Source organism: Sphaerisporangium fuscum, from assembly GCF_018531465.1.
Taxonomy (GTDB): domain Bacteria; phylum Actinomycetota; class Actinomycetes; order Streptosporangiales; family Streptosporangiaceae; genus Sphaerisporangium; species Sphaerisporangium fuscum.
On the sequence record NZ_JAHDTF010000019.1, the window covers coordinates 1 to 113,789 of the forward strand.

The following is a 113,789-nucleotide window of genomic DNA, read 5'->3' on the forward strand; positions in this document are numbered from 1 at the left end:
AGAGGGCAAGAGGCGAGCCCGACGCCGTCCTACACGACAGAGGGCAGGAGGCGGACCGAAGGCCATCGCACGGGACAGGGGGCAAGAGGCGAGCTGGACGCCGTTCTGCACGGCGGAGGGCTAGAGGCGGGCTGGGGGCCATCGTGCGGAGCGGGGGGGGCGACCGGGGTGGGGGTGGGGTGCGTGCCGGTAGGGCTGGGTGTACCGGCAGGCACCTCTTGGCGGATGGAGAGGGTGCCAAGGCGTGAGGGGAGTAGGCCTTGACCAGGGCTGAAGGTCAGGGGAGGGTGCGGAGGCCGTAGATGGCGTTTTTGGCGGAGGTGGTCATGGCCCAGTAGCGGTCGCCGTATGACCAGTGCCACCACTCCGTGGGGTAGTTCACCAGGCCGGCGCCCTGGAGCGCGGCGCCGAGGATGTCGCGGTGCTGCCGTGCCTCGGCGGAGATGTTCGGGGCGGCGGTGTAGCAGGCGCCGGAGCTCTCCTCGGGGTTGGCGTTGACCCGGGTTCCCATGTCGAGTTCGACGCCGTCCTCGGTCGCGAGGGTCAGGTCGACGGCGGCCCCGGCCGTGTGCGGAGCGACCTCGATCGGCGAGACGTACCGGCTGGCGGCCGTGTGCAGCTCCTCGGGCGACATGTCAGGGAAAGTCACCCGCAGCTCGTCCTTGTACTCCTCGAAGTACTGCCGCTGGAGGGCCGGTGGCCGGTAACCCTCGACGACGAGCAGGCGATAGCCGGAGGGAAGCTGCCGCTCCGCGTCTTCGAGCCGGGCGAGGAGCCCCTGGCGAAGGTGGGCGTAGGCGCCCTCGGCGTCGGCGAGCCTGCTGTCGACGGCCAGGACGCCTCGCACGTCGGCCAGCGCCTCCCCGCTCTCCTCGACCGCGATCGAGGTCACCCGAGGGTCAGATATGAGGACGATGTCGTGCACGACCAGCTAGTCTCCCACAAGCCTCGGTCAAGCCCCGGCGAACTCCCGTCACAGCCACGCCGTGTCACCGTGACCAGCCACCTCCCCCGTGACAGCCACACAGCATCACCACGACCAGCCACCTCCCCCGTGGACTGCCTCTGCCGGCAGGTCCTCCTCGGTGGCGGCGCCGGCGTCCGCACGTAGGGAGCGGGCCACGGCTGGTGACGGACACCGGCAGCGTCCTGCCCGGGAGGCCCGAGGCCGCGGACGAACACGCCGATCCCCAGGACCGCCCGGATCGTCAGATGTCGACGGTGCTGGAGAAGACCTCCTCGCGGGCCTGTTCGAGGGCGGCCGTGACCGCGCCTCTGAGCACCGGATTGCCGTTCACCCGGGTCACCGTCACTTTCGGGCGGCTCGGGCAGATCCGGGCCACCGCCTTCTCGACGCGTTCGGCGAGCACGTCGCCACCCGCTCGGCCCACGTCGCCGCTGAGGACGACCAACCTGGGGTCGAGCACGACCGTCACGGAGGCGACGCCCACGGCGATCCGTTGCGCCAGTTCGTCCAGGAAGGCGTGGTAGCCACCCTCGACCGCCGCACGGACGATCCTGGCGCTGAGGCCTGGTACGACGGCGTTCAGCGAGGCGGGGCCAGGCACCCCGCCACCGGGCCCGGCGAAGCTCCGCACCACACCCTCCGAGCCACGAGAACCTCGGGCCGCGCCATCCGGCCGGACGGAGCTCGGCACCACACCGTCCCGCCCGACGGAACCCCGGACCACACCGTCCGAGCCCCGAGAACCCCTCGCCGCGCCATCCGGGCCCCCGTAACCTCGCGCCGCGCCGTCCTGGCCGGCACGGTCCCGCACCACACCGTCCGAGCCCTCGGAACCCCGCGCCGCGCCATCCGGGCCCCCGTAACCTCGCGCCGCGCCGTCCTGGCCGGCACGGTCCCGCACCACACCGTCCGAGCCCTCGGAACCCCGCGCCGCGCCGCCCGGCCCCTCCGAACCCCGCAGCGCGCGATCCGGGCCCACGTAACCTCCCGCCGCGCCGTCCCGCCCGACAGGACCCCGGACGACACCATCCGTGCCACGAGAACCCCGCACCGCGCCGCCCGGCCCCTCGGAACCCCGGACCACACCATCCCAGCCCTCGGAACCCCGCGCCGCACCGTCCGAGCCATGAGCACCTCGGGCCGCGCCGTCCGGCCCGGCGGAACTCGGCACCGCGCCGTCCCGGCCGACGGGGTTCCGGGGCACGTCGTCCGAGTTGCGAGAACCCCGCACCGTGCCGTCCTGGTCCCAAAGGCCTCGCTCCCCATCATGGGGGCCTCGCCCTCCGCCGTCCGAGCTGCCCGGGCGGTGGAGCGTGCCGTCCAGGCCTCCGGAGACCCACAGCACGTCGTCCAGGGCGCCGGCCCCCGGCACCCCGCCGTCCGTACCCGGGGAACGCCGGCCCGGGGAACGCCGGCCCGGGTTGTGCGGCTTGCCGGGCATCCGGGGCGCGCCGTCCGGGCTCGGGGAGGGCGGGACGGTTCCGTCCAGGCGTGGGAGGGCCGCGTCGCCGGGGACGGATGGGGGCGTGGAGAGGGTGTGGAGGGGGATGCCGTGGGTCTTGGCCAGGGCGGTGAGGGCCGCGGTCCCGAGGAGGCGCTGGAAGGACCCGGACTGCGGATCGGTCACGTCGACCGGCAGCGGCTCGCCGGGCACCGGAAGCCATCCGATCTCCCCCGCGCCCCCGGTGAACCCCCGGTGCAGCCGGGAGCCGAGCATGACCCCGAGGCCCTGCCCGACACCGGCCCACATCAGGACGAAGTCGTCGACCCCGCGCGCCACCCCGTACGCGTGCTCGGCCAGCGCCGCGAGGTTCACGTCGTTCTCGATCATCACCGAGGACCCGAGCGTGGCCCGCAGGTCGGCGAGCACGCCTGAGTGCCAGGACGGCAGGTCGAAGGAGAACCGGACGTCCCCGCTGCGCGGGTCGACGACGCCCCGGGTGCCAATGACCAGGGCGCGCAGCCGTGACAGGCTGACTCCGGCCGAGTCGCAGGCCTGCCGTACGGCGTTGTGCACGGTCTTGACGGGGTTGCCGTTCTCGCAGGGGTCGACGGCCACCTCGGTGATGATCGTTCCGGTGATGTCGGCCACGCTCGCGGTCACCCGGTCGGGCAGGACGTCGAGCCCGGCGACATAGGCGCACGAGGGGACGACGGCGTACAGGGCGGCGTTGGGGCCGCGGCCTCCGGGCCGCTCCCCCGACACCGCGACGAGGCCCCGTTCCTCCAGGCGGGCGAGCAGCTGACCCGAGGTGACCTTGGATAGCCCGGTGTGCTCGCCCAGTTCGGCCCTGGTCAGGGGCCCTTGGGACAGCAGGAGCTCCAGTGCCGCGCGGTCGTTGAGCTGGCGCAGCAGTCTCGGCGTCCCGGGGTGTCGTCTGGGCATGGGGTCGGGCCCCTCTCGTCACGATCCGCTAACGGACGTTTCTTTTAAGAAAGTTTCTTGTTAGTTTAGCGGCAGCCACCCCGCAGGCAAGCGATCGGACGCCTCGGGATGTCGCAGCGCAGAGCACGAGGATGGCGCCTTCGCCAGGTGTACGGCCCTGACGTGCACCCTCCGATGAGCGCGACCCCGACGCGATGCCGGGAAGGGAGAACCCAACGTGAAATTCGGAAAGATCGCTGCCGCGACGGCCACGACCGCCGCTCTCGCCATTGGTGTCGCCGCGTGCAGTGGCGGCGAGCCCGCCAAGGAGAACCAGCCCCAGGCCTCCGCGGCCTCCTCCGGCCCGAAGTTCGCCGGTCAGAAGCTGACGGTCTGGCGGCTCGGCGCCCCCAATGACGTACAGAACAAGTACATGGGCGACCTCGACGCCAAGTTCAAGGAGCAGACCGGCGCCGACGTGAACGTCCAGTGGATCCCGTGGCCGGACGCCCAGAAGAAGTGGACCGCCGCCCTGGCCGGCGGCGAGGGCCCGGACGTCACCGAGTTCGGCAACGACCAGGTCGCGGCGTGGGTCGCCCAGGACGCGCTCGCCGACATCACCGACCTGGTCAAGTCCACCCCCGACTTCCAGCAGATCCCCCCGAACCTGTGGGGGTACGAGACCATCGACGGCAAGGTCTACGCCGCGCCGTGGGGCGGCGGCACGCGCGCCGTGCTGTACCGCAAGGACTGGTTCAAGGACCTCGGCATCGAGACGCCCAAGACCTGGGACGACCTCGTGGCCGCCGCCAAGAAGATCGTCGCCAAGAAGGGCAAGGACGTCGACGGCTTCGCCTTCAACGGCGGTTCCGACGCCAACATGTCGCTCTCGCCGTTCGTCTGGTCCGCCGGCGGCGACTTCGCCAAGTTCGAGGGCGGCAAGTGGGTCGGCAAGCTGACCGAGCCCGCCTTCAAGGAGGGCTTCCAGTTCTACACGGACCTGGTGAGCAAGGACGGCGTGTCGGGCAAGGGCCGCCTCAGCCAGAACTCGGTCGAGATCAGCCAGCGCTTCGCGGCCGGCAAGGTCGGCATGTACATCACCGGCGGCTGGGACATCGCCACCATCAAGGAACAGAGCAAGGGCAAGGTCTCCGAGGACCAGATGGCGTTCTTCTCCGTCCCGAACAAGGAGGGCAACGGCCCGGCCCCGGCCTTCCAGGGCGGCAACGACATCGCCATCTGGAAGGACGCCAAGAACCCGGAGCTCGCCACCGAGTACCTCAAGCTCGCGGCCGGCAAGGAGTTCGGCACCCGGTACGCCAAGGAGGGCGGCCTGCTCCCGCTCTACCCGGACGCGCTGGCCGAGCTGGCGCAGGACCCCGCGCAGGCGCCGTTCGCCGAGACGTTCAAGGTCGCCAAGGGCTTCCCGGCCGACCCTGACTGGGCGCAGGCCAACGACACCAAGGCGGTGCTGCAGAACGCCGCCCGCGCCGTCATCGAGGGCAAGAAGAACACCGACACCGCCCTCGCGGACGCCAACAAGGAACTCGAGACCATCCTCAACCAGCAGCAGTGACGATGGCTCAGACGTCAACGGCCGCCCGGGGTGGAGCGCACTCCTCCGCCCCGGCGCGGCGCCGGTCGCACCGCCCTCCGGACCGTTCCCGAGGGCTTCCCGCGTGGGTCGTCCCCTACGCGCTGCTCCTGCCCGGCCTGCTGGTCATCGCGGTGCTGCTGCTCTACCCGCTGTACCAGATGGTCGACATGTCGTTCCACAAGGTGGGACTGCGGCAGATCCGGCCCAACCCGCAGCCGGCGGAGTTCCTCGGCCTGGACAACTACACCCAGGTCCTCCGGTCGGACCTGTTCTGGTCGTCCCTGCGTAACACCGTCGTCTTCGCCGTGATCACCGTCGCGCTGACGCTGGTCATCGGCACGCTGGTCGGACTGCTCCTGAACAGGCTCGGCAAGAAGATGTCGACCTTCGTCATCGTCGGCATCATGGCCGCCTGGGCCACCCCGCCCACCGCCACCGCGATCATCTGGAAGTGGCTGTTCGACGCGGACGCGGGCGTGGTCAACTGGACGCTCAACCTGCTCCCCGACTGGCTGTCGAGTCTGGTCTTCGGCCGGGCCGACTGGTCGGGCCAGCCCTGGCTCAACGACCCTTCGACGATCTACCTGGTGCTGATCGTCGCGGTGGTCTGGGCGTCGTTCCCGTTCATCGCGGTGTCGGTGCTGGCGGGCCTCAAGAGCATCCCGTCGGAGCTGTACGAGGCGGCGCGGGTCGACGGGTCGACCCCGGGCCGGACCTTCAGGAAGATCACCTTCCCGCTGCTGAGGCCGGTGTTCTCGGTGCTGCTGGTGCTCTCCGTCATCTGGGACTTCAAGGTCTTCACCCAGCTGTACGTGCTCGCCGGGGGCACCACGAACCGGGATTCGTTCAACCTGTCGCTGTGGGCGTACACCGAGGCGTTCAGCGCGCCGCCCAAGATGGGCTTCGGCGCCGCCATCGCGGTGATCCTGACGATCATCATGCTGATCATCACCGCCGTCTACGTCCGGCAAATCGTGAGAACGGAGGACGTACGGTGAATCCGGCGACCGCCAAGCGGCTCAAGAAGCACGGGCTCAACGCGGCCGGCGTCCTCGTGTTCCTGTTCGCGGTCTTCCCCGTCTACTGGATGGTCGCGACCGCGTTCAAGCCGAACGACGAGATCTTCACCACGCGGTTCATCCCCTTCCCGCTCTCCCCGACCTTCGACCACGTCTCGCGGGTGCTCACCAAGGGCGTCGCCGGGCACTCGATCTGGCAGTACCTCGCCAACAGCGCGGTCGTCGCCGTCGGCACGGTCCTCATCGGGTCGATCTTCGCGCTGCTCGCCGCCACCGCGGTGGCCCGCTTCAGGTTCAGGTTCAGGACGAGCTTCCTGATCCTGCTGCTGATCGTGCAGATGGTGCCGAGTGAGGCGCTGCTGATCCCGCTGTTCCTCATGGTGCGGCGGCTCGGCCTTTACGACCACCTGCTCGGGCTGATCATCGTCAACGTCGGCTTCACGCTCCCCTTCGCGATCTGGATGCTGCGGACCTTCGTCGCCGCGGTGCCCAAGGAGCTGGAGGAGGCGGCCGCGATCGACGGCGCCGGGCGGTTCCTCACGTTCTGGAAGGTGCTGTTCCCCCTGGTGGCGCCGGGGCTGGTGGCGACGAGCATCTTCTCGTTCATCACCGCGTGGAACGAGTTCGTCTTCGCGCTCACGCTGATCAACGACCAGGGCACCTACACGATGCCCGTGGCACTTCAGTTCTTCACCGGGCAGCGGTCGACGGACTGGGGCGGGATCATGGCCGCCTCGACGTTGATGACCATCCCGGTCATCGCGTTCTTCCTGCTGGTGCAGCGCCGCATGGTGTCCGGCCTGGTCGCCGGAGCCGTGAAGGGCTGATCCACCGCAGCCCCCATCCCCTATCTAAGGAGTCGAGTACAGCCATGTCTGAGTTCTCCGTGGGCGAGGTACCCCGGGACGCCGCCGCCGAGTCCTCACGGGACGGGGCGTTCCACGGCGACCTGGGGCTGCGCCGTCTCGCGGCCGGGACGCTGCTCGTCGCCTTCCCCGGCACCGCCGCACCGGAATGGGTCCTGCGGGACATCGACGGCGGGCTCGGCGGGGTGACCCTGTTCGGGTTCAACGTCGAGTCCGCCGAGCAGCTCGCGGCGCTCACCACCCAGCTCCGCTCCGCCGGCGACCCGGTGATCTCCCTGGACGAGGAGGGCGGCGACGTCACCCGGCTGGCGTACCACGTCGGCAGCCCGTACCCCGGCAACGCGGCGCTCGGCGCCGTGGACGACGTCGAGCTGACCCGCCGCGTCTACCGGTCCATCGGCGACGACCTCGCCCGCTGCGGTGTGAACCTCGACATGGCGCCCGACGCGGACGTCAACACCGCCGACGACAACCCTGTGATCGGCACCCGCTCGTTCGGCTCGGACACCGCGCTGGTCGCCCGGCACACCGTGGCCGCCGTCGCGGGCCTGCAGGACGCCGGGGTCGCCGCCTGCGTCAAGCACTTCCCCGGGCACGGCGCCACCCGGCAGGACTCCCACCTGGAGATCCCGGTGGTGGACGTGCCGCGCGAGGTGCTGTGGGAGCGTGAGCTCGCCCCGTTCCGCGCCGCCATCGAGGCGGGCGCCAAGTCGATCATGACGGCGCACGTGCGGGTCCCGTTCCTGACCGGTACGGCCCCCGCCACGCTGTCGCCGGCCGCGCTGACCGAGCTGCTCAGGGGCGAGCTCGGCTACGACGGCGTGGTGATCTCCGACGCGCTCGACATGCACGCCATCACCGAGAGCGTGGGGCTCGGTGGCGGCGCGGTGCTCTCGCTGGCGGCCGGGTCCGACCTGCTCTGCCTCGGCCCGCTCCCGACGCGCGAGCAGATCGAGCGGATCAAGGACGAGATCGTGGCCGCCGTCCGCGACGGGCGGCTCCCGCTCTCCCGGCTGGAGGAGGCGGCCGAGCGCGTCGCCCGGTTGCGCGCCTGGTTCGGCGCGCCCCGGGAGGCGGGCAGGGACGACGCGGTGATCGGCCTGACCGCCGCCCGGCGTGCGGTGAGCCTGTCCGGCACGGCGGGACCGCTGGTCGACCCGTTCGTGGTCGAGGTCGACACCCCGCCCACGATCGCGGTCGGCGACGTGCCGTGGGGCTTCGCCCCGTGGCTGCCGGACGCGGAGATCACCCGCGTCAAGCCGGACGCCGCCGACGCCGCCGACCTGCTGGAGCGGGCCCGCGGCCGGTCGCTGTTGATCGTGGTCAAGGACGCCCACCGGCACCGGGCCAGCCAGGACATCGTCTCCGCCCTGCTCGCCGCGCGTCCGGACGCGATCGTCGTGGAGATGGGCCTGCCCATCTGGCGTCCCTCGGCGGCCGCGTACATCGCCACCTACGGCGCCGCCCGCGCCAACGCCCAGGCGGCGGCCGAGCTGCTCAGCGCCTAGCCTCCCTGAGGCCGCGCGCCTCCTGACGCCGCGCCGGGGGGGTGCGCGGCGTCAGGAGGCGAAGATCTCCTCGCGGGCCTGTTCGAGGGCGGCGAGGATGGCGCCGCGCAGGACGGGCCGGCCCTCCACCTTGCTGACCACGACCTCCGGCCGGATGGGGCACATGTGGGCCACGGCCTCCTCCACCCGGTAGGTCAGCTCGTCGCCGCCGGCGCGGCCGACCTCGCCGTTCAGGACGACGAGCGTCGGGTCGAGGACCACGCAGACCGAGGCGACCCCGAGCGCGAGCCGGTGGGCGAACTCGTCGAGGAAGGCCGCTCCCGCCTCCCCGCTCTCGACGGCCGCCCGCACCGCCTCGGCGGCGGATCCCTCCGTGACGGCGACCCGGCCGGAGAGGAAGCCGTACGGCTCGGCGAGCTCGGCCACGGCTTCGGCGCTGATGAGGGACTGCAGGCCGCCGGCCAGGGACGGCATGCGGCCGGGCACCGCCTTGACGTCGCCGGCGAGGGGGACGCCGGGCACCGGCAGATAGCCGATCTCGCCCGCGCTGCCCGAGCGGCCGCGGTGCAGCCTGCCGCCGAGCACGACGGCGAGGCCGACCCCGCGCTCGACCCAGAGCAGGACGAAGTCGTCGACGCCCTTGGCCGCGCCCTCGGAGCGCTCGGCGATCGCGGCGAGGTTGACGTCGTTCTCGATGGTGACGGGCCGGCGCAGGTCGCGGGCGAGCGCCTGGTGGCTGCCCTCGTGCCAGCCGGGCAGGTCGAAGGAGAACCGGACGTCGCCGCTGCGCGGGTCGACGACACCGGGCGTGCCGATCACGACGCCCTTGAGGCGCGACAGCGCGACCTTGCCCGAACGGCAGGCCTTCACCACCGCGTTGTGGACGAGGGCGACGGGGTCGTCGTGCTCGTCGGGGGAAACCGTCACCTCTGCCACGATTTCGCCGTTGATATCAGCGATGGCGGTGGTGACCGATTGGGGCCCGACGTCGAGCCCGGCGACATAGGCAGAGGAGGGAATCACCCCGTAAAGGGCGGCATTGGGCCCCCGGTTTCCCGCCTGTTCCCCGACCACCTGGACCAGGCCCCGCTCTTCGAGCCGGGACAGCGTCTGGGACGCGGTGACCTTGGAAAGACCGGTCATGTCGCCGATCTGGCCCCTGGTCAACGGGCCCGAGGCGAGCAGCAGTTCCAGGGCGGCCCGGTCGTTGATCTCCCGTAGCAACCTGGGCACGCCAGGACGTCGCTCCATCGCATGCTTTCTTGTCGTGGATCCCCGTTGGGTTTATCACAAACGCCCGCGCCGTGTGAACGCAACCATTCCTCAATAAACCTTCCTGGCAGTTTACCGGCCTCGCCTTCCGCCGAGATCCACGGCCACCCGCGCCCGCCGGTGCGGCTCCGTCCTGCCACCCCGGGCGAGCGGGTGCCGCGAGCCGGATCCCCAGATCATCCGCCCGTTACCGTGCGGCTGAGACGAACCAATGTTTAGCAGGCGGGATAATCGACAACATGCGTCTTTCCGCCCGTGTCGACTACGCCCTTCGCGCCGCCGCCGAGCTGGCCGCGTCCGGCAGCGGCCCCACCACGGTGGGTGAGCTCGCGAAGGAACAAGAAATGCCCCCGAAGTACCTGGAGAACATCCTGCTCCAGATGCGCCGGGCAGGCCTGGTCCGTGGCCAGCGAGGCCCTGAGGGGGGTTACGTGCTCGCCAGGCCGGCGACCGAGATCTCGCTGGCCGATGTGATCCGCGCCGTCGACGGCCCCTTGGCCAACGTCCGCGGCGAGCGCCCCGAGCACGTCGGCTACCGGGGGGCGGCCCGCTCCCTGCAGCAGGTGTGGATCGCCCTGCGCGCCAGCGAGCGCGCGATCCTCGAAGAGGTCACGCTCGACCAGATCGCCGAGGGCAAGCTGCCCGAGCGCGTGACGGAGCTCGCCTCCGACCCGGCCGCCTGGGACTGATCTCACCATGCCCGAGGGCGACGCCGTCTACCGAACCGCGGTCAAGCTGCGGGCCGCCCTCGACGGACGGGTGCTCACCCGATCCGACTTCAGGGTCCCGAGGTACGCCACCGCCGACCTGACGGGCCGCGCCGTCCTGACCACCGTCCCGCGGGGCAAGCATCTGCTGACCAGGGTGGAGGGCGGCCTGACCGTGCACACCCACCTGCGCATGGAGGGCTCCTGGCGGGTCCAACCGGCGGGGGCGCGCGTCGGCAGGGGCGATGTCGTCCGGCTGATCCTCGCCAACGAGCGGTGGCAGGCGGTAGGCGTGCGGCTCGGCATGGTCGACCTGCTGCGCAGCGACCAGGAGGAGCAGGTCGTCGGCCACCTCGGGCCGGACCTGCTCGACCCGGGGTGGGACGCCGGGCACGCCGAGCGGGCGGCGCGCAACCTGGCGCGGCGCCCGGAGGTGACGATCGGGGAGGCGCTGCTCGATCAGCGCAACGTGGCGGGGCTGGGCACGATCTGGCGTGCCGAGACGCTGTTCCTGTCGGGCATCTCGCCGTTCAGGCCGGCCGGTGAGGTCGAAGATCTGGAGAAGATGGTGTCTTTGGCCCACCGCCTGCTGGAGGCGAGCAAGGACAACCCGGGGGGTCCGCTCACCACGGGCGATCGGCGCCCGGGACGGCGGCTGTGGGCGTACGGCCGGGCCGGGCGGCCCTGTCTTCGCTGCGGCAACAAGGTGATCGGCGATGAGCTCGGGGCGCAGCCATACGAAAGGGTGGTGTTCTACTGTCCCGCCTGCCAGCCCCGCTGAGGGGCCTTTCGCCGGGCAAAGGGCGAGCCGGCGACCGCCACGACTTCGTGACAGCCAGGCTCGTCAGGACGTGAAGGCCATAGGGTCTACGCGGCGACCATGTCCTTGACTTCGGGGAAACCCTCGAACTCCGGACCCGAGATCGTGCTGGACACGGACTCGGGAATTGGCAGACGCTCGTGCTCCGGCACATCGGCCAGCACGGGCGCGTGTTGAAGCTCTGCAAGTGCGAACTGGTCGGAGACCTCACGGAGCACCTGCGACAGCGGCACGCCGAGGGCACCGCAAATCGAGGCGAGCAGCTCCGAGGACGCCTCCTTCTGGCCACGTTCAACCTCGGACAGGTAGCCAAGGGAGACACGTGCCAGGGTGGAGACTTCGCGCAGGGTGCGTGCCTGCCGCACCCGCAGCCGCCGCAGCACGTCACCGAGCAGCTGACGCAGCAGGACCATCTGTCGCTCCCTCCCCGGCGCAGGAGCCTTCACGACGCTCCGCGCGGTCGGTTCGTATCGCCCGTTCTTCGAATGCCCCTCGTACATACTCCTCGCCGTCATCATCGGTTCGCTCGGCCCCTTTGCCGGGCGCACGTCGGACCTGCTCCTCACCGCTGGGTCACGAACCTCACTCACAGCTCCACCGTACCCGCATCGACCAACAGGGCGGCAGACCGTGGGGAGCATGTTCGCTGGTGACGTAACGCGGTAATCACCCGGAATGTTCCCCTCGATCGGCCTCCAACACACCTCTCAGGAGATCCAAACCCTCCCTAACCGTAAATTCTCTGATCTCATTCCTCGAACCCGGACGAAGTACGTCGCGGGGCCACAGTGCCCCGGCAGGCCCGGCCACGGCGAGGTGGACGGTGCCGACGGGTTTGCCGTCCTGCTCGTCGGGCCCCGCCACACCGGTCACCGCAAGCCCGTACGTCGCCCCGGCCAGCCGTCGTACCCCCGCGGCCATCGCCGCCGCCACGTCGGGGTGGACGGCGCCCTCGCGCGCCAGGAGATCGTCGGGGACGCCGAGCAGCCGGGCCTTGAGGTCGGTGGCGTAGACGATCACTCCCCCGCGGAAGGCCGCCGAGGCGCCGCTCACGGTGGTCAGCGTCGCGCCGATGAGACCGCCGGTGAGCGACTCGGCCACCGCCACGGTGGCCTTCCGGCGCACCAGAAGGGACAGCACGTGGGCGGCGAGGGCCGTGGTCATCCGCCGCGGGCCTTCTGGGCGACCTTGCGCAACCGGATCGCCCTGATGACGTAGTCGAGGCCGGTCACGACGGTCACGATCATGGCGAGCCCGATCGCGGCCCACCGCGCCACCTCGGGGACGCCGGGAAGGATGTACAGGGCGATGGCCGCGATCTGCAGCACGGTCTTGACCTTGCCGCCGTAACTGGCGGGGATGATGCCGTGCCGGATGACCGCGAACCGCAGGGCCGTGATCCCGATCTCGCGGCCGGCGATCACGAGCGTCACCCACCAGGGCAGCTCGCCGCGCACCGACAGGGTCACCAGGGCCGCGCCGATGAGCGCCTTGTCGGCGATCGGGTCGGCGATCTTGCCGAAGTCGGTGATCAGCCCGTACCGCCGGGCCAGCCAGCCGTCGAGCTGGTCGGTCAGGGAGGCCAGCAGGAAGACGACGAGGGCGGTCCACCGCCAGGTGGCGCCCTCGACGAACATGCAGACCACGAAGAACGGGACGACCACAAGCCGGAGGACGGTCAGCACGTTGGCGATGTTCCACGCGCTGACCCGCCGAGCCACGGAGGGGACGATCGGCTCGGTGCCGGTCTCCGGCGTGTTCGTCATGGCGAGGCCTTGATGCGGGCGATCAGGTCGACGCCCTCGGCGTCGACGACGGTGGCCCGCACGATCTGCCCGGGCACCAGGCCGATGCCCTGGACGGTGACCGAGCCGTCGACCTCGGGGCCCTGGTGGGCGGCGCGGCCCTCGTAGCCGCCGTCGCCCAGGTCTTCTTCGACGAGCACCTCGATCTCGGTGCCGATCCGCTCCTCCGCCCGCTGCGAGGTGAGCTCCTCGGCCAGCTCGGTCAGCGCGGCCACCCGGTCGTCGATGGTGTCCTGGTCGAGCTGCCCGCCGAACCCGGCCGCCTCGGTGCCCTCTTCGTTGGAGTAGCCGAAGACGCCGATGACGTCGAGGCGCGCCTCCTCCAGGAACCCGACCAGCTCGGCGAACTCGGCCTCGGTCTCGCCCGGGAAGCCGACGATGAAGTTGGACCGCACGCCCGCCTCGGGGGCACGCTCGCGGATCGTCTCCAGCAGGTCGAGGAACCGGCGGGGGTCGCCGAAGCGGCGCATGCGGCGCAGCACCGTGCCGCTGGCGTGCTGGAAGGACAGGTCGAAGTACGGCGCGACGCCCTCGGTGCCGGCGATCACGTCCAGCAGGCCGGGACGCAGCTCGGCGGGCTGGAGGTAGCTGACCCGGACCCGCTCGACGCCCTCGACGGCGGCCAGGCGGGGCAGGAGCTGCTCCAGGGCGCGCAGGTCGCCGAGATCTTTGCCGTAGGAGGTGGAGTTCTCGCTGACGAGCACGAGCTCCTTGACGCCCTGCCCGGCGAGCCAGGCCGCCTCACCGAGCAGCTCCTCCGGGCGGCGCGAGACGTAGGCCCCACGGAAGGCTGGAATGGCGCAGAACGTGCAGCGCCGGTCGCACCCGGAGGCGAGCTTCAGCGCGGCCACGGGGCCTCCGGAGAGGCGCTTGCGGAGCGTGCGGGGGCCGCTGGCGGGGGCGATGCCCTCGGGAAGCTGGCCGTGCCCCGGGATGTGGGTGTGGGCCTCGCCCGCCGAGCGCTCGACGGGCGTGATGGGCAGCAGCGTGCGGCGGTCGCGCGGGCTGTGGGGCACCAGGGGGCGCCCCTCGAGGACGTCGTCGAGGCGCGCCCCGATGTCGGTGTAGTCGTCGAAGGAGATGACCGCGGAGGCCTCGGGAAGGGCCTCCGCCAGCTCCTTGCCGTAGCGCTCGGCCATGCAGCCGGCGGCGACGACCTTGGCTCCGGAGTCGGACGCGGCGAGAAGCGTGTCGATCGAGTCTTTCTTCGCCGAGTCGATGAAGCCACAGGTGTTCACGATGACGACATCGGGGTTGTCGTCATCGAGCTGCCACCCGGCAGCCTCCATTCGCGCGGCGAGCTCCTCGGAGTCGACCTCGTTGCGCGCGCAGCCCAGTGTGATCAGCGATGCGGTTCGGCGGGAAGACATGATGGGCTCTACGGTATCGGGAGTTGGCCACCACCGGCGCACTCCCCCCGTACTTCCTCTGCTTCACCCCCCGGCCGCGGCCGGGCGTCCCGTCATCGTGACCCCGGCTCCTCGGGGCCGAAGGATTTACGGACCAGTTGCCCGTTCTTGCCGGGCGAGCCGATGTGCTTGCCGTTGACCTCCAGGTCGACTCCCCCCGCGTCACCGATGGTGACCCGGACCTGCTTGTGGGCCTTCCAGGTCTCCTTGTGCCCGGCGGGGATGGTGCCGCGGAACATCTGCTTGCCCTTGGCGTCGGTGACCTCCAGCCACGACGGCTTGTTGGCCTTGACCTTGAGCGTCACCAGGTCGCTGACCGGCTTGGCGGCCTTGGCGTGACCCGAGGGACGGCCCGAGGCGTGGCCACCGCTCGGCAGGGGGTTGGGCTTGAGGTCGGCGCTGGTCGCGGTGGGCTCGCCGGAGCCGCTCATCACCCGGGTCAGGCCGAAGATCGCGACGATGGCCAGGGCGATCGCCATGGCGGTGGACCAGTTGGGGCTGCGGCGCTCGCGGAGCTTGATCTGGCCCTCGGCGTGGAAGACCGCCGCGGCGCGCACGGGCTGGGGGCCGCCGCCGTGCTCCTCGTCGAACTGGTGGACGATCGCGTCGGGATCGAGCCCGAGCGTTTTGGCGATGTTGCGGACGTGCCCCCTCGCGTAGAAGTCTCCGCCGCAGAGCGAGAAATCGTCCCGCTCGATGGCATAGATGACCGTCTCCCGGATCCGCGTGCGGCCGCTCAGCTGAGCGACCGTCATGCCCGCCGCGTTCCGCGCCGCGGCCAGCGTCACCCCAATGCTCATACGTCCCCCTCGCCGTACGCCTGCGGCCACGCGCTCGTATTCCGACGAAGCGTAGCCATTCACATTCAATCAGTTACCGAGGGGGTGGGTCGCGGAGGGGTCACGTTCCCCGCAAGTCGGCGAGGAGGCCGGGCAGGTCGTCGGGTTTGACCATGACCTCCCGCGCCTTGGATCCCTCGCTCGGGCCGACGACGTTCCTGCTCTCCAGCAGGTCCATCAGCCGGCCCGCCTTGGCGAATCCGACGCGCAGCTTGCGCTGGAGCATGGAGGTGGAGCCGAACTGGGTGGTGACGATCAGCTCGGCGGCCTGGATCAGCAGGTCGAGGTCGTCGCCGATCTCCTCGTCGATCTCGCGCTTGGCGGTGTTGACGGCGGCCACGTCGTCGCGGTACTCGACCTGCATCTGCGCCTTGCAGTGGGCGACGATCTCGCCGATCTCCTTCTCGGAGAGGAAGGCGTTCTGCAGTCGCATCGGCTTGCTCGCGCCCATGGGCAGGAAGAGCGCGTCACCCTGGCCGACGAGCTTCTCGGCGCCGGGCTGGTCGAGGATGACCCGCGAGTCGGCGAGCGAGGAGGTGGCGAACGCCAGCCGGGAGGGGACGTTCGCCTTGATCAGGCCGGTCACGACGTCGACGGACGGGCGCTGGGTGGCGATCACCAGGTGGATGCCGGCGGCGCGGGCGAGCTGGGTGATGCGGACGATGGAGTCCTCGACGTCGCGCGGGGCGACCATCATCAGGTCGGCCAGCTCGTCGATGATCACCAGCAGGTAGGGGTAGGGCTGGTAGACCCGCTCGCTGCCCGGCGGGGGCACCAGCTTGCCGGCGCGGACGGCCTTGTTGAACTCGTCGACGTGCCGGAACCCGCTGGCGGCCAGGTCGTCGTAGCGGCGGTCCATCTCGCCCACGACCCATTCGAGGGCCTCGGCGGCCTTCTTCGGGTTGGTGATGATCGGGGTGATCAGGTGGGGGATGCCCTCGTAGGTGTTCAGCTCGACGCGCTTGGGGTCGACCAGGACCATGCGCACCTCGTCGGGCGTGGCGCGCATCAGGATCGAGGAGATCAGCCCGTTGACGCAGACCGACTTTCCGGCGCCGGTGGCGCCCGCGATGAGCAGGTGGGGCATCTTGGCGAGGTTCGCGACGATGGTGCGGCCCTCGACGTCCTTGCCCAGCCCGACGATCATCGGGTGGTGGTCGGCCTGGGCGACCTGGGACCGCAGCACGTCGCCGAGGCTGACCAGGTCTTTGTCGGTGTTGGGGATTTCGACCCCAATGGCCGACTTGCCGGGAATCGGGGACAAAATCCGTACATCTGCTGATTTAACGGCGTAAGCGATGTTCTTGGTGAGCGCCGTGACCTTCTCGACCTTGACCGCCGGGCCGAGCTCGATCTCGTACCGGGTCACCGTCGGGCCGCGCGTGAAGCCGATCACCTGGGCGTCGATGGAGAACTGCTCCAGGACGCTGCTGAGCGCGTTGACCACCACCGTGTTGGCCTTGGTCTGGGGCTTCGGCGGCGTGCCCGGACGCAGCACCTGCAGGTCGGGCAGGACGTACGGCCCGGCCTGCGGCGAGAGCACGAGCTGCTCGACCTTGCGGGGGGCCGGAGAGGGGTCGGGCGGGACGCTGCCGCGGCGCGGCTCCAGCGGCTCGGTGGGCTCCACCACGTCGTCGACCAGCCCGGGCACGATCTCCGGTGAATGATCGGAGAGCTTGTCCTGGTCCTCGGCGACGAGCGGCGTGTCGTACGGCTTGACGTGCTCGCCGACATCGCCGTCCTGCGGCGCGGGCTTGGCGGCCTGCCCGGACGCGGCGGGGCGGGTCTTGCGGGGACGGCGGGCGCCGGCGCGCTCGCCGTCCTTGGCCCCCTTGGCCGGCGCGGCCTCCGTGCTCTTGCTGAAGAGCATGTGCTGGATCTCGGCCAGCCGCTCGGGCACGCGGTGCACGGGCGTGGCGGTGATCACCAGGATGCCGAACCCGGACAGCAGCATGAGCAGCGGGATCGTGATGAACGCGGGCAGGATGCTGGACGGCGGGGCCGAGACGATGAACCCGATCAGGCCTCCCGCCGCCGCCACCTTGTCCATGCCGTCGGTGCCCGAGGGGGGCGAGGGGTACGGCGTGTTGTGCGCGACGTGGATGATGCCGAGCAGGCCCGCCAGCAGCGCCGTCCAGCCGATGATCATGCGGCCGGTGTCGGCGTTCTGGTCGGGATGGCGCAGCAGGCGCCAGGCCACCAGGGCCAGCAGGATGGGCACCGCCCAGGCCAGCGACCCGAAGGCGCCGCGCAGCACCGTGTCGACCACGGTGGCCACCGTGCCGCGCGTGGTGCGCCAGGTCATCGCGGCCAGGACGATCGCCCCGCCCAGCACCGCGAGCCCGAGGCCGTCGCGACGGTGGGCCGGGTCGAGCTCGCGCGCCTGCTGCCCGAAGGCCCGCGCGGCGGTGCCGACGCCGTTGGCGAACAGCAGCCAGACCCCGACGAAGAGCTTGCCGATCATCAGGAAGACCCAGCTGATCGGATCGGGAGGCGCGGACGCCGGGCGGCGGGCAGCGGGCCGGGCGGCGGAGCGCGCGCCCGAGGGCCTCGTGCCGGCCGGACGCCTGGCGGTGGACGTACGCGAGGACGGTGACCGCTTGGCCGAGCCTTTCGGGCTGCTTTTCGACGTACGGGTGGCCATGGTACGGACGCTACCTCTGAGGTGGGCGGGACGGCGGGAGGCGCGCCGAGAGGCCCCGAGGATTGTGTTCTATGTATTGACATAGTGTTTTATGTAATGGAATCTCACTTCCAACGGGGCGTTGGAAGGAGGATCGATGTCCGCACTCGACTGGTCCGTGCTGGCGGCCTACTTCTTGGTCATGGTCGTCATCGGGGTGTGGTCCAGGAGCCGCATCAGGACCGTCATCGACTACTTCACCGCAGGCGGGAAGATCCCCTGGTGGCTGTCGGGGATCTCGCACCACATGTCCGGCTACAGCGCGGTCATGTTCGTCGCGTTCGCCGCCGTCGCCTACGACTACGGGCTCACCGTGTACGTCTGGTGGGCGCTGACGATCGGCGTCGGCGTGGGCATCGGCGCCTTCCTGTTCGCCCCGCGCTGGAACCGGCTGCGCGCCAAGCACGGCGTGGTCTCGCCGCTGGAATACCTGACCCGGCGCTACAACCTGCCGACCCAGCAGGTCATGGCCTACAGCGGCGCGCTGCTGAAGGTGGTGGACATCGCCGCCAAGTGGGTCGCGATCTCCGTGCTGCTCAAGGGCTTCGCCGGGATCCCGATCCAGTACGGCATCGCGCTCACCGGCGCGGTGACGGTGGTGTACGTGACGGTGGGCGGCCTGTGGGCCGACGTCCTGACCGACTTCGGGCAGTTCGTGATCCAGGCCGTGGCCGGCGTGGTGATGTTCGTGGCCGTGCTCGCCCACCTCGGCGGCGTCTCCACCCTGTGGACCATGTGGGGCGAGCTCCCGCCCGGCCACGGCGCCCCGCTGGCCGGCCCGTACACCGGCGCCTACTTCTTCGCGTTCCTGCTGATCAAGACCTTCGAGTACAACGGCGGCATGTGGAACCTCGCCCAGCGCTACATGGGCGCGCCCTCCGGATCGCAGGCCAAGCGGGCGGCACTGCTGTCGAGCGCCCTGTGGCTGATCTGGCCGCTGATCCTCTTCATCCCGATGTTCGCCGCCCCGCTCATCGTGCCGAACCTGGCCGACTCCGACCAGGCGTACGTACGGCTGGCGCAGGAACTGCTGCCCACGGGGCTGATCGGCCTGGTGCTGGCCGGTTTCTTCTCGCACACCATGGCCATGGTCTCCTCCGACGCCAACGTGATCTCGGCGGTGATCACCCGGGACATCCTGCCGGTGTTCGTGCGCCGGCTGCGGACGCCGACGGCCGCGGGCGCGCTCAAGCTCGCCCGGGTCACGACGTTCGTGTTCGTGGTGACCAGCATGACCATCGCCATCGTCACGCAGGGGCAGGGCGTGGTGCTGAAGATCGTGGTCGACGTCGTGGCCGCCACGATGGGCCCGATCTCCATCCCGCTCATGCTGGGCCTGCTGCCCTGGTTCAAGCGCAGCGGGCCGACGGCGGCGATCGTCTCCTGGGCCGCCGGCCTCGGCGTGTGGGCCGTCGTCAAGTGGGTGATCGCCTCGGCCGACCAGACCCTGGTCGTCGCCGCGCCCCTGGTGACGTCGCTGGCGCTCTACGTCGTCATCGGTCTCCTCAAGCCGGAGCCCCGCCCGGACCGCGATGCCCTGGTCGACTCCCTCGGCTCCGACGCCGCCCCGGGGAAGGCCTCCGTCCCCGCCTGAGCCCGCGAGGGGGCGCCGAGGGCCAGGGAGACCTCGCGGGCGGCCCCGACGACCACCGGGGCGAGTCGCTCCAGCGCGTCGGGCTCCATGTCCATGGCCAGGGCCGAGATGGAGATGCCACCGAGCACCTGGCCGGTGTGGTCGAAGACGGCGGCGCCGACGCACCGGATGCTCGGCTCGTTCTCCTCGTCGTCCATCGAGTAGCCGAGGGCCCGCACCGTGCCGAGGTGGTCGAGCAGGTCGTCGATGTCGGTGATCGTCGCGGGCGTCAGCCGCGTCAGGCCGGTGCGCCCGGCGATGGCCCGCACCTCGTCGTCGCCCAGCGCGGCCAGGATGGCCTTGCCGATGGCCGTGGAGTGCAGGCGCAGGCTCATGCCGACCCGGGAGGGCATCTGGTAGGGCCTGCGGCCCTCGAGCTTGTCGACGTAGACGGCCTCGTCGCCGCTGCGGATGCCGAAGTGGGTGGTGTAACCCGTGCGCTCGTGCAGGGCGCGCAGCGCCGCGGACGCCTGGCGCGAGGGGTCGAAACGGGTCATCACCCTGCCCGCGAGGGTCAGGATGCGCGGCCCCGGCTCGTACCCCCCGGTGCCGTCGGCGCGGGCGAAGCCCCATTCGACGAGCGACTGCAGGATGCGGTGAACGGTCGACTTGGAGACGCCGGTCGCCGCGGCGATGTCGGTCACGCGGTGGTGCTCGGCGATCGCCTCCAGCACCGCCAGCGCCTTGTCGATGGAGCTGCCTTCCCTGACCACGTCCCGAGCCTACTAACAGGCGTCCCCGGCCGGCGTCGTGGCCGAACGGCTCACCGGGCGAGCCAGCCGCCGTCGACGGCCAGCACGTGGCCGTTGACGTAGTCGGAGGCGGGCGAGGCGAGGAAGACCGCCGCGCCGGCCAGGTCGCCGGGCGTGCCCCAGCGACCGGCGGGGATGCGATCCCTGATCGCGGACTCGCGCCCCGGGTCGTCACGCAGCGGCGCGGTGTTGTCGGTGGCGATGTACCCGGGGGCGATGGCGTTGACCTGCACTCCCCGGGCCGCCCATTCGCAGGCGAGCGACCGGGTGAGCCCGGCCACGGCGTGCTTGGCCACGGTGTACCCGGCGACGTTGACGCCGCCCTGGAACGACAGCATCGACGCGATCATGATGATCTTCCCCGAGCCGCGCCGCAGCATGGGACGGCCGGCGGCCTGGCTGAGCAGGAAGACCGCGTCGAGGTCGACGTCGAGCACGGCCCGCCAGTCGGCGTAGGAGTGCCGGGCGGCGGGCGCCCTGCGGATGATCCCGGCGTTGTTGACGAGGATGTCGACGCGGTGCCGCCCGAGCAGTTCCTCGGCGGCCCCGGGGAGCCTCGTCACGTCCGACAGGTCGTACACCCAGCGCCAGGCCTCCCGGCCGGCCTTGCGGACCTCGGCCTCCACCTCGTCCAGGTCGTCGCGGTGGCCGTGCAGGACGACGTCGGCGCCCGCCCTCGCCAGGCCCACCGCGATCGCCCGGCCGATGCCGGTGCGGGTGCCGGTGACCAGCGCCGTCCGGCCCTCCAGCGAGAACATCACCGCATCGCGCCGATCGCGACCTGCTCCATGTCGTCGTACGCCTGGTTCTCCCCGCCCATCGCCCACACGAAGGCGTAGTTGCTGGTGCCGAAGCCGCAGTGCACCGACCAGGAGGGGGAGATGACGGCCTGGCGGTCGGCCACGATCAGGTTGCGGGTCTCCTCGGGCCTGCCCATCAGGTGCACGACCCGCTGGTCCTCGGGGAGGTCGAAGTAGAGGTAGACCTCGGTGCGCCGCTCGTGGGTGTGGCACGGCATGGTGTTCCACATGCTGCCGGGCTCCAGCACGGTGACGCCGAGCACGAGCTGGCAGCTCTGGATGCCCTTGGCATGGATGTACTTGTGGATCGTGCGGTCGTTGGAGCCCTCCTGGGAGCCGAGGCGCGTGGGCTCGGCCTCCTCCAGGGTGGCCCTGACGGTCGGGTGCCCGGTGTGCGCGGGGGTGGAGACGAGGTAGAAGGCGCCACCGGAGAAGGAGACCTCGCACGCTCCCCTGCCGACGTACAGGCACTCCCTGGGGCCGAGCTCGTGGGCCGTGCCGTCGACGGTGACCGTGCCCGCCTCCCCGACGTTGACCACGCCGAGCTCACGGCGCTGGAGGAAGTACTCGGCGCGCAGCGGGTCCGGGCACGGGAGCGTGAGCGGCGTGTCGCCGGGGACGGCCCCTCCGATCACGATCCGGTCCTCGTGGGAGTACACCAGGCGGACCTCTCCGGGGACGAAAAGCTCCTCCGCCAGGAAACGCTCCCTGAGCCGGTCGGTCGTCATGCCCGGCACCTGGTCGGGTGCGGTCGCGTACCGTACCTCCACCATGCCTCCATCCCGCTACATGAAATGCTATCTTGCCATATAGAACAACTCCAGACGTGGGGGATCAAGCCGCGGCACTCGCGGCGGTCGTCAGTAGGTGCGGCGGACGCCCCGGGCGGCCACCTCGATGCGGTCGCGCGCCTCCAGCAGGCACGCGGCGATCTCCTTGTCGCGGCCCGCCGTCAGGCGCGGCACGGGGACCGAGACGCTGACCGCGTCGCGCGGAGGGTAGGCGATGTCGAGGGCGACACCGAAGCAGCGCAGCCCCTCGGTGTTCTCCTCACGGTCGACGGCGTAGCCCCGCTTGCGGATGCGGCGCAGATCGGCGACCAGCTGCCCCTGGTCGACGATGGTGTGCCTGGTGAGCCTGGGCAGCTCCGGCGGGAGCAGGCGCGCCACCTCGGCCTCGTCACGCGTGGCGAGGATCGCCTTGCCGAGCGAGGTGGTGCTCGCCGGCAGCCGTCGCCCGACCCTGGTGAAGGGCCGGAGGTAGTGCCGGGAGGCGCGCGTGGCGAGGTAGACCACGTCGAAGTGGTCGAGCCGGGCCAGGTGGACGGTCTCGCCGGTGACCTCGGCCAGCCAGTCGAGCGCGTCGCGCGCGATCTGGACGACCGGGTCGCCGTCGATGTAGGTCGCGCCGACCAGCAGGGCGCGCATGCCGATGCGGTACAGCGTGCCGGTCACGTCGGTCTCGATCCAGCCGAGGTCGACCAGCGTGCGCAGCAGCGCGTGCAGGCTGCTCTTGGGGTAGCCCAGCTTGCCCTGCAGGTCGGAGAGGCTGTGCAGGCCGGGATACTGCGCGAAGAAGTCGAGAAGCTCCACGGTGCGCACGGCCGACTTGACGTGCGGCGCCGAGGTTCCCTGCTCTGTCATCGGCGTCCTCCCCTGGCGCGTCGCCTCTATTGTCACCGGTCACGACTCCACGACGCGACCGCCCGCGTAGGCGTACTCCGGATCGGCCGGGTCGAGCTCCGGCATGCCCTCGGCGTACACCTCGGCGTCGTCCTGCGGCTCGTACCCCAGCGCCCTGCCGGGGGCGAGGTCCCACCACCTGCGGGTGTTGGCCGAGACGCCCCACACGATGGCGAACGTCAGGTCCGGGGCGGTCAGGCAGGCCTGCGCCAGGCGCACCATGTCGCCCGGGCTGAGCCACGTCGACAGCGCGCGCGGCGCGTCCGGGCGCGGCTCGAACGTGCCGATCCGCAGGCAGGCCACCCGCATGCCGTACCTGTCGGAGTAGTAGCGGCCGAGGGCCTCACCGTAGGCCTTGGAGACGCCGTAGTGCGAGTCGGGGGCCACCGGGGTGTCGGCCGGGGCCATCTCCTGGCGCGGGGTGAAGCCCGCCGCGTGGTTGCTGCTGGCGTAGACGACGCGCTCGACCCCGGCCTGCCGGGCGGCCTCGAACACGCGGTAGGTGCCCTCGATGTTGAGCGTGAGCGTCCGCTCGAAACTCGCCGAGGGCGAGGGGGTGCCCGCCAGATGGACGACGTCGGTGACGCCCTTCATGGCCCGCTCCAGCACCGCCGGGTCGAGGATGTCACCGGCGATCACCTCGTGCTCGGTGCCCTCGACCGGCTTCATATCGAGAAGGCGCAGCCGGTGGCCGTACCGGGGCAGCCCCTCGGTCAGGCAGGCTCCGATCCGGCCGGCGGCGCCGGTGATAAGGATGTTTTTCACCATGTGGCAACCGTATGGGCAGCGATGTGGTCCACGTCAAGATCATCACCCAGGCCTGGACGGTCCGGCATCGCGACGTTCCCGGCGTCGTCCAGCGGGTCGATGATCGAGCGCAGGTGCGGCGGCGGGGTGTCGTGGTCGGAGTGCGGGTGCAGCAGCCCGCGTTCGTACCACTCGCCGCACAGGGTGGCGCCGATGACCGCCAGCGCCCCCGAGCCGTTGCCGTGGATCTCGCAGCCCATCCCGAACGACTCGGCGGTGTGCACGGCCTTCACCGCCGGGATGATGCCACCGGAGCCGACGACCCCCACCCGCAGGATGTCGCACGCCTGCGCCGCCACCCACTCGGCCCGCGCCATATGCTTGCCCCAGGAGGTCTCCGGGCCGAGGACCGGCGTGGCCAGCTGGGCCGCCAGCCACCGGTACGACTGCACCGACGCCTCCTCCATCGGCTCCTCGTACCAGGCGAAACCCAGCTCGTCGAGGGCGCGGCCGAGCCTGAGCGCCTCGGTCCGGCTGTACCAGTGGTTGCTGTCGAGCATCAGCGCGACGTCCGGGCCGACCGCCTCCCGCACCGCCGTGCACGCCTTGATGTCGAGGTCCACGCCGTGCGGCATGGGCGGCATCCAGGTGTGCAGCTTGATGCCCCGGTAGCCCCGCGCGACCAGTTCCTTGGCGAAGCCGGCGTAGTCGGCGGGCGTGGCGAGGCCCCCGGGGATGTCGTCGCCGCACATCGTGCTGGCGTAGGCGGGGACACTCGAGCGCGCCCCGCCGAGCAGCCGCCACACCGGAAGGCCCAGTCTGCGGCCCATGAGATCCCACAGGGCCTGGTCGACGGTGCTGAGCAGGCGGTCGGTGAGGTTGCCGTGCGCGCCTCGCTGCCTGCGCGCCAGCGCGTGCCACAGGCGCTCGCGGTCGAGCCCGTCCCGGCCTTCGAGGACGGGCCGCACGTGCGCCCGGATCATGCTCTCGCGCAGCGTCTCCGGCTGCCCCAGGCAGTAGCCCTTCGCGCCGTCGCTGTCGGTGATCTCCAGCAGCGCCTCCTCGACCTCCCTGGGCGGGCCCGGATGCCGGTGGCCGTGCCCGTCGACCACCGATCGGGTGACGGTGGTGAAGACCGTGACGGTGACGCGCTCGATGACGGCCATGCGACTACCTTCCCTTCGGGGGATCGCCTAGGAGTGGGCCTTCTTCCATCCGGCCTGGGCCTCGGTGAGCTTCCGCGCCATGGTGTCGAGGAACTCCTGGGGCTTCATCTGGCCGAGGAGCACCTTCTGGAACAGCGGCTCGGAGTCGGCCTTGGTGATGGAGGAGTACTGCGGCAGGTAGTACGGCGGGGAGACCATGACGGTCGCCGGGTCGCCGAGCACCTCGACGGCGTTCTTCAGGTACGGCCGCTCGTCGAGCCAGGCGTCGGCCTGGGCCTCCTTGTTCGCCGGGATCTGACCGGCCTGCCGGTTCCAGTAGCTGTTGCTCTCCTTCGACAGCAGGAACTCCACGAACTTCCAGGCCGCGTCCTTGTGCTCGCTGTTCTTGAACACCGCGAAACCGTCGACCGGGTTGGCCAGGATGGTGCGCCTGCCGGAGGCGCCGACCGGCAGGGGGTAGGCGTCGACCTTGTCCGCCCCGAAGGCCTTGACGTGGTCGTTGTAGGAGCCGAGGTTGTGGTGCATCATCGCGACCTTGCCGCTGGTGAACTGCGCCACCATCTTCGGGAAGTCGTTGGTGACGTCCGCCTCGGGCGTGTCCTTCTTGTACAGCGCGGCGATCTTGCTGACCAGCTCGACGTTCTTGGGGTCGTTCACCGTGCTCTTCCCCGAGGCGTCGAAGAATCGGGTGACGCCGGAGTAGGCGTAGGCCTCGGCGAGGAGCTGGAAGATCGAACCGGCGCCGCCGCGGATCGTCCAGCCGTACCGCTCGGGGGCCCTGGTCAGCTTCTTCACCGCCGCGAAGAAGTCGTCCCAGGTCCTGGGCGGGGTGACGCCCGCCTCGGAGAGCCTGTCCTTCTGGTACCACACGACGTCGAGGTTGGAGGTCGCCGGGACCATGTAGAGCTTGCCGTCGGAGCCGGTCTGCTTGATGGAGGTGAGCATGCCGTCGAGCAGTTTCCCGTTGAGCGGGCTCCTGGCCAGGTAGTCGTCGGCCGGCTCCAGGGCCTGCTGTCCGGTCAGGTCGGCGAGGTAGCCGGTGGTGACGCCGCCGACGTCGGGGGTGTCCCCGCCCGCGACGGCGGTGTCGTACTTCTGCTGCGCCGAGGCGATCGGGATGCCGACGTAGGCCACGTGGATCGTCGGGTTGGCCTTCTCGAACCTCTTGATCAGCTCCTGGTAGATCGGCGTGCGGACGCCGCCGTTGTTGTCCCAGAAGGTGATCGTCGTCCTGCCCGGCCCCTCGCTCCCCGAGCCGCAGGCGGCGGTCACGGACAGCGCGAGGACCGCGAGGGCTGTCGCGGCGACCTTGGTGATCGGTCTCATGTGGTGTCCTCCAGGCGGGGGGTGCTACCCCTTGACGGCGCCGGCGCTGATGCCGTGCACGAGGTAGCGCTGAATCACTGCGAACACGCAGACGACGGGTACGGCCGCCACCACGCCGCCCGCCGCCAGGGCCCCGAAGTCGGCGCTGTACTCCCCGATCGTGTAGCTGAGGCCGACGGGGATCGTGAAGTTCTCCTGCCTGCTCATGAACATCAGCGCGAACAGGAAGTTGTTCCAGGTGTGGATGAAGGCGAACGAGCCGACGGCGACGAGGCCCGGCCGCAGCAGCGGCAGGACGACCGCGAAGAAGGCCCGCACGCGGGTGCAGCCGTCCACCATCGCGGCCTCCTCGACCTGGAAGGGCACCGCGGAAACGAATCCGCTCATCAGGATCAGCGACAGCGGCAGGTTGAAGACCGTGTCGGCCACCACCAGGCTCCACAGCGAGTTGATCAGCCCGAGGCCCTTGAAGATGCCGAACAGTGGGATCAGCATCATCGCGCCGGGGATGAACTGGGTGCACAGCAGCGTGACCACGAACAGCGTGCGCCCGCGGAAGCGGAACCGCGCCAGCGCGTACCCGCCCATGAGCGCGACCACCGTGGTGGCGACCAGGGACAGCACGCCGACGATCACGCTGTTCTTGAAGAAGACGGCGTAGCCGATGTCATTCCAGACCGTCGCGAAGTGCTCGAAGGTGATGGGCCACGGCACCGGCGCGTTCGACCCGGCGGGGCGCAGCGCGAAGACGATCATCCAGTAGAACGGGATCAGCGTGAAGGCCAGGTAGAGCGCCAGGGGGACGTACAGCCGGAGCACCCTGCCCCGGCCCCGCCTCCGGGAGCCTGGGGCGGCCCCGCTGCGCGCGCGGGTGCCGCCGCGTGCGATCACCTCGGTTGCCATGACTGCGTCTCTCATCCGTTGCGGTCGGCGCCGAACCGGCTCAGCCGGAGGTACAGCAGCGAGCAGAACAGCAGGATCAGGAACCCCGCCGTGGTGAGCGCGGAGCCGTACCCGAAGTCCTTGGAGTCGATGGCACGCTGGGCCACGTACAGCGGCAGCGTGGTCGTCACCTGGGCGGGCCCGCCGCCGGTCAGCGTGTAGATCAGGTCGACGTTGTTGAACTCCCACACCGAGCGCAGCAGCGTGGCGAGCACGATCGCGTCGCGCAGGTGGGGCAGCGTGACGTGCAGGAACCTCCGCACGCGGCCCGCCCCGTCGACCGCGGCGGCCTCGTACAGCTCGCCGGGCACGCCCTGCAGGCCGGCGAGCAGCAGGATCGCGAAGAACGGCACGCCGCGCCACAGCTCGGTCACCACCACCGCGCCGAAGACGGTGTGGGGGTTGCCGAGCACGGCCGTCTCCGGCGCGCCGAGGTAGCGCAGGATGCCCGTGGTGGGGTTGTAGAGCAGGATCCAGATGCCCGTGGTGAGCACCCCGGAGACCGCCCAGGGCGAGAAGACGAGCGATCGGGCGAGGGCCCGGCCGATGAAACTTTCATTGACGATGAGCGCGAGGGCGAGTCCGAGCACGAGCTGCAGGCCGGTCTCGACGACCACCCATTTGGCCGTGAAGCCCAGACTGGACCAGAACAGCGGGTCCTCGGTGAGCATCCGCCGGAAGTTCTCCAGCCCGGCGAAGCCGTCGGCCCACGGTTGGGTCAGGTTGTGGTGGCGCAGGCTGTAGTACAGGACGCTGCCGATCGGGTACACGAGGAACACTGCGATGAGCAGGACGGTCGGCGATATCAGCAGGTACGGCGCCCAGCGCCGGACGGGGGGACGTCCCCTGGCCGGCGTTGTCCTGGCGACAGCCACCTCGCGCTCCGTTCGGTCGGGGGGTGACACATTTCTGAATCCGGTTCACGCTTGTGGACGCGCCGTCAAGGTAGGAACGCGGCGGCGGCGGTGTCAACCCTCCTGGGGATGACCAAAACATTTCGACCAGCGGCCCTAGATGTTTCGGCGGCTCCCTTGACCGCCCGCCGGATCGGCCTTACCGTCCAGCTGTTCATGTACGTGAATGTCGTTCCGCATCATGTACGTAGGAGATGGCCGCATGAGAGCACGCTCACGCCTCCCCCGACGGGCCATGGCCGTCCTCGCCGCCACCCTGTGCGCGCCGGCGCTCGCCGCGGTCCCCGCGTCGGCCTCGTCCGGCCGGGACGTCCCGCTCGGACGGCGCACGCTGCCCGCCGGCGACGGCTGGGCCTCGGCCACCACCGGCACGACGGGGGGATCGGCGGCCGACGCCGCCCACGTGTACACCGTGACCGACCGCGAAGAGCTGGTCGCCGCCCTACGCCCGCGCCGCCTCCAGCGGGCGCCGAGGGTGAGGTTCCGGCCAGGTGCACGTGTACGACAACTTCTACGAGGTGCCCGGCGGCCGCGAGTACGTCTACAGCTGGGGAGCCGGGGTGCAGTCGAAGATCTACGCCGAGAACAACTACTTCCACCTGGGCAAGGGCGTCGGCGCCGACCAGATCATCTACGACTGGGGCGGCACCGCCCTGCACGCGACCGGCACGCTGGTGACGAGCGGCTCCGCCACCCGTCCGGTGGACGTCCTGGCCGCCCACAACGCCACCCACGACCCCGACCTGTCGGGCGACGCCGGATGGACGCCCACGCTGCACACGCGCGTGGACCCCGCGGCCGTGGTGGCCGCCACCGTGCCGTTCCTCGCGGGAGCCGGACGGCTGCGCTGATCACAGCGCTGTGACCACCGTCCGTCCGCGGCCGTCAGGTGATCTCGGCCAGCCAGCGCTCGTGGGCGCCGGAGAACGGCTGCCGGTGCCCGGCGACGGCCTCCATCAGCCAGGCGGCCGACCGCTCGGCCTCGGTGACGACCTCGGCGGGGTAGGAGTAGCGGACGCGGTGCTCGGCGAACTCGTCCTCGTCGTCGAGCAGGACGCGGCCGTCGCGCATCCGCAGCACGTCGAGGTCGAGGTCGACCATGGTGACGTGCCCGTCGCGCCACTGGGGCACGGTGGTGATGTCGCAGTAGATCGCGGCCTTGCTCGGCAGGCCGTTGAAGACGGCCGTCCACCAGGCGTCGCGCGGGAAGAGCATGACGAAGGGGTTCGACCAGACGATGGGCGGCTCGCTCCCCCGCCGCCCGCTGGTGCCGGCCGGGGAGCCGGTCCAGACGCCGTGCTCGTCCTCACCGAGCACCTTCGCCGAGTGGTGCCAGTGAAGCGACCCGTCGAACTTGGTGTACCTGACCTCGATCGCCGCGCCGGTGACGCCCGCCGTGCGGGAGTGGACGCTCACCGGCGATCAGCTCGTTCGTCTCGCATAAGGCTCCTCGTGCTCGAAACACCGGGCACGGGTAAACCTACGCGAGCTCAGACCTCCACTACCACCGGGATAATCATGGGCCTGCGGCGGTAGGTGTCGCTCACCCAGCGGCCCACCGTGCGGCGGGTCAGGCGGCGCATCTGCTGCAGGTCGGCGACGCCGTCGGCCGCGGCCTCCTGGAGTGCCGCCTCGATCAACGGGATGACCTCGTCGAACGCCTCCATGTCGATGCCGGAGCCCCGGGCGTAGATCTCGGGACCGCCGCTCACCTTGCCGGTGGTCGAGTCGACGACGACGACCACGGAGATGAAGCCCTCGTCCCCGAGGATGCGCCGGTCCTTCAGCGCGACGTCGGTGACCGCGCCCACCGAGGAGCCGTCGACGTACACGTAACCGCACTGCACCGCACCGACGATCTTGGCACGGCCGTCGACCAGGTCGACCACCACGCCGTCCTCGGCGATGACGATGTGGTCGTCGGGCACGCCGGTCAGCGCGGCGAGCTTGGCGTGGGCCCGCATGTGGCGCCACTCGCCGTGCACCGGCATGAAGTTGGACGGCTTGGTGAGGTTGAGCACGTACAGCAGCTCGCCCGCGGCCGCGTGGCCGGAGACGTGCACCAGCGCGTTGCCCTTGTGCACCACGCGGGCGCCCCATCGGGTGAGCCCGTTGATGACCTTGTTGACGGCCGTCTCGTTGCCCGGGACCAGGGACGACGCGAGCACCACCGTGTCGCCCTCGGCCACCCGGATCGGGTGGTCGCGGTTGGCCATGCGCGACAGCGCCGCCATGGGCTCGCCCTGCGACCCCGTGCAGATCAGCACGACGTCCTCCGGCGGCCACTCCTCGATCTCGCGGGAGTCGACCAGCAGGCCCGGCGGCACCCTGAGGTAGCCGAGCTCGCGCGCCACCGTCATGTTGCGGACCATCGACCGCCCGATCAGCGCGACCTTGCGGCCGTTCTCCTCGGCGGCGTCGAAGACCTGCTGCACGCGGTGGACGTGCGAGGCGAAGCAGGCCACGATGATGCGCTTGGCGGCGCTGCGGAACACCTCGTCGATCACCGGGCTGATGGTGCGCTCGCTCGGCACGAAGCCGGGCACCTCGGAGTTGGTGCTGTCGGACATCAGCAGGTCGACGCCCTCGGAGCCGAGCCTGGCGAACCCGCCGAGGTCGGTCAGACGGCCGTCGAGCGGCAGCTGGTCCATCTTGAAGTCGCCGGTGTGCAGCACGATGCCGGCCGCGGTGCGGATGGCGACCGCCAGCGCGTCCGGGATGGAGTGGTTGACGGCGAAGAACTCGCACTCGAACGGCCCGAAACGCTGCCGCTGCCCCTCTTCGACCTCGACCTTCACCGGCTGGATGCGGTGCTCGGTGAGCTTGCTCTCGATCAGCCCCAGCGTCAGCCGTGATCCGACCAGCGGGATGTCGGCCCGCTCGCGCAGGAGGTACGGCACGGCGCCGATGTGGTCCTCGTGCGCGTGCGTGAGCACGACGGCCTCGATGTCGTCGAGGCGGTCCCGGATGTAGTCGAAGTCGGGCAGGATGAGGTCGACGCCGGGCTGCTCGGGCTCCGGGAAGAGCACGCCGCAGTCGACCACCAGCAACCGGCCGTCGAACTCGAAGACCGCCATGTTCCGGCCGATCTCACCGAGGCCGCCCAGCGCGACGATGCGCAGGCCGTTCTCCGGAAGCGGCGGGGGAGGCCCGAGCTCGGGATGCGGATGACTCATGCTCTACCCCCGTTCGCGGCCGCCCGCCGCCCGCGTACGGCTCCCTCGCCGAGCCGTCCGGCGCGCCGCCGGCCATGATCGTAGTTTCTCTCTCTCAAACCCTCTGGTTCCTCCCCGCCGCGTCCGCGCGGCCTGTGGTCGTCATGGTTCTCCGCCGGTCACGTCGCACGCGCGGCGGGCAAGTCAGATAATTGTCGCGCCTGTGGCGCGGAGACCGTCAGTCGGCCAGCTTCACGCCACCCGCGACCAGCTCTTCCCTCAGCAGTGCGACCTGCTCGGCGGTGGCGTCCACCAGCGGCGCGCGCACCGGCCCGGCGGGACGGCCCTTCAGCGCGAGCGCGGCCTTGGCCATGATCACGCCCTGGGTGCGGGTCATGATGCCGGTGACGACGGGCAGCAGGCGGCGGTGCACCGACCGGGCCCCCTCGACGTCGCCCGCACGGTAAAGGTTGATCATGGAGGCGAGCTCGGAGCCCACCACGTGGCCCACCACGCTCACCACGCCCGCGGCCCCGACCGAGAGCCAGGGCAGGTTGAGCGCGTCGTCGCCGGAATAGTAGACGAGGTCGCTGGAGGCCATGACCTGGGAACCGGCGAACAGGTCGCCCTTGGCGTCCTTGACGGCCACGATGCGGGGGTGGGCGGCCAGGCGCAGCAGGGTCTCGGTGGCGATCGGGACGCCGGCGCGGGCGGGGATGTCGTACAGCATCACGGGCAGGCCGGTGGCGTCGGCGACCGTGGTGAAGTGGCGGTACAGACCTTCCTGCGGAGGCCTGTTGTAGTAAGGCGTCACCAGGAGCAGGCCATGGGCCCCGGCGCGCTCGGCGGCCCTGGCCAGCTCGACCGAGTGGCGGGTGTCGTTCGTGCCGGCTCCGGCGACGACGGTGGCCCGGTCTCCGACGGCCTCGAGGACGGCCCGCAGGATCGTCTCTTTCTCCGCGTCGCCGGTGGTGGGAGACTCCCCGGTCGTGCCGCTCACGACCAGACCGTCGTTCCCCTGCTCGTCGACCAGGTAGGCGGCGAGGCGCTGCACGCCGTCCACGTCCACGGAGCCGTCTGCGGTGAAGGGCGTGACCATGGCGGTCAGCATGCGGCCGAACGGCGCGTCGGAGGTTCCAGTGGGCGATGCCATAGACCGAACGGTACCCGGATCCGGCGAGACGGTGGACCCCGCCACCCCGGTTCGCGCTGTCGCGGCACTTCATCGGGGTTCGAAGGGCTTGATTCGGAGTGGCCGGACATGGATAGAGGCCGCCGATATGTGCTCGGGGGTACACACATCGACGACCTCTACCCGTGCAATCGGCCCCACTTACGAGGGCGTTACACGGATCTGAGGAGAATTTTCCGATCCTCCACTCCGAGCCGTCCGGGGCGCGGGCCGGGGGGCCCGGACCGCCCTCGGCCCCGGCGCGTCCCCGCTGTGCGATCGCGCAGGTGGACGGCCCCTGTTCCGCAGGCCATCACGGCGACACGGGGGGGGTGCCCTCACTTTACGTGCCCGCAGAATCACGTTTGGTAAAGTTGGGACTCCAGATCTTTCCCATTACTCCCCGTTGCCTTTCGATTACGACAGGATAGGGCGACCATCTTCAGGGAGCGGCGGCCACACCAGAAAGGAGGAGGGCGTTTCCTCCCCTGCCTTTCGGCGGGGTCTCCACGCCCGACACCCGATGAGCGGAAACGACCCGGTGTACCTCCGTGTGGTCGAAGAGCTGCGGGCGCAGATAATCGACGGCACTCTGCCGCCGGGCGCGCCCATCCCGTCCCGCGCACAGCTCACCCAGCGCTTCAGGGTCGGCGAGACCGCCGCCCGCCACGCCCTGCGCGTGCTCGCCGCCGAAGGCCTGATCGTCGGCAGAGTGGGTTCCGGGCACTACGTCCGCGAGCAGTCGGTGCTCTATCCCTTACAGCGCTGCCGTCACGCCGACCACGACGCCCCGTTCGCCGCCGACATGCAGGCCGCCGGCCAGCGCGCCACCTGGGACTGGCGGAGCGAGCCCGTCCGGGCCGGGCGCGAGCTCGCCCGCCGGCTCCACCTCGGCGACGGCGACCCGGTGATCCGCACGCGCTACGTCTTCCGCGCCGAGGGGAAGCCCATGCAGCTGGCCACCTCCTACGAGCCCGCGGAGCTCGGCCGCGCACAGCCGCTGCCCGAGGAGGGCACGGGCGGCCGCAAGGGCCTCCTGGCCCGCATGTCCGCCGCCGGGATCAAGGTCACCGACATTCGCGAGAGCGTCCACACCCGCATCCCGCAGCCCACCGAGAGCGACCTGCTCGACCTGCCCACCGGGGTCCACGTCCTCCACGTCGAGCGCACCCACTGGGCCGGCGACCGCCCGGTCGAGACCAGCGACATCGTCGTCCCCGGCGACCGCTTCCGCCTGGTCTACTCCGTTCCCCTCGGCGTCTGACCGCGGGAGCGCTGGGTGGCCGCGACGCAGACCAGCACGGCGAGGGCCGTGGCGATCGTGGCGGGTTGCAGTTCCTCGCCGAGGAACAGCCAGGCCCACAGCAGCCCCAGCAGCGGCTGCAGCAGTTGCGTCTGCCCCGCCCGGGCGATGCCCCCTCTGGCCAGCCCGGCGTACCACGGGATGAAGCCCACGAACGCCGACACCAGCGCGAGGTAGGCGAACCCCGCCATGGCGTCCCCGGCCGGGCGTACGGGAGTCGTGGCGGCCAGCACGATCGTGACCGGTACCGCGACCGGAAGCGCGACCACCAGCGCGTACGAGATCACCTGCCATCCGGGCGTGCGGCGGGCCAGCCGTCCGCCCTCGGTGTAGCCGACGGCGGCGCAGACCAGGGCGCCCGCCAGCAGCAGGTCCGCACCGGCGAGGCCCTCGGCGCCCCGGCTCAGCGTGAACGCCGTGACCGTCGCCGTGCCGCCCGCGCCGGCGACCCAGAACAGCGCCCGCGGCCGCTCCCCCGCCCGCAGCACCGCGCACACCGCCGTGGCGGCCGGAAGCAGCCCGACGACGACGGCCGCGTGCGAGACGGCGGCGCCGGCGTGCAGGGCGAGGGTGCTGAGCAGCGGGAACCCGAAGACGATGCCGAGCGCGATCACGATGTACGACCCGAGTTCCGAACGCGGCGGGAACGGGCGGGCGCCCGCCGCCACCAGGCACACGGCGGCCACGATGCCCGCCACCGTGCCTCTGCCGACGGCGACGAGGTACGGATCGAGGCCGCGCATCGCGAAGGCGGTGGCCGGAAGCGTCCCCGAGAAGCAGGCCACGCCGAGCCCCGCCAGCGCCGTCCCCTGCCAGGCCGGCCTCGGCACCGCGGGCCCAGGAGCGCTCACGAGGGGGCCGGCCGCGCCTTCGGCCGTGGTCTGTACTGTTACTCCCGGTTTGGCGATAGCGCTATTCTCATTCCTCATGAATGACGATAGCAGTATCGTCCGTCTCGCGGCCGTGCTGCGCGAGGAGGCCGGGCGGCTGCGGCCGGGGGACAAGCTGCCGTCCAGCCGCGAGCTGACCCGGCGCCTCGGGGTCAGCCCGGTCACCGTGTCGCGGGCCCTGGCCGCGCTGGCCGCCGAGGGCCGGGTGATCACCCGTCCCGGCGTCGGCGCGTTCGTCGCCCCCGCCTCCGCCGGACGGAGCGACGCCCCGGACGTGTCCTGGCAGACCGTCTCCCTCGGCGACCGCTCGATCGACGACGCCACGATCGCCGAGCTCCTCACCCCGCCGCCCGAGGGCGTCATCCCCCTCACCGGCGGCTATCTGCCTCCGGGGCTGCGCCCGTCGAAGGCCCTGGCGGACGCCGCCGCCCGCGCCACGCGCCGTCCGGACGCCTGGTCGCTCCCCCCGCTCGGCGGCCTGACGGAGCTCAGGCGCTGGTTCGCCGCGGAGGCCGGAGGCGACGTCACGCTCGCGGACGTCCTGGTCACCAGTGGTGGCCAGGCGGCGCTGACCCACGCGTTCCGCGCCCTGGCGGGCCCCGGCGCGCCGATGCTCGTGGAGACCCCGACCTACCCCGGCGCGCTCGCCTCGGCCCGTGCGGCCGGGCTGCGCACCGTGGCCGTGCCCGTGGACACCGACGGCGTGCGTCCCGATTTGCTGGCCGAGGCGTTCGCCGTCACCGGCGCGCGGGTCTTCTACTGCCAGCCCACCCTGCACAACCCCACCGGGGCCGTGCTGCCCGCTCGGCGCCGCGAGCAGGTCCTCGCGGTCGCCAGGGCGGCGGGCGCGTTCGTGATCGAGGACGACTACGCGCGCTATCTCGCCACCGGCCCGGTGCCGCCGTCCCTCGTCGCGATGGACGGGCACGGCATCGTCGTCCACGTGAACTCGCTCAGCAAGGTCACCGCGCCGAGCATGCGGGTCGCCGCCGTCATCGCCCGGGGGCCCGCCGCCCGCCGCCTGCGGGCCAGCCAGCTGGTGGAGTCGTTCTTCGTGGCGCGCCCGCTGCAGGAGACGGCCATGGAGTTCCTCGGCTCCCCCGCCTGGCGCAGGCACCGGGCGGCCGTTACGGCGGAGATCGCGGTACGGCGGGACGTTCTCCTGGCGGCCGTGGCCCGGCACCTGCCGGCGGCGCGGGTGCATCTGGTGCCGGAGGGAGGGCTGCACGTCTGGCTGCACCTCCCGCAGGAGGTCGACGAGCCGGCCCTGGTCGAGAGCGCCCGGCGCGCCGGGGTCGTGGTCAGCCCCGGTGCGATCCACTACTCCGCCGAGCCGCCGGGGCCGTGCGTCCGGCTCACCCACATCGCGGCGGCGCACACCGCCGAGCTCACCGAGGGCGTCCGCCGCCTCGGCGCCGTCCTCGACGCCGAGGCGGCCGGGTGATCTCCGGCCTCGATTCCGGGCGCAACCCTCTAATGACGTACAGTGGTGACATGACGACGCCGGCGGAACTGCTCCGCGACTTCGTGAACACCTACGACGTCGAGAGCGACACCGAGGAGCTGGCGTCCCCCGCCGAGCTCGCGGTCTGGCTGCGTGAGCACGGGCTGATCTCGGAGACCGACCGGGCCGTGGACGACGACCTCACGCTCGCCGCCGGCCTGCGCGAGGGGCTGCGGGCCGCGATGCTCCACAACCACTCCCGGGACGAGGCGTCCGCCCCCATGACGCCCGAGCTCGACGCCGCGCTCGCCGCCCTCCCCCTGCGCGTGACGCTCGCCGGTGGCACGCCCGCCGCCGAACCGCTCGGCGCGGGCGCCACCCGGGGCCTCGGGCTCCTCGCGGCCGCGATCCTCGCCGCGCACGCCGACGGCACCTGGCCCCGCCTCAAGGCCTGCGCCGAACACACCTGCCAGTGGGTGTTCATCGACTCCTCCAAGAACCGTTCGCGGTCGTGGTGCTCGATGCGCGTCTGCGGCAACCGCACCAAGACCCGCGCCTACCGCGCCCGGCGCCAGCAGGAGGGCGCCTCCGCCTGACGCCGCACCGGCCGTCCCGGCGTGCCCGTCATCCCCGATACGGTTGGGTGGACAGGCGGAAAGGGGGCCGGCGAGATGGCGGACGTGGGGGTGCGCGCGGCGCGGCGTGACGACGTGCTGGCGGTGACCGACACCCAGATCCGGGCCTGGAGGAGCGGCTACCGCGATTTCCTGCCCGAGGAGCCGCTCGAGCAGATGACCGGCGAGGCGGCGCGCGAGCTGTGGCGCCGCCAGTGGGAGGAGGCCGTCGTCTCCCCGCCCACGCCGCACCACCGCCTGCTGGTGGCCGTGGAAGGCGAGGACCCCTCGTCCGGGGTCGCCGACGACCCGCTGGCCTCCCTGGCGAGCGGCGCCGCGGGAACCATCGCCGAGCCGGGCGGCCGGCGGGTGGTCGGGCTGGCGTCGCACGCGCCCGCCGACGACGACGACCTCGACGCCGCCACCACCGCCGAGCTGCTGACCCTGCTCGTCGACCCCGATCACACGCGCAGGGGCCACGGCAGCCGCCTGCTCAACGCCACCGTCGACCACCTGCGCGAGGACGGCTTCACCACCGTGGTGACCTGGGTCTTCGCCGACGACAAGCCGATGGTCGACTTCCTCGCCTCCGCCGGCTGGGCCCCCGACGAGGCCGAGCGTGTGCTCGACATGGGGCGCCCGGTCCGCATGATCCGCCTGACCACCGACATCGGCTGACGGCCGCCGTCAGCGGGGTTCGGCGGCCTCCAGCAGGATCCTCAGCAGGTCCTGGGGAGCGTCGCGCATGAGGTTGTGGCCGCTGTCCAGCGCGTGCGCCGTCCATGAGGGGTCCTCGCGCAGCCGCTCGTAGACCGGGGTGAAGGGCGACTCGCCGTCCCAGCCCGCCGCGTACACGTAGACCCGGCGCCCGATCCGCGCGGGGTCGCCGGTGAGCCGGAGCGGCTGGAGCAGCGAGGCGAGCGGGTGCGGCGTGGCCCGGGCGTCGAAGAACGGCAGCGGCCGCGTCGCGTATCCGGTCTCCACCACGTCCGCGTACCACTGCCGCTCCCGCTCGGAGACCAGGGTCCAGCAGGAGTCGCCGTCGCCGGGCACCATGGCGTCGAGGTACACCAGGGCGCTCACCCGGCCGGGCATGCGGTCGGCGACCCCCGTGATCACCATTCCGCCGTAGCTGTGGCCGACCAGCACGGCGTCCCGGACGTCCTCGGCCGCCAGCACCCCGGTGACGTCCTGGATGTGCGTGTCGAGGTTCACGGTGCCGTGCAGCAGGTGGCCTCGTTCGCCGAGCCCGGTCAGGGTCAGCGGGTACACGCGGTGCCCCTGGTCGCGTAGCGCTTCGGCGAGCTCGCCGAAACACCAGCCGCCGTGGCACATGCCGGGGATCAGGACGAAGGTCGCCATGCCCGTGCTCCTTGTCGTCGTCGCTGCGTGAGCGGTCGGCGATCGTCAGGCCTCCGCCCGGACGGCGTCTGCCGGCGCACGGGGAGATCGAACCGATCGGTACGATCAGCGATGCTAACAGCTCGATCGAACCGGCCGGTACCATCCGAGGTATGCCGGTACCCAAGGGCTCGACGATCGACCCGGAGCGCACGCGCGCCGCCATCCTGCAAGCGGCCACCACGGTGCTGTACGAGCGCGGGCTCGACGGCATCGGCGTGGCCGAGCTCTGCACCCGCCTCGGCATCTCCAAGGAGACGCTCTACCGGCACTTCGGCACCAAGGACGGGCTGGTGGAGGCCATGCTCCGGGAGCGCAGCGAGCGGGTGACGCAGTGGCTGGCCCGCGTGGTGGAGGCCGCGGGGCACGACCCCCGCGACCAGCTCGCCGCGGTGTTCGACGCCCTGCAGCAGTGGTACGACGACCCGGTCTTCCGCGGCTGCGCGATGCTCAACGCGGCCGCCCAGCACCACGTCGAGGCCGTCCGCGCCATCACCGCCCGGCATCTCGACCGCTACCTGCGGCTTCTGACCGGCATCGCCGAAAGGGCCGGAGCCGCCGCCCCCGAGGTCCTGGGACGGCAGCTGCTCATGCTGGTCGAGGGCGCCACCGTCGTGGCCGCCCACCATGAGGTGGCGGGCGCGGGCGAGCACGCCCGCCAGGCCGCGCTCAGCCTGCTGTCCGCCGCGTCCCGCGGCTAAGGCCTGGCCGGGGGCAGGTGATGATCCACTTTCCCGCCCCAGCGCGAACCGCGAAGCGGTCATGAACTACCCTGCTTACGCAAATTCCCGGGCGGCTCGGGAAGATCCTTCGCCGCGCCCGGGACCCGAGCGTTCCGAGGAGAGGCGACGTTGGCGACACCCGCTCAATGGCTCGCAGGGGCCCGGCCCCGCACCCTTCCCGCGGCGGTGGTCCCCGTCGTCGTCGGCACGGGCGTGGCCCTCTCGTACGGCGGCGCGGTGTGGTGGCGGGCCCTGCTCGCGCTGTTCGTGGCGCTGGTCCTGCAGATCGGCGTGAACTACGCCAACGACTACAGCGACGGCGTGCGGGGCACCGACGAGGTGCGGGTCGGCCCGCTCCGGCTGGTCGGCTCCCGGGTGGCCTCCCCGCAATCGGTGCTGGTCGCCGCGTTCGGCTGCTTCCTCGCGGCCGCGGTCGCGGGCCTGGTCCTGGTCGTGGTGACCCGCGCCTGGTGGCTGATCATCGTCGGCGCCCTGGCGATCGCCGCCGCCTGGTTCTACACCGGAGGGTCCCGCCCGTACGGCTACCGCGCCCTCGGCGAGGTGTCGGTGTTCGTGTTCTTCGGCCTGGTGGCCGTGGCGGGCACGACGTACGTGCAGATGGAGTCGCTGCCGTGGCTTTCCGTCGCGGCCGCCGTGCCCGTCGGGTTGCTGGCCTGCGCGCTGCTGGTGGTGAACAACCTGCGCGACATCGCGACCGACGGCCCGGCCGGCAAGCGGACGCTGGCCGTCGTGCTCGGTGACACGCGCACCCGCGTGCTCTACAGCGCCTGCCTGCTGCTGCCGTTCGCCATCGCGCTGGCCCTGGTGCCGGTACGGCCGTTCGCCGCCCTCACGGTGCTGGGGCTCCCCCTGGCGATCCCCCCGGTGAGGGCGGTGCACGCCGGCGGGACCGGACGCGCCCTGATCACCACGCTGCAGCAGACCGGCCGTATCCAGCTCGTCTTCGGCCTGCTCTTCACGATCGGCCTCGCCCTCGGCTAGACCTGCTTGGCGGGCATCAGCACGATCTCCGGCAGGCCGACGTGGCGCGGCCGGGCGACGGTGAAGGCGACGACCTCGGCCACGTCCTCGGCGGTGAGCGGGTCGATGCGGGTCTTCATGTCCTCGGCCCAGGCGGTCCCGAGCTCCGAGCCCGACAGCAGCTCGGTCTCCACCATGCCCGGCTGGATGTCGGTGACCCGTATGCCGCGCGGGGCCAGCTCCAGCCGCAGGTTGCGGGACAGGTGGCTGACGGCGGCCTTGGTGGCGGCGTAGACCGAGGTGCCGAACTCCGCCTGACGGGCCGCGATCGACGAGATGGTGACCAGGTCGGCGACCTTCCCTGCGGGCGAGGCCGCCTCGATCAGCGCCGGCAGGAAGGCCCGGGAGAGCCGGAGCACCCCGGTGAGGTTGAGGGCGATCTGACGCTCCCACTCCTCCACGGGGGCGTCGGTCGCCAGGCCGGGCAGCAGGATGCCCGCCGCGTTGACGACCAGGTCCACTCCGCCCAGCGCCCTGACGGCCTCCTGGGCGGCCGGCTCGATCGCGTCCTTGTCGGCGAGGTCCAGCGGGATCGCCACCGCGCGCCCGCCCTCCTTCTCGATCTCCTCCCGCAGCGCGTCGAGCCGGTCGCGGCGGCGCGCCAGCAGCGCCACGTCCGCGCCGCGTGCCGCGAGCAGCCGGGCCGTGGCGGCGCCGATGCCGGAGGACGCTCCGGTCACGACCGCGCGGCGACCGGCAAGGGGGGAGATGACAGTCATCGAATACTCCAAAGGTCCAAGTGGATTGCCTGGAACGATGCTGCGGGCGGCCGTACGGGCACAGCCAGGACCCTGGCGAAGGTGGTACTGACAGGGTCAGGGCGGCGCGGCCGAAATGTCCGATACTGAGCGGTATGGACATGGGCAAAGAGCTGGGAGACTTCCTGCGCTCGCGCCGGGCGCGCGTGCGTCCGGACGACGTCGGCCTGCCGACGTACGGCGAGCGCCGCCGGGTCGCGGGACTGCGGCGTGAGGAGGTCGCCCTGCTCGCCGGCGTGAGCGTGCCGTACTACGTGCGCCTGGAACAGGGCCGCGCCGCGAACGTCTCCGACGAGATCCTCGGCGCGATCGCGCGGGCCCTGGCGCTGGACGAGACCGAGCGGGCGCACCTGCGCAACGTGGCCCGCCCCGATCGGCCCCGCGCCGCGCGCAGACCCTCCCAGCGGGTCCGTCCCACGATCCGCCTGATGCTCGACGCGACCGAGGCTCCCGCGTTCGTCGTCGGACGGCGCAGCGAACTGCTCGCCTGCAACCGCCCGGCGGCCCTGCTCTTCTTCTCCGGCGCCGGTGTCGAACCGCGCATGCCGGACGGGGGCGTGAACTGCGCGCGCCTGGTGTTCCTCGACGAACCCTTCCGAGCCCTGTACCGCGACTGGGAGCACAAGGCACGCGAGACCGTCGCCTTCCTGCGCCTGGACGCCGGACGGCATCCCGACGACCCGGAGCTGGCCAGGCTGATCGGCGAGCTGTCGATGAAGAGCACTGACTTCCGCCGCCTGTGGGCCGAGCACGACGTCAGGGAGCGTTCGAACGGCCGGGTCCACCTCGACCATCCGCTGGTCGGTGAGCTGGCCCTGCACTACGAGAGCCTCAGGGTGGGCGACGACCCCGACCAGGTGCTGATCACCTACCTGGCCGAGCCCGGCTCCCCCGGCGAGCAGGCGCTGCGCTTCCTGGCGAGCTGGCACGGCGGCACGGCCGGGGCGGAGGAACGGCCCGGTGAGCGTCCTGCGCCGTCCGGAACGCCCGCACCCCTACCCCAGACCGGATGAACGCCTCGAAGCGGTCAGCGGGCCGTACAGGGCCGCCGGCGGGCCCCTGCGGAGCACCACCGGCGGCCGTGGCGCATGTCAGAGATCGAGCAGGTTCTCCAGACCGACCGTGAGGCCCGGGAGGTCGCGGACCCGGCGGACACCGAGGAGCACGCCCGGGGTGAACGACGAACGGCTCATCGTGTCGTGGCGGATCGTCAGGATCTCGCCGTCGCCGCCCAGCAGGACCTCCTGGTGGGCGATCAGGCCCGCCAGTCGCACGCCGTGCACCCGCACGCCGTCGACGTCGGCGCCGCGCGCGCCGGGCAGCTCGGAACTGGTGGCGTCGGGCATCGCGCCCATGCCGGCCTTGCGCCGCGCCTCGGCGACCAGCTCGGCCGTACGGCGGGCGGTGCCCGAAGGGGCGTCGGCCTTGTTCGGGTGGTGCAGCTCGACGATCTCGACCGAGTCGAAGTAGCGGGCCGCCTGCTGGGCGAAGTGCATCATCAGCACCGCGGCGATGCCGAAGTTGGGGGCGATGAGGGCGTTGACGCCCGGGTTGGCGTCGAGCCAGCCCCGCACCGTGGCCAGACGCCCCGCGTCGAACCCGGTGGTGCCCACCACGGGGTGGACGCCGTGCTCGATGCACCACTTCATGTTGTCCATGACGACGTCCGGGTGGGTGAAGTCGACCACCACTTCGGCGCCGGTCAGCGCCTCGAGCGGGTCGCCCGCGTCGACCTCGGCCACCAGCTCCATGTCGCCGGCCGCCTTGACGGCCTTGCAGACCTCGACACCCACGCGCCCGCGCGCGCCCAGAACCCCTACCCTGATCACGCCCAAAGCGTAGCGTGAGCACCCCGCCCCACGCGGCATCGGAGACGTCCGTCCGGGCGGGTGAAGGCCGGCCGGAGACAGATGAGCCCCCGGCCCATCGGGTCGGGGGCTCACCAGATCGGATGTCAGGCGACGAACTGGGTGAAGTCCTTGTCGCCGTAGGGGCCGATGACGGCGAGAGTCATCGGCTGGGAGAGGATCTCCCGGGCGATCGAGGCCACCTCCTCGGGGGTGACGGCCTCGATACGGGACAGGATCTCGTCGACCGGCATCAGCGTGTCGTAAACCAGCTCGCTCTTGCCGATGCGCGACATGCGCGAGCCGGTGTCCTCCAGGCCGAGGACGAGGCCGCCGCGCATCTGGCCCTTGCCGCGCTCGATCTCCTCGGCGGAGATGCTCTCGGCGGCGACCCGGGCCAGCTCCTCCCGGCAGATCTTCAGCACGTCGTCGATCTTGCCCGGCAGGCAGCCGACGTAGACGCCGAACTGGCCGGTGTCGGCGTACTGCGAGGTGAAGCTGTACGCCGAGTAGGCCAGGCCGCGCTTCTCGCGGATCTCCTGGAACAGCCGCGACGACATGCCCCCGCCCAGAGCGGCGTTCAGCACGCCGAGGGCGAAGCGCCGGTCGTCGGTGCGGGAGAGCCCCGTCGTGCCCAGGACGAGGTTCGCCTGCTCGGTGGGCCGGTCGACCACCCGCACGCCGGAGCGCGGCCCGGCACCCGGGCCGGACAGGCGCGGCGGAACGGGCTGCCCCGAGCCGCCGAGCGCGCCCGCCCGCTGGTAGGCGGCGGCGACCAGCTCCACCACCCGCTCGTGCGAGACGTTGCCGCACACCGAGACCACGGTGTGCGGCGGCAGGTAGTAGCGCTGGTAGTACTCGGCGATGCGGTCGCGCGACAGCGCGTTGATCGTCTCCTCGGAGCCGAGGATGGGCCGCCCGACGGGCGTGTCGCCGTACAGCTCCGCCGAGAAGTGCTCGTGCACGGCGTCCGACGGGTCGTCGTCGTGCATGGCGATCTCTTCGAGGATCACCCCGCGCTCGGACTCGACGTCCTCAGGGGTGATCAGCGAGGAGGTCACGACGTCGGCCAGGACGTCGATGGCCAGCGGCAGGTCGTCGTCGAGCACCCGCGCGTAGTAGCAGGTGTACTCCTTGGCGGTGAAGGCGTTGATCTCGCCGCCGATGCCCTCGATCGCCGCGGAGATCTCCAGGGCGCCGCGGGTGGGAGTGCCCTTGAACAGCAGATGCTCGAGGAAGTGGGTGGCCCCCGTGTGCTCGGGGGCCTCGTCACGCGAGCCGATGCCGACCCACATGCCGACCGCGACGCTGCGCACGGTCGGCATGGTCTCGGTCACCACGCGAAGCCCACCGGGGAGGACGGTGCGCTGCACGACCCCGGCGCCGTCGCGACCGGGGTGCAGTGTGGTGGTCGTCACGAGTTGCGGTCGTCCCGTCCGCCGCGGGTGCGGGTGCGGCGCGGCCGGTCGCCGCTCCGCTCGCCGCGCTCACTGCGCTCGGCGCGCTCCTCGCGGGGCTCGTCCTCGGCCGGAGCCGCCTCGTCACCGGCGGCGCCGCTCTCGGCCTTGGCCGCGGCCTCCTTCTCGATGACCTCGACGGGCACCAGCGACAGCTTGCCGCGCGAGTCGATCTCGGCGATCTCCACCTGGATCTTGTCGCCGACGTTCATGACGTCCTCGACGTTCTCGATGCGCTTGCCGCCGTGCAGCTTGCGGATCTGCGAGACGTGCAGCAGGCCGTCCTTGCCGGGCAGCAGGCTGACGAACGCGCCGAACGCGGCGATCTTGACGACCGTACCGAGGTAGCGCTCGCCGACCTCCGGCATGTGCGGATTGGCGATCGAGTTGATCGTCGTGCGCGCGGCCTCCGCCGACGGGCCGTCGGTGGCGCCGATGTAGATCGTGCCGTCGTCCTCGATGGTGATCTCGGCGCCGGTGTCGTCCTGGATCTGGTTGATCATCTTGCCCTTGGGGCCGATGACCTCGCCGATCTTGTCGACCGGGACCTTGATGGTGATGATGCGCGGCGCGGTCGGGTTCATCTCCGCCGGAGAGTCGATCGCCTCCTGCATCACGTCGAGGATGGCCAGACGCGCGGCCCTGGCCTGCTTGAGCGCCGCGGCGAGGACCGTCGCCGGGATGCCGTCGAGCTTGGTGTCGAGCTGCAGGGCCGTGATGACGTCACGGGTGCCGGCGACCTTGAAGTCCATGTCGCCCATGGCGTCCTCGGCGCCGAGGATGTCGGTCAGGGTGACGTACTGGTCGCCCTCGCCGATGAGGCCCATGGCGATGCCCGCCACCATCTCCTTCAGCGGGACACCCGCGTCCAGCAGCGCCATCGTGGAGGCGCACACCGAGCCCATGCTGGTGGAGCCGTTCGAGCCGAGCGCCTCCGACACCTGCCGGATGGCGTACGGGAACTCCTCGCGGCTCGGCAGCACCGGCACCAGGGCCCGCTCGGCGAGCGCGCCGTGGCCGATCTCCCGGCGCTTGGGCGAACCCACGCGGCCGGTCTCGCCGGTGGAGAAGGGCGGGAAGTTGTAGTTGTGCATGTAGCGCTTGGTGCGCTCGGGGTTGAGCGTGTCGATCATCTGCTCCATGCGGAGCATGTTCAGCGTCGTGATGCCCAGGATCTGGGTCTCACCGCGCTCGAACAGGGCCGAGCCGTGCACCCGCGGGACCACGTGGACCTCGGCGCTGAGCTGGCGGATGTCCTTCACGCCGCGCCCGTCGATGCGGACGCCCTCGTTGATCACGCGCTCGCGCATGAGCTTCTTGGTGAGCGCGCGGAACCCGGCGGCGATCTCCTTCTCACGCCCCTCGAAGTCGGGGCCGAGCTTCTCCAGGGCCAGGGCCTTGACCCGCTCGAGCTCGGTCTCGCGCTCCTTCTTGCCGGCGATGGTCAGCGCCGAGGCCAGCTCGCTCTTCACCGCACCGGTGACCGCCTCGTAGACGTCCTCCTGGTAGTCGAGGAAGATCGGGAACGGCGCGGTCTCCTTCGCGGCGACCTGAGCGATCTTGTTCTGCGCCTCGCACAGGACCTTGATGAACGGCTTGGCGGCCTCCAGGCCCTCGGCCACGGTCTCCTCGGTGGGAGCGACCGCGCCCTCGGCGACGAGCTTGAGGGTGTCGCGGGTGGACTCGGCCTCCACCATCATGATCGCGACGTCGCCGTCCTCGAGGACCCGGCCGGCCACGACCATGTCGAAGGTGGCGTTCTCCAGCTCGGAGTGGGTCGGGAACGCCACCCACTGGCCCTGGATCAGGGCGACGCGCACGCCGCCGATCGGGCCGGAGAACGGCAGACCGGCGAGCTGCGTGGACAGGCTGGCCGCGTTGATCGCGACCACGTCGTACAGGTGGTCGGGGTGCAGGGCCATGACCGTGGCCACGACCTGCACCTCGTTGCGCAGGCCCTTGACGAAGGACGGGCGCAGCGGGCGGTCGATCAGACGACAGGTCAGGATGGCGTCCTCGGACGGACGGCCCTCCCGGCGGAAGAACGAGCCGGGGATCCGGCCCGCGGCGTACATCCGCTCCTCGACGTCGACGGTGAGCGGGAAGAAGTCCAAGCTCTCCTTGGGATGCTTGGACGCGGTGGTGGCGGAAAGGATCATCGTCTCGTCGTCGAGGTAGACGACGGCGCTTCCCGCCGCCTGGCGCGCGAGCCTGCCGGTTTCGAACCGGATGGTACGCGTGCCGAACGAGCCGTTGTCGATCACGGCTTCCGTGCTGTGGACACCCTCCACGGGGGACCTCCTCAATCAGGTCGGTCGCCCACGTCCGTGCTGCTCGCACTCGCTCGGGCACCTGCCAGGCCGACCGGATGCGTCGCGGTCGGCGGGCACGGGCCCGGCTCCTGTTATGCCGGCTCCCCGTCATGTGCAGCGCCGGTCTTCGATCGAAGCACCCGGGCTGAACGGCGTGCGTGCCGTCTGACATCCGGAAGCCACTACCGAGGACCGGCCCGCAGGCGTCACGGGAACGCGCGTTGCTGTGTGCTGTGCGGACGCGGGGCACTTTCTCGGCTGTTCAGTTGTGTGTCAAGGCCAGTTTGCTAGGAACCGGCCGTGCGCCGCATGCCGACGCGCCGACCGAATTCTCCATACCAGGAGGCCTTTGCCCTGATATGAGAGAGGGAGCGGCGCGACGCCGCTCCCTTCCACATTATCGGCGCAGACCGAGCCGCTCGATGAGGGTGCGGTAGCGCGTGATGTCCTTGCTGGCGAGGTACTTCAGGAGGCGGCGACGCCGGCCGACCAGCAGCAGCAGCCCACGGCGGCTGTGGTGGTCGTGCTTGTGGGTCTTCAGGTGCTCGGTGAGCTCGCTGATGCGCTTGCTCAGCAGCGCGATCTGCACCTCGGGGGAGCCGGTGTCACCGTCTCCGGTCCCGTATTCTGCGATGATCTGCTTCTTGGCGGCGGTGTCGAGCGACACGGCTCTCCTTCGTTCGTCTACGGGCACACATGACCAGTGCTGGATGCGTACGAGCGACCGTGTGTGCCTACAGTCGCCGTATCCGGCTCGCGGGCAGCGCGCAGCGCACCGGAACCGAGCCGACACGTCAGGCTACCACCGTCGCGGAGCCCTCCGCGCTCGTGCCTGATTGCCTCGCTCCGCTCGGCGGCCGCGCCCGTGCTCATGGCCTCGCTGCGCTCGGCGGCGAGAGGCGCAGGGTCAGCCGGCGGTCAGGCGCCGGGCCTCGTCGACGTCGTTGCGCATCTGCTCGATCAGGGCCTCGACCGAGTCGAACTTCAGCGTGTCGCGCAGCCGTACCCCGAAGTCGACCACCACATGTGCGCCGTACAGGTCGAGGTCGTCGCGGTCGAGGGCGTAGGCCTCGACGGTGCGCTCGACACCCTCGAAGGTCGGGTTGGTGCCGATGGAGATCGCCGCCGGCCAGCGCTGGCCCTCGTACGGTGAGGGCGACTGCACGCACTCCAGCCACCCGGCGTACACGCCGTCGGCGGGGATGGCGGTGTAGGCCGGCGACTCGACGTTCGCGGTGGGGAAGCCGAGCAGGGCCCTGCCCCGCTGGTGGCCCCTGACCACCACGCCCTCGACCCGGTGGGGACGGCCGAGCACCTCCGCCGCGCCCTCGACGTCGCCCGCGGTCAGCATCTCCCTGATCAGGCTGGAGGAGATCGCGTCGCCGTCCGTCACGATCGGCACGCCCTCGGCCACGAAGTCGTACTTCTCGCCGAGCTGGCGCAGCGTCTCGACGTCGCCGGCGGCCTTGTGCCCGAACCGGAAGTTCTCCCCCACCACCACGCCGGCGGCGTGGAGCCGGTCGACCAGGACGGCCTGGACGAACTCGTCGGGCGTCATCCGCGAGAACTCCAGTGTGAACGGCAGCACGCACACCGCGTCGACACCGAGGGAGGCCAGCAGCTCGGCGCGGTGCCGGGGCGTGGTGAGCCTCACCGGATGCGTGCCCGGCCGCACCACCTCGTCCGGGTGGGGGTCAAAGGTGATCACCACGGAGGGGAGGCCGAGTTCCGCCGCCATCGCGACGGCGCGCCGGACCATGCGCTGATGGCCTCGATGCACACCGTCGAACACCCCGATCGTGACGACGGATCTGCCCCAGTCTCCGGGCACGTCGTCGAGTCCGTGCCAACCCTGCACCTCGACCTCGTTCCTGTGCTGATGGTCGCGCTCGCACACCCAAGCCTGCCACGCGGGGCGGTTTTCCCCGCACGGGGACGAGGGTAGCCCAGCGGGCGCGAAGGACGGGCGACGCCCCCGCGCCCGGCGCTCTTTGCGATCACCCTAACGTCGCGCCCGGCCCGTGGGGATCCGGTGGCGGTAGTCGGGGCTACTCGCGGGTAGCAACCAGGCGTAACGTCGAAGCCGTCGACAGCCTCGAAGGGGGTCGCGATGACCGGATACGACAAGGCACGCGAAGTCGCCGAACAGGCCCGCGAGCAGGAATGGGCTCGTCCCAGCTTCGGCCGGCAACTGTTCCTCGGAGACTTCCGGCTCGATCTCGTCCATCCGGCGCCCCGCCTGACCAAACAGGACACCGACAAGGGGGAGGCCTTCCTTTCGGCCCTGCGCGGATTCCTGGCCGACAAGGTCGACCCGGCGCTCATCGAGCACAACGCGCTCATCCCCGACGAGGTCATCAAGGGCCTGCGCGCGCTGGGTGCGTTCGGCATGACGATCGACGAGGAGTACGGCGGCCTCGGGCTGAGCCATCTGTACTACACGCGGGCATTGTCCCTGGTCACGTCCTACTCCCCCGCGCTCAGCGCGCTGCTGTCGGCCCATCAGTCGATCGGCGTCCCCCAGCCGCTCAGGCTGTTCGGCACGCCGGAGCAGAAGCGGAAGTTCCTTCCTCGGTGTGCCGCAGGCGAAATATCAGCATTTCTGCTGACGGAGCCGGATGTGGGGTCCGACCCCGCACGGCTCTCCACGGTCGCGGTCCGCGACGGCGACCACTACGTCATCGACGGGGTCAAGCTCTGGACGACCAACGGCGTCGTCGCCGACCTCCTCGTCGTCATGGCCCGGACCGGGAGCAAGATCTCCGCCTTCGTGGTCGAGGCCGACAGCCCGGGCATCACCGTGGAGCACCGCAACGGCTTCATGGGCCTGCGCGGCATCGAGAACGGCGTGACCCGCTTCAGCCAGGTCCGCGTGCCCGCCGAGAACCTCGTCGGCCGCGAGGGACAGGGCTTGAAGATCGCGCTCACCACGCTCAACACCGGCCGCCTGTCACTGCCCGCCACCTGCACCGGCGTCGCCAAGTGGGCCACGAAGATCGCCCGTGAGTGGGGATCGGAGCGGGTCCAGTGGGGACGCCCGATCGGGGAGCACGAGGCGGTCGCCCGCAAGATCTCCTTCATCGCCTGCACCGCCTACGCGCTGGAGGCCGTCGTGGACCTGGTCAGCCGCCTGGCCGACGACGAGACCAACGACATCCGCATCGAGGCGGCCCTGGCCAAGCTCTACGGTTCGGAGATGGCCTGGCGGGTCGTCGACGAGCTCGTCCAGATGCGCGGCGGGCGGGGGTACGAGACGGCCGAGTCGCTGCGGGCCCGCGGCGAGCGGGGCGTCCCGGCCGAGCAGATGCTGCGCGACATGCGCATCAACCGCATCTTCGAGGGCTCCACCGAGATCATGCACCTGCTCATCGCCCGCGAGGCCGTGGACGCGCACCTGTCGGTCGCCGGAGGACTCATCGACCCCAAGGCCGACCTGCGGGCCAAGGGGAAGGCGGCGGCCAAGGCCGGCGGCTTCTACGCCCGCTGGCTGCCCACCCTGGTGGCCGGAGCGGGACAGCTGCCCACGTCGTACGGCGGGTTCGGCCCGCTCGCCCAGCACCTGCGGTACGTCGAGCGCACGGCCCGCAAGCTCGCCAGGTCCACCTTCTACGGCATGTCCCGCTGGCAGGGGAGGCTGGAGCACAGGCAGGGATTCCTGTCGCGCATCGTCGACATCGGCGCGGAGTTGCTCGCCATCACCGCCACCTGCGTCCGCGCCCAGGAGGAGATCGCCGAGCACGGCCCCGCGCCGGTGGAGATCGCCGACACCTTCTGCCGGCAGGCGCGGCTGCGGGCCGACGCGCTGTTCCACCGGCTCTGGGAGAACTCCGACAGCGAGGACGTACGGCTGGCGCGCCGCGTCCTCGGCGGGAAGTACCTGTTCCTGGAGGACAACATCCTCGACCCGTCACTGGAGGGCCCCTGGATCGCCCCACTGCTGACCGGTACACCGGACACACCCGACGTCCACCGCAGCATCCCGTGAGACCGCCGAGAGCGTGAGCTTCGGGTGCAGGCGCCACAGACCATCGAAGCGGACCGCCAGAGCGGACCAAAAGGGCAGCGGCCGCCAAGGCAGCATGTTGTGAGCGGTGTCGCGAGCGGCACATACTGGAGAGAATGAAGACAGCCAGCGGCGAATCCCGCCGTCACTTGCCCACAAGTCCCTTCAAACCCCCGCCCCCCGCCGCGCCTGCTGAGCGGTTCAGCGTGAACGACCAGGTGACCCACGATCGGTACGGCCTTGGCGTGGTCATGGACGTAGAAGACGGGGTCGCCGTGTTCGTCGATTTCCGATCGCGGCAGGAACGCATAACGACACCATGCAGCAAGCTGCACAAACTCTGAAACCGCTGCACCTCAGGAGAAGCTCGCAGCGCGAGACGCTTCGGCGGGCGTCCGCATGACGACGCCCCCCGAGGCGGCCGGGATGTTCATCCGCCCTCGTCGCCCGAACCCATCGGCGGCGGCACCTGCAGGGGCGACACGGTTCGGCACCAGGAAGCGCCCGGCCAGAACACGAGCGAGGCCCGCGCCTTGAAAGGCGCGGGCCTCGCTCATGATGTGGGGCCAGGTCAGGCGGGAACGATGTTCTCGGCCTGCGGCCCCTTCTGCCCCTGGGTGACGTCGAACGTCACCTTCTGGCCTTCGCGCAGCTCACGGTAGCCCTGGGCGGCGATGTTCGAGTAGTGGGCGAAGACGTCAGGGCCGCCGCCGTCCTGCTCGATGAAGCCGAAGCCCTTTTCCGCGTTGAACCACTTCACGGTTCCGGAAGCCATGTCTTACTCCTTTGTAGGGGCCGAGCCGGAATCCGTCCTGCACGGATTCCACGTCGCCGACTGAGGCCCCTCCGGAGATGGCCGGGAAAACAAAAATGCGCCTGAAGGTCACATCCTGTCAGGCGCACACAAGTTTCATGGGTACCACAACTGCAACTCCTGAAAGTATAGCACCTGCGCGGGATGACGCGCTCAAGATCGCTACATGGGCGGCTGGACCAGCAGGCTACGGGACGAAGACGGCCAGGGGCTTGGCCGTGCGGCCGTGCTCCTCGGCCAGGGCGAGCAGGGTGCCGTCGGGGGCGAAGACGCCGATCGGACCACTGCCGAGGCCTCGCGCGGGCAGCCTGCCGCCGTGGGCGACCAGCCTGGCCTCCTCGGCGGTGACGTCCATGCGCGGGAACGCCGCCGCCACGGCCTCCTCGATCGGCATGATCAGGCACTCTTCGGTGAGCTGCTCGATGGTGCGGGCGGCCGACAGGTCGTACGGCCCGACGCGGGTGCGGCGCAGACGGGTGAGGTGGCCGCCGACGCCGAGCGCCGCGCCGAGGTCGCGGGCCAGTGAGCGGATGTAGGTGCCGCTGGAGCAGCTCACCGAGGCGTCGATCTCGACGCCCTCGCCCTCGCGCCGGATGGCGGTGATCTCGAAGGCGTGCACCGTCACCGGGCGCGCCTGGAGCTCGACCTCCTCGCCGGCCCTGGCGCGCTTGTAGGCACGCTCGCCGTTGATCTTGATAGCGCTCACCTGCGGCGGGACCTGCATGATCGGGCCGGTGAGTGCCGCCACGCCCTTGCGGATCTCGTCGTCGGTCACGTGGCCCGCGGGAACCTCGGTGAGCGGCTCGCCCTCGGCGTCGTCGGTCGTGGTGGTGGCCCCGAGGCGGATCGTGGCGTCGTACCCCTTCCCGGTGAGCGCGAGGTGGCCGAGCAGCCGCGTGGCCTTCTCGACGCCGATCACCAGCACGCCGGTGGCCATGGGGTCGAGGGTGCCGGCGTGGCCGACCCGGCGGGTGCCGGCGATGCGCCGCATCTTTCCGACGACGTCGTGGGAGGTCCAGTCGGCGGGCTTGTCGACGATGACGAGCCCGCTGGGCGGCGCCGGCCGCTTGGGAGTCCTGGAAGTGCTCATGCCTGCGGCTCCAGCAGCTCGCGGAACCTCGCCACCGTCTCCTCGGGTGAGGCGTGGGAGGTGAACCCGGCGGCCCGGACGTGACCGCCGCCACCGAGGGCCGTGCACGCCCGCCCGACGTCCACCTTGCCCTTGGACCGCGTCGACACCTGCCAGGCGCCGTCGTCGTCCTCCTTGAGCACGACGGCGACGTCGCACTCGTCGGTGCGGCGGACGACGTCGATCATGCCCTCGCACTCGTCGTACGGCAGGCAGTGGGCCGCCCGGTCGGCGCGCGGCACGTACGTCCACACCATGCCGAGCCCGCCGGCGGCCTCCTGGTCGAGCCGCACCCGCGACAGGGCCGCGCCGAGCACCTTGAGGTAGGCGAATGGGGAACGGTCCCACAGCTCACGGGCGATCTCGTCGGTGCGCAGGCCGCAGGCCACCAGCCGCGCCGCCATCCGGTGGACGGCCGGGGTGGTGGAGGAATGACGGAACGATCCGGTGTCGGTGACCAGGCCGGTGTAGAGGCCGACGGCGATGTCGTGGTCGATCTCGTACCCCAGTCGCGTCATCAGCTGCTCCACCAGCATCGACGTGGAGGCGGCCGAGTCGTCGACCAGTTGCACGCTGCCGAAGCCCGTGTTGGAGGTGTGGTGGTCGACCACGATGAGCTCCCGGGCCTTGCCGGCGTTCGGCGCCAGCAGACCGAGACGGTCGACCGTCGGCGCGTCGAAGCTGATCATCAGTTCGGGCTCCGAGGGGTAGGCGCCGGGCTCGACCAGAAGGTCCTGCCCGGGAAGGAAGCCGAGCAGGCGCGGCACGGCGAACCGCCGGTCACCGAACGAGGCGACCACCTGCTTGCCGGCCCGCCGCAGCGCGAGGCCCAGGCCGAGCATCGACCCGAGCGCGTCCCCGTCGGGGGCCACGTGGCAGACCAGCGCCACCTCGCGGGCGCCGCTGATCAGCTCGACGGCGCGCCCCCAGTCGGCCTCCCGCACGACGTGCGCGGAAGGCCTCTCCTGTGGTTCTGCGTGAGCGTTCACTGCGCGGAACGCCCCGCATGGTCGGACGTCTCGGCCTCGCCCTCGTCCTCGAAGTCGTCGTCGGCCTGCTCACCGGGCTTGCGATAAGGGTCGGCGTCGCCCGCGTGGACGGCGCCCTCGGCCTTCTTGGCGATCTCCTCGTCGCGGGCCTTGGCCTCGGCGAGCAGCTCGTCCAGATGGCGGGCGCTGTCGGGGAGCGGGTCGTGGCTGAAGGTCAGGGTCGGCGTGTGCCGCACGCCGGTCTGCCGCCCGACCTCGGACCTGATGATCCCCTTGGCGCTCTCGAGGGCGGCGGCGGTGTCGGCACGCTCGGCCTCCGAACCGAACACGGTGTAGAACACCGTGGCGTCACGCAGGTCGGGGGTGATGCGGGTGTCGGTGATCGTCACGAAGCCCAGCCGGGGATCCTTGATCCGCCGCTCCAGCATCTCCGCGACGACCTGCTGAATCCGGTCCGCAAGTTTACGGGCGCGTGCTGCGTCCACGATCGCGCTCCCCCTTCGCTGTCTTTATTCGTTTAACGGCCCGCGGGAAGGGGTGACTTCCCGCGGGCCCTAATCTTCGTCCTCGTTGAACAGCCGTTGCCTGGCGGACAGCAGCTCGATCTCGGGGTGGAAGGCCACCAGCCGCTCGCAGGCGTCGAGCACCTCACCGCAGTTGGCGGCCGTCGCGGACACCACGGCCACGCCGATCTCGGCACGGCGGTGCAGGTCGAGGTGGCCCGTCTCGGCCACCGCCACCGAGGGATACCGGCGGCGCACCTCGGCGATCAAGGGACGCACCACGGAACGCTTCTGCTTCAGCGAGCGCACGTCGCCGAGCAGGATGTCCAAAGTCAGAGCACCTATGTACATGGTCGTCGCCGCGGGCACGGGCGAGAGGACGGCGGAGGGTCCCCGCGGGGGACGCACCCCCGCGGACACCCGCCGCCGTCACTCCTCACTCCGTCAGACGCGCGGCTTCTCCCGCATCTCGAACGTCTCGATGACGTCGTCGAGCTTGATGTCGTTGTAACCGACACCGATACCGCACTCGAAGCCCTCGCGGACCTCGGTCGCGTCGTCCTTGAAGCGGCGCAGCGACGAGACGGTGAGGTTGTCGGCCACGACGACACCGTCGCGGATGAGCCGGGCCTTGCTGTTGCGGGTGATCACGCCCGTGCGGACGATACAACCCGCGACGTTGCCGATCCGCGGAACCTTGAAGACCTCGCGGACCTCGGCGGTGCCGGTCTGGATCTCCTCGAACTCCGGCTTCAGCATGCCCTTCAGGGCCGCCTCGATCTCCTCGATCGCCTGGTAGATGACCGAGTAGTAGCGGATGTCGACGCCCTCGCGCTCGGCCAGGTCGCGCGCCCGGACCTCGGGTCGCACGTTGAAGCCGATGATGACGGCGTTGTCGTCCGCGATCGCCAGGTTGACGTCGTACTCGGTGATCGCACCGACGGCGCGGTGGAGCACCCGCAGGCGCACCTCGTCGCCGACGTCGATCTTGAGCAGGGCGTCCTCGAGGGCCTCGACCGAACCGGACACGTCACCCTTGATGATGAGCTTGAGCTCGTCGACCTTGCCCTTCTCCATGTCGCTGAAGAGCTCTTCGAGGGTGCGCCTGCGGCTGGACCTGGCCATGTCGGCGATGCGCTGCCGGGCCGCCCGCTGCTGGGCGATCTGGCGGGCCATGCGGTCGTCGGTGACGACGATGAAGTTGTCACCGGCGCTCGGGACGGCCGTCAGACCGAGGACCAGCACCGGACGCGACGGGTCGGCCTCGCTGACCTGCTCGCCGTTGTCGTCGAGCATCGCCCGGACGCGGCCGAAGGCCTCGCCACAGACGATCGAGTCGCCGACCCGCAGCGTGCCGCGCTGCACGAGCACGGTGGCCACGGGGCCGCGGCCCTTGTCGAGGTGGGCCTCGATGGCGATGCCCTGGGCGTCCATCGTCGGGTTGGCCCGCAGGTCGAGCTCGGCGTCGGCGGTCAGCAGGATCGCCTCGAGCAGGTCGTCGATGCCGAGGCCCTGCTTGGCGGAGATGTCGACGAACAGCGTCGAGCCGCCGTACTCCTCGGCCACCAGACCGTACTCGGTGAGCTGGGCGCGGACCTTCATCGGGTCGGCGCCCTCCTTGTCGATCTTGTTGACCGCGACCACGACCGGGACCTCCGCCGCCTGGGCGTGGTTGAGGGCCTCGATCGTCTGCGGCTTCACACCGTCGTCCGCGGCGACCACCAGCACGGCGATGTCGGTGGCCTGGGCGCCACGGGCACGCATGGCGGTGAACGCCTCGTGACCGGGGGTGTCGATGAAGGTGATCTTCCGCTCGGCACCCTCGTGCTCGGTCGCCACCTGGTAGGCACCGATGTGCTGGGTGATGCCACCCGCCTCGCGGGCCACGACGTTGGTGTTGCGGATCGCGTCGAGCAGCTTGGTCTTACCGTGGTCGACGTGACCCATGACGGTCACGACCGGCGGACGCGGCGCGAGGTCGGCCTCGTCGCCCTCGTCCTCGCCGAACTCGATGTCGAAGGACTCGAGAAGCTCGCGGTCCTCCTCCTCCGGGCTGACGACCTGGATGACGTAGTTGAGCTCGGCTCCGAGGAGCTGCAGCGTCTCTTCGTTCACCGACTGGGTGGCGGTCACCATCTCGCCGAGGTGCAGCATGATCTGCACGAGCGAGGCGGGGTTCGCACCGATCTTGTCGGCGAAGTCGGACAGCGAGGCTCCGCGCGGCAGGCGCAGGGTCTGGCCGGTGCCACGAGGAACCTGCACGCCGCCGATCGACGGCGCCTGCATGTTGTCGAACTCTTGACGCCTCTGGCGCTTGGACTTGCGGCCACGCGTGGGACGGCCACCGGGACGCCCGAAGGCACCCGCCGTGCCGCCGCGGCCACGACCGCCGCCGCCACCGGGACGACCGGCGAAGCCGCCGCCACCACCGGCACCGGCCCCGGCACCACCGGGACGGCCGCCGGTGCCCGTGCGGGGACCGCCGAAGCCGCCACCGCCGCCACCGGGACGACCGCCGCCGCCACCCGGACGGCCACCGCCGCCGGGACGGCCACCGCCGCCACCGGGACGCGGGCCACCCGCGCCGGCACCACCGGGGGCCGACGGGCGCGAAGGCATCATCATCGGGTTCGGACGCGGGCCACCGGGACGCGGGCCACCCGCACCCGGGCCGGGACGCGGGCCACCCGGGCCGGGGCCCGGACGGGGACCGGCCGCACCGGGGGCGCCGGAACGCGCGCCGGGCGGACGCGGCATCGCGCCGTCACGGGGGCCTTCGCGGCGAGGCTCGCGAGGACCGGCGCCCTCAGGCCGCCGCTCGCGGGGACCACCCTCACGAGGACCGCCGTCGCGGCCGGGGCCGCCACCCTCGCGGCCCGGACGCGGCGGGCGCTGGCCCATGCCGCTGGCGGTGGAAGAGAAGGGGTTGTTGCCCGGACGCGGACCACGCGGGCCCGGCTTGGGAGCACCGGGGCGCGCGGCGCCCTGACCCGGGGCACCCGGACGGGCGCCGGACGGGGCGCCGCCGGCGGGGGCACCCGCACCGGGACCCGAAGGGGCCGACGGACGCGGAGCCGGACCGGGACGCGGACCCGGCTTCGGGCCCGGACGCGCGCCGGGCGAGGCCGGACGCGGAGCGTCGGTGCGAGGGGCCTCGAAGCGGGGCGCCTCGGTGCGCGGGACCTCGGGACGCGGAGCCGCGGGGCGGGCAGCCTCGGGACGCGGGCCGGGCCGCGGAGCCTCCTGCTGAGGCTGCTGACCGACGTGGGGCATCGGAACGGGCGGACGCGGCGGGACGTTCGCCGGTCCGGGACGTGGGCCGGGCCTCGGGGCCGGGCCGGGACGCGGGACGGCCTGACCGGCACCCGCGCCATTGCCGGCCGGGCTCGGAGCCGGCCGGGGGGACGGCTTCTGCGCCCCGGACGGCCTGCCGCCGCCCTTGGATTCGGAGGATCCTCGCGAGAACGCCTCCGTAAGCTTGCGGACCACCGGCGCCTCTATCGTTGAAGACGCCGATCGCACGAACTCGCCCATTTCTTGGAGCTTGGCCATCACGACCTTGCTCTCTACACCGAACTCCTTGGCGAGCTCGTAGACTCGGACCTTCGCCACTGCACTCCCTAACTCGGCCCGGGAGGCTGTGCCGCCGGACCGTCGCTACCTAGACGTACTCATCGCCGCATGCTCATCAGGCGCTCATCGCTATCTGACCCGCCTATCGACTCGGCGTCCTACATGACAGTTGGTAACCATTCACCCGGTCCTACTCGGCGTCAAGCCCCGCAAGACGAGATCGCACAGACGCCGCGTCGAGCGGTCCCGCGTGGCGAAACGCACGCGGAAACGCTCGGCGACGTTCGGCGAGCTCCAGGCAGCTCAGAACCGGATGCACATAGGCACCACGACCCTGCAGCCGTCCTCGCTGGTCGGGAACGATCTCGCTCTCGACCACCACCAGGCGGAGCAGCTCGGACTTTACCGTGCGAACCCGGCAGCCCACACACGTTCTCAGCGGGGCGGCCCGGCCACCGTATTCAAGCTTACCTTGTGGACGCATCGGCAGGACCGACGGCATCCCCTGCCGTAGCGGCCTGGGTGTCGGGACGGATGTCGATGCGCCACCCGGTGAGGCGAGCGGCAAGGCGGGCGTTCTGCCCCTCTTTGCCGATGGCCAGCGAGAGCTGGTAGTCGGGAACCGTGACCCGCGCCACCCTGGCGTCCGGATCGATTACCTCGACATGTGAAACCCGCGCGGGCGACAGTGCATTCCCGACGAACTCGGCCGGATCATCGGACCAGTCGATGATGTCGATCTTCTCGCCGTGCAGCTCGGTCATGACGTTGCGCACTCGTGACCCCATCGGGCCGATGCAGGCGCCCTTGGCGTTGACCCCGCCCCGGCGGGAACGCACCGCGATCTTGGTACGGTGGCCGGCCTCCCGGGCGATCGCCGCGATCTCGACGGTGCCGTCGGCGATCTCGGGGACCTCCAGGGCGAAGAGCTTCTTCACGAGGTTCGGGTGGGTGCGCGACAGGGTGACCGACGGGCCCTTGTGGCCCTTCTTCACCTGCACGACGTAGCAGCGGATGCGCTCGCCGTGGACGTACTCCTCGCCGGGGACCTGCTCGTTGTGGGGCAGGATGGCCTCGATCTTGCCGAGGTCGACCAGCACCACCCGGGGGTCCTTGCCCTGCTGGATGACGCCCGCGACCAGCTCGCCCTCGCGGCTGGCGAACTCACCGAAGTTGATCTCGTCTTCGGCGTTCCGCAACTGCTGGAGGATGACCTGCTTGGCCGTGGTCGCCGCGATGCGGCTGAAGTTGCTCGGAGTGTCGTCGTACTCTCGCGCGACCTGGCCCTCTTCGTCGAGTTCCGCGGCCCAGATCGTCACGTGGCCGGAGACGCGGTCGAGTTCCGCGCGCGCCTTGGCCGCCGCCCCCTCCGTGCGGAAGTACGCGATCAGCAGTGCGTCCTCGATCGCCTTGACGACCAGGTCGAAGGAGATGTCCTTCTCGCGCTCAAGGCTGCGCAGGACGCTCATGTCAATGTCCACAAGGCTCCCCCTTAGCCCTCGTCGCCGTCGCCGGCGCGTTCTTCATCGTCGTTACGATCCTCGGTCGCCCGGTCAGGCGACCGCGACGGCGGCTCCTCGCCGGCGACCATGTCATCGTCGAACCCGTCTTCGTCGTCCGGCTCGTCGTCGAGCCTGCGGAACTCCACCTGGACCCGGCCCCTGGCCAGCTCGTCCCAGCCACACCGGCGTGGCGACCCGTCCACCGAGATCTCGACGCCGTCGTCGTCGGCGCCCAGGACGCGGCCCTCCACCGAGGCGCCGTCGCGCAGGTCGGCCTTCACCAGCCGCCCCTTCGCGCGCCGCCAGTGGCGGGGCTCGGTGAGGGGCCGGTCGACCCCGGGCGAGGTGACCTCCAGGACGTACGGGCTGCCGCCCATCACGTCACTGTCGTCGAGCGTCTGGGAGACCATCTGGCTGACGTCGGCGACCTTGTCGAGGCTGACGCCGCCATCGCCGTCGACGATGACGCGCAGGAGCCGTCGCTTGCCGGCAGGAGTGATCGTGACGTCCTCGAGGTCCAGGCCCTCCGCGGCGGCGACGGGTTCGAGAAGCTTTATCAGGCGGTCACGTCGAGCATCGGCGCCCATGCTGACCTCCCATTTGTAATATCGGCCGCCTTCGCGGCGGCCGGAGTGTGTGCCTCGCCCCAACGTTTCACAAGCCTATCGACACCAGGGCACGGAAAGAGCGCCACTCGGTCACCCACCGGGCAGCGCGCCGTACGATGCTATGTGCCAAGCCAGGAAAAGCCGTCATCAACGGGAGGCGCAGTGCGTCAGCATGCCCTGTCCCGGCGTGCGGTGCTGCGCGGCACCGCCGCGGGGGTGGTCGCCGCCACCGCCGCCGGCTGCTCCAAGCACGGCTCCGCGCCGCCCGCCGTCCCCGAAAAGCCCGACCTTGACACGGTGCTGCTCACCAGCGTGATCGCCGACAAGGAGCACATCGTGACGCTGTACCGGCAGGCCGCGCTCTCGGGGGCGAAGATCGCCACCGTCCTGCTGCCCTTCCAGCAGCGCCACGAGGCGCATCTGGCCGAGCTGCGCCGTCGCCTGCCCGCCGGCCCGTCCGCCTCCCCGGCCTCGGGTGGCACGCCGCCCGCCTCACCGGCGCCGTCGGCCTCGGCGAACGGCAGGGTCTCGATCGGCACGCTGCGCGAGCTGGAGCGCAAGGCGGCCGCCGCCCGTCCCCGCCAGATCGGGGGCGTCTCCCCCGCCCTGGCGCAGTTGCTGGCGTGCATCGGCGCCTGCGAGGCCGCTCACGCCCTGGCGCTTGCGAGGGAGTCGTGACCGATCCGCTGCACGGGCTCAACAGGGTGCTCGACGCCGAGCACGCGGCGGTGTACGCCTACGGCATCGTGGGCGCGCGCACCAGCGGCGGCCAGCGCTCGTCGGCCACCAACTGCTACAACGCCCATCGCGCCCGGCGCGACCAGATCCGGCGCCTGATCACGGCCAGGGGCGGCACGCCATCGGAGTCGGGTGTGGCCTACGACCTGCCCTTCCCCGTGAAGGCGGCCCGCGACGCGGCGCGCCTGGCCGCCCTGGTCGAAGAACGCGTCACCGCGGCCTACCTCGAGCTGGCGTCCGTCGACGACGCCTCGCTGCGCCGCCTGGCGGCCCTGGCCATGCAGGAGGCGACGGTCAGGGGGTACGGCTGGCGTCCGGTGATCGCGGCCTTTCCCGGCTGGCCGCCGCACCGGCCCGCCACACCGAACCCCACGCCGGCCGAGCCGAGCCACCCGCCGGTCTCCCTCGAGCAGTAAGGCAGGCACGGCGTTCCGGTCCGTTTGTGATCGCCGTAGCGGGTAGTCGCCCATGCATCCGAACACACGGAGGGACACATGGGCTGGAGCTACCGTAAGTCAATCAATATCGGGCCGTTCAGGCTGAACCTGTCGAAGAGCGGCGTCGGCCACAGCTACGGCGGCCGAGGGTTCCGGGTCACCAAGACCGCCGACGGGCGGCGCACCATCACGGTGAACCTGCCCGGCGGCTTCCACTGGCGCAGGACCCTCAGCCGCTGACCGGCCCGGCCGGTCTCAGGCCTGCGGGCTCGCGGCGGCGAGAACGCGGGCGGCGGCCTCGTCGAGGGGGATCTCCTCCTTGACCCCGCTCGCCCGGTCGCGCAGCTCGACGACACCCTGGGTGAGCCCACGCCCGATGATCAGGATCGTGGGGACGCCCAGCAGCTCGGCGTCCTTGAACTTCACGCCCGGGGAGACGCCGGCGCGGTCGTCGACGAGCACGCGAAGGCCCTTGGCCTCGAGCTCCTCGGCCAGCCGCAGCGCCACCTCGACCTGGTTGTCCTTGCCGGTGCCGACGATGTGGACGTCGGCCGGCGAGATCTCGCGCGGCCAGACCAGTCCGAGCTCGTCGTACTTCTGCTCGGCCAGCACGGCCACCGCGCGCGAGACGCCGACGCCGTAGGAGCCCATGGTGATGCGGATGGGCTTGCCGTCGGGGCCGAGGGCGTCGAGGCCGGCGGCGTCGGCGTACTTGCGGCCGAGCTGGAAGATGTGCCCGATCTCGATGCCCCGGTCGATGGACAGCGGGTGGGCGCAGCGGGGGCAGGCGTCGCCGGCGCGCACCTCGGCGGCCTCGATGGTGCCGTCGGGCTCGAAGTCGCGGCCCGCCACCACGTGGGCGGCGTGCCTGCCCTGCTCGTTGGCGCCGGTGACCCACTCCGAGCCGTTCACCACGCGGGGGTCGACGAGGTAGCGGATGCCGAGCTCCTTGAGGACCTGCGGGCCGATGTAGCCGCGGACCAGGCCGGGGTGCTTGGCGAAGTCGGCCGCCTCGAAGATCTCGGGCACGCCGGGCGACAGCGCGGCCTCGAGGCGCTTGAAGTCGACCTCGCGGTCGCCCGGGACGCCGATGATCAGCGTCTCGACGTCGTCGGAGCCCGGGGTGCGCACCTTGACCACGACGTTCTTGAGGGTGTCGGCGGCGGTGACGCCGAGGCCGTACCTCTCGTTGACGTAGGAGACCAGTGACTCGATGGTCGGGGTGTCGGGGGTGTCGAGCACCTCGAGCCTGGGGCGCTCGACGGTGACGGCGGGCGGCGCGGGGGTGACGACGGCCTCGGCGTTGGCGGCGTACCCGCAGTTGTGGCAGGCGACGAAGGTGTCCTCACCGGTGGGGGTGGGCGCGAGGAACTCCTCGGAGGCCGAGCCGCCCATGGCGCCGGACATGGCGAAGACGATCTTGTAGTCGATGCCGAGGCGATCGAAGATCTTGATGTACGCCTCGCGGTGCTGCTCGTAGGAGCGCTTGAGGCCGTCGTCGTCGAGGTCGAAGGAGTAGGAGTCCTTCATGACGAACTCGCGGCCGCGCAGGATGCCCGCCCGGGGGCGCGCCTCGTCGCGATACTTCGTCTGGATTTGGTAGAGGATGACCGGATAGTCCTTGTAGGAGGAGTACTCCCCCTTGACCATGTCGGTGAACATCTCCTCATGGGTGGGGCCGAGCAGGTAGTCGGCGCCCTTGCGGTCCTTCAGCCGGAACAGCGTCTCGCCGTACTCGGTCCAGCGGCCGGTCGCCTCGTAGTAGTCGCGGGGCAGCAGCGCGGGGAACAGGACCTCCTGGCCGCCCATGGCGTTCATCTCCTCGCGCACGACGCGGGCGACGTTCTCCATGACGATCTTGCCGAGGGGCAGCCACGAGTAGATGCCCGGGGCGACGCGGCGGACATAGCCGGCGCGGACGAGCAGCTTGTGGCTCGGCACTTCCGCGTCCGCCGGATCCTCACGCAGGGTGCGCAGGAACAGGGTGGACATACGCAGCAGCACGGCTACTCCTCGGTCGCGGGGATTGACAGGTACAAGGCTATCGACTCTCGCGCGAACCTCACCCGTTTTACCGCGCGTCCGGCGACACGCCCCCCACCGGCGACGATCAGGCGCACAAGACCCGGACCGCGTCGTCCACGCTGTCGTAGACGGAGAAGATCTGGTTCAGCCCCATGATCCGGAAGATCCGCAAGATGTGGGAGTCGACGCCGGCCAGGGCCAGGCGGGCGCCCGCGTCCTGCGCGAGCTGGTAGGCGGCGACGAGGGCGGCGATGCCGGTGGAGTCGCAGAAGGTCATGCCCGACAGGTCGATCACCAGGCCGCCGCCGGACTCGAGCGGGACCTCCTTCACGACCGCGTTCAGGCGAGGGGTGGTGTGGTGGTCCAGGTCGCCCGTCACGAGCACCAGGCAGGGTCCGGCCGGATGAGGGTCGACAGAGACGGTCAGATCGTGGCGCACCGGAACTCCTGCACGGGGACGGCGATCGGGGGTGGAAATAAACGGAGAGGAGGGGATTTTGCGCAGTACAGGGGCAGGGGATGCCCGGGGGCGGACTGCCCTATCCTACGTAACCGCTGAGCTGAACCTCCCTTCACCGGACGTAACCGGCACGTCGGAGGGCGGTCGGCCCGGCGGGCAGGGACCTTGCGGAGGGAAGGCGATGCGATGAACGGCGCACGGCTCTCCGGGCCGGTGGACCCGCCCCCGTCCCGAAACGGCCGCGCGGAGCTGATGTTCCCCGGGACCAGCGAGATGGCGCGGCGCATGCGCGGCCACCCCTGGCCGCGGACCCCAATGGGCGACCCGTCCACCTGGCCGACGAGCCTGCGCACGGCGTGCCGCATCTGCCTGACCTCCCGCTTCCCGATGATCGTGTGGTGGGGGCCGGAGCTGCGGTTCCTCTACAACGACGCCTACCTGCCGCTCCTCGGCTCCAAGCACCCGGCGTTGGCCAAACGGGGAGACGAGGTGTGGACGGAGATCTGGCACACCATCGGCCCCATGCTCGAGTCGGTGATGGCCTCGGGGGAGGCGACCTGGTCGGAGGACCTCCTGCTCGCGACGAACCGGCACGGCTACTGGGAGGAGACCTACTGGACCTACTCCTACAGCCCGCTGCACGACGACGACGGGGCCGTCCGGGGGGTGTTCACCGCGGTCAGCGAAACCACCGAGCGGGTGATCGGCGAGCGGCGGCTGGCGGTGCTGCAGGACCTGGGCGCCCAGGCGGGCCGGGCCCGCACCGTCACCGAGGCCTGCGAGCTGGTGGCGGACGTGCTGGAACGCTCCGGGCAGGACGTGCCGTTCGCGGCGATCTACCTGCGCCATCCGGAGAACGGCGAGCCGGTGCTGGCCGCCACCAGCCCGCGGGGCGCGACAGTCGCCCCGCGGCCCGGCGGGCCCGGCGACTGGCCGGTACGGCAGGTGCTGCTCGCCGAGGAGCCCGTGACGATGACCGACGTCGCCGAACGCTTCGGCGAACTGCCGTCCGGAGGCTGGCGGACGCCGCCCACGCAGGCGATGGTGCTGCCGCTGGCCGGCGAGACCGGCGGGCGGACGGTCGGGGCGATCGTGCTGGCGGCCGGGGCCGGCCGCGTCCTGGACGAGGCCTACGAGTCGTTCCTGAGCCTGGTGGCCCGCCAGACCGCCGCGCTGGTCAACGCCGCGGTGGCCTACCAGCTGCAGCAGCGCCGGGCGGAGGAGCTGACCGAGCTCGACCGGGCCAAGACCGCCTTCTTCTCCAACATCAGCCACGAGTTCCGTACCCCGCTGACCCTGATCATGGGGCCGGTGCAGGAGCTCCGCGGCGCCCTGGCCGGCGCCGACGAGCGGGTGCGCGAGGACCTGGAGGTGGTCCACCGCAACGGGCTGCGGCTGGGCAAGCTGGTCAACACCCTGCTCGACTTCTCCCGCATCGAGGCCGGGCGCATGCAGGCCCGCTACGAGCCGGTCGACCTCTCCGCCGCCACCACCGAGCTGGCCAGCGTGTTCCGCTCCGCCGTCGACAAGGCGGGCCTGGCCTTCGAGGTGGACTGCCCGCCGCTGCCCGAGCCCGTGCACCTCGACCGGGGGATGTGGGAGAAGGTGGTGCTCAACCTGCTCAGCAACGCGTTGAAGTTCACCTTCGACGGCTCCATCCGCGTCGCGGCGCACGCCGAGGAGTCCCATGCGGTCGTCACGGTGGCCGACACCGGCATCGGCGTGGCCAAGGACGAGCTGCCGCGGCTGTTCGAGCGCTTCCACCGCATCGAGAGCGCCCGGTCGCGGTCGAACGAGGGCAGCGGCATCGGGCTGGCGCTGGTACGCGAGCTGATCGGGCTGCACGGGGGCACCATCACCGCCGACAGCGTCGAGGGTGAGGGGACGACCTTCACCATCCGCCTCCCGTTCGGCAGGGAGCACCTGCCCGACGACGCCCTGGTGCCCGCCGTCGGCACGGAGGCGGTCTCGGCCACCGCCGCCCCGTTCGTCGAGGAGGCCCTGCGCTGGCTGCCCGGCGACGACACCGAGGCGCCGCGGTGGGCGGCCGCCGAGACGTTCGGCGGGGACGTGACCGGCTCCCCGCGCCCGGCGGCGGGCGAGGCCGCGCCGGCGCGGGTGCTGATCGCCGACGACAACGCCGACATGCGCGACTACCTGACCCGCCTGCTGGGCCCGCACTACGAGATCACGGTGGTCACCGACGGCCAGGCCGCCCTGGAGGCGGTGCGCGCCGGCGCGCCCGACCTGCTGGTCAGCGACGTGATGATGCCGCGCCTGGACGGGCTGCAACTGGTGGCCGCGCTGCGCGCCGATCCTCGCACCGCCGGGGTGCCGGTGCTGCTGCTGTCGGCGCGCGCGGGGCAGGAGGCCTCCATCGAGGGGCTCGACGCGGGCGCGGACGACTACCTGGTCAAGCCGTTCTCGGCCGCCGAGCTGCTGGCCAGGGTACGGGCGAACGTCGAGCTGGCGCGGATGCGCTCCCGCCACGCCCGGTGGCGTACCGCGATCATGGAGTCGCTGCAGGAGGCCTTCTTCGTCACCGACGAGACCGGCGCCGTCATCGAGATCAACGCGGCGTTCACCGACATCCTCGGTTACGGCCCCGAAGGCCTGCCCTACACCCCCCTGCATCCGTGGTGGCCCCACGAGGCCGAGGATCCCCAGGCGCACCGGATGGTCGCCGCCCTCTTCGCGCAACTGGTGACCGAGGGCAGAGGCAGCGGCATGCTGCCCCTCACGCACCGTGACGGGCACCGGGTCTGGGTGGCGGTCACCTTCAACGACGTCGCCGACCCCGAGACCGGACTGCGCCGGATGGTGGGCACGCTCCGGGACGTCACCGCGGAGCACTATCGCGTACAGCGCGAGACCGCGCTCGCCGCCCTGAGCATGCGCGTCTCCCAGGCCGACAGCCTGCGGGACGCCCTGTCGGGGGCGCTCGAGGAGCTGCGCGGCGTCTGGCACGCCAGGCGGGTCCTGGCCGCGGTGTGGTCGGACCGGGACGAGCCCGCGCTGACCTCCACGACGTCCGGGCCCCGCTGGCACGACCTCCCGGAGCGCCTGCGCCGGGCGCTCACCGGCCTGCGCGAACGACCTCCGCTGAGCCCGGTCGCCGACGAGCCCGGGGGCGCCGGCGTCGCGCTGGAGCACCCCGACGGGATGCTCGCCCTGTGGGTCGACCTGGGCCGGAACAGGCCCTTCACGGCCGAGGACCAGACCCTGCTGGCGCTGCTGGCCGGGCACCTGGGGCAGGGGCTGCACCGGGCCCACCAGCTCGACCAGCAGCGTGAGACGGCCGTCGCCCTCCAGCGCGCCATCCTCGGCCCGTCCCACCTGCCCGGCGGTTTCGCCGTGCGCTACGAGCCGGCCACCCGCCCGCTGGAGGTCGGCGGCGACTGGTACGACATCGTGCCGCTGGCCGGCGACCACGTGGGCCTGGTGGTCGGCGACTGCGTGGGCCACGGCGTGCAGGCGGCGGCGGTGATGGGGCAGCTGCGCAGCGCCTGCCGTGCCCTGCTGTTGCAGGAGGCTGGGCCCGCCCACGTGCTCACCGCCCTCGACAGGTTCGCGGCCTTCGTCCCCGGCGCGTTGTGCACCACCGTGTTCTGCGGGCGGCTGGACACCGTCACCGGCCGGCTCGTCTACTCCAGCGCGGGTCACCTGCCGGGCATCCTGGCCCTGCCCGGCGGAGGCGTCGAGCTCCTTTCGGAGGGACGCTCCACGCCGCTCGGCGTGCGGCTCGGCCGTCCCCGCCCGGAGGCCGAGTGCGTGCTGCCCGCCCGGTCCACCCTGATGCTCTACACCGACGGGCTGGTCGAGCGCCGCCGCCGTCCGATAAGCGAGGGCATCGACCGGGCCGGGAGCGCGATCCAGGACGGCCGGGGGACCGCGATCGAGGATCTGGCCTCCCATGTCATGTCCCTGCTGGAGCCCGCCGCCGGCTTCAACGACGACGTCGCCGTGCTCCTGTACCGCAGGCCCGCGCCGCTGGAGGTGACCTTCCCCGCCGAATCCGCGCAGCTCGCGCCGGTGCGCACGGCTCTGCGCGACTGGCTGGGCCGCTGTGAGCTCAGCGCGCTGGTCACCCAGAACGTCCTGGTCTCCGCCGGGGAGGCCTGCGCCAACGCGATCGAGCACGGCAGCGGCTACGACGCGGGTCAGAGCATCCGCCTGCGGGCGGTCGTCACGGCCGACGACCTGCGCGTGACCGTGACCGACACGGGCCGCTGGAAGCCGCCGCGACCGGAGGCCGGCCGCCATCGTGGCCGCGGCATCGCGCTCATGCGGGCCCTCATGGACGAGGTCGTCATCGACCGCGGCACCGCCGGTACCACCGTCGACATGCAGACGAGGATCAGCTGATGACTTCCCCCCTGAGCCTGGCGGCCTCCCGGCGGATCGACGGCAGGCCGGTCCTGGTCGTCACCGGCGAGATCGACATGAGCAACGCCGACGCCTTCGACGCCGCCCTCACCCGGTCCGCCGCCGACGGTGACCGGCTGGTGGTCGACCTCGGGGCGGTGGGCTATCTCGACAGCGCCGGGCTGGCCGTCCTTTTCGCCCACGGCGCGCGCATCGAGCTCATCGTCAATCCCGTCCTCGCCCCCGTCGTGACCTTCTCGGGTCTCCCGGAGGTCGTCCCGGTGCACGGGCCGGCGCCCGGCGCGGACAGCGTCTGATCGCCCTTGCCGCCAGGCGGCTGGTTGCCAAGCAATCGCTTGGTTAGGCTAGGCGGATGGACCTGACGGAGGAGCAGCGCGACCTGCGCTCGACCGTACGCGCCTTCCTGCGCGACACCTGCCCCCCTCCTCTTTCCGGGGAGTACCGGGGTGACGGGCCGTGGAAGAGGTTCGCCGGGGAGCTCGGGGTCACCGGGCTGGCCATCCCCGAGGAGCACGGCGGGGCCGGATGCGGCATGCCCGAGGTGGGCGTCGTCTGCGAGGAGCTCGGCCGCGCGCTCTCCCCTCTCCCCTACCTGCAGACCGTGCTCGCCGCGGAGGCGATCAAGGCCTGCGGGGACGAGGAGGCCGGCCGCCGCCTGCTGCCGGGGATCGCCTCCGGCGCGACGACCGCCACCGTGGTGCTGCCGGACGACGCCGACCTCCGGCTCGGCACGGACGGCCTGCACGGCGTCGCCCCGTACGTCCTCCCCGGCGAACTGGTGCTGGCCTGCGTCGGCGACCGCCTCGTCGAGGCGCGGCCGACCGCGCGCCGGGACCTGCCGACCCTCGACCCCACGCGCCCGCTCACCGAGCTCACCTTCGACGGCGCCCCCGTACGCCTCCTGGGGGACGCCGCCTCCCACGCCCGGCTGCGCGACCTCGGGGTGACCGCGCTCGCCGCCGAGCAGGTGGGAGGCGCGGCGCGCTGCCTCTCGGCGGCGGTGGCCCACGCGAAGACCAGGCGTCAGTTCGGCCGTCCGATCGGGTCCTTCCAGGCGATCAAGCACAAGCTCGCCGACGTGCTGCTCATGGTGGAGTCGGCGAGGTCCGCCGCGTACGCCGCGGCCCGCGCGGGCGATGAGGAGCTGCCCGTGCGCGCGGCCGTCGCCGGGTCGTACTGCACGGAGGCCTACCTGGCGGCGGCCGGGGAGAACATCCAGGTCCACGGCGGCATAGGCGTCACCTGGGAGCACGACGCGCACCTGTACTTCAAGAGGGCCACCTCCGACGCGCAACTGTTCGGCCCACCTCGATCCCACCGCGCCCGCCTGGCCGCCACCGTCTTCCCGGCTTGTTGAGGGGGGTTGCGGCTGGTAGTCTCAGCCAAGCGAGCGCTTGGTTGAATCCAAGCGAGCCGGATGGCGTTACGGAGGCGTGGATGACGTCCCTACGGATCAGCCTGGGGTACGAACTGGAGGTCCGCGGGCGCACCCGCGAGGTGGAGCGGCAGGCATTCGAGAACGTGATCGACCAGGTCGTGCTCGGGGACCGTCTGGGATACGACACCGCGTGGTTCGTGGAGCACCACTTCACCCGCGGCTTCTCCCACTCCTCGGCCCCCGATCTGGTGCTCGCCGCGATCTCCCAGCGCACCGAGCGGATCCACCTCGGCCTCGGCGTGGTGCTGCTGCCCTTCCAGTCGCCCATCCGCACGGCCGAGCGGGTGGCGACCCTCGACATCCTCAGCAACGGGCGGGTGGAGTTCGGCACGGGCCGCGGCGCCTCGCCGCTGGAGTACCAGGCCTTCCAGCGGCCGTTCGAGCAGTCGCGCAAGATCTGGGAGGACTCGCTGGAGGCGGTCCTCGCGATCTGGAACGCCGACGGCGAGCCGATCACCCGGTCCAACCCGTTCTTCGAGATCCCCGACGTCGCGGTCTACCCGCGCCCGGTCCAGCACCCCCACCCTCCGGTCTGGGTCGCCTCCACCTCGCTGGAGGGGTACCTGGCGGCGGCCAAGCACGGCTACAACCTGCTCGGCATGACCATGCTGAAGGGCATCGACGACGTCGCCCTCGACATCGCCAAGTACAAGGAGTGCCTGGCCGACAACGGCTTCGACCCCGGCAGCAGGAGGATCGCGCTCATGATCCCCTGGCACGTCGCGCCCAGCCGCGAGCAGGCCATCGAGACGGCCGCCGACCCGGTGCTGTGGTACATCCGGCGGCAGGTCAACCTCGTCACCCCGCCCGACTACTACGACGCCCGGCACGCCACCCACCGCGTCCTCGGCCAGGTCGCGGCCGGCCAGCCGCCCGAGGAGGCCATGGCGACGCTGCGCGAGCACCTCATGGTCGTGGTGGACGACGTCGAGGGCTCGCGCAAGGCGGTCGCCAGGATCGCCGAGGCCGGGGCCACCGACCTGATCCTTCAGGTCCAGGTGGGCGGCCTCGCCGACGAACGGGTCCGCGACTCGATCGAGCTGTTCATGGGGGAGGTCATGCGTTGACGACGACCCGATGGCTGACCAGGGACGACCTCGGCGCGGCCGCGCGATCGGCGACCGGCCTGCTGCAGGTCGCGCCGGACGCGGAAGGCGTCTGGCCGCTCGACGCCGAGGCCAGGGCCGCCGCCGTCGGCCTGACCTCGGCGGCGCTGCGGGCGGCGGGCGCCGGGGACCGCGACCGGGTGGTCGTCGCCCTCGCCGAACCCGCCGGGGCGCTGTGGGCCGCCGCCGGCGCCGAGACGGCCGCGGCGTCCGCCTCCGTCGGCCCGCGCGGCCGCATGCGCCTGCACCACGCGCTGAAGACGCTCGGCGCGACGACGCTGGTCGTCACCCCCACGGGCGCCATGGACCTCCTCGCCCGCCTGCACCTGGAGTTCCTGCTCGACCCCCTCGACCTCGGGCTGCGGCAGATCGTCCTGGCCGGTGAGATCGCCTCGCGCCGCACGCTGACCCACCTGGCCGGCGAGTTCGACGCCCGCGTGACGGAGGTCTACCTCAACCCCTTCAGCGGGAGCGCGCTGGCGTGGCGTGACTCCGAGGACGCGCCGCTCACCCCCCTGGCCGGCGGGTCGCTGGGCCTGGCGTCCCTCGACAAGGACTCGCCGTTCGAGGGGTCGGACGGGCTGGCGGAGCTGGTCGTGCACGGCGCGGGCGCCACGGTGCGCACCGGGCAGGTCGCCCGGGCCGGCGGCGACGCGGCCGGGATCCCCGCGCCGTCCCACACGGTCGGCGACCACGTCCTGGTCAAGGGCGTGTGGCTGTCGTTGCCGCGCGTCGAGAAGGCCCTTTCCAAGATCGACGGTGTGTCGGCCTGGGATCTGGCGATCTCGCGCCAGGGCACGCTCGACACGGCGGTGCTCACGGTGGGCTTCGCCCGGCAGAGCCTGATCGGGAACCCCATGTGGCGGTCCCGGATCGAGCAGTCGCTGGCGGCGCTCACCCCGGTGAAGATCGGCGTGGAGATCGCCGGCGAGGTCGTCGAGACCGCCCGCCCGGGCACGGTCACCGACGCCCGCGGCCATCACCTCGGCAGGGATCGCACCGCCATAGCGCACTGACAGGGCGGCACGGGTTCGCGGGATCCGGGAGGCGCGACATGGCTGGAGACGGGTCGGCGGAGTCCTCGGGCGTGCCGGGCTGGGGGACGATCCCGCGCATGCTGCGCGACCAGGCGGCGCACCATCCGGACGTGACGGTCGTCGTCGACGGCGACGTACGGCTGTCGCTCGCGGAGCTGCGCGCCCGGGCCGCGCTGGTCGCCAAGGGGCTGATGGCCCTCGGCGTCCGGCGCGGCGACCGGGTCGCGATCTGGGGGCTGAACGACGCCGACTGGGCGGTGGGCGCCTACGGCGTCTGGGACGCCGGCGCGGTCATCGTCCCCCTGTCGTCCCGGTACAAGGGCATCGAGGCGGCCGGGCTGCTCGCCAGGACCGGCGTACGCGTCCTGATCACCGGCCGCAACCTGGACGGCTCCCCTCCGTTCGCGGACGTCCTGGCCGCGGAAGCGGGCCCCTCCACCGGCGCCCGGCCCTTCGCCGGGCTGCCCGAGCTGGCTCACGTGCTCGTGCCGGACGGCCTCGACCGGCCCGGCGCGCGGACGTCGTCCGCCCTGCTCGCCGCCGGATCGAAGGTCACCGGCGCCGAGTCCGAGGAGCGGGCGCTGGCCGTACGGCCGGACGACCTGTGCGAGATCATGTCGACGTCCGGCACCACCGGGACGCCGAAGGGCGTCATGCTCGACCACGGCCAGATCGTGCGGGGCTACTGGGACTGGGCCGAGATCGTGACCCTGCGGGAGGGCGACCGCTACCCGGTGATCGCGCCGTTCGCGCACGGGTTCGGGCTGAACGCCGGCCTGGTCGCCGGCGTGATGCGGCGCGCCACGCTCATCCCCGTCAAGATCTTCACCCCCGACGGGCTGCGCGACCTCATCCAGCGGCGGCGCGTCACCGTCCTCGCCGGGGCGCCCACGCTCTTCCACCGCCTGCTGGACGAGGTGGACCTGTCCGGGCACCAGGTCCGCGTGGCGATCTGCGGCGCCGCCGCCGTACCGGCCGAGCTGGTCCGCCGGCTGCTCCGCGAGGGGGGACTGGAACGGGTGATCAACGCCTACGGCCTGATGGAGGGCACCGTCGTCTCGATGACCCGGGCGGGCGACCCGGTCGAGGTGATCGCCTCCAGCACGGGCCGGCCGGTGCCCGGCATCGAGGTGAAGATCGTCGACGACGACGGCGAGGAGGTGCCGACCGGCGGACGTGGCGAGATCCTCCAGCGCGGCTACGGCGTCATGCGCGGCTACTGGGGCGAACCGGACAAGACGGCCGAGGTCGTGCGGGACGGCTGGCTGCACACCGGCGACATCGGCACGCTCGACGCCGACGGCAACCTCGCCGTGGTCGACCGCAAGAAGGAACTGTTCATCGTCAACGGCTTCAACGTCTCCCCCGCCGAGGTCGAGAGCCTGCTGCTGCGTCACCCCGGCCTCGCGCAGGCGGCCGTCGTCGGCGTCCCCGACGACCGTTCGGGCGAGGCGGGCCGGGCCTACGTCGTGCCCCGGCCTGGCGCGGCACCGGACGCGGCCGAGATCATAAACTGGGCACGAGGGAACATGTCGAACTACAAGGTCCCCCGCCAGGTGACCGTCGTCGACGCCCTGCCCGTGAACGCCAACGGGAAGATCGACAAGCGCCTGCTCCGCGCCCGCGCCGAAGAGGAGCGACCGGCGCGGCCGCCGGCGGGACCGGGGTAACGGAAGCGGATTATCTCGATCACCTCGGCGCGCGAGCCTGGCCGGGAGACCCGTCGTCCGCGACAATCTGCTCCATGACACCGTGGGGCCGATGAGTCCCGCTAAGGAGGCCGCATGTCGCTCCGCGTGGCGATCGTGGGATCCGGGCCCGCCGGCATCTACACGGCCGAAGCACTGACGAAGCAGGCGGGCGAGCAGGTCGAGATCGACGTCCTCGACCGCCTTCCCACGCCGTACGGGCTGGTCAGGTACGGCGTCGCGCCCGACCACACCTCCATCAAGTCGATCGCGGGCTACCTGCGGCGCGTGCTCGAACTGCCGTCGGTGAGGTTCCTCGGCGGGGTCGAGCTGGGCGGCGAGATCTCCGTGGACGACCTGACCGCCTGCTACGACGCGGTGGTGTACTGCACCGGGGCGATGGTCGACCGGCACCTCGGCATCCCCGGCGAGGACCTCCCCGGCAGCGTGGCCGCCACCGACTTCGTCAACTGGTACTGCGGCCATCCCGACATGCCGCCCGACACCTTCTCGCTCGACAGCACCGAAGTGGCCGTGATCGGCGTCGGCAACGTCGCCGTCGACGTCGTCCGCGTCCTGGCCAAGACGGCCGACGAGCTGCGGTCGACCGACGTGCCGCAGGAGGTGCTCGACCGGCTCGCCAAGAGCCAGGTGACCGGCATCCACATGATCGGCAGGCGGGGTCCCGAGCACGCCAAGTTCACTTTGAAGGAGCTGAGGGAGCTCGGCGAGCTCGCCAACTGCGACGTGTCCGTCCGCCCCGAGGAGGCCGGCAGCGGCGAGGTCGGCGAGCTGTCGCGGCAGATCCGGGGCAACGTCGAGGTGCTGAGGTCGTGGTCGGCACGCGAGGCGAAGGGCCGTCCGCGGCGCCTTTCGGTGCGGTTCTGGCTGCGTCCGGTGGAGATCCTGGGATCCTCGCGGGTGGAGGGGCTGCGGCTGGAGCGCACGCGGCTGGCCGACGGGCGCGTGGTCGGCACCGGGGAGTACGAGACCCTCCCGGTCGGCATGGTGCTGCGCTCGGTGGGCTACCAGAGCGTGCCGCTGCCGGGGGTGCCGTTCGACGGCGCGACGATGACCGTGCCGAACACCGCCGGGCGGGTGTCGGAGGGGCAGTACGTCGCGGGCTGGCTCAAGCGGGGGCCGACCGGCGTGATCGGCACCAACAAGTCCGACGCCGCCGAGACCGTCCGCACGCTCCTGGCCGACCTCGCCTCCCGGCCGGACCGCAGCGCCCCGCCGTCGCGGCTGGACGACCTGCTGGCCGCGCGCGGCGTGCGCCCGGTGACGTACGCCGACTGGCTCTCGATCGAGGCCGCCGAGGCCGCCCTGGCCGCCTCCCTGGGGCGGGGGGAGCACGTCAAGCTGGTGGGCCGCCAGGCCATGTTCGCGGCCTTCGGACGGGCGCCGGCGAGCTGATCGCCGCCGCGTTTCCGGGGCGGATGCTGGGAAGGACTACCTCGAGACGGGACAAGTCGGGGGGCTTCCCATGACCATGCACGCATACCTGCACGTCCTTCGAGCCGCCGGAGGAGCGAGGTCATGACTTCGGTGGCCGAGCAGTTCGTCCAGGTCCTGCGGCAGGCCGGCGTCCGGCGGGTCTACGGCGTGGTGGGCGACAGCCTCAACCCGATCGTCGACGCGATCCGCCGGGCCGAGGACGTCGACTGGGTGCACGTCCGCAACGAGGAGGCGGGGGCGTTCGCCGCCGCCGCGGAGGCCCAGCTGACGGGACGGCTCGCCGTCTGCGCCGGCAGCTGCGGGCCCGGCAACACCCACCTGCTCCAGGGGCTGTACGACGCGCACCGCACGGGCGCCCCGGTGCTCGCCCTCGCCTCCCACATCCCCTCGCCGGAGATCGGCACCGGCTTCTTCCAGGAGACGCACCCGGAGCGGGTCTTCGTCGACTGCAGCGGCTACTGCGAGATGATCAGCCGGCCCGCGCAGATGCCCAGGGTGCTGCGCACCGCCATCCAGCACGCCGAGGGGGAGGGCGGGGTCGCGGTGATCGTGCTGCCCGGCGACGTGGCCGGCGAGGAGGCCGTCAACCCGACCGGCGAGAGCATGCTGCTGCCGGAGAAGGGCGCCGTGGTCCCTCCGCCGTCGCAGGTCGAGGCGCTGGCGTCCGCCCTGGACACCGCGCGCACGGTGACGCTGTTCTGCGGCGCGGGCTGCCAGGACGCCCACGGCGAGGTCATGACGCTGGCCGGGAAGGTGCTCTCGCCGGTCGGGCACAGCCTGCGCGGCAAGGAGTGGATCCAGTACGACAACCCGTTCGACGTCGGGATGAACGGCCTTCTGGGGTACGGCGCCTGCTACGACGCGCTGCATGAGGCCGAGCTGGTCGTGCTGCTGGGCACCGACTTCCCCTACGACCGGTTCCTCCCCCGCGCCCACACCGCTCAGGTGGACCACGACGCCGTCAAGCTGGGACGGCGCACCCCGCTGGACGTCGCCGTGCACGGGGACGTCCGCGAGACGCTGCGCGCCGTCCTTCCGCTGGTGAGGCAGAAGACCGACAGGTCGTTCCTGGAGCGGATGCTGCGCGAGCACGCCCGCAGCCTCGAACGCGTCGTGGACGCCTACACCAGGAACGTCGAGCACCACACCCCGATCCACCCGGAGTACGCCACGGCCGTCCTGGACGACCTCGCCGCCGACGACGCGATCTTCACCGTCGACACCGGCATGTGCAACGTCTGGGCCGCCCGCTACCTGACGCCGAACGGCAGGCGGCGGGTCATCGGCTCGTTCCTGCACGGGAGCATGGCCAACGCGCTGCCCCACGCGATCGGGGCGCAGCTCGCCCATCCCGGGCGGCAGGTCATCTCGATGTCGGGCGACGGCGGGCTGGCCATGCTGCTGGGCGAGCTGCTGACCGTACGGCTGCACCGGCTGCCCGTGAAGATCATCGTGTACGACAACTCGTCGCTCGGCATGGTGAAGCTCGAGATGCTGGTCGAAGGGTTCCCCGACTACCAGACCGACCACGAGCCGGTCGACTACGCCGCGATCGCCTCGGCGGCCGGCATCCCGTCGCTGCGGATCGAGAAGCCCACCGAGATCCGCGACGGCCTCGCCCAGGCGCTGGCGTCGTCCGGCCCGTTCCTGGTCGACATGGTCACCGACCCGAACGTCGTCGCCATGCCGCCGCGCCTCACGCCGGCCCAGATCAAGGGCTTCGCCCTCGCCGCGGGCAAGATCGTGGTCAGCGGCGGCGTCGGCAAGATGGTCGACATGGCCCGCGCCAACCTCCGCAACATCCCCCGGCCGTAGTCACTCCTCGGTGCCGCCGAGAGCGAGCGTGGCGCGGTGGAGGGCGGTGACGAGGGTCTTGATGGTGGCGGGCTCGTCCATGACCCCGCCGTCGGCGTCGCGGCCGGCCTCCCAGGCGCGCACCCGGGCCGCGTAGGCGTCCCGGGCGGCCAGGTGGAAGGCGTAGACGGCGGCGTACCGGGACACGAGGTGCGAGGGGTGCATGTCCCAGCCTTGGTGGAAGCCGTGGCGCAGGGAGTGGCGCACCATGCCCGCGTGCGCCCGCCACAGCGCGTGCACATCCTCGGTGGAGCCGGACGCGGGCGAGGCGGCGAGCGAGCCGTCCGAGAGCTCCACGCCGGTGCCCGCGAGCGCCACGCGCGTCGCCTCTCGGGCGTGGTCGCACACCGGATGGTCCAGCCGCTGCTCGCCGGGGGGAAGCCCGCAGGCGGCGGTGTAGTCGAAGACGCCGAAGTGGGCGGCGGCGAGGCGCCCGTCCAGGGACGGCACCAGGTCGGGCGAGCGCTGGAGGAACATCACCGTCTGCGGCGCCTCGACCTGCATCTCGAAGCGCAGCGTCCCGGCGGCCAGGCCCAGGCCCTCCTCCAGCCGGGCGAGGAAGGAGGCGAACCGCCCGAGGTAGGCCTCCATCAGCACCTTGGGAAAGGTCACCCTGAAGCCGCCGGGCAGCGTGCCCGCCCGGTGCGTCACCCCCGTCAGGAACGCGTCCAGCGTGCGGAGGCTGCGCGCCGGATCACCGTCCGCGAAGGACTTGACCCGCAGGCCCCAGCGGCGCGGCAGCGTCCCCTCGGCGTGCATGGCGGCGACGGCCTCCGCCGCGGCCTCGGCGTGGGCGTCCTCCTCGGCGGCGGGACGGGTGCCGTACCCGTCCTCGAAGTCGATCCTGAGGTCCTCCACGGGCTCGCGGGCCAGCTTGCGCGCCACCCGGGCGCGTACGTCCGCCGCGTGACCGGCCGGGAGGGAGCCGAGGACGGCCTCCAGGTCGTCGTCGGAGCGCAGGTGGCCGGAGGCGAGGTCGAGCGCCGCCTCGCCCCAGGAGCGCACCGTGAGCCGGTCGAAGCGGTCGGCGGGCACGTACACCGTCTGCACCGGTTGCCAGGCGGCCGGGGGGCCTGGGTATCGCCTGGCCTGCTCGGCGAGCACCTCGCCCATCCCGGGCACGTCGTGGTCACCGAACGTGAGGCGCATGTCAGATCGTGTCCACCAGCTCGCGCCAGCGCCGCACCCGTTCGGCGTCCACCGGGTGGGACCACGACTCGCGGACGGCCCCGCCGACGTGGAAGGCCCGTACGCCGTAGTCGAGCAGCGGGGGGACCAACTGCGCCCGCAGCCCGCCGCCGGCGAGGATCAGCGGCGCGTCGCCCGCCTCGGCGCGCGAGCGCAGCACCGGCAGCCCCGCCGCGATGCCCGACGGCTCGCCGGAGGTGAGCACGGTGGCGAGGTTCGGCAGGAGCCGTACGGCGCGCCAGCTCGCCTGGACGTCGGCGGCGTTGTCGACGGCGCGGTGGAACGTCCAGGGCAGGGGCGTGACCGCGTGGATGAGGGCCTCGGTCGCCAGGAGGTCGACGGCCCCCTGCTCGTCGAGGAAGCCGAACACGAAACCGGCGGCTCCGGCGTCCGCCAGTTCCCGTGCGGCCCGCTCCAGGCCTCGCAGTTCCTCGGGGGTCACGGTGAAGCCGGCGTTCGACCGGAGCATCACCATTTGCGGCAGCGCGGACTGCTTGGCGATCGCCTCGACGGTCTCCGGGGCGGGGGTCAGCCCGCCGACGGACATGTCGGCCACGATCTCCAGGCGGTCCGCGCCGCCCTCCTCTGCGGCCACGGCGTCGCGCACATCCAGCGCGATCACCTCGAGCAGCGATCCGGTCATGGGTCCAGAGGTTATCGGACCCTCCTGTCCTGAGTTGGACCGCTACCACCCACAGGCCCTCACCTGTCCGGGGTTGGACGGCTAGCGCCTGATCTCACCCGGCATGCGAGGGGGCCGCTTCCGCCGCAAATCACCTGGTGTGGGCGTGCGAGGGCACTCGCCTGCGCGCCCGGGGGACGGCCGGGGACGCCAGGCCGGCGGTCCGCTGGAACAGCGCGCCCGAGGCCCGGTGCGGGAGGTCCACCGTGCGGACGTGCTGGAAGCCGATCGTGCGGTAGTAGCTCTGCAGGCCGGGGTTGTCCTTGGAGCAGTCCAGGCGCAGCCACCGCCGTCCGGACGCCGCCACGCGCAGGTTCGCCCAGTCGAGCAGCGTCTCCCCCAGCCCTCGGCCCGCGAAAGCCCGCTTGACGGCCAGCTTGTGGACGTACAGGGCCGCCTCGGGGTGGTCACCGCGCCGCCAGAACTCGGGGTCGGCGTGCTCGTCCAGCGTCAGGGTGGCCGCCGGAGCGGAGCCTTCCTCCCCGGCCTGCGACTCGTCGTCCAGGACGTACAGGTTGCCCTCGGCGATCAGCGGCTCGATGCGGGAGGCGGGGAAGCCGCCGGCCGGCCACTGCCGGATGCCCCGGCCGTTGAGCCAGGCCGCGGTCTCCGCCAGCAGGGTGAGGACGCCCGGGAGATCATCGAGGGTGGCGTTGCGGAGGGTGAGGGATGTGGCCTGGTGGAGGGTGTCGGAGGACATGAGGGATCCTTTCGTCGCCGTTGGTAGCGCCGCGGGCACGGTAGGTGCCCGCAAGGGAGCGCACGGCCTTCCCAGTGAAGGCCGCTGTCAACGGCGTCCGCCGCCCGCCTGCTGCCCGATCTCTCTCCACACGGCCTGGACCTCGGTGCTCCATCCCCCTGAACTGCGCGAAAGCGCCGTAACCGCTCCCCGTCCTCCCGACCGCGGGCGCCGACAGAAGAGCCGTCGACAGGCGGACAGGCCGAGACCGCCCCTTGCCGTCGGGCAGTGGGCGGTGGATGGGGTTCTCGGTCAGGTGACCTTGAGCTCGTACCTGATCAGATGCTTGTCGGCGGGGAGGACCGACACCGCGACGCGGACCGGAGTGTCCTCGCGGTCGTAGCCGACGCGGACGTACACCACGACGGGGGTGCCGGGTTCGAGCTGCAGGCGCGACGACTCCTCAGGAGTCGGCATGCGCGCCGAGATGTCGTCGATCACCCGGACCTGCCGGTGCCCCAGCTCCTCCAGCACGCGGTTGGCCCCCCGCGTGATGTCCCCCGGCCGGGCGATCTCGGAGTCGTGGACGAGGGTGAACGGGAAGTAGGAGTCGTTGGTGTTGTACGGCTGGTCGTCGACGTAGCGGAGCCGGCGCCGCACCACGGCGACGGCGTTCTCCTCCAGCTCCAGCCGTGCCGCGATCTCCTCCGGCGGCTCCACGATGGAGACCTGGATCTCCTGGCCGGGCTTGCGGCCCTCCTTGCTGACGGCCTCGGCGAAGGCCTCCCGGCGCAGCACGCCGGGCGCGACGTTCAGCTCGTCCTGGGGGCGCATGAGCAGTGCCCGGCGGTCGCGGACGAAGCTGCCGCGCCGGCGCATCCGGGTGATCAGGCCTTCGTTCTCCAGCTCGGCCAGCGCGAGGCGAACCGTGTTCCGGCTGACCTCATGGCTGTCCATGAGGTCCATCTCGGTGGGCAGCTGAGCGCCCGGCCCGAGCTCACCTGAATAGATGGCCTTGCGCAGCTCGCCGGCCACCTGCTGATACAGCGTCGACCGTGCCAAATCTCACCTACGGTTGCGTCCTTTTGTACCTACGAATCTAGACGATCTCGATCTGACAGCAAACAACCCCTTGACCCAAGCGTCCCCAGCCCGCATTATCCAAACGTTGGTACAAATCCATCAAAGAGCCGGGCGAGGGGGTGAGGGACTGTGCTGGCGGTTCGAGCGGGCACGCCGTACCTGCCCTGGCACGATCCTCGCGAGGCGACGCGTCTACTGCGCTACGCGTTGCAGCAAGAGGGGTTCACTCACACCTACCAGAGCAGCGGAATCGGCATGTCCGTGCTCTCGGTGACCACCGAGCTGACGGTCTGGTGCAAGAAGGGGTCGTTCGTCTGGAACGAGGACGGTCTCACCGTCACGCATCCGGCGGCCGATCCCATGGGCGCCGCCCAGCTCGTCAAGCGCCATCTCAGAAGGCCGACCGGGGAGCGCTCCAGGGATTCCTGGGCGAGCGGCCCCGGCGAAGGGCCTCCCACCGACTCCGTGCGATAACGACGGCCAGGACCCCAACCCTCGCCGGGGTCCTGGCGGTCACGCCGGAGCGGAACGTGTCCTGGCGGGTCCCCCACGCCCGCCAGGACACGTTTCCGTTATCACGGTCATCCCGCGGACGCTCTCCGTCAAGCCCGAAATTCCCGGCAGACGCCGATCCTCAGCACGGCCGCCAGTCGATCACGCAGAAGCGCTCGTCGACGTACGAGAAGACCGCCTGGACGGCCTGGCCGGCGGCCGGTGCGGCGTCCCCCTGCCAGCCCCCGACCATGACGCAGTCGGGCGCGTCGGCGAGCCGGACCATCACGACGGTGTACGGCACGGGCGTGTCGGGGAGGAACGGCTGATGGTTGACGATCCAGCTGAGGACGTGACCCGACGGGCCGACCTCCTGCCAGTGCCACCGCCGGTCGTGACAGGCGTGGCAGTACGCGCGGGCGGGGAAGCGGAGCGTGCCGCAGCCGTCGCACGCCTGGATCACGAACTCGTGCCTGGCGACGCGCTCCCACCACTCGGCGGAGTCGCGGTCCGGCACAGGCTTGATCATGTCATCCCTTCCGCAGGATCAGCGCGGAGGTCGCGGGCAGGATGTAGCCGGGCTGCGCCGTCGACAGGGCGACCTCCGCGCCCGGCACCTGGCGATCGCCGGCGTCGCCTCTGAGCTGCGACACCGCCTCCGCGATGTGGTTCACCCCGTGGACGTATCCCTCCGACAGGAAGCCGCCGTGCGTGTTGACCGGGATCGTCCCGCCGGGGGCCGTGGCGCCGGAGGCGACGAACGGCCCGCCCTCGCCCTTGGCGCAGAAGCCGTAGTCCTCGAGCTGGACGATCACCGAATACGTGAAGCAGTCGTAGATCTCCGCCACGTCGACCTCGTCCGGTCCGAGGCCCGCCATGCCGTACAGCCGGGGCGCCAGCTCGGCGGCGCTGGTGACGGTCGGGTCGGCGCGCCCCTCGCCGCCGGAGAGGAACGAGTCGCCCCCTCCCCACGCGGCCGCCGAGATCAGCACGGGCGGGCGCCGCAGGTCGCGGGCCCGTTCGGCGGTGGTCACTACGAGCGCGCACGCGCCGTCGGTCTCCAGGCAGCAGTCGAGGAGGCGGAACGGCTCGGCGATCCAGCGGGCGGCGAGGTAGTCGTCGAGGGTGATCGGCGTGCGCATGAGGGCGCGGGGGTTCTTGACGGCGTTGGCGCGTTGCACGACGGCCAGCCGACCGAAATGTTCTTCTTTAGTGCCGTATTTCAACATATGGGCGCGGGCGTACATCGCGTACTGCTGCGGCGGGGCGACGTAGCCGTACGGCGCCTGGTACTGCACCTCGGGACTGACCGGCACCGCCCGCCCCGTGCCGCCCATGCGGAACTCCGAGCGGGCGTTGATGGCCCGGTAGCAGACGACGGTCTCGGCGATGCCCGCCGCCACCGCCAGGGCCGCCTGCCCCACCACCGCGTGGGAGACGCTGCCGCCGCCGAACTGGTCGAGGTACCACGAGGGGGCGTGGACGCCGAGCGCCGGCCCCACGACGGACGGCGCGGCCGAGTCGCCGACGCGGTGGGTGGCGATGCCGTCCACGTCCGCCGGGCCGAGGCCGGCGTCGTCGAGGGCGGCGAGGATCGCCTCGCAGGCGAGGGTGAGCGTGCTGACCCCGGAGTTCCTGGAGAAGGCGGTGTACCCGACTCCTGCCACCGCCGTGCGGTCCCGGAAGCCTCCCACGGTGACGCCTCCTCGGTCTCGTCAAGCAAGCGCTTGTGAGGTTTCGAGGTTAGGTGCGCCTGATCCAGGATGTCAACGAAGCGTGTTCCCGTCGATCTCCAGCGGCCACGAGTTGACCTGAACCTTTGTTCAGGTTGCATGCTTGACCCCGTACGTCCCCCGCCGAGACGAAGGACCCGCCCAGTGGAGAGCCAGGTCGACCTGCGGAGATCCCTGCCCCGCTTGACATCCCGGCCGGAGGCCTCCTATCGTCCAAGCAAGCGCTTGGTAAAGTGAGGGATACGATGGAGGAGCCCGTCCCCCAGTCATCCCCGTGGTCGAGCACTTCCCGGGGGCAGGTAGAGGCCACCCAAGGAGGCGAGTACGACGATGAGCACCCACGCGGCCCGGCTGATCGCGCCACACGGCGCCGCCGCGGTCCTCGGCCCGGCCGTGCATGACGGCCGGCCGGCTCCGCCGCCTCCCCTCCCGGCCGTCCCCCGGACGCACCCCCTGAACGGCCACCCGGTCCCCGCGGGCGACGTGCGTCCCGTCCCGGCCGTGGACGGCTCCCCCGCTCCCCGGGCCGTCGACCCGCAGCACTTCAGGAACGTGCTCGGCCGCTTCGCCACCGGGGTCGTCGCCATCACGGCCCTCGACGCGGCCGGCCGGCCCTGCGGGCTCGCGGCCAACTCCTTCACCTCCGTCTCCCTCGATCCGCCCCTGGTCGCCTTCTGCGTCGCCCACACCAGCACGAGCTGGCCCCGGCTGAGGTCCGCGGCGCGGCTGTGCGTCAACGTCCTGTCCGAGGACCACGAGCAGGTGTGCAGGCAGCTCGCGTCGAAGGGCGGCGACAAGTTCGCCGGGCTCGCCTGGGACCTGTCCCCCGGCGGCAGCCCGGTCATCGAGGGCGCCATCGCCTGGATCGACTGCTCGGTCGAGGCCGAGCACCCGGCGGGCGACCACCTCATCGTCGTGGCCCGCGTGCACGACCTCGACGGACACGCCGACCACGGCCCCCTGGTCTTCTTCCGCGGCTCCTACGGCCGGTTCGACGGATGAACTTCCGGGAGGAGGTCCGGGCCTGGCTGGAGGCGAACCTCACCGGCGAGTTCGCGGGCGCCCGGGGCCTCGGCGGCCCCGGGCGCGAGCACGAGGGCCACGAGCTGCGGGTCGCCTGGGAACGCCGCCTCGGCGCCGCCGGGTGGACCTGCCTCGGCTGGCCCGAGGAGTACGGCGGCCGGGACGCCTCCCTGTCCGACCAGGTGGCCTTCCACGAGGAGTACGCCCGGGCGAACGCGCCGGCCCGGGTGGGCCACATCGGCGAGGGCCTGATCGGGCCCACCATCCTCGAATACGGCACCGAGGAGCAGAAACGCCGCTTCCTGCCGCCCATCCGGTCCGGCGAGGAGCTGTGGTGCCAGGGGTACTCCGAGCCGGAGGCCGGGTCGGACCTCGCGGGCGTGCAGACCCGCGCCGTCCTCCAGGGCGGCGAATGGGTCGTCACCGGGCAGAAGGTCTGGACGTCGCTGGCGCACGTCGCCGACTGGTGCTTCGTCCTCGCCCGCACCGAGCCCGGATCCGAGCGGCACCGGGGCCTGTCCTACCTGCTGGTCCCCATGCGGCAGCCCGGTGTCGAGGTACGCCCGATCATGCAGCTGACCGGGACCGGCGAGTTCAACGAGGTCTTCTTCGACGGTGCCCGCACCGCCGCCGCGAACGTGCTCGGCGCCTCTGGTGAGGGCTGGCGCGTCGCGATGGCCACCCTGGGGTACGAGCGCGGCGCCTCGACGCTCGGACAGCAGATCGGTTTCCGCCGCGAGCTCCAGACGGTGATCGACACCGCCCGGCGCACCGGCGCGGCGGACGACCCGGTGCTGCGCGACCGGCTCGTACGGGCGTGGCTGGAGCTGGAGATCATGCGCTTCAATGCGCTGCGCACGATGACGTCCCTGTCGGCCGGGGAGCCCGGGCCCGAGGTGTCGATCGCCAAGCTGTACTGGTCGGAGTGGCATCGCCGGCTCGGCGAGCTCGCGCAGGCCGCGCAGGGCAGGGAAGGGCTGGTGGCGCGCGGTGAGCCGTACGACCTCAACGACCTGCAGCGGCTCTACCTGTTCAGCCGGGCCGACACCATCTACGCCGGTTCCAGCGAGATCCAGCGCAACATCATCGCCGAACGCACCCTCGGCCTCCCGAAAGGCTGACCCATGACCCCCGCCTACCCGCCCGCCCACGGCCTGCTGGACGGGAAGGTCGCGCTCGTGACGGCCGCGGCCGGCGCGGGCATCGGGTACGCCACCGCGCGGCGCTGCGCCGAGGAGGGGGCCGTCGTGGTCGTCTCCGACCGGCACGAACGCCGTCTCGCCGAGGCCGCCGCGACGCTGACCGAGCTCACCGGGGTGAAGCCGCTGGCGGTCCCCTGCGACGTCACCTCCGAGGCGCAGGTGCTCGCCCTGTTCGACGCGGCGGTGGAGGCGTACGGGCGGCTCGACGTCGTGGTCAACAACGCCGGCCTCGGCGGCACGGCCGCCCTGGCCGACATGACCGACGAGCAGTGGCACGCGGTGCTGGACGTCACGCTCAACGGGACGATGCGGTGCACGCGGGCGGCCCTCAGGCACATGATCCCGCGGGGCCGTGGGGTGATCGTGAACAACGCCTCCGTCGTCGGCTGGCGGGCGCAGAAGGGCCAGTCGCACTACGCCGCCGCCAAGGCCGGCGTCATGGCGCTGACCAGGTGTTCGGCGCTGGAGGCCGCCGAGCACGGCGTCCGCGTCAACGCGGTGGCGCCCTCGCTCGCCATGCATCCGTTCCTCGCCAAGGTGACCAGCGAGGAACTGCTCGCCGAACTGGAGGCCAGGGAGGCGTTCGGGCGGTCCGCCGAGCCGTGGGAGGTCGCCAACGTGATCGTCTTCCTGGCCAGCGACTACTCGTCCTACATGACCGGCGAAATCGTCTCGGTCTCCAGTCAGCACCCCTGACCGGGAATCCCACCAAAAGTAACGAAACCCTAAAAATCACTCTTGTCATGGACAAATCTCGATGACACGGTGATCACATGCTCAAGCGCCTCAAGGTGATCGCCACGGCCGTACTGGCCTTCGCGGTCGCCCTCCCCGCGGGGGCCGCCCAGGCGGACCCCGGCACCCCCCAGGCACCCGCCACCTGTGATCCCACCCAGACCACACCGGCATATCGCAACAAGGTCCCGACCCCTAAGAGCGTGCTCGGGTTCGACCTCGGAGCGCGCGAGGTCACCTCGGCCGAGTCGGACACCCTCCTGGAGGCCATCGACAGGGCCAGCGACCGCGTCGTCTCCGGCACCCTCGCCACCACCGCGCAGGGCCGCCCGCTGAAGTACGCCATCGTCGGCCGGCCCGCCAACGTCACCCGGGCCGGGCTGGCCGCCACCGAGATCGCCGTCAAGGCCCTGCGCAACCCCCTCACCCCCTCGGCGCTCGCCAAGGAGATCGCCCGGCGCAGCCCCGCCGTCCTGTGGGTCACCGGCAACGTGCACGGCAACGAGGAGAGCGGCGCCGACGCGGCGCTGAAGACCCTGTACGACCTTTCGGACCGCGACGACTGCGCGGCCAGGCGCATCCTCGACAACGCGGTCGTGGTGATCCTGCCGATCCAGAACCCGGACGGCCGCGAGGCGGACACCCGCCGCAACGCCTACGGCTTCGACATGAACCGCGACTGGTTCGCCCGCACCCAGCCGGAGACGGACGGCAAGCTGGAGCTGCTGCGCAGGTACCCGCCGCAGCTCTACATCGACGCGCACGAGCAGGGCGGCACGGCGTACTTCTTCCCGCCGAACGCCGACCCGATCCACCACGACATCGCCGAGCCGGCGTACGACTGGATCAGCAACCTGTACGGCCGGTCGATGATCGACGAGTTCACCCGCCGCGGCATCCCCTTCACCAACCGCGACGTGTACGACATGTTCTACATGGGCTACGGCGACACCGTGCCCACCGCCGGCTTCAACGCCGCGGGCATGACCTTCGAGAAGGGCGGCGACTCGCCCATCTCCACCCGTACCTTCGAGCAGAGCCTCACCCAGTGGGTGTCGCTGTCGGCGGCCGCCTCCCACAAGGAGAGCATCCTGACGACCTGGCACGGCATGTACGCCGAGGCGCTCAAGGAGGGCCTCGACGGGAAGCTGGAGCCCAACCAGGTCTACAACCCCGGCCACGAGGTCATCACCCAGGTGCCCGACCGTCCGGTGCGCCACTACTTCCTGCGCGCCGACGACCCGGCCAAGAAGGCGGCGGTGGAGTCGATCGTCCGCCGGCTGCAGCGCATGGACGTCCAGGTGTTCACGCTCGCCAAGGCGGTCACCTTGCCGGACTTCAAGGAGTACGGCAGGCCCCCGGCCCGCGCCACCCTGCCCAAGGGCACCTACTGGATCCCGATGGCACAGGGACAGAAGCACTGGATCCAGGCGATGCTCGGCGAGGACAGCTACACGCCGTTCCCCTACTTCTACGACGTGACGGCGTGGAGCCTGCCGCTGCTCGCCAACGTGTCGGGCGGCTCGTCCGGCAGCGTGCTGCTGCCCGCCGCGGTCCCGGCCCGGCAGATCCCCGCCGTCGTGTCGCCCCCGGCTCCCGTCGAGCGGCCGAAGGTCGGGGTGCTGGCACTGTCGGCCACCTCCACCACGACCTTCGAGTCCCTCGGGTGGCTGCGCCACCGCCTCGACCGCGAGTGGAAGCTGCCCTACACCACGCTGACCCCGGCCGACGTCGCGGCGGGCAGGCTCGCCGGGCTCGACGTCCTGCTGGTGCCCGCCGGCCCGGCCACCTCGGCGAACAACGCCCTGGGCCAGGCCGGACGCGACGCGCTCAAGGCGTGGGTGGGCGGCGGAGGCAGGTACGTCGGCTGGAGCGGCGGCGCCCAGCTCGCGTCCCTCGCCGGGGTGAGCACGGCGACCTTCACCGAGCCGACGTCCGACGTGCCCGGCTCCCTGTTCCGGGTCCAGGTCGCCAAGGGCCCGCTCGCGGACGGCGTCGGCTCCACGGCCTGGCAGTTCTACTCCTACGACCCGCTGATGCGGGCGTCCGACCCCTCGCAGGTCGTGGCGTCCTACCCGGTCGCGAACTCGGCCGACTGGTACGTCTCCGGCTTCCAGATCGGCGCCGAGGAACTGGGCGGTACGGCGGCGGTGCTGGACGAGCCGGTCGGCAAGGGGCACGCCGTGCTGTTCGCCGCGGAGCCCAACTTCCGGGCCTTCACCGACGGCACCACGCACCTGCTCACCAACGCGATCACCGCCGACCTGCCCAGGGCCCACGCCCCCCGCGCCCTGGACACCGCGACCGTCACGCCACCGGCCACGACCGCGGCGGTCCCCGACCGGGAGGCGCCCATCCGCGTCACCGTCGACCCGGCCGACAAGGCCAAGGTCGCCTCCGTCCTCACCGGTTTCGGCGCCAGGTGGACCGAAGAGGCCGGACCGCGCGGCGCGGTGAGGTTCGTGGTCGACAACCCCGGCGGCCTCGGCCTCGACGAGCACCCCTGGGCCACCCGCCTCCCCTCCACCCTCCGCACCGCCGGAGTCACCCCCCTGGCCCTCGTCCTGCCCTGACCCGTCCGGACACCTGTACGGCTCGCGCCCCGATTCCCGTGTGGCGCGAGCCGTTTTCATGTCATCATGCAGCCGTCCGTGATTTGAACATCACGGAAAGCGACATTCCCCTTGTCCGCACAACAGGTCTGTCAGGAGTCGCCGGTCAGCGCGCCGAGGCCGTTCTTCAGCAGGGTGAAGGCGTGTTCGGTGTCGCCCAGGGCGGCCGGGAGCCGTTCGTGGGCGGGCATGCCGTTCACCATGTGTTCTCTGTTGTCGAGGGCGAGGGCCCACTGCACCGCGACGATCTGCACGGCCGCCAGGCGCGCCGTGAGCGGTGGCACGCCGGCGGTGTCGCGCAGGGCCTCCGCGAGCGCGGCCTCCGAGGCCGCCTTGAAGCGTTCCAGCCGGCCGACCAGGGCCGGGGTCCCCGCGAGCATCCGGTAGAGCGCGAGGATGTCCGGGCGGTCGTTGAGCCCGGTCATGGGGTCGTGCCGGTCGAGCGCGTCGAGATGGTGCGCGCGCAGCGCCTCCAGGGGGCCGGTGCCGGGCGGGCGGCCCCGCACCACACGAGCCGCCTCACCTTCGTGGTCGGCGAACCGGTGCACCACGAGGTCTTCCTTCGTCGGGAAGTAGGCGAACAGGGTGCGCCTGGACACCTCGGCCGCCTCCGCCACCTGCGTCACCGACACCTGGTCGAAGCCGTGCTCGAGGAACAGCGCGATGGCCGCCTCGGAGATCGCCAGGTGCGTCCGCCGCTTCTTCCGTTCTCGCAGACCCGGAACGTCGCTCACAGCCGTGATCGTATCAGCCTGCTGCACTTGAGCTTTATTTGCACTCGGTATACCTTCGCACTCAGTCGAGCCAAGGAGATGCCTTGACGGAGATCGAGACCGAGGTCGTCATCGCGGGTGCCGGACCCACGGGCACCACGCTGGCGTACGAGCTGGCCCTGGCGGGGGTCGGCACCGTCGTACTGGAGAAGCAGTCACGGCGCGTCGAACAGGTGAAGGGCGGCGCGATCCAGCCACGCACCGCGGAGTTGCTGGAGTCGCGCGGCCTGCTGGAGCCGCTGCTGTCCCGGGCCGTCGCGCGGGAACCCGTGGGCGGGCACTTCGCCGGTCTTCCGGTGCCGCTGGACTGCACCCCCTGGCACACCAGGCACCCGTACCCCATCACCGTGCCGCAGTCGACGGTGGAGGAGGTCCTGGAAGGGCAGGCCGTCGCCCGCGGCGCGCGAGTGGTCCACGGCGCCGCGGTGACCGCGGTGGAGCAGGACGACGACGGCGTGAGCGTGACCGCGGGCGACCTGCGGGTGCGGGCGCGCTTCCTGGTCGCCTGCGACGGCGGGCACAGCACGGTCCGCAAGCTGCTCGGGGCGGCCTTTCCCGGCCGGCCCGGCACGTTCGTCGGCGCGCTGGCCGACGTCCGGCTGTCCGCCGTCTCGTCCCTGGTGCCGCGCAAGATCGGCCATATGAGCGACCTGACCCGCGAGGCCAACGGCTACTGGGCGATGCTCGTCCCGGTCGGCGGCGACAGGTACCGCCTCACCTACGGGCAGGTGGAACAGACGCAGGCGCGGCGCGACGCCCCCGTCACCGAAGAGGAGATCGCCACCGCGCTGCGGGCGGTCTACGGCGAGGAGACCGTGCTGGACGGCGTGACCTCCTCGTCGCGCTTCACCGACGCCACCCGGCAGGTGGAGCGGTACCGCGAGGGACGGGTGCTGTTCGCCGGGGACGCCGCGCACATCCACCCGCCCTACGGCGGGCAGGGCCTGAACACCGGGATGCAGGACGCGTTCAACCTCGGCTGGAAGCTGGCGGTGACCCTTCAGGGCCGGGCGCCGGACGGCCTGCTGGACACCTACCACGCCGAACGGCATCCGGTGGGCGCCCGGGTGCTGCACCACACCTCCGCGCAGCGGGTCCTGTTCCACCCTCGGCCGGACGGGGACGTCGCCGCGTTGCGCGACATCTTCAGCGACCTGCTGCGGCTGCCCGACACCAACCGCCACCTGGCGGGCCTGATGTCCGGCCTGTCGCTGTCCTACGACCTGCCGGGTGAGCATCCCCTGGTCGGGCGGCGGGTGCCGGACATCAGCCTCGATTACGGACAGAGGTGGCTGTCGGCCCTGTTCCGTGCCGGGCACGCCGTCCTGCTGGACCTCGCCGGGATCGTCCCCGACGACGTCCGGCTTCCCGGGTGGATCGACCTGGTCCGTGCCCACGGCGCGGAGGATCTCGGCGCCGCCGCCCTGCTGATCCGTCCGGACGGCTACGTCTGCTGGGCCGCCGACGACGCGGACGCCTGCCGTGGCACGCTGGCCGAGGCCGTCGCGACGCACCTGGCGCCGCGCCCGGAGGACCTTCCGGTACGCCCCGGCTGACGGTCCGGGGTCCTCCAGCTCGGGCACCGGCGAGACCGACGGCTCGCGCGCCCCGTTCGCCCGGCAGGCGCGAGCCGTTCCCCGTCTACAGGAACTCGCGCAGGGCCGCGGCGAGCCGGTCGGCGGCGCCGGGGGTCTCGCCCAGGTACAGGTAAGGCTCGGTCAGCTCCAGCTCGATCAGCGCCGGGGTGCCGTCGGGCAGGCGGACGAGGTCGACGCGGGCGTACAGGAGTTCCTCGCGCACCTCGCCGAGCACCCGCTCGGCCAGCGTGAACTGGTCGGGCTCGGGGTCGCGCTCGATGGTGCCGAGGTGGTTGAGGGGCTTGCCGTCGGGGCCCTCGGCGAGCATGGCGTTGCGGCGCCTGGCGTGGCTGAACGACCCGCCGATGAAGATCAGGGAGGTCTCGCCCTCGGCCTCCACCATGTCGAGGTACGGCTGCACCATCGCGACCCGGCCGCCCGCGACGAGGTCGCGCGCGTGCTCCTCGGCCACGGCGCGGTCGACGGTGCGGATCGTGTCGCGGGCACCGGCCGAGATGGCGGGCTTGACGACGTACTCGTCATGGTCCGGGAGCGTCACCTGCTCGCCGGGGTGGATCCAGTGCGTGGGCACGATGGGCACGCCGAGGTCGCGCAGGTAGGTCTTGTCGGTGTTCCGCTCGATCACCGAGGCGGGGTTGAGGAGCCGGGTGAGGCTCGCCGCCTTGTGCGCCCACTGCACGAAATCGTCCCGGTGGAGGATGTAGTTCCAGGGCGAACGCACCACGGCCGCGTCGAACGACGCCCAGTCGGCCGCCGGGTCGTCCCAGCGCACCGCGGCCCCCTGCATCCCGGCCCGTTCCCAGGCCGCGATCAGCACTTCCCTGTCGTCATCCGGACCGTCATAGGTGACATAGGCGATCTTCACGACACTCCATCCCGAAAATGACACGCCAGTACCGTCAGCATCGTACGGACATGTCATCGGCGCAGGAGCCGCGGGCCGCGAGGCGACGTCGCCGGGGCCACGGCCGGCAGGCAATCAGATGGTCGGAAGATGGCCAGTTGTCCGATTTTCGCCACTTTCGCCACATGCAGAGCCGAGGGCGAGGAAACGAGTAAGAACGAGACGACAGCGAACTCAGGGGGTAGCGATGTCGCCGCGTGTTCCATTCGCCGAGGTCACGACGGCCGCCGCGATCGTCCTGCCCGTACTGGCGGGCGGCTCCCCGGCGGCGGCGCGACTGGACGCCTCGGAGCGGGACAGGACGTTCCTCATCCAGGCGCACCAGGACGACCTCGGCGGGATCGCCGCCGGGAAGCTCGCCCGGGACAGAGGGCAGGACCCGGACGTCCGCTCGATCGGCTCCACGATGGTCGCCGACCACAGCGAACTGGACACCGTGGTCAAGAGCACCGCGAACGCCCTCGGGGTGTCGCTCCCGTCGGAGCCCTCGGCGGAGCAGAAGGCCGGACGGGACCGGCTGAACGGGCTCTCGGGGACGACATTCGACCGGGCATGGGTCGAGGCGATGATCCAGGACCACCACACGGCGCTGGAGCTGGGAGCGCGGGAAGTCCAGCAGGGCTCGTCCAAGCAGGTCAAGGACCTCGCCCGGTCCAGTGCGCCGGTGATCCGGAACCACCTGAACCGCCTCCTCCAGGCGCAGCGCCGCCTCAACGCCGCGGGCTGACCGCGGAGCCGGGCCGGACGCCCTCGGCAGCCGCATCGCCCTCGCGCCAAATTAATCAGCTATGGATAGTTGACTTCAGACTATCCATAGCTGACTATTTAGGAGATCGACACGAGCTGAGGAGAGAGCATGAGCACGGTGAAGACGGCACTGGTGATCGGTGGCGGGATCGCGGGGCCGGTGACCGCGATGGCGTTGGCGAAGGCGGGGATCGAGGCCACCATCTACGAGTCGCACCCGGCGGCGGCGGACGGCGTCGGAGCCTGGCTGAGCCTCGCCCCCAACGGGCTGGAGGCGTTGAAGATCGTCGAGGCCGACAAGGCGGTGGAGGCCGTCAGCCAGGCCGTCCCCGGCGTGGTGATGGCGGACGGCGACGGTAACACCCTGTCCGTGTTCCGCGGCTTCCCCGGCCTGCCCGCCTCCCGGGCGATGCCCCGTGCAGCCCTGTTCACCGCGATCGCCGAGCACGCCGCGGCCCGGGGCGTGCGCGTCGAGTACGGCAAGCGGCTGGTCACCGCCGTGGAGAACGCCGACGGCGTCACCGCCACCTTCGCGGACGGCACCACCGCCACCGCCGACGTGCTGATCGGGGCCGACGGCATCCGCTCCACCGTGCGCACCCTCATCGACGCCGGCGCCCCCGGCCCGGAGTACGGCGGCGTGCTGAGCTTCGGCGGCTACAGCAGCGGCGCCGGGGTCACCGCCGAGCCGGGCGAGATGTACTTCGCGTTCGGCCGCACCTTCATGGGCTACTGGCGCCTGCCCGACGGCCGCGTCTGCTGGTTCGCGAGCCTGCCCAGCGCGGCGCCGCTCACCTCGGCCGAGGTCGCCGCCGTCCCCGCCGCCGACTGGCTGGCCCGGCTGCGTGAGCTGTACGCGGGCCACGTGCCCGGTGAGAGGCTCCTCGCCGGCACCGCTCCCGAGGACCTCATGGCGGTGGGCCCGATGGAGCGGATGCCGTCGGTGCCGCGCTGGCACAGCCAGCGCATGGTCCTGGTCGGCGACTCGGCCCACGCCCCCTCCTCCAGCTCCGGCCAGGGCGCCTCCCAGGCCGTCGAGAGCGCCGTCGAGCTGGCCCGCTGCCTGCGCGACCTGCCCACCCCCGCCGCCGCGTTCGCCGCCTACGAGCGCCTGCGCCGTCCCCGGGTGGAGATGATCGGCGGCAACGCCGTCGCCACGAACAAGGCCAAGGCGGGGCGGTCCGGCGACCGGCCGGCCATGCCCACCCCCGAGCAGATGTTCGCTCCCGTCCACCTCCACCGCATCGACTGGGACGAGACCGTCACCTCGGCGGAATGACGGGCACCGTCACAACCCCACCGGCGTCGTACGCGGGAAGGCGCGCCGGTAGTCGCTGGGCGACACGCCGACATGCTTCAGGAAGTGATGGCGGAGGTTGTTGGCCGTGCCGAGCCCGCTCAGCTCCCCCACCTTCTCCACCGGCAGATCGGTCGACTCCAGCAGGCTCTGCGCCCGGGCCAGCCGCTGGTTGAGCAGCCACTGCAGCGGGGTGACGCCGGTCGCCGAATGGAACCTCCGGTAGAAGGTGCGCGGGCTGACCGCAGCCCGCCGCGCCATGTCCTCCACCGTCAACGGCCGGTCCAGACGCCCTCGGACCCATTCCAGGACGGGCCCGAGCCCTCCCGAGTCGGCCACGGGCACCGACAGGTCGACGAACTGGGCCTGGCCTCCCGGCCTGTGGGCGGGCACGACCATCCGCCGGGCCAGCTGGTTGGCGACGTTCGCGCCGAGGTCGCGGCGGACCAGGTGGAGGCAGAGATCCAGTCCCGCCGTGAGCCCGGCGCTGGTGAGCACGTCACCGTCGTCCACGTACAGCACCGAGTCGTCGACCTCGACCTTCGGGTACCGCTCGGCCAACTGCGCGGTGTGCATCCAGTGGGCGGTGGCCCGGCGCCCGTCGAGCAGTCCCGCCTCGGCGAGCGCGAAGGCGCCGGTGCACAGCGAGACCATGCGCGCACCGGCGTCGTGGGCGCGGCGCAGCGCCGTGACCAGCTCGGACGGCAGCGGCCTGCCGTCCTCCACGCAGGCGTCCGGCACCGACGGCACGATCACCGTGCCGGCGCCGGCGAGGTCGTCGAGGCCGTACGGGGTGTGCAGCCGCAGCCCGGCCGTCGCGGGGGAGCCCGGCGGCCGCGGTTCGCCGCCCAGGCCGCACAGCCGCAGGTCGTACCAGGGGTCGGCCAGGTCCGGCTGCGGCTTCCCGAAGACCGTGCACGGGATGCTCAACTCGTACAGGTCCCAGGAGGGGATCCCGATGTCCTCGATCACGACCACGGCGACGGAACCGGCACTCATGCCGTAGAGGCTATGGCAGCATTTTGGTGACAGGCGTCATCAGTGTCACTGTTCCCGGCCGTCGTCCCCTGTGAGGGTGGTCATCGCCCGACCAACCACCGTCAACGGGCTCGTGAGGAGTTGTGACATGAACACTGATGACCGCGGCGTGGCCGTCATCGGACTGGGGTCGATGGGTTCGGCGCTGGCCGCGGCGCTGCTCGACAGCGGCCACCCGACCACCGTCTGGAACCGTTCGGCGGAGAAGGCCGCCCCGCTCGCCGCCCGGGGCGCGCGTGCGGCGGCCTCGCTGGAGGAGGCGCTCGCGGCCGCCCCGGTGGTCCTGGCGTGCGTCCTCGACTACGACGTGCTGCGCGCGCTGCTGACGCCGGTGGCCGGCTCCCTCGCCGGGAAGGTCCTGGTGAACCTCACCAGCGGTTCGCCGGAGCAGGCGCGCGAGATGGCGTCATGGGCCGGTTCGCACGGCGCCGACTACCTCGACGGAGCCATCATGACCACCCCGCCGGGAGTGGGCACCGCCGAGGTGATGTTCCTGTACAGCGGGCCGGACGCCGTGTTCGAGGCTCACCGGCCGCTGCTGTCGGCCCTCGGCGACCCGCTCCACCTGGGCGGCGATCCGGGGCTGGCCTCCCTCTACGACGCGGCTCTGCTCGGCCTCATGTGGGCCACGATGACCGGCTGGCTGCACGGCACCGCGCTCGTCGGCGCCGAGAAGACGGAGGCCACCGCGTTCACCCCCGTCGCGATCCGCTGGCTGAGCACCGTGGCCGTGTTCCTGACGACGTACGCGCCGCAGGTGGACGCCGGCCGGTACCCCGGGGACGACGCCACCGTCGACGTGCAGATCGCCGCGATCGGCCACCTCATCCACGCCGCGTCCGCCCGGGGCGTGGACAACGCCCTGCCCGAGCTGCTGAAGGGCATGATGGAACGCGCCAGGGCCGCGGGCCACGGGTCCGACAGCTACGCGAGCCTGATCGAGGTGCTGCGGAAGTAGCCGGGCCGGCGCCAGCGATGAGTGCGGTCAGGAGTGGCGTCGTTCGAGGGCGGCGACGATGAGGTCGACGGCGATCTCGAACGTCTCGTCGGGCTCGCCGTCGCCCTCCAGGCTCTTCAGCAGGCCGTTGCTCTCGGCCGTCAGGAAGCCGAAGACGAAGGTGTACAGGACCTTGCGGACGTGGGCCAGCTCGTCGTCCGGGACCCCCGCCATGTGGAGGATGCGGGTGTACACCTCCCACAACGGGCCGGCCGCCAGGTCCCACACCTCGGGATGGGAGCTCATGTACGCCCACAGGGACGGGTGGGTGCGCGCGATGGAGCGGTAGGCGCGGGCGAGCCTGCGCAGCTGGTCCTGCCAGGGGCTGCCGTCGTCGGGGGGCAGCTGGATCTCGTCCCCGGCCAGCGCGCACACACCGCGCAGCAGCTCGGTCTTGTTCTCGACGTGGTGGTAGACCGACATCGGGTTCACGTCGAGGTCGGCCGCCAGCTTGCGCATGGACAGGGTGTCCACCCCGACGGTGTCGACCAGGCGTAGGGCGGTCGCGTAGATCTCTTGGGGGGTCAGGGGCGTCCCCCTGCGCGCACTGGCAGCCATACACCGTATGGTAGCGTCATCCATACAGTGTATGGCCGGCGGTATCGGGAACCGCCGGCGAAGGAGGGGTTCCCCATGGCGGCGACTCGGTCCATTCCGGCTCCACAAGGGCTGCCCGTTTTCGGCAACACGTTCCAGATTCCGTCGCACTCGCCGGCGGCCTTCCTCGAGCAGACGGCGGCGGAGCACGACGAGGGCATCTACCAGCTCGACCTGCTGGGGCGGAAGGTCCTGTTCGTCTACGACCCCGACCTGGTGGCCGAGTTGTGCGACGAGACCCGGTTCTACAAGGGCATCGACCCGCCGCTGTCGATCGTCCGCGACTTCGCTGGGGACGGGCTGTTCACCGCCCGTCGCGACGAGCCCGTCTGGGGCCACGCGCACCGCATCCTGATGCCGGCGTTCAGCCAGCGGTCGATGAAGGCGTACTTCCCGCAGATGCTGGAGGTCGCCGAGGCCCTGGCGGCCAAGTGGGCCGTGTCCGACCGGGTCAACGTGCCCGAGGACATGACCCGGCTCACCCTCGACACCATCTCCCTCACCGGCTTCGACTACCGGTTCAACTCCTTCGAGTCGCCGACGCTGCACCCCTTCCTGCAGGCGATGGGCAACGCGCTGACCGAGGCGATGATCCGCAACCGGCAGCTCCCCATCGTCACCAAGCTCAAGAAGAAGAACCAGGAGAGCTACCGGAGCGACATCCGTGTCATGCAGGACCTGGTGGACGACGTCATCCGGCGGCGCCGCGCCGAGGGCCACGGCGGCACCAAGGACCTGCTCGGCCTGATGCTGGAGGCCGCCGACCCGCAGAGCGGCGAGAAGCTGTCGGACGAGAACATCCGCAACCAGGTGCTCACCTTCCTCATCGCCGGGCACGAGACCACCAGCGGGCTGCTGTCGTTCGCCCTGTACAACCTGCTGCGCAACCCGCACGTGCTCGCCATGGCGTACGCCGAGGTCGACCGCCTGCTGCCCGGCGACGCGGTTCCCACCTACGAGACCGTCATGAAGCTGGATGTGATCCCGCGCATCCTGGAGGAGACGCTGCGGATCTGGTCCCCCATCCCGGCCTTCTCGGTCAAGGCCTTCGAGGACACCACCGTCGGCGGCTACCCGGTGTGCAAGGACCAGACGGCCGTCGTCCTGCTGCCGCCGCTGCACAGGAGCTCGAAGGCGTGGGAGCGGCCGGACGAGTTCGACATCGACCGGTGGCTCCCCGAGAACAGGGCGAGCCACCACCCCGCCGCCTACAAGCCGTTCGGCAACGGAGAGCGGGCGTGCATCGGCCGCCAGTTCGCGCTGACCGAGGCGCGGCTCGCCCTGGCCGTGGTGCTGCAGCGCTTCGCGATCTCCGACCCGGAGGTCTACCGGATGCAGATCAAGCAGACCCTCACCCTCAAGCCGGACGACTTCACCGTCAGCGTCCGGGAGCGCAAGCCGCACGAGAGGGCGGTGGCCGAGGTCGCCGAGACGGTCGAGGAGGAGCAGGTCGAGGTGGTCGCCACGGGCGTGGCCCTCACCGTCGCCTACGGCTCCAACCTCGGCACCTGCGCCGACATCGCCGAGCGGCTGGCCGAGCGGGCGGGGCGCTCCGGCTTCACCACCACGCTGACCTCGCTGGACGAGCTGGAGCCGCCCCGCGACGGGCTGCTCGTCGTGATCACCTCCACCTACAACGGCAAGGCGCCCGACAACGCCCAGCGCTTCGACGCGCTGGAGGAGTTCCCGTCCCTGGAAGGGGTCCGCCTGGCGCTGCTGGGGTGCGGCAACACCCAGTGGCCCACCTACCAGGGATTCCCCCGGCGCGCCTTCGACAAGCTCACCCGCGCGGGGGCCGTCCCGCTGGTCGAGCGCGGGGAGGCCGACGCCGACGGCGACTTCGACGGCGACGTCTCGGCGTGGACGGCCGCGTTGTGGGCGGCGCTGGCCGCGGAGTACGGCACCTCCGCCGCCGACAGCGGGCCCCGCTACGAGATGGACGTGCTCACCGAGGCCGAGGTGCGTCCCGCGGTGGTGTCCCCGAACGCCGTCCCGCTGACCGTGCTGTCGAACGAGGAGCTGACCGGCGACCCGGCCGGGCTGTGGGACTTCTCGGTGGAGGCGCCCCGCCCGGGTGTGCGCTCGATCGTCGCCGAGCTGCCCGAAGGCGTGAGCTACACCGCCGGCGACCACCTGGCCGTCTTCGCCAAGAACGACCCCGAGCTGGTCGAATGGGCGCTGCGCTGCCTGCGCGTCCCGCGCGACCAGGTCGTACGGCTGCGGGCGCGCGGCACGACGCACCTGCCGGTGGACACCCCGGTCACGGCCGGTCTGCTGCTGACGGAGTTCGCCGAGTTGCAGGAGGTCGCGACCCGTTCCGACCTGGCGGCACTGGCCGCCCACACCGAGTGCCCCTGGACGCGCGGGCAGCTGGCGCGGCTCGCGGACACCTACGCCGACGAGATCCTCGCCAAGCGGGTCTCGGTCCTGGCCCTGCTGGAGCGTCTCCCCGCGATCACGCTGCCGCTGCCGGTGTTCCTGGAGATGGCGGGGCCGATCCGGCCGCGTTACTACTCCATCTCGTCCTCCCCGCTGGCCGACCCGCGCCGGGTGCGGATCACCGTCGGGCTGGTGGAGGGCCCGGCCTGGTCGGGCAGCGGCGAGTACCGCGGCATGTGCTCGGCCTACCTGGCCGGGCTCGTGCCCGGCGAGGTGTTCTACGGGTACGTCCGGGTGCCGAGCCCGCCGTTCCGCCTGCCGGGCGACCCCGCGACGCCGGTGATCCTGGTGGGGCCGGGCACCGGGTTCGCCCCGCTGCGCGGATTCCTGGAGGAGCGGGCGCTCACCGGCGCGTCCGGTCCGGCGGAGGTGTTCTACGGCTGCCGCCACCCCGAGCACGACTGGCTGTACCGGTCGGAGCTGCGCGGATGGGAGGACGAAGGGGTCGCCCGGGTGCACGCGGCCTTCTCCGCCGTGCCGGGGCACCCGTTCCGGTTCGTCCAGGACGCCATCGCCGCCGAGGCGGACACCCTGTGGGGGCTGCTGGAGCGCGGCGCGCACGTCTATGTCTGCGGCGACGGCCTGCGCATGGCGCCGGCCGTCCGTCAGGCCCTCGCGGGGATCTACCGCGACCGGACCGGCGGCGACGGCGAGGAGTGGCTGCGCGGCCTGGAGGCCGAGGGGCGCTACCAGCAGGACGTCTTCGCCTGACCCTCGGGCGGTCGCGGTGAGTGACCGTCAAGTCCCCGCCCAGCCGCGGGCAAGTTCTCCTCAAACGGTGTGGTGGACGGTGGCCCCGTTGAGATCGAAGCCCGCCGGTCCGCGCCACGAGCGTGCCGGCGGGCCGCGCCCATGAGGAGAGAGCATGACTTCGCACGACATCGACGGCGCCTCCGGCCTGGCCGCCGACCTGCGGCGGGCGGTACGGGGCCGGGTGTCGGTCCCCGGGGACGAGGGCTTCGAGGCGTCCCGCCGGCCCTGGGCGGTCAACGTCGACCAGCGGGTCCGGGCCGTCGTCGAGGTCGAGGACGCCGCCGACGCCGCCGCGCTGGTCGGCTACGCGGCCAAGGCCGGGCTGCGGCTCGCCGTCCAGCCGAACGGCCACGGGGCCACGGACGGCCTAGACGGCGAGATCCTTGTCCGCACCGGCCGGATGCGCGGGGTGGAGATCCGCCCGGAGCGGCGGACGGCGCGGGTGGAGGCGGGCGCCTCGTGGGGTGAGGTCCTCACGGCCTCGGCCGGGCATGGGCTGACCGGGCTGTGCGGCAGCTCCCCCATCGTGAGCGCCACCGGTTTCACGCTGGGCGGCGGGCTCGCCTGGTTCAGCCGCCGCCATGGCCTGGCGGCCAACGGCGTGCGGTCGTTCGAGGTGGTCGACGCCGAGGGCTCCCTCCGTACGGTCAGCGCCGGCAGCGACCCCGAGCTGTTCTGGGCGCTGCGTGGCGGTGGCGGCGACTTCGCCCTGGTCACCGCGATGGAGATCGAGCTCTACCCGGCACCCCACCTCTACGGCGGCCGCCTGATCTGGCCGATGGAGCGCGCGGCGGAGGTCATGGCCGCCTTCCGCGCGACGACCGCGGTCGCGCCGGAGGAGCTGAGCCTGTGGTTCACGCTGATGCGGTTCCCGCCGTTCCCCCAGTTGCCCGAACCGCTGCGCGGCCTGTCGGCGGTCGTGATGGACGTCACCTATCTGGGCGAGGCGGCGGAGGCCCGCCGGCTGCTCGACCGGTTCGACCGCATCCCCGGCCTGGTCGTCGACACGCGGGACGAGATCGCCATCCCCGAGCTGGGCGGTGTCTGCGCCGAGCCCACCGACCCCAGCCCCGCCGTGCAGCACGCCGAGCTGCTCCGTGGGCTGGACGACGACGCGGCGGCCGCCTTCCTTGCGGCGGCGGGACCGGACACGATCTTCCCGCTCGCCGTCGCGCAGATCCGCCACCTGGGCGGCGCCCTCGCCCGTCCCGTCCCGGACGCGGGAGCGTGCGGGCACGTGGCCGAGCCGTACATCCTGAGCCTGCTCGCCATCGCCGGAGCTCCCGAGGAGATGGCGGCGGTCGAGCGGCGCATGGGCTCCTTCCGGGAGGCTCTGGCGCCCTGGATGAGCGGCGCGAGGCCGTACACGTTCCTGGGCCACTCCGAGGGGCCGGAGGCGGCGTTCCCGGCCGACGTGCTCGCCCGGCTGCGCGCGGCGAAGCGGCGCTACGACCCCGACGGCGTCTTCCGCGCCAACCACCCCATCTCTAGCTGAGAGGTGATTTGCCCGGCTTGTTCTTCGACAGGCCGCGACGCGGGTACAAACCGTCATGACTGGGGGAAGCCATGAGAAAGATCGCGACGGTTGTCATACTCGCCACAACGGCCATGGTCGGCACGGTGGCGGCCGGAGGGCCGCCGGGACACGAGGGCAAGCAATCGGTCAGCGAGGAGCAATACCGGATCCTGATGCGTCAGTGCAGGTACGCCGACACCGATCGGGCGCGCCGGGAATGCCGGGCGGAGGTCCGGACGAAGTATGAGATCGGGAAAGCGTCCACCACTCTCGACTGCCGGACCTACTCCGGGGTCACGGTGTGCGGTGTGCTGAAGCTCAGCGTGCGCCAGCGGCAGTGCGTCGACAAGTCCGTGCAGGGGGGCCTGACCTACCGCCGCGCCGAAGTGGAGTGCTACGCGTTCTCGGCCGGGGCCGGCACGCCCGCGCGTGCCGAGTGACGGCGGAATGGGAGCGCCGGCCCCGATCCGGCTCCCATCCGCTCACGCCGGAGCGTCCCGCTCATCCCTGGGCGACCCCGTAGACCGGGGCGGGGACGGGGGCGCCGGCCAGGAGCTCGGCGACGGCCGCACCGATCTCGCCGACCTCCCACTTCGCGCCCTTGTCCACGCCCGGGCCATGGGTCCAGCCGGTGGCGATGGAGATCATGCCGCCCTCCACCTCGAACACCCGCCCGCTCACCCCCGCCGACTCGGCCGAGCCGAGCCAGACCACCAGCGGGGCCACGTTCGCGGGGTCCATGACGTCGAAGCCCGACTGCGGGGGCGCCATCATCTCGGGGAAGACCTCCTCGGTCATCCGCGTGCGCGCGGCCGGGGCGATCGCGTTGACGGTGACCCCGTACCTGGCGAGCTCGGCCGCGGCCGTGTGGGTCAGCGCGACGATGCCGGCCTTGGCCGCGGCGTAGTTGCTCTGGCCCACGCTGCCCAGCAGCCCGGCCCCCGACGAGGTGTTGATCACCCGGCCGTCCACGCGCTCACCCGCCTTCGAGCGCTCCCGCCAGTACGCCGCGGCGTGCCGCAGCGGCAGGAAGTGGCCCTTGAGGTGGACGCGGACGACGTCGTCCCATTCCTGCTCGGTCATCGAGACCAGCATGCGGTCGCGGACGAAACCGGCGTTGTTCACGAGCACGTGCAGCCCGCCGAAGGCGCTGACCGCGGTCTTCACCAGCCGTCCCGCGCCGTCCCAGTCGGCCACGTCGTCGCAGTTGGCGACCGCCTGGCCGCCGAGGTCCCTGATCTCCTCCACCACGGCCTGCGCCGGGCCACCCGAGCGGCCCGCGCCCTGACGGCCCGTGCCGAGGTCGTTGACCACGACCTTCGCGCCCTGCCGGGCGAACTCCAGGGCGTGCGCCCTGCCGATGCCGCGACCCGCGCCGGTCACGACGACGACCCGTCCCGCACAGATACCGCTCATTCACCGTTCCTTTTTCCGCAGTGAGCAGGCAGAGTTCCCTGATCTTTCATATTTCATGTGTGATTCAGGGGAGTTGTCGCCAAGCCGGAATCTCGCCGCCCCCGTGGAGGTGCAGCCGCGCGCCCGTGACGTAGCCCGGTGACGCCAGCCACAGGCAGGCCGCCGCGACGTCGTCGGGCCGCGCCATCCGCCCGGCCGGGACGGTCGCGGCCACCCGCTCGACGTCGCCGCCGTAGTGATCCGCGGCGTTCTCGGTCTCCGCGAGCCCGACGACCACCGCGTTCACGCGGACCCGCGGCGCCCACTCGGCGGCCAGGCACGCCGCCAGGTGGTGCAGCCCGGCCTTCGCCGCGCCGTAGGCGGAGGTGCCCGGCGAGGGCCGGTCGCCGCTCACGCTTCCGATCATGACGACCGAGCCGCCCGAGGCCGCGAGCAGCGGGTGGGCGCGCTGCGAAACCAGCAGCGGGGCGGTCAGGTTCAACTCGACGATCCTGGCGTGCAGGCGGGGCGAGGTCCCGGCCAGCGGGGCCGGCGGCGAGCCGCCCGCGTTGTTGACCAGCACGTCGAGCCGTCCGTACGCCCCCTCGATCCGGCCGAGCAGCCGGTCGACGTCATCGGGGTCGCGGACGTCCGCCGGGAGGAAGCGGGCCTCCCGGAAGGGTGCCGGGCCGGGCGTCCGGATCGGCCGGTCGGGGGGCTTGCGGGCGCAGACCACCACCTCGGCGCCGGCCCGGAGGAACGCCCCGGCGACGCCGGCCCCGAGGCCCTTGGTGCCGCCCGTGACGAGCACCACCCGGCCGCTGTAGTCGTACTCCGCCATGCGCACCACCGCTCCCGAGGCCGCCCTCGTGCTACCGTACCAAGCAAGCGTTAGGTGCGGGAGGGTGAATGGGCTTCAAGGGGATCACCGTGCACCACGGCGGCCCGATCGCCGAGATCGTCGTCGACGTCCCCCCGGTCAACGCGCTGCCCGTCCAGGGCTGGTTCGACCTCGCCGAGGCGGTGCTGTCCGCCGGCCGCGACCCGAGCACGCGGGTCGTGGTGCTCCGCGCCGAGGGCAAGGGTTTCAACGCCGGGGTCGACATCAAGGAGATGCAGCGCACCAGCGGCTTCGAGGCCCTCGTCGGCGCCAACCGCGGCTGCTACGCCGCCTTCGCCGCGGTGTACGAGTGCGAGGTGCCGGTGCTGGCGGCCGTCCACGGCTTCTGCCTGGGCGGCGGGATCGGCCTGGTCGGCAACGCCGACATCGTCGTGGCCAGCGAGGACGCCTACTTCGGGCTGCCCGAGGTCGACCGGGGCGCCCTCGGCGCCGCCACCCACCTGGCACGGCTCGTGCCGGCCCACCTCATGCGGGCCATGGTCTACACCTGCCGCAACGTCACCGCCGCCGAGCTGCGCCACCACGGGTCCGTACTCGACGTCGTGCCGCGCGGCGAGCTCAGGGACGCGGCTTTCGAGGTCGCCGGGCGGATCGCCGAGAAGGACCCCTACGTCCTGCGCAGGGCCAAGGAGTCGCTCAACGGCATCGACCCCGTCGACGTGAAGCGCAGCTACCGCTTCGAACAGGGCTTCACCTTCGAGCTCAACCTGATGGGCGCGGGCGACCGCCACCGCGACGCCTTCGTGGACCGGACGGACCCGGCCCCGGACGGCGCCTGAACCCCGCACGAGGAGGGCGATGACGGACAAGACGATGTCGATCGAGCAGATCGTCGGCACGCTGGAGAGCGGCATGACGATCGGGATCGGCGGCTGGGGGTCCCGCCGCAAGCCGATGGCCCTGGTCCGCGCGATCTGCCGCTCACCGCTGCGCGACCTGACCGTGGTGACCTACGGCGGGGCCGACGTGGGGCTGCTGTGCGCCTACGGCAAGGTGCGCAAGGTCGTGGCCCCCTTCGTCACCCTGGACTCGATCCCTCTGGAGCCGCACTTCCGGGCCGCCCGCCAGAGCGGGGCGATCGAGTTCACCGAGTACGACGAGGGCATGTTCATGTTCGGGCTGCTCGCCGCGGCCCACCGGCTGCCGTTCCTGCCGACCCGGGCGGGCCTCGGGTCCGACGTGATGCGGGTCAACCCGCACCTGCGCACGGTCCGCTCGCCCTACGGGGACGGCGAGGAGCTGGTCGCCGTCCCCGCCCTCGGCATGGACGTCGCGCTGGTGCACCTCAACCGGGCCGACCGGCGCGGCAACGCGCAGTACCTCGGCCCCGACCCGTACTTCGACGACCTGTACGCCAAGGCGGCGGGCCGGTGCTACGTCACCTGCGAGCGGCTGGTGGACACCGCCGACCTGCTGAAGGAAGGGCCCGTGCAGTCGCTGCTGATCAGCAGGTCGATGGTGACGGGCGTGGCCGAGACGCCGGGCGGCGCGCACTTCACCGCCTGCGAGCCGGACTACGGGCGGGACGAGGCCTTCCAGAGGAGCTACGTCGCCGCCGCCGGCGACCCCGCCGCCTGGGAGGCGTTCAAGGAGCGCTTCCTCGCCGGTGACGAGGCGGCCTACCAGGACGCCGTGCGCGAGGAGAGCCGATGAGCGCGGCGACGCGGGCCGAGGTGTGCGTGGTGGCCTGCGCGGAGGCCTTCCGGGGGGACGGCGAGATCCTGGCGGCGGGCATCGGCGGCGCCGTCACCGTCCTCGCGGCCCGGCTGGCGCGGCTGACGTTCGAACCCGACCTCATCACGCACGACGGGGTGTGCCTGCTCACCGGCGACGTGCCGCCCCTCGGCGAGAGCCCCGAGGTGGTGGAGGGGTGGCTGCCGTTCCGCGACCACCTGTGGCTGACGCTGCGGGGCCGGCGGCACGTCATGCTGGGCGCCAGCCAGATCGACCGGTACGGCAACACCAACATCTCCTGCATCGGCGACTGGGAGAGGCCGAGATCCCAGCTCCTCGGGGTACGCGGCGCGCCGGGGAACACGGTGTGCGACCCGACGAGCTACTGGATCCCCCGGCACTCCAGGCGGGTCTTCGTGCCCCGGGTCGACATGGTGAGCGGCGTCGGGTACGACCGGGCGGCCGCCGCGGGGCCCGGCGCCTCCCGGTTCCACGACCTGCGCCGCGTGGTGACGAACCTCGCCGTCCTCGACTTCGCCACCCCCGACGGCTCGATGCGCCTGGCCTCGGTCCACCCCGGGGTCACGGTGGAGGAGGTCGTGGCGAACACGGGCTTCGACCTGGCCGTGCCCGAGGGCGAGGTACCCGAGACCCGCGCACCCACCGCCGAGGAGCTCCGGGTCATCCGCGACGTCCTCGACCCGAAGGACCTGCGCGCCCGGGAGGTCCCCCAGTGAGGACCGCTTTCACCGACCTGGTGGGGTGCCGGTACCCGATCGTGCAGACCGGGATGGGGTACGTCGCCGGGGCGCGGCTGGCGGCGGCGACCTCGCGCGCGGGCGGGCTCGGGATCATCGCGGCCGCCACCATGTCGATCGAGCAGATGACCGGCGCCATCAGGTCCGTCAAGGAGCGCACGGACGCGCCGTTCGGGGTGAACATCCGCTCCGACGCCGACGACGCCGGCGAACGGGTGGCGGTGATGATCCGCGAAGGGGTGCGGGTCGCCTCGTTCGCGCTGGCCCCCAGGCCCGAGCTGATCGCCCGGCTCAGGGACGCGGGGGTCGTGACGATGCCGTCCGTGGGCGCCCGCCGGCACGCGGAGAAGGTCGCGGCGTGGGGCGTGGACGCGGTGATCGTGCAGGGCGGTGAGGGCGGCGGGCACACCGGACCGGTACCGACCACCGTCCTGCTCCCCCAGGTGGCCGACGCGGTGGACATCCCGGTGGTCGCCGCCGGAGGGTTCTTCGACGGGCGCGGCCTGGTGGCGGCGCTCGCCTACGGCGCCGCCGGGATCGCCATGGGGACGCGGTTCCTGCTGACCTCGGACTCACCGGTGGCCGACGAGGTGAAGAAGCTGTACCTGACCGCGTCCGGCACCCTGGTCACCACGCGCGTGGACGGGGTGCCGCACCGGGTGCTGAGGACGCCGTTCGTGGAGTCGCTGGAGAGATCGGGCCGCCTGACGGGCCTGATCAGGGCCGTCGCCAACGGCGCGCGGTTCCGGAAGATCTCCGGTATGAGCTGGCGGCGGATGATCGCCGAGGGGCTGCGGATGCGGCACGGCCGCGACCTGACGTGGGCTCAGGTGCTCCAGGCGGCCAACACCCCTATGCTGCTGAAGGCCGCCATGGTGGACGGCCGCGCCGACCTCGGGGTGATGGCGTCCGGGCAGGTCGTCGACGTGATCGACGACCTGCCCACCTGCGAGCAGCTGATCACCCGGATCATGGCCGAGGCGTGGGCCGCGCTCGACCGCCTCCCGGGAGGGCGCCCGCCCGGCTGAGCGTCACTCCGGGTCGTAGGCGAGGTTCGGGCGCAGCCAGCGCTCGACGTAGGACAGCTCGACGCCGAGCCGCCGCGCGTAGTCCTCGGCCTGGTCGCGCCCGACCCGCCCGACGGTGAAGTACCGCGAGGCCGGGTTGGCGAAGATCAGCCCGCTGACGCTGGCCGCGGGCGTCATCGCGTACGACTCCGTCAGGCCCATGCCGAGCTTCCCGGCGTCGAGCAGCTCGAACAGGTCCTTCTTGAGGCTGTGGTCGGGGCTCGCGGGGTAGCCGAGGGCCGGGCGGATGCCGCGGAAGCGTTCGGCGTGCAGGTCCTCCAGGGACGGCTCGGCGTCCGGCTCGAACCAGTCGCGCCTGGCCTGGAGGTGCACCTGCTCGGCGAACGCCTCGGCCATCCGGTCGGCCAGCGCCTTCACCATGATCGAACGGTAGTCGTCGTGGTGGGCCTCGTAGCTCGCGGCCAGCTCCTCGGCGCCGTGCACGGACACCGCGAACCCGCCGATGTGGTCGCCCTCGGGGGCCAGGTAGTCGGCGAGGGAGCGGTTGGGCCGTCCTTCGGGCTTGGCGGTCTGCTGGCGCAGCATGGGCAGGCGGACGGCCGCCTCCGGCCCGGCGTCGATCAGGATGTCGTCGCCGTCGGAGCGGGCCGGCCAGAAGCCGTACGCGCCCCGCGCCTCGAAGCGCTCCCCGGCGATGATCTCGTCGAGCAGGGCGTTCGCCTCGTCGTACAGCTCACGGGCCTGGGGCTGGTCGAGGATCCCCGGCCACTTGCCCTTCAGCTCCCAGGCGAGGAAGAAGAACTGCCAGTCGATCATGGCCCGGACGCCGGAGAGGTCGGGGGTGACCATCCGGACGCCGGTGAAGGCCGGGACGGGCAGGTCGTCGAAGGAGACGCGCTCGCGGTTGGCGCGGGCCTGGGCGAAGGTCAGCAGGGGACGCCGCTGCCGGTTCTCGTGCTGCTCGCGCAGTTGCTGCTGCTCGACGCGGTTGGACGCGGCCAGTTCCGAGGCCCGCTCGGGGTCGAGCAGGTCGGAGACGACGCCGACGACGCGGGAGGCGTCCAGGACGTGCACCGTGGTGCCGTCGTAGGCGGGCGCGATGCGCACCGCGGTGTGCTGGCGGGACGTGGTGGCGCCGCCGATGAGCAGGGGGAGCTTCATGTCGCGGCGCTGCATCTCGGCGGCGACGGCGACCATCTCGTCCAGCGACGGGGTGATCAGCCCCGACAGGCCCACGGCGTCGGCGCCCTCGGCGATCGCGGTCTCGAGGATCTTGGCGGCGGGGACCATGACGCCGAGGTCGATGACCTCGTAGTTGTTGCAGCCCAGCACGACGCCCACGATGTTCTTGCCGATGTCGTGGACGTCGCCCTTGACGGTGGCGAGGACGACCTTGCCGTTGCCGCGCGAGGCCTCGGCGCCGCTCTTGTCGGCCTCGATGTAGGGCTCGAGGTAGGCGACCGACCGCTTCATCACCCGCGCGCTCTTGACCACCTGCGGCAGGAACATCTTCCCGGAGCCGAACAGGTCGCCGACGATCTTCATGCCGTCCATCAGCGGGCCCTCGATCACGTCGAGGGGACGGACGGCCTTCTGCCGGGCCTCCTCGGTGTCGGCCTCGATGAAGTCGACGATGCCGTGCACGAGCGAGTGGGCGAGGCGCTCCTCGACGGGCGCGTCCCGCCAGGACAGGTCGACCTCGCGCTTGGTGCCCGCGCCGCTCACCGTCTCGGCGAAGGAGACGAGCCGGTCGGTCGCGTCGGGACGCCGGTCGAAGAGCACGTCCTCGACGAGTTCGAGCAGGTCGGCCGGGATGTCCTGGTAGACGGCGAGCTGCCCGGCGTTGACGATGCCCATGTCGAGCCCGGCGCGGACGGCGTGGAACAGGAACGCCGAGTGCATGGCCTCCCGCACCACGTCGTTGCCGCGGAAGGAGAACGACAGGTTGGAGATGCCGCCACTGGTGCGGGCGCCCGGGCAGCGCTGCTTGATCAGCGGCAGGGCCTCGATGAACGCCTTGGCGTAGCCGTTGTGCTCGGCGATGCCGGTGGCGACGGCGAGGACGTTCGGGTCGAAGACGATGTCCTCGGGGGCGAAACCGGCCCGCTGGGTGAGCAGGTCGTAGGCGCGGGCGCAGATCTCGACCTTGCGCTCGGTGGTGTCGGCCTGGCCCTGCTCGTCGAAGGCCATGACGACCACGCCGGCGCCGTACCCCTTGATCTTGCGGGCCTGCTCCAGGAAGGGCTCCTCGCCCTCCTTGAGGCTGATGGAGTTGACCACGCCCTTGCCCTGCACGCACTTGAGCCCGGCCTCCAGCACGCTCCACCGCGAGCTGTCGACCATGATCGGGATGCGGGCGGCCTCGGGCTCGGTCGCGATCAGGTTGAGGAAGGTCGTCATGGCCTGCTCGCTGTCGAGCAGGTCGGCGTCCATGTTGACGTCGAGGATGTTGGCGCCGCCGCGCACCTGCTCCAGCGCGACGTCCACGGCGCCCTGGTGGTCGTCGGCCTCGATCAGCCGGCGGAACCGGGCCGAGCCGGTGACGTTGGTGCGCTCACCGATCATGACGAAGCCGGTGTCCGGGCCGATCTCGAACGGCTCCAGGCCGCTGAAGCGCGTGGCCGCCGTGGGCCTCGGAACCTCGCGCGGCGCCATCCCCGACACGGCCGCGGCGACCTTGGCGATGTGGGCGGGGGTGGTGCCGCAGCACCCGCCGACGATGTTCACCATGCCCGAACCCGCGAACTCCGCGAGCAGGCGCGCGGTCTCCTCGGGCGTCTGGTCGTAGCCGCCGAAGGCGTTCGGCAGGCCCGCGTTCGGATGGCAGGCGGTGTAGGTGCCGGCCAGCCGCGCCAGTTCGGCGATGTGCGGGCGCATCTCCTCGGCGCCGAGCGAGCAGTTGACGCCGACCACCATCGGCTCGGCGTGCGCGATCGAGTTCCAGAACGCCTCGACGGTCTGCCCCGACAGGGTGCGGCCGCTGAGGTCGACGATGGTCACCGAGATCCACAGCGGCAGCTCGGGGGCGACCTCGCGGGCGGCCGCGATCGCGGCCTTGGCGTTCAGCGTGTCGAAGATCGTCTCAATCAGCAGCAGGTCGACGCCGCCCTCGGCGAGGGCCTTGATCTGCTCGGCGTAGGTCTCACGGACCTGGTCGAACGTCACCGCGCGGTAGGCCGGGTCCTCCACGCGGGGGGACAGCGACAGCGTGACGTTGAGCGGGCCGACCGAGCCCGCCACGAACCGTCCACCGGCCTCGTCGGCGGCCTGGCGGGCGAGCCGGGCGCCCTGGAGGTTCATCTCGGCCACGTACGCCTGCAGGCCGTAGTCGGCCTGGCCGATGCTCGTGGCGGTGAAGGTGTTGGTCGTGGTGATGTCGGCGCCGGCCTCGAGGTACCGCCGGTGCACGTCGAGGATCAGGTCGGGCCGCGTGAGGTTCAGCAGGTCGGGGTCGCCGGTGACGTCCCAGGCGTGGTCGGTGAAACGGTCGCCGCGATAGTCGGCCGGGGTGAGCGACGCCCCCTGCAGCATCGTGCCCCACGCACCGTCGAGGACGACCATCCGCTGGTCCAGAAGCTCACGCAGCGCTTCGGTCCTGCTTTTCATACGACCACCTCCCAAGATCTGGGAGGCGCCCTTGTTGACAGTGAGGGGGGCCGAGCGTGGCGGGCCTGAGCCCGTTGCAGCGCCTCTCGACCTAGATCGCAATGATACCTGCCCGAGACCTCAGTCGACCAGCAGACCGGCCAGGGCCTCGGCGGCGGCCTGCCCGCAGACCCGGGCGGCGCCGTGCGTGGCGAGGTGGACGGCGCCGAGGTCCGCGCGTCCCGGCAGGCCCATCTCCACCACGATCGCGTCGGGACGGGCGGCGAGCACGCGGTCCAGCACCGCCGTCTGCCAGGAGTGCCGGTGCGCGTCGCGGACCACGACCACGAGCGGACGGCCGGCGGCCGGCGTCAGCACGGCCTCCTCCAGCCGGTCGAGGTGGCCCCCCTCCTGGAGCCGCACGCACGTGGTGCCCGGCAGCAGCTTGCCCAGCGGCTCGCCCACCCCCCACGGCATGTCCTTGTCGATGGCGAGGTTCATGCGTGGCGACAGCTCGGCCACGTGCGGCGCCACGGTGATCGGCAGCGCCCCTCCCCCGGCCTCCGGCCTGATCCGCAGCGCGCGCCGGGCGGCCTCCAGACCGGCACGGGGGTCGCCGGGGTCCTGGCGGCGTCCGGGGTCGGTCCATCCGGCCAGCGCGGTGACGCGCTTGGCCGCGTCGGCCAGCCGTTCCTCGGGCAGCAGCCCCGCGGCGACCGCGTCGGCGATCGCCTCGCGGAGCTCCGCCACCACCTCGTCGCCGGCGTTCTCCCCGCCGACGCAGATCAGGTCCGCGCCGGCGGCGATGGCCCGCGCGCCACCCCCGCCGATGCCGTACCGGTCGGCGACGGCGGCCATCTCGATGGCGTCGGTGACGATCACGCCCTCGAAGCCCAGTTCCTCCCTGAGCAGTCCGGTCATGACGCGAGGGCTGAGCGTGGCGGGGACGTCCGGGTCGTAGGCGCCGACGAGCAGGTGCCCGGACATGATCACACGGACGTCGGCGGCTATCGCCGCGCGGAACGGCGGCAGCTCCACCTCGTGCAGCCGCTCCCGTGAGCCCGCGATCGTGGGCAGGCCATGGTGGGAGTCCACCGCGGTGTCCCCGTGGCCGGGGAAGTGCTTGGCGCACGCGGCGACGCCCGCCGCCTGGAGCCCCCGTATCCAGGCGGCGGTGTGCCGGGCCACCAGCGCCGGATCGGCGCCGAACGACCGCAGGCCGATGACCGGATTGGCGGGGTTGGAGTTGACGTCGGCCGTGGGGGCGAAGTCGACGTCGACGCCGGCGGCGGCCAGGTCGGCTCCGACGCCCCGGGCGATCTCCTCGGTGAGGGCCACGTCGTCGACCACGCCGAGCGCGTAGTTGCCCGGGCGGGAGCTGCCGGTGCGGGCCTCCAGCCGCGTCACGTCGCCCGTCTCCTCGTCGATGCCGACGAGGGCGTCGGGGTTCTCGGCGCGCAGCGCGGCGGTCAGTTCGGTGAGCCGGGCGACGGTGTCGACGTTCCTGGAGAACAGGACCACGCCGGCCAGCCCCTCGCCCAGGCGGCGGCGCAGCCAGTCCGGCGGCGTCAGCCCCTCGAACCCGGGGAGGAGCACCGAATCGGCCAGACGCAGGAGCTCGGGGCTGCGCTTCATTCACCACTCCTCGCCCGGCGGCCGGCGCGCGGGACCGTACGGCTGCGCCGTCCCCCCGCCGGCGGGCGCGGCACTGGGACGGTCTGGGACAACGGGTAAATTTAATAGGAAAGTTTCCTGTTTTCTAGTCCCGTTGACGTGCGTCATCGCGCGAGTGGCCTTCCTCACACCGCCCGCTCCCGTCGCGCAGGCGATCCCCGAGGTCCACCCGGCCGCGTCCCGCCACCACCGCGAACGAGGCGCCCCTCCTACGCGCGGCCCTCCTTGACCAGGGCGGCGAAGCGGGAGGCCACCGTGCTCCAGGCCGCCGTCGAGAGCGGGTCGTCCGCCACCGCGGCGGCGTACAGCTGGTCCAGGTCCAGGCCTCGCCTGCGGGTGTACTCGGCGTCCCACTGCCGGATGCGCTCGGGCCCGACCTCCGGGTGGAACTGCACCCCCCAGGCGCGGCCGCCCAGCCGGAAGGCCTGGTAGGGACAGCGTTCGGTCTCGGCCAGCCAGACCGCGCCCGGAGGCAGGGCCGTGATGGCGTCGATGTGGTTCTCGATCGCCGGGACGGCGGCGGGCAACCCGCCGAAGACCGGGTCGCCCGCGGCCTCGGCCCGCATGGTGATCGACGTGCTGCCGTGCTCGGGCGCCCCGGCGTCACCCAGCACCTTCCCGCCGCCGATCGAGGCGAGCATCTGCCCACCGAGGCAGATGCCGAAGAACGGCACCGACCGGGCGAGGGCCTGCTCGACGAGGGCGCGGGTGGCCGGCAGCCAGGGGGCCTTGTCGTCGTCGTCCGGCAGGTAGCCCCCGCCGAGCACGATCAGGCCGTCGTGCGCCAGCCGGGACGGCAGCGGGGACCCGTCGAAGGCGGTGATCACGTCGACGGCGACCCCGGCGGCGTCAAGCCATTCCCCGAACCGCCCAGGACCCCCCTTCATCCCGTTCTGTACGGCAAGCACACGCGGCATTCCTGGCATGAGGCCCGACTCTACCGGCCCCCGGCGGACAGCCGGCGAAGCCCTCGCCGGGGCCCGCGGACAAGGGGTCAGAGGCGTTCGAGGACGGTGACGTTCGCCTGGCCGCCGCCCTCGCACATGGTCTGCAGGCCGTAGCGGCCGCCGGTGCGTTCGAGTTCGTGCAGCAGGGAGGTCATCAGGCGGGCGCCGGTGGCGCCGAGGGGGTGGCCGAGGGCGATGGCGCCGCCGTTGGGGTTGACCCGGTCGCGGTCGGCGCCGGTCTCGCGCAGCCAGGCCAGCACGACGGACGCGAAGGCCTCGTTGATCTCCACGACGTCCATGTCGCCGATCTTCATGCCGGCCTTGCGCAGGGCGTACGCGGTGGCCGGGATGGGCGCGGACAGCATCATGATCGGGTCGCCGCCCCGGGCCGACATGTGGTGGAGGCGGGCGCGCGGGGTGAGCCCGTGCGTGCGCACGGCCTCCTCCGAGGCGATGAGGAGCGCGGCGGCGCCGTCGGAGATCTGCGAGGACACCGCGGCGGTGAGCCTGCCGCCCTCGACCAGCGTCTTCAGGCCGGCCATCTTGGCCAGGGTGGTGTCGGGGCGCGGCCCCTCGTCGGAGAGCACGCCGCCGTAGGGGGCGATCTCGCGCTCGAACCGGCCCTCGCCGATCGCGACCAGGGCCCGCTGGTGGGACTCGAACGCGAACTCCTCCATCTCCCGCCGCGAGATGTCCCACTTCTCGGCGATCATCTCGGCGCCGCGGAACTGCGACACCTCCTGGGCGCCGTACCGGGCCGCCCACCCCTTGGAGCCGGCGAACGGGGTGGCGAACCCGAGCGCCTGCCCCGCCACCATGGCGTGGGCGATGGGGACCATGCTCATGTTCTGCACGCCCCCGGCGACGACCAGGTCGGCGTTGCCGCTCTGCACGGCCTGGGCGGCGAAGTGGACGGCCTGCTGGGAGGAGCCGCACTGCCGGTCGACGGTGACGCCCGGCACCTCCTCGGGCAGCCCGGCGGCGAGCCAGCAGGTGCGGGCGATGTCCCCGGCCTGCGGGCCGACGGTGTCGACGCAGCCGAACACGACGTCGTCCACGGCGGCCGGGTCCACCCCGGTACGATCCATGAGCGCGCGGATCACGTGGGCGCCGAGGTCGGCGGGGTGGGCCGCCGCGAGGCCGCCGTTCCTGCGCCCGACGGGGGTGCGCACGGCGCCGACGATGTAGGCCTGGCTCATGGCAAGGGCTCCTCCCGGATCCGGACATGCCATACAAAGCTAATCAACAGGGTAGCAAGCGCTTGTTAGACAAGGGAACATGGGGTGAGCAGGCGACTCACGCCCGCCGTTACGTGAACAAGCGATTGCACGGAGGCCCATAATGGAGGGCGTGAACACGCGAAAGAACGCCGGCGGCACCTCGGCGATCGCGGGGGCGGCCGGAGCGGCTCCCGCGCGGGGCGGCTCCGCGGCCAAGCGCCAGGGCACCACACGGCGGGCATCCGCGTCCGGATCCGCCTCCGAGCGCCGCGACCACCTCGTCAAGCTCGCCGCCGAGCTCTTCGCGCGCAAGGGCTTCCAGGCGACCACCGTCCGCGAGATCGCGGACGAGGCCGGCATCCTCTCCGGAAGCCTCTACCACCACTTCGACTCCAAGGAGACGATCGTCGACGAGGTGCTGTCGACGTTCCTCAAGGATCTCATCGGCCGCTACCGCGTCGCACTCGAGAGCGAAGGCGACGCCCGCACGGTGCTGTCGGAGATGGTGCGCATCGGCTTCAGCACCCTGGAGCCCCACCGGGCCGCCATCACCGTCATGCAGAACGACTGGAACTACCTGCGCTCCCTGCCCGGCGACCGCTTCGACTACCTCATCAAGGCCGAGGACGAGGTCGAGCGCATGTGGGTCGAGCAGATCAAGCGCGGTCAGGCCGAGGGCCTGTTCCGCCCCGACGTCGACCCCAAGCTCACCTACCGCATGATCCGCGACACCATCTGGGTCGCCGTGCGCTGGTTCCGCCCCGGCGGCCGGCTCAACACCAACGGCCTGGCCGAGCACTACATCACCGTCCTGTTCGACGGCCTGGCCACCGGCGA

At 71.7% G+C, this 113,789-nt stretch carries 99 protein-coding genes, 2 pseudogenes and 1 riboswitch (1 of these 102 running past the window's edge); of the genes and pseudogenes, 45 read left to right on the forward strand and 56 right to left on the reverse strand.

The genetic code is table 11. The annotated features are described in order from the left end of the window. Positions 1–277 precede the first annotated feature (277 nt). Positions 278–925 (reverse strand): M15 family metallopeptidase, encoded by a 648-nt coding sequence (locus KIK05_RS23430; protein WP_214412959.1) that lies wholly within the window; start codon positions 923–925, stop codon positions 278–280. 1,591 nt (positions 926–2,516) lie between these two features. Further along, a pseudogene (locus KIK05_RS23440) lies at positions 2,517–3,353 on the reverse strand (ROK family protein); the annotation flags it as partial. A gap of 217 nt (positions 3,354–3,570) precedes the next feature. On the opposite strand from KIK05_RS23440, the gene KIK05_RS23445 reads away from it, so the two are divergent. The 4 genes from KIK05_RS23445 to KIK05_RS23460 are packed head-to-tail and all read left to right on the forward strand — an operon-like array spanning position 3,571 to position 8,322. Next, positions 3,571–4,908 carry an extracellular solute-binding protein gene (locus tag KIK05_RS23445; protein ID WP_214412960.1) on the forward strand — a complete coding sequence of 446 codons (1,338 nt, stop codon included), beginning with the start codon at positions 3,571–3,573 and terminating at the stop codon, positions 4,906–4,908. Positions 4,909–4,910: 2 nt separating this feature from the next. Next, positions 4,911–5,927, forward strand: coding sequence for a carbohydrate ABC transporter permease (locus tag KIK05_RS23450; RefSeq protein WP_214412961.1), 1,017 nt, complete (start codon positions 4,911–4,913; stop codon positions 5,925–5,927). Further along, positions 5,924–6,775, forward strand: coding sequence for a carbohydrate ABC transporter permease (locus tag KIK05_RS23455; protein ID WP_214412962.1), 852 nt, complete (start codon positions 5,924–5,926; stop codon positions 6,773–6,775). Before KIK05_RS23450 ends, KIK05_RS23455 begins: the two co-directional genes overlap by 4 nt. A gap of 44 nt (positions 6,776–6,819) precedes the next feature. Continuing rightward, entirely contained in the window at positions 6,820–8,322 is a 1,503-nt protein-coding gene (locus KIK05_RS23460; protein ID WP_214412963.1) for a glycoside hydrolase family 3 protein, read from the forward strand. 51 nt (positions 8,323–8,373) lie between these two features. Here KIK05_RS23460 and KIK05_RS23465 read toward each other — a convergent pair whose 3' ends face one another. Further along, positions 8,374–9,573: an ROK family transcriptional regulator gene (locus KIK05_RS23465; protein WP_214412964.1), complete on the reverse strand. Its 1,200-nt coding sequence runs from the start codon at positions 9,571–9,573 to the stop codon at positions 8,374–8,376. A gap of 260 nt (positions 9,574–9,833) precedes the next feature. Here KIK05_RS23465 and KIK05_RS23470 point away from each other — a divergent pair, with 260 nt between their 5' ends. Together KIK05_RS23470 and KIK05_RS23475 are read left to right on the forward strand one after the other, a co-directional pair. Further along, on the forward strand, positions 9,834–10,283 hold the full coding sequence (locus tag KIK05_RS23470) for an RrF2 family transcriptional regulator (protein ID WP_214412965.1): 450 nt from the start codon (positions 9,834–9,836) through the stop codon (positions 10,281–10,283). A 7-nt stretch (positions 10,284–10,290) separates the two neighbouring features. Next, positions 10,291–11,082 carry an Fpg/Nei family DNA glycosylase gene (locus KIK05_RS23475; protein ID WP_214412966.1) on the forward strand — a complete coding sequence of 264 codons (792 nt, stop codon included), beginning with the start codon at positions 10,291–10,293 and terminating at the stop codon, positions 11,080–11,082. 86 nt (positions 11,083–11,168) lie between these two features. Here KIK05_RS23475 and KIK05_RS23480 read toward each other — a convergent pair whose 3' ends face one another. The 6 genes from KIK05_RS23480 to KIK05_RS23505 all read right to left on the reverse strand — a co-directional run bounded on the left by KIK05_RS23480 (position 11,169) and on the right by KIK05_RS23505 (position 17,818). Next, positions 11,169–11,534 (reverse strand): helix-turn-helix domain-containing protein, encoded by a 366-nt coding sequence (locus tag KIK05_RS23480; RefSeq protein ID WP_214412967.1) that lies wholly within the window; start codon positions 11,532–11,534, stop codon positions 11,169–11,171. Between the two features lie 253 nt (positions 11,535–11,787). Then, positions 11,788–12,285, reverse strand: a complete 498-nt coding sequence (locus tag KIK05_RS23485; protein WP_214412968.1) for a CinA family protein — start codon at positions 12,283–12,285, stop codon at positions 11,788–11,790. Next, a complete protein-coding gene (gene pgsA / locus KIK05_RS23490; protein ID WP_214412969.1) occupies positions 12,282–12,887 on the reverse strand; it encodes a CDP-diacylglycerol--glycerol-3-phosphate 3-phosphatidyltransferase in 606 nt (201 codons plus the stop codon). Before pgsA ends, KIK05_RS23485 begins: the two co-directional genes overlap by 4 nt. After that, positions 12,884–14,296, reverse strand: coding sequence for a 30S ribosomal protein S12 methylthiotransferase RimO (gene rimO / locus KIK05_RS23495; RefSeq protein WP_214412970.1), 1,413 nt, complete (start codon positions 14,294–14,296; stop codon positions 12,884–12,886). Before rimO ends, pgsA begins: the two co-directional genes overlap by 4 nt. A 92-nt stretch (positions 14,297–14,388) precedes the next feature. Beyond that, positions 14,389–15,135, reverse strand: a complete 747-nt coding sequence (locus KIK05_RS23500; protein WP_214412971.1) for a helix-turn-helix domain-containing protein — start codon at positions 15,133–15,135, stop codon at positions 14,389–14,391. Between the two features lie 100 nt (positions 15,136–15,235). Next, positions 15,236–17,818, reverse strand: a complete 2,583-nt coding sequence (locus KIK05_RS23505; protein ID WP_214412972.1) for an FtsK/SpoIIIE family DNA translocase — start codon at positions 17,816–17,818, stop codon at positions 15,236–15,238. Positions 17,819–17,954: 136 nt separating this feature from the next. Between KIK05_RS23505 and KIK05_RS23510 the strand changes: the two genes are divergently transcribed. Then, positions 17,955–19,451: a sodium:solute symporter family protein gene (locus KIK05_RS23510; protein WP_214412973.1), complete on the forward strand. Its 1,497-nt coding sequence runs from the start codon at positions 17,955–17,957 to the stop codon at positions 19,449–19,451. On the opposite strand, the gene KIK05_RS48990 is transcribed toward KIK05_RS23510, so the two are convergent. The 9 genes from KIK05_RS48990 to KIK05_RS23555 form a co-directional block, all read right to left on the reverse strand. Continuing rightward, a complete protein-coding gene (locus KIK05_RS48990; RefSeq protein WP_214412974.1) occupies positions 19,343–20,203 on the reverse strand; it encodes an IclR family transcriptional regulator in 861 nt (286 codons plus the stop codon). The two genes, KIK05_RS23510 and KIK05_RS48990, sit on opposite strands and share 109 nt — an antisense overlap. 50 nt (positions 20,204–20,253) lie before the next feature. Further along, positions 20,254–21,000 carry an SDR family oxidoreductase gene (locus tag KIK05_RS23520; protein WP_214412975.1) on the reverse strand — a complete coding sequence of 249 codons (747 nt, stop codon included), beginning with the start codon at positions 20,998–21,000 and terminating at the stop codon, positions 20,254–20,256. Then, positions 21,000–21,815, reverse strand: a complete 816-nt coding sequence (kduI, locus tag KIK05_RS23525) for a 5-dehydro-4-deoxy-D-glucuronate isomerase (protein ID WP_214412976.1) — start codon at positions 21,813–21,815, stop codon at positions 21,000–21,002. The genes KIK05_RS23520 and kduI overlap by 1 nt, the downstream gene beginning before the upstream one ends. 87 nt (positions 21,816–21,902) lie before the next feature. Next, the gene (locus KIK05_RS23530) at positions 21,903–22,685 is read right to left on the reverse strand and encodes an IclR family transcriptional regulator (protein ID WP_214412977.1); all 783 of its coding nucleotides are present in this window, start codon (positions 22,683–22,685) and stop codon (positions 21,903–21,905) included. Positions 22,686–22,724: 39 nt separating this feature from the next. Beyond that, positions 22,725–23,492: an NAD-dependent epimerase/dehydratase family protein gene (locus tag KIK05_RS23535; protein WP_214412978.1), complete on the reverse strand. Its 768-nt coding sequence runs from the start codon at positions 23,490–23,492 to the stop codon at positions 22,725–22,727. Further along, on the reverse strand, positions 23,486–24,637 hold the full coding sequence (locus tag KIK05_RS23540; protein WP_214412979.1) for an enolase C-terminal domain-like protein: 1,152 nt from the start codon (positions 24,635–24,637) through the stop codon (positions 23,486–23,488). Before KIK05_RS23540 ends, KIK05_RS23535 begins: the two co-directional genes overlap by 7 nt. Before the next feature lie 27 nt (positions 24,638–24,664). Next, entirely contained in the window at positions 24,665–25,963 is a 1,299-nt protein-coding gene (locus KIK05_RS23545) for an ABC transporter substrate-binding protein (protein WP_214412980.1), read from the reverse strand. A gap of 24 nt (positions 25,964–25,987) precedes the next feature. Beyond that, complete coding sequence (locus KIK05_RS23550; protein WP_250563318.1) at positions 25,988–26,866, reverse strand: carbohydrate ABC transporter permease; 879 nt, start codon at positions 26,864–26,866, stop codon at positions 25,988–25,990. An 11-nt stretch (positions 26,867–26,877) separates the two neighbouring features. Beyond that, a complete protein-coding gene (locus KIK05_RS23555) occupies positions 26,878–27,780 on the reverse strand; it encodes a carbohydrate ABC transporter permease (RefSeq protein WP_214412982.1) in 903 nt (300 codons plus the stop codon). Between the two features lie 530 nt (positions 27,781–28,310). On the opposite strand from KIK05_RS23555, the gene KIK05_RS23560 reads away from it, so the two are divergent. Further along, entirely contained in the window at positions 28,311–28,670 is a 360-nt protein-coding gene (locus tag KIK05_RS23560; protein WP_214412983.1) for a hypothetical protein, read from the forward strand. A gap of 34 nt (positions 28,671–28,704) precedes the next feature. Here the strand turns inward: KIK05_RS23560 and KIK05_RS48995 are convergent, their stop codons facing one another. The 3 genes from KIK05_RS48995 to dapA form a co-directional block, all read right to left on the reverse strand. After that, complete coding sequence (locus KIK05_RS48995) at positions 28,705–29,235, reverse strand: DUF402 domain-containing protein (RefSeq protein WP_214412984.1); 531 nt, start codon at positions 29,233–29,235, stop codon at positions 28,705–28,707. Between the two features lie 74 nt (positions 29,236–29,309). Beyond that, on the reverse strand, positions 29,310–30,995 hold the full coding sequence (locus KIK05_RS23570; RefSeq protein ID WP_214412985.1) for a ribonuclease J: 1,686 nt from the start codon (positions 30,993–30,995) through the stop codon (positions 29,310–29,312). A 217-nt stretch (positions 30,996–31,212) separates the two neighbouring features. Next, entirely contained in the window at positions 31,213–32,127 is a 915-nt protein-coding gene (gene dapA, locus KIK05_RS23575; RefSeq protein WP_214412986.1) for a 4-hydroxy-tetrahydrodipicolinate synthase, read from the reverse strand. A gap of 541 nt (positions 32,128–32,668) precedes the next feature. On the opposite strand from dapA, the gene KIK05_RS23580 reads away from it, so the two are divergent. Further along, positions 32,669–33,409 carry a GntR family transcriptional regulator gene (locus KIK05_RS23580; protein ID WP_214412987.1) on the forward strand — a complete coding sequence of 247 codons (741 nt, stop codon included), beginning with the start codon at positions 32,669–32,671 and terminating at the stop codon, positions 33,407–33,409. Here the strand turns inward: KIK05_RS23580 and KIK05_RS23585 are convergent. After that, the gene (locus tag KIK05_RS23585) at positions 33,385–34,299 is read right to left on the reverse strand and encodes a DMT family transporter (RefSeq protein WP_308250079.1); all 915 of its coding nucleotides are present in this window, start codon (positions 34,297–34,299) and stop codon (positions 33,385–33,387) included. The genes KIK05_RS23580 and KIK05_RS23585 overlap by 25 nt on opposite strands. A 76-nt stretch (positions 34,300–34,375) precedes the next feature. Between KIK05_RS23585 and KIK05_RS23590 the strand changes: the two genes are divergently transcribed. The 3 genes from KIK05_RS23590 to KIK05_RS23600 all read left to right on the forward strand — a co-directional run bounded on the left by KIK05_RS23590 (position 34,376) and on the right by KIK05_RS23600 (position 37,074). Continuing rightward, positions 34,376–35,782 carry an aminotransferase-like domain-containing protein gene (locus KIK05_RS23590; protein ID WP_214412989.1) on the forward strand — a complete coding sequence of 469 codons (1,407 nt, stop codon included), beginning with the start codon at positions 34,376–34,378 and terminating at the stop codon, positions 35,780–35,782. A gap of 50 nt (positions 35,783–35,832) precedes the next feature. Then, entirely contained in the window at positions 35,833–36,378 is a 546-nt protein-coding gene (locus KIK05_RS23595) for a CGNR zinc finger domain-containing protein (protein ID WP_214412990.1), read from the forward strand. A 75-nt stretch (positions 36,379–36,453) separates the two neighbouring features. After that, entirely contained in the window at positions 36,454–37,074 is a 621-nt protein-coding gene (locus tag KIK05_RS23600) for a GNAT family N-acetyltransferase (RefSeq protein WP_214412991.1), read from the forward strand. A gap of 9 nt (positions 37,075–37,083) precedes the next feature. On the opposite strand, the gene KIK05_RS23605 is transcribed toward KIK05_RS23600, so the two are convergent. Continuing rightward, positions 37,084–37,758, reverse strand: a complete 675-nt coding sequence (locus KIK05_RS23605; protein WP_214412992.1) for an alpha/beta fold hydrolase — start codon at positions 37,756–37,758, stop codon at positions 37,084–37,086. A 152-nt stretch (positions 37,759–37,910) separates the two neighbouring features. Between KIK05_RS23605 and KIK05_RS23610 the strand changes: the two genes are divergently transcribed. Together KIK05_RS23610 and KIK05_RS23615 are read left to right on the forward strand one after the other, a co-directional pair. Next, the gene (locus tag KIK05_RS23610) at positions 37,911–38,498 is read left to right on the forward strand and encodes a TetR/AcrR family transcriptional regulator (RefSeq protein WP_214412993.1); all 588 of its coding nucleotides are present in this window, start codon (positions 37,911–37,913) and stop codon (positions 38,496–38,498) included. A 150-nt stretch (positions 38,499–38,648) separates the two neighbouring features. Then, complete coding sequence (locus KIK05_RS23615) at positions 38,649–39,521, forward strand: 1,4-dihydroxy-2-naphthoate polyprenyltransferase (RefSeq protein WP_214412994.1); 873 nt, start codon at positions 38,649–38,651, stop codon at positions 39,519–39,521. Here the strand turns inward: KIK05_RS23615 and KIK05_RS23620 are convergent. Then, positions 39,518–40,279: an SDR family oxidoreductase gene (locus KIK05_RS23620; RefSeq protein ID WP_214412995.1), complete on the reverse strand. Its 762-nt coding sequence runs from the start codon at positions 40,277–40,279 to the stop codon at positions 39,518–39,520. The two genes, KIK05_RS23615 and KIK05_RS23620, sit on opposite strands and share 4 nt — an antisense overlap. 134 nt (positions 40,280–40,413) lie before the next feature. Here KIK05_RS23620 and KIK05_RS23625 point away from each other — a divergent pair, with 134 nt between their 5' ends. Beyond that, positions 40,414–41,331 carry a helix-turn-helix transcriptional regulator gene (locus tag KIK05_RS23625; protein ID WP_214412996.1) on the forward strand — a complete coding sequence of 306 codons (918 nt, stop codon included), beginning with the start codon at positions 40,414–40,416 and terminating at the stop codon, positions 41,329–41,331. A 78-nt stretch (positions 41,332–41,409) separates the two neighbouring features. Here the strand turns inward: KIK05_RS23625 and dapB are convergent, their stop codons facing one another. From dapB to KIK05_RS23650, 5 genes are all read right to left on the reverse strand, one after another. After that, positions 41,410–42,147, reverse strand: a complete 738-nt coding sequence (gene dapB, locus KIK05_RS23630) for a 4-hydroxy-tetrahydrodipicolinate reductase (protein ID WP_308250080.1) — start codon at positions 42,145–42,147, stop codon at positions 41,410–41,412. A 125-nt stretch (positions 42,148–42,272) separates the two neighbouring features. Beyond that, the gene (locus tag KIK05_RS23635; protein ID WP_214412998.1) at positions 42,273–43,583 is read right to left on the reverse strand and encodes a M16 family metallopeptidase; all 1,311 of its coding nucleotides are present in this window, start codon (positions 43,581–43,583) and stop codon (positions 42,273–42,275) included. Next, on the reverse strand, positions 43,580–45,913 hold the full coding sequence (locus KIK05_RS23640) for a polyribonucleotide nucleotidyltransferase (protein ID WP_214412999.1): 2,334 nt from the start codon (positions 45,911–45,913) through the stop codon (positions 43,580–43,582). The genes KIK05_RS23635 and KIK05_RS23640 overlap by 4 nt, the downstream gene beginning before the upstream one ends. 418 nt (positions 45,914–46,331) lie before the next feature. Next, a complete protein-coding gene (gene rpsO / locus KIK05_RS23645) occupies positions 46,332–46,601 on the reverse strand; it encodes a 30S ribosomal protein S15 (RefSeq protein WP_214413000.1) in 270 nt (89 codons plus the stop codon). 240 nt (positions 46,602–46,841) lie between these two features. Continuing rightward, positions 46,842–47,792, reverse strand: a complete 951-nt coding sequence (locus tag KIK05_RS23650; RefSeq protein ID WP_214413001.1) for a bifunctional riboflavin kinase/FAD synthetase — start codon at positions 47,790–47,792, stop codon at positions 46,842–46,844. A 252-nt stretch (positions 47,793–48,044) separates the two neighbouring features. On the opposite strand from KIK05_RS23650, the gene KIK05_RS23655 reads away from it, so the two are divergent. Together KIK05_RS23655 and KIK05_RS23660 are read left to right on the forward strand one after the other, a co-directional pair. After that, positions 48,045–49,919 (forward strand): acyl-CoA dehydrogenase family protein, encoded by a 1,875-nt coding sequence (locus tag KIK05_RS23655; protein WP_214413002.1) that lies wholly within the window; start codon positions 48,045–48,047, stop codon positions 49,917–49,919. A 134-nt stretch (positions 49,920–50,053) separates the two neighbouring features. Next, positions 50,054–50,281 carry a hypothetical protein gene (locus KIK05_RS23660; RefSeq protein WP_214413003.1) on the forward strand — a complete coding sequence of 76 codons (228 nt, stop codon included), beginning with the start codon at positions 50,054–50,056 and terminating at the stop codon, positions 50,279–50,281. A 227-nt stretch (positions 50,282–50,508) separates the two neighbouring features. Here the strand turns inward: KIK05_RS23660 and KIK05_RS23665 are convergent, their stop codons facing one another. The 9 genes and pseudogenes from KIK05_RS23665 to rimP form a co-directional block, all read right to left on the reverse strand. Beyond that, a complete protein-coding gene (locus KIK05_RS23665) occupies positions 50,509–50,712 on the reverse strand; it encodes a cold-shock protein (protein WP_214413004.1) in 204 nt (67 codons plus the stop codon). 226 nt (positions 50,713–50,938) lie between these two features. After that, positions 50,939–51,841, reverse strand: coding sequence for a tRNA pseudouridine(55) synthase TruB (gene truB / locus KIK05_RS23670; protein ID WP_214413005.1), 903 nt, complete (start codon positions 51,839–51,841; stop codon positions 50,939–50,941). Next, positions 51,838–52,869, reverse strand: coding sequence for a DHH family phosphoesterase (locus KIK05_RS23675; RefSeq protein ID WP_214413006.1), 1,032 nt, complete (start codon positions 52,867–52,869; stop codon positions 51,838–51,840). Before KIK05_RS23675 ends, truB begins: the two co-directional genes overlap by 4 nt. After that, on the reverse strand, positions 52,866–53,357 hold the full coding sequence (gene rbfA, locus KIK05_RS23680; protein ID WP_214413144.1) for a 30S ribosome-binding factor RbfA: 492 nt from the start codon (positions 53,355–53,357) through the stop codon (positions 52,866–52,868). The genes KIK05_RS23675 and rbfA overlap by 4 nt, the downstream gene beginning before the upstream one ends. 66 nt (positions 53,358–53,423) lie before the next feature. After that, positions 53,424–53,723 (reverse strand): DUF503 domain-containing protein, encoded by a 300-nt coding sequence (locus KIK05_RS23685; RefSeq protein ID WP_214413007.1) that lies wholly within the window; start codon positions 53,721–53,723, stop codon positions 53,424–53,426. A gap of 93 nt (positions 53,724–53,816) precedes the next feature. Further along, positions 53,817–56,984: a translation initiation factor IF-2 gene (infB, locus tag KIK05_RS23690; RefSeq protein WP_214413008.1), complete on the reverse strand. Its 3,168-nt coding sequence runs from the start codon at positions 56,982–56,984 to the stop codon at positions 53,817–53,819. A gap of 151 nt (positions 56,985–57,135) precedes the next feature. Continuing rightward, complete coding sequence (locus KIK05_RS23695; RefSeq protein WP_308250081.1) at positions 57,136–57,447, reverse strand: YlxR family protein; 312 nt, start codon at positions 57,445–57,447, stop codon at positions 57,136–57,138. After that, on the reverse strand, positions 57,413–58,426 hold the full coding sequence (gene nusA / locus KIK05_RS23700; protein WP_308250082.1) for a transcription termination factor NusA: 1,014 nt from the start codon (positions 58,424–58,426) through the stop codon (positions 57,413–57,415). The genes KIK05_RS23695 and nusA overlap by 35 nt, the downstream gene beginning before the upstream one ends. A 134-nt stretch (positions 58,427–58,560) precedes the next feature. Next, positions 58,561–59,034, reverse strand: a pseudogene (rimP, locus tag KIK05_RS23705) (ribosome maturation factor RimP); the annotation flags it as partial. A 183-nt stretch (positions 59,035–59,217) separates the two neighbouring features. Between rimP and KIK05_RS23710 the strand changes: the two are divergent. From KIK05_RS23710 to KIK05_RS23720, 3 genes are all read left to right on the forward strand, one after another. Further along, entirely contained in the window at positions 59,218–59,733 is a 516-nt protein-coding gene (locus tag KIK05_RS23710; protein WP_214413010.1) for a hypothetical protein, read from the forward strand. Then, a complete protein-coding gene (locus KIK05_RS23715) occupies positions 59,730–60,209 on the forward strand; it encodes a ferritin-like domain-containing protein (RefSeq protein ID WP_308250083.1) in 480 nt (159 codons plus the stop codon). Before KIK05_RS23710 ends, KIK05_RS23715 begins: the two co-directional genes overlap by 4 nt. 78 nt (positions 60,210–60,287) lie before the next feature. Then, complete coding sequence (locus tag KIK05_RS23720) at positions 60,288–60,470, forward strand: DUF4236 domain-containing protein (protein ID WP_214413011.1); 183 nt, start codon at positions 60,288–60,290, stop codon at positions 60,468–60,470. A gap of 15 nt (positions 60,471–60,485) precedes the next feature. Here KIK05_RS23720 and KIK05_RS23725 read toward each other — a convergent pair whose 3' ends face one another. Next, positions 60,486–62,234: a proline--tRNA ligase gene (locus tag KIK05_RS23725; protein ID WP_214413012.1), complete on the reverse strand. Its 1,749-nt coding sequence runs from the start codon at positions 62,232–62,234 to the stop codon at positions 60,486–60,488. Positions 62,235–62,340: 106 nt separating this feature from the next. Continuing rightward, positions 62,341–62,694 carry an STAS domain-containing protein gene (locus KIK05_RS23730; RefSeq protein WP_308250084.1) on the reverse strand — a complete coding sequence of 118 codons (354 nt, stop codon included), beginning with the start codon at positions 62,692–62,694 and terminating at the stop codon, positions 62,341–62,343. Between the two features lie 207 nt (positions 62,695–62,901). Between KIK05_RS23730 and KIK05_RS23735 the strand changes: the two genes are divergently transcribed. The 8 genes from KIK05_RS23735 (at position 62,902) to KIK05_RS23770 (ending at position 75,643) form a co-directional block, all read left to right on the forward strand. Further along, positions 62,902–67,080, forward strand: a complete 4,179-nt coding sequence (locus KIK05_RS23735; RefSeq protein ID WP_250563320.1) for a SpoIIE family protein phosphatase — start codon at positions 62,902–62,904, stop codon at positions 67,078–67,080. Further along, entirely contained in the window at positions 67,080–67,397 is a 318-nt protein-coding gene (locus KIK05_RS23740) for an STAS domain-containing protein (RefSeq protein ID WP_214413013.1), read from the forward strand. Before KIK05_RS23735 ends, KIK05_RS23740 begins: the two co-directional genes overlap by 1 nt. A 56-nt stretch (positions 67,398–67,453) precedes the next feature. Beyond that, the gene (locus tag KIK05_RS23745) at positions 67,454–68,458 is read left to right on the forward strand and encodes an acyl-CoA dehydrogenase family protein (protein WP_214413014.1); all 1,005 of its coding nucleotides are present in this window, start codon (positions 67,454–67,456) and stop codon (positions 68,456–68,458) included. 80 nt (positions 68,459–68,538) lie between these two features. Next, positions 68,539–69,606, forward strand: a complete 1,068-nt coding sequence (locus KIK05_RS23750) for an LLM class flavin-dependent oxidoreductase (protein WP_214413015.1) — start codon at positions 68,539–68,541, stop codon at positions 69,604–69,606. Further along, positions 69,603–70,661 (forward strand): hypothetical protein, encoded by a 1,059-nt coding sequence (locus tag KIK05_RS23755; RefSeq protein WP_214413016.1) that lies wholly within the window; start codon positions 69,603–69,605, stop codon positions 70,659–70,661. Before KIK05_RS23750 ends, KIK05_RS23755 begins: the two co-directional genes overlap by 4 nt. A 38-nt stretch (positions 70,662–70,699) precedes the next feature. Next, positions 70,700–72,352 carry an AMP-binding protein gene (locus tag KIK05_RS23760; protein ID WP_250563321.1) on the forward strand — a complete coding sequence of 551 codons (1,653 nt, stop codon included), beginning with the start codon at positions 70,700–70,702 and terminating at the stop codon, positions 72,350–72,352. A gap of 114 nt (positions 72,353–72,466) precedes the next feature. Continuing rightward, complete coding sequence (locus tag KIK05_RS23765) at positions 72,467–73,786, forward strand: FAD-dependent oxidoreductase (protein ID WP_214413017.1); 1,320 nt, start codon at positions 72,467–72,469, stop codon at positions 73,784–73,786. Between the two features lie 123 nt (positions 73,787–73,909). Continuing rightward, positions 73,910–75,643, forward strand: a complete 1,734-nt coding sequence (locus KIK05_RS23770) for a pyruvate dehydrogenase (RefSeq protein ID WP_214413018.1) — start codon at positions 73,910–73,912, stop codon at positions 75,641–75,643. Here KIK05_RS23770 and KIK05_RS23775 read toward each other — a convergent pair whose 3' ends face one another. The 4 genes from KIK05_RS23775 to KIK05_RS23790 all read right to left on the reverse strand — a co-directional run bounded on the left by KIK05_RS23775 (position 75,644) and on the right by KIK05_RS23790 (position 79,293). Continuing rightward, positions 75,644–76,831, reverse strand: a complete 1,188-nt coding sequence (locus KIK05_RS23775; RefSeq protein ID WP_214413019.1) for a DUF6986 family protein — start codon at positions 76,829–76,831, stop codon at positions 75,644–75,646. A gap of 1 nt (position 76,832) precedes the next feature. Next, positions 76,833–77,513, reverse strand: a complete 681-nt coding sequence (locus KIK05_RS23780) for a copper homeostasis protein CutC (RefSeq protein ID WP_214413020.1) — start codon at positions 77,511–77,513, stop codon at positions 76,833–76,835. A 130-nt stretch (positions 77,514–77,643) separates the two neighbouring features. Then, entirely contained in the window at positions 77,644–78,252 is a 609-nt protein-coding gene (locus KIK05_RS23785; RefSeq protein WP_214413021.1) for a GNAT family N-acetyltransferase, read from the reverse strand. 291 nt (positions 78,253–78,543) lie between these two features. After that, positions 78,544–79,293 (reverse strand): GntR family transcriptional regulator, encoded by a 750-nt coding sequence (locus KIK05_RS23790; RefSeq protein ID WP_214413022.1) that lies wholly within the window; start codon positions 79,291–79,293, stop codon positions 78,544–78,546. Positions 79,294–79,443: 150 nt separating this feature from the next. Between KIK05_RS23790 and KIK05_RS23795 the strand changes: the two genes are divergently transcribed. After that, on the forward strand, positions 79,444–79,788 hold the full coding sequence (locus tag KIK05_RS23795) for a hypothetical protein (protein ID WP_214413023.1): 345 nt from the start codon (positions 79,444–79,446) through the stop codon (positions 79,786–79,788). A gap of 160 nt (positions 79,789–79,948) precedes the next feature. On the opposite strand, the gene KIK05_RS23800 is transcribed toward KIK05_RS23795, so the two are convergent. Then, positions 79,949–80,335, reverse strand: coding sequence for a Zn-ribbon domain-containing OB-fold protein (locus KIK05_RS23800; protein WP_250563322.1), 387 nt, complete (start codon positions 80,333–80,335; stop codon positions 79,949–79,951). Between the two features lies 1 nt (position 80,336). Next, complete coding sequence (locus tag KIK05_RS23805; RefSeq protein WP_214413024.1) at positions 80,337–81,500, reverse strand: thiolase C-terminal domain-containing protein; 1,164 nt, start codon at positions 81,498–81,500, stop codon at positions 80,337–80,339. A gap of 369 nt (positions 81,501–81,869) precedes the next feature. Between KIK05_RS23805 and KIK05_RS23810 the strand changes: the two genes are divergently transcribed. The 4 genes from KIK05_RS23810 (at position 81,870) to KIK05_RS23825 (ending at position 87,072) form a co-directional block, all read left to right on the forward strand. Then, on the forward strand, positions 81,870–82,541 hold the full coding sequence (locus KIK05_RS23810; protein ID WP_214413025.1) for a flavin reductase family protein: 672 nt from the start codon (positions 81,870–81,872) through the stop codon (positions 82,539–82,541). After that, positions 82,538–83,683 carry an acyl-CoA dehydrogenase family protein gene (locus tag KIK05_RS23815; RefSeq protein ID WP_214413026.1) on the forward strand — a complete coding sequence of 382 codons (1,146 nt, stop codon included), beginning with the start codon at positions 82,538–82,540 and terminating at the stop codon, positions 83,681–83,683. Before KIK05_RS23810 ends, KIK05_RS23815 begins: the two co-directional genes overlap by 4 nt. 3 nt (positions 83,684–83,686) lie before the next feature. Then, on the forward strand, positions 83,687–84,460 hold the full coding sequence (locus KIK05_RS23820; protein ID WP_214413027.1) for an SDR family oxidoreductase: 774 nt from the start codon (positions 83,687–83,689) through the stop codon (positions 84,458–84,460). Positions 84,461–84,537: 77 nt separating this feature from the next. Further along, the gene (locus KIK05_RS23825; RefSeq protein WP_214413028.1) at positions 84,538–87,072 is read left to right on the forward strand and encodes a M14 family zinc carboxypeptidase; all 2,535 of its coding nucleotides are present in this window, start codon (positions 84,538–84,540) and stop codon (positions 87,070–87,072) included. Between the two features lie 131 nt (positions 87,073–87,203). On the opposite strand, the gene KIK05_RS23830 is transcribed toward KIK05_RS23825, so the two are convergent. Then, positions 87,204–87,845 (reverse strand): TetR/AcrR family transcriptional regulator, encoded by a 642-nt coding sequence (locus tag KIK05_RS23830; RefSeq protein ID WP_214413029.1) that lies wholly within the window; start codon positions 87,843–87,845, stop codon positions 87,204–87,206. Positions 87,846–87,928: 83 nt separating this feature from the next. On the opposite strand from KIK05_RS23830, the gene KIK05_RS23835 reads away from it, so the two are divergent. After that, a complete protein-coding gene (locus KIK05_RS23835) occupies positions 87,929–89,440 on the forward strand; it encodes an FAD-dependent monooxygenase (RefSeq protein ID WP_214413030.1) in 1,512 nt (503 codons plus the stop codon). Positions 89,441–89,525: 85 nt separating this feature from the next. Here the strand turns inward: KIK05_RS23835 and KIK05_RS23840 are convergent, their stop codons facing one another. Then, on the reverse strand, positions 89,526–90,347 hold the full coding sequence (locus KIK05_RS23840; RefSeq protein WP_214413031.1) for an ATP-grasp domain-containing protein: 822 nt from the start codon (positions 90,345–90,347) through the stop codon (positions 89,526–89,528). A 226-nt stretch (positions 90,348–90,573) separates the two neighbouring features. On the opposite strand from KIK05_RS23840, the gene KIK05_RS23845 reads away from it, so the two are divergent. Both KIK05_RS23845 and KIK05_RS23850 read left to right on the forward strand, forming a co-directional pair. After that, positions 90,574–91,113, forward strand: coding sequence for a DUF4142 domain-containing protein (locus tag KIK05_RS23845; protein WP_214413032.1), 540 nt, complete (start codon positions 90,574–90,576; stop codon positions 91,111–91,113). A gap of 129 nt (positions 91,114–91,242) precedes the next feature. Further along, complete coding sequence (locus tag KIK05_RS23850; protein ID WP_214413033.1) at positions 91,243–92,412, forward strand: FAD-dependent monooxygenase; 1,170 nt, start codon at positions 91,243–91,245, stop codon at positions 92,410–92,412. A 9-nt stretch (positions 92,413–92,421) separates the two neighbouring features. Here KIK05_RS23850 and KIK05_RS23855 read toward each other — a convergent pair whose 3' ends face one another. Then, complete coding sequence (locus tag KIK05_RS23855; RefSeq protein ID WP_250563324.1) at positions 92,422–93,429, reverse strand: GlxA family transcriptional regulator; 1,008 nt, start codon at positions 93,427–93,429, stop codon at positions 92,422–92,424. A gap of 127 nt (positions 93,430–93,556) precedes the next feature. On the opposite strand from KIK05_RS23855, the gene KIK05_RS23860 reads away from it, so the two are divergent. Next, complete coding sequence (locus KIK05_RS23860; protein WP_214413034.1) at positions 93,557–94,426, forward strand: NAD(P)-dependent oxidoreductase; 870 nt, start codon at positions 93,557–93,559, stop codon at positions 94,424–94,426. 27 nt (positions 94,427–94,453) lie between these two features. Here the strand turns inward: KIK05_RS23860 and KIK05_RS23865 are convergent, their stop codons facing one another. Continuing rightward, the gene (locus KIK05_RS23865; protein ID WP_214413035.1) at positions 94,454–95,023 is read right to left on the reverse strand and encodes a TetR/AcrR family transcriptional regulator; all 570 of its coding nucleotides are present in this window, start codon (positions 95,021–95,023) and stop codon (positions 94,454–94,456) included. A gap of 75 nt (positions 95,024–95,098) precedes the next feature. Here KIK05_RS23865 and KIK05_RS23870 point away from each other — a divergent pair, with 75 nt between their 5' ends. The 3 genes from KIK05_RS23870 to KIK05_RS23880 all read left to right on the forward strand — a co-directional run bounded on the left by KIK05_RS23870 (position 95,099) and on the right by KIK05_RS23880 (position 100,210). Beyond that, the gene (locus KIK05_RS23870; protein ID WP_214413036.1) at positions 95,099–98,212 is read left to right on the forward strand and encodes a bifunctional cytochrome P450/NADPH--P450 reductase; all 3,114 of its coding nucleotides are present in this window, start codon (positions 95,099–95,101) and stop codon (positions 98,210–98,212) included. Positions 98,213–98,366: 154 nt separating this feature from the next. Beyond that, entirely contained in the window at positions 98,367–99,749 is a 1,383-nt protein-coding gene (locus tag KIK05_RS23875) for an FAD-binding oxidoreductase (protein ID WP_214413037.1), read from the forward strand. 71 nt (positions 99,750–99,820) lie between these two features. Beyond that, positions 99,821–100,210 (forward strand): hypothetical protein, encoded by a 390-nt coding sequence (locus KIK05_RS23880; RefSeq protein WP_250563325.1) that lies wholly within the window; start codon positions 99,821–99,823, stop codon positions 100,208–100,210. A gap of 61 nt (positions 100,211–100,271) precedes the next feature. Here KIK05_RS23880 and KIK05_RS23885 read toward each other — a convergent pair whose 3' ends face one another. Next, entirely contained in the window at positions 100,272–101,186 is a 915-nt protein-coding gene (locus tag KIK05_RS23885) for an SDR family oxidoreductase (RefSeq protein WP_214413038.1), read from the reverse strand. A 64-nt stretch (positions 101,187–101,250) separates the two neighbouring features. After that, entirely contained in the window at positions 101,251–102,006 is a 756-nt protein-coding gene (locus KIK05_RS23890; protein WP_214413154.1) for an SDR family oxidoreductase, read from the reverse strand. A 68-nt stretch (positions 102,007–102,074) separates the two neighbouring features. Here KIK05_RS23890 and KIK05_RS23895 point away from each other — a divergent pair, with 68 nt between their 5' ends. From KIK05_RS23895 to KIK05_RS23910, 4 genes are read left to right on the forward strand one after another with little or no spacing between them, the layout of a single operon-like run. Further along, the gene (locus KIK05_RS23895; protein WP_214413039.1) at positions 102,075–102,845 is read left to right on the forward strand and encodes an enoyl-CoA hydratase family protein; all 771 of its coding nucleotides are present in this window, start codon (positions 102,075–102,077) and stop codon (positions 102,843–102,845) included. A gap of 19 nt (positions 102,846–102,864) precedes the next feature. After that, positions 102,865–103,719: a CoA transferase subunit A gene (locus tag KIK05_RS23900; RefSeq protein WP_214413040.1), complete on the forward strand. Its 855-nt coding sequence runs from the start codon at positions 102,865–102,867 to the stop codon at positions 103,717–103,719. After that, positions 103,716–104,477 carry a CoA-transferase subunit beta gene (locus tag KIK05_RS23905; protein WP_214413041.1) on the forward strand — a complete coding sequence of 254 codons (762 nt, stop codon included), beginning with the start codon at positions 103,716–103,718 and terminating at the stop codon, positions 104,475–104,477. Before KIK05_RS23900 ends, KIK05_RS23905 begins: the two co-directional genes overlap by 4 nt. Further along, positions 104,474–105,526 carry an NAD(P)H-dependent flavin oxidoreductase gene (locus KIK05_RS23910; RefSeq protein ID WP_214413042.1) on the forward strand — a complete coding sequence of 351 codons (1,053 nt, stop codon included), beginning with the start codon at positions 104,474–104,476 and terminating at the stop codon, positions 105,524–105,526. The genes KIK05_RS23905 and KIK05_RS23910 overlap by 4 nt, the downstream gene beginning before the upstream one ends. A gap of 3 nt (positions 105,527–105,529) precedes the next feature. On the opposite strand, the gene metH is transcribed toward KIK05_RS23910, so the two are convergent. The 4 genes from metH to KIK05_RS23930 all read right to left on the reverse strand — a co-directional run bounded on the left by metH (position 105,530) and on the right by KIK05_RS23930 (position 112,931). Further along, positions 105,530–109,132, reverse strand: a complete 3,603-nt coding sequence (metH, locus tag KIK05_RS23915; RefSeq protein WP_214413043.1) for a methionine synthase — start codon at positions 109,130–109,132, stop codon at positions 105,530–105,532. A gap of 16 nt (positions 109,133–109,148) precedes the next feature. Beyond that, positions 109,149–109,226, reverse strand: a riboswitch (S-adenosyl-L-homocysteine riboswitch). Between the two features lie 26 nt (positions 109,227–109,252). Then, entirely contained in the window at positions 109,253–110,746 is a 1,494-nt protein-coding gene (locus KIK05_RS23920) for a glycoside hydrolase family 3 protein (RefSeq protein ID WP_214413044.1), read from the reverse strand. 248 nt (positions 110,747–110,994) lie between these two features. Continuing rightward, positions 110,995–111,702 carry a type 1 glutamine amidotransferase gene (locus KIK05_RS23925; RefSeq protein WP_250563326.1) on the reverse strand — a complete coding sequence of 236 codons (708 nt, stop codon included), beginning with the start codon at positions 111,700–111,702 and terminating at the stop codon, positions 110,995–110,997. A 77-nt stretch (positions 111,703–111,779) separates the two neighbouring features. Continuing rightward, on the reverse strand, positions 111,780–112,931 hold the full coding sequence (locus tag KIK05_RS23930; RefSeq protein ID WP_214413046.1) for an acetyl-CoA C-acetyltransferase: 1,152 nt from the start codon (positions 112,929–112,931) through the stop codon (positions 111,780–111,782). A 151-nt stretch (positions 112,932–113,082) separates the two neighbouring features. Between KIK05_RS23930 and KIK05_RS23935 the strand changes: the two genes are divergently transcribed. Continuing rightward, positions 113,083–113,789, forward strand: the 5' portion of a protein-coding gene (locus KIK05_RS23935; protein WP_372455607.1) for a TetR/AcrR family transcriptional regulator. The gene runs 22 nt beyond the window's last position; 707 of the gene's 729 nt are visible here — the first part of the coding sequence; the start codon lies at positions 113,083–113,085; its stop codon lies off the right edge, out of view.

Excerpts from the sequence above, each read along its gene's own strand:
- KIK05_RS23520 (WP_214412975.1), bottom strand. The coding sequence starts at position 21,000 with ATGTTCTCGCTGGAGGGCCGGACGGCGCTGGTCACCGGCACCCGCACC.
- KIK05_RS23875 (WP_214413037.1), top strand. The coding sequence starts at position 98,367 with ATGACTTCGCACGACATCGACGGCGCCTCCGGCCTGGCCGCCGACCTG.
- metH (WP_214413043.1), bottom strand. The coding sequence starts at position 109,132 with ATGAAAAGCAGGACCGAAGCGCTGCGTGAGCTTCTGGACCAGCGGATG.
- KIK05_RS23855 (WP_250563324.1), bottom strand. The coding sequence starts at position 93,429 with ATGAGTGCCGGTTCCGTCGCCGTGGTCGTGATCGAGGACATCGGGATC.
- KIK05_RS23770 (WP_214413018.1), top strand. The coding sequence starts at position 73,910 with ATGACTTCGGTGGCCGAGCAGTTCGTCCAGGTCCTGCGGCAGGCCGGC.
- KIK05_RS23740 (WP_214413013.1), top strand. The coding sequence starts at position 67,080 with ATGACTTCCCCCCTGAGCCTGGCGGCCTCCCGGCGGATCGACGGCAGG.
- KIK05_RS23920 (WP_214413044.1), bottom strand. The coding sequence starts at position 110,746 with ATGAAGCGCAGCCCCGAGCTCCTGCGTCTGGCCGATTCGGTGCTCCTC.
- KIK05_RS23475 (WP_214412966.1), top strand. The coding sequence starts at position 10,291 with ATGCCCGAGGGCGACGCCGTCTACCGAACCGCGGTCAAGCTGCGGGCC.
- KIK05_RS23780 (WP_214413020.1), bottom strand. The coding sequence starts at position 77,513 with ATGACCGGATCGCTGCTCGAGGTGATCGCGCTGGATGTGCGCGACGCC.
- KIK05_RS23465 (WP_214412964.1), bottom strand. The coding sequence starts at position 9,573 with ATGGAGCGACGTCCTGGCGTGCCCAGGTTGCTACGGGAGATCAACGAC.
- KIK05_RS23870 (WP_214413036.1), top strand. The coding sequence starts at position 95,099 with ATGGCGGCGACTCGGTCCATTCCGGCTCCACAAGGGCTGCCCGTTTTC.
- KIK05_RS23470 (WP_214412965.1), top strand. The coding sequence starts at position 9,834 with ATGCGTCTTTCCGCCCGTGTCGACTACGCCCTTCGCGCCGCCGCCGAG.
- dapA (WP_214412986.1), bottom strand. The coding sequence starts at position 32,127 with ATGGCATCGCCCACTGGAACCTCCGACGCGCCGTTCGGCCGCATGCTG.
- KIK05_RS23620 (WP_214412995.1), bottom strand. The coding sequence starts at position 40,279 with ATGACTGTCATCTCCCCCCTTGCCGGTCGCCGCGCGGTCGTGACCGGA.
- KIK05_RS23530 (WP_214412977.1), bottom strand. The coding sequence starts at position 22,685 with ATGACAGAGCAGGGAACCTCGGCGCCGCACGTCAAGTCGGCCGTGCGC.
- KIK05_RS23580 (WP_214412987.1), top strand. The coding sequence starts at position 32,669 with ATGAGCGGAAACGACCCGGTGTACCTCCGTGTGGTCGAAGAGCTGCGG.
- KIK05_RS23815 (WP_214413026.1), top strand. The coding sequence starts at position 82,538 with ATGAACTTCCGGGAGGAGGTCCGGGCCTGGCTGGAGGCGAACCTCACC.
- KIK05_RS23810 (WP_214413025.1), top strand. The coding sequence starts at position 81,870 with ATGAGCACCCACGCGGCCCGGCTGATCGCGCCACACGGCGCCGCCGCG.
- KIK05_RS23540 (WP_214412979.1), bottom strand. The coding sequence starts at position 24,637 with ATGGCCGTCATCGAGCGCGTCACCGTCACGGTCTTCACCACCGTCACC.
- KIK05_RS23825 (WP_214413028.1), top strand. The coding sequence starts at position 84,538 with ATGCTCAAGCGCCTCAAGGTGATCGCCACGGCCGTACTGGCCTTCGCG.
- KIK05_RS23930 (WP_214413046.1), bottom strand. The coding sequence starts at position 112,931 with ATGAGCCAGGCCTACATCGTCGGCGCCGTGCGCACCCCCGTCGGGCGC.
- KIK05_RS23905 (WP_214413041.1), top strand. The coding sequence starts at position 103,716 with ATGAGCGCGGCGACGCGGGCCGAGGTGTGCGTGGTGGCCTGCGCGGAG.
- KIK05_RS23850 (WP_214413033.1), top strand. The coding sequence starts at position 91,243 with ATGAGCACGGTGAAGACGGCACTGGTGATCGGTGGCGGGATCGCGGGG.
- KIK05_RS23685 (WP_214413007.1), bottom strand. The coding sequence starts at position 53,723 with ATGTACATAGGTGCTCTGACTTTGGACATCCTGCTCGGCGACGTGCGC.
- KIK05_RS23860 (WP_214413034.1), top strand. The coding sequence starts at position 93,557 with ATGAACACTGATGACCGCGGCGTGGCCGTCATCGGACTGGGGTCGATG.
- KIK05_RS23460 (WP_214412963.1), top strand. The coding sequence starts at position 6,820 with ATGTCTGAGTTCTCCGTGGGCGAGGTACCCCGGGACGCCGCCGCCGAG.
- KIK05_RS23545 (WP_214412980.1), bottom strand. The coding sequence starts at position 25,963 with ATGAGACCGATCACCAAGGTCGCCGCGACAGCCCTCGCGGTCCTCGCG.
- KIK05_RS23535 (WP_214412978.1), bottom strand. The coding sequence starts at position 23,492 with ATGGTGAAAAACATCCTTATCACCGGCGCCGCCGGCCGGATCGGAGCC.
- KIK05_RS23655 (WP_214413002.1), top strand. The coding sequence starts at position 48,045 with ATGACCGGATACGACAAGGCACGCGAAGTCGCCGAACAGGCCCGCGAG.
- KIK05_RS23775 (WP_214413019.1), bottom strand. The coding sequence starts at position 76,831 with ATGCGCCTCACGTTCGGTGACCACGACGTGCCCGGGATGGGCGAGGTG.
- KIK05_RS23880 (WP_250563325.1), top strand. The coding sequence starts at position 99,821 with ATGAGAAAGATCGCGACGGTTGTCATACTCGCCACAACGGCCATGGTC.
- KIK05_RS23735 (WP_250563320.1), top strand. The coding sequence starts at position 62,902 with ATGAACGGCGCACGGCTCTCCGGGCCGGTGGACCCGCCCCCGTCCCGA.
- KIK05_RS23570 (WP_214412985.1), bottom strand. The coding sequence starts at position 30,995 with ATGAGTCATCCGCATCCCGAGCTCGGGCCTCCCCCGCCGCTTCCGGAG.
- KIK05_RS23695 (WP_308250081.1), bottom strand. The coding sequence starts at position 57,447 with ATGCCGTCGGTCCTGCCGATGCGTCCACAAGGTAAGCTTGAATACGGT.
- KIK05_RS23895 (WP_214413039.1), top strand. The coding sequence starts at position 102,075 with ATGGGCTTCAAGGGGATCACCGTGCACCACGGCGGCCCGATCGCCGAG.
- KIK05_RS23750 (WP_214413015.1), top strand. The coding sequence starts at position 68,539 with ATGACGTCCCTACGGATCAGCCTGGGGTACGAACTGGAGGTCCGCGGG.
- KIK05_RS23550 (WP_250563318.1), bottom strand. The coding sequence starts at position 26,866 with ATGGCAACCGAGGTGATCGCACGCGGCGGCACCCGCGCGCGCAGCGGG.
- KIK05_RS23505 (WP_214412972.1), bottom strand. The coding sequence starts at position 17,818 with ATGGCCACCCGTACGTCGAAAAGCAGCCCGAAAGGCTCGGCCAAGCGG.
- KIK05_RS23760 (WP_250563321.1), top strand. The coding sequence starts at position 70,700 with ATGGCTGGAGACGGGTCGGCGGAGTCCTCGGGCGTGCCGGGCTGGGGG.
- KIK05_RS23510 (WP_214412973.1), top strand. The coding sequence starts at position 17,955 with ATGTCCGCACTCGACTGGTCCGTGCTGGCGGCCTACTTCTTGGTCATG.
- KIK05_RS23485 (WP_214412968.1), bottom strand. The coding sequence starts at position 12,285 with ATGACCACGGCCCTCGCCGCCCACGTGCTGTCCCTTCTGGTGCGCCGG.
- KIK05_RS23720 (WP_214413011.1), top strand. The coding sequence starts at position 60,288 with ATGGGCTGGAGCTACCGTAAGTCAATCAATATCGGGCCGTTCAGGCTG.
- KIK05_RS23450 (WP_214412961.1), top strand. The coding sequence starts at position 4,911 with ATGGCTCAGACGTCAACGGCCGCCCGGGGTGGAGCGCACTCCTCCGCC.
- KIK05_RS23900 (WP_214413040.1), top strand. The coding sequence starts at position 102,865 with ATGACGGACAAGACGATGTCGATCGAGCAGATCGTCGGCACGCTGGAG.
- KIK05_RS23610 (WP_214412993.1), top strand. The coding sequence starts at position 37,911 with ATGCCGGTACCCAAGGGCTCGACGATCGACCCGGAGCGCACGCGCGCC.
- KIK05_RS23590 (WP_214412989.1), top strand. The coding sequence starts at position 34,376 with ATGAATGACGATAGCAGTATCGTCCGTCTCGCGGCCGTGCTGCGCGAG.
- KIK05_RS23665 (WP_214413004.1), bottom strand. The coding sequence starts at position 50,712 with ATGGCTTCCGGAACCGTGAAGTGGTTCAACGCGGAAAAGGGCTTCGGC.
- KIK05_RS23600 (WP_214412991.1), top strand. The coding sequence starts at position 36,454 with ATGGCGGACGTGGGGGTGCGCGCGGCGCGGCGTGACGACGTGCTGGCG.
- KIK05_RS23500 (WP_214412971.1), bottom strand. The coding sequence starts at position 15,135 with ATGAGCATTGGGGTGACGCTGGCCGCGGCGCGGAACGCGGCGGGCATG.
- KIK05_RS23480 (WP_214412967.1), bottom strand. The coding sequence starts at position 11,534 with ATGGTCCTGCTGCGTCAGCTGCTCGGTGACGTGCTGCGGCGGCTGCGG.
- KIK05_RS23660 (WP_214413003.1), top strand. The coding sequence starts at position 50,054 with ATGAAGACAGCCAGCGGCGAATCCCGCCGTCACTTGCCCACAAGTCCC.
- KIK05_RS23820 (WP_214413027.1), top strand. The coding sequence starts at position 83,687 with ATGACCCCCGCCTACCCGCCCGCCCACGGCCTGCTGGACGGGAAGGTC.
- truB (WP_214413005.1), bottom strand. The coding sequence starts at position 51,841 with ATGAGCACTTCCAGGACTCCCAAGCGGCCGGCGCCGCCCAGCGGGCTC.
- rimO (WP_214412970.1), bottom strand. The coding sequence starts at position 14,296 with ATGTCTTCCCGCCGAACCGCATCGCTGATCACACTGGGCTGCGCGCGC.
- KIK05_RS23595 (WP_214412990.1), top strand. The coding sequence starts at position 35,833 with ATGACGACGCCGGCGGAACTGCTCCGCGACTTCGTGAACACCTACGAC.
- KIK05_RS23845 (WP_214413032.1), top strand. The coding sequence starts at position 90,574 with ATGTCGCCGCGTGTTCCATTCGCCGAGGTCACGACGGCCGCCGCGATC.
- KIK05_RS23605 (WP_214412992.1), bottom strand. The coding sequence starts at position 37,758 with ATGGCGACCTTCGTCCTGATCCCCGGCATGTGCCACGGCGGCTGGTGT.
- kduI (WP_214412976.1), bottom strand. The coding sequence starts at position 21,815 with ATGGTGGAGGTACGGTACGCGACCGCACCCGACCAGGTGCCGGGCATG.
- KIK05_RS23890 (WP_214413154.1), bottom strand. The coding sequence starts at position 102,006 with ATGGCGGAGTACGACTACAGCGGCCGGGTGGTGCTCGTCACGGGCGGC.
- KIK05_RS23745 (WP_214413014.1), top strand. The coding sequence starts at position 67,454 with ATGGACCTGACGGAGGAGCAGCGCGACCTGCGCTCGACCGTACGCGCC.
- KIK05_RS23625 (WP_214412996.1), top strand. The coding sequence starts at position 40,414 with ATGGACATGGGCAAAGAGCTGGGAGACTTCCTGCGCTCGCGCCGGGCG.
- KIK05_RS23785 (WP_214413021.1), bottom strand. The coding sequence starts at position 78,252 with ATGTCCTCCGACACCCTCCACCAGGCCACATCCCTCACCCTCCGCAAC.
- KIK05_RS23925 (WP_250563326.1), bottom strand. The coding sequence starts at position 111,702 with ATGCCGCGTGTGCTTGCCGTACAGAACGGGATGAAGGGGGGTCCTGGG.
- KIK05_RS23865 (WP_214413035.1), bottom strand. The coding sequence starts at position 95,023 with ATGGCTGCCAGTGCGCGCAGGGGGACGCCCCTGACCCCCCAAGAGATC.
- KIK05_RS23800 (WP_250563322.1), bottom strand. The coding sequence starts at position 80,335 with ATGATCAAGCCTGTGCCGGACCGCGACTCCGCCGAGTGGTGGGAGCGC.
- KIK05_RS23765 (WP_214413017.1), top strand. The coding sequence starts at position 72,467 with ATGTCGCTCCGCGTGGCGATCGTGGGATCCGGGCCCGCCGGCATCTAC.
- pgsA (WP_214412969.1), bottom strand. The coding sequence starts at position 12,887 with ATGACGAACACGCCGGAGACCGGCACCGAGCCGATCGTCCCCTCCGTG.
- KIK05_RS23885 (WP_214413038.1), bottom strand. The coding sequence starts at position 101,186 with ATGAGCGGTATCTGTGCGGGACGGGTCGTCGTCGTGACCGGCGCGGGT.